Source organism: Gluconobacter sp. Dm-62, from assembly GCF_018256155.1.
GTDB lineage: Bacteria > Pseudomonadota > Alphaproteobacteria > Acetobacterales > Acetobacteraceae > Gluconobacter.
On sequence record NZ_JAERLY010000004.1, the window covers coordinates 173,015 to 275,719 of the forward strand.

Consider the following 102,705-nt stretch of genomic DNA (forward strand, 5'->3'; position numbering starts at 1 on the left):
CACAGCGCTAGGTGATAAACTGACTGCAAAAGTTGTTTGCTGACGTCAAACGACCTTGCCCAGTCGCCCGGAACATCCCTACCCCGTTCGGCGACCAGTGCTCCAGTTCGATGCACAACGGCTCGTGGACGGGAATGACTGGGCCAAGGCATAAAAAGGCCAGAACAGTGTCCTGCCGTTTACAGTTAACGGCGTGCTTTCACACTTCGGGTGATGGTGACACGTTTCTGCAAACTTCAGGTGGTGTCTAAATCTGTTAAGGGTGAAATCAGGCAACCATTCACGCTGCCAGCTCAAGAAAGCCTGCGAATGCACAATCCCTGGGATGGAACTGACGGTTTCCTGTTCTTTGCGACAGACCGGTTCGTCGCTGTATTCGCCATGATGGACTGTGGCTGGAATTTTGTTTCGCCAACCGGATGGTGCGCGCATACGGCTGTACCGGCTTCACAAGAATGGCTCATTGACAATATCGACCATACTCTGAGGACAAGCGAAAACCTGCGGAATACAGAACTCTTTTATGATGATGATGCCGTAAAAGCTCTGATGCAATCAGGAAGTGACAGGAATGATGCTTTATGGGCCGAGATCCGCAAGGCTTATAGATACCGCACGCCAGCCAACGCGCGCGCGTCAACCTGGATGGCCGCCGTTAAAATCACAAAGACTGAAATACGCGTGAATGCGATTATCAAAAACCGCAATGGAACCTGGGCGGCATGGGAAAGTCCCCACACGTCTAAACGCATTCTCCTGCCTCTCAACGCGACAGCAGCAGAAATTACAGACGCAACACTGAAGATGCTGACCCTGAGTACCCTGCGGGGTCTCACAATGAAAGAAGCCTCCGAAACGCCTGAAACGTGAGGAAAGCTCCTGTTTTCCTGACAGGATCAGGTGTCTGGTATCATGGTTTTCAAGAAGCACTTTTCAGCGATAGCTGAGGCGAGGCCACGCTGGAGTTTTTCCCATGTGGCATCAACCAGGAACTTCAAACGGCTCTTTCTGGCGCGAAAGATGGCAGACACGAGGTTTGCGTCCAGCGTGACGTCTATGCGGACTACCGTGGCAGGTGTGCGCACCGTGACCACATTGAAATCATGTGCAGAAGACTAAAAACTGGAAACGCGTTGCGACACGCTATGACAGTTGCCCACACGCTCTCTTTTCGGCCAGCTACCTCGCTGTAACCGGCATGTCCTGTATGCTCAGCGCAGTCATCGCACCCGAGATTTGTCTCTGGCTGGGGCTTTTCTTTCAAACCACGCTCATTGTCCGAACATCGATCATTCCAAAATCCGTGATTTTGAGATGAGGAATGACGGGTAGCGGCAGAAAAGCCAGTTGCAGGAAAGGCTCTTCCAGAACAACGCCCATGTCCTTTGCTGCTTTTCGCAAAATAATGAGATCGTCCCGCACTTGCTCGTACGGGGCATCGCTCATCAGGCCCGCGACCGGGAGGCGCAGCTCCGCCAAAACTTGACCGTCCCGCACGGCGACGAAGCCGCCACCGGTTTTTTCCAAATGATTTACAGCGCAGGCCATGTCGGCATCATCGGTGCCGACAACGCAGATATTGTGACTGTCATGCCCGACGGAAGACGCCAGTGCCCCTGCACTGAGCCCGAAGCCCTGCACAAAACCCCGGCCGATATTGTCGTTATGTCCATGCCGGGCGACGACGCAGACTTTTGCGATATCCTGCCGGGGATCGGGTAAGACCAGACCCTCTTTTTCTGGCAGATCCAGACGCAGAAACTTCGTGATGATTTGGCCCGGAATCAGGCCCATGACCGGACGGTCTGTGCCGCTTCCTTCAATGCGCATATCCTGCGCGCTCACTGGGCGCGGCAGTTTCACACTTTCCAGCCCGACCGGTGATACGATCTCACGGGCTGCGAACAGCGTATCGTTCACCAAGCGTCCGGCAGAAATGACATCAGAGACCTGACAGCGCTCCAGATCGTCAAGCAGGACAATATCCGCGCGCTTGCCCGGCGCGATTTGTCCACGATCTTTCAGACCGAAAGCCGAAGCTGCGGACAGGGAGGCCGCACGATAGGCAGCCAGAGGCTCCACGCCAAGTTCAATGGCCCGACGGATCAGGAAGTCCAGATGGCCTTCATGGGCGATTTCAAGCGGGTTGCGGTCATCGGTGCAAAACGCGAAGAACGGTGAGGTCGCGACGTTCAGAAGCGGCACCAGTGCTTCAAGATCCTTGCAGACCGATCCCTCCCGGATCAGCACCGTCATGCCCTTGCGGACTTTTTCCAGCGCCTCATCGGCAGCGGTGGCTTCATGATCGGTTGAAATACCGGCCGCCAGATAGCCATTCAGGGCCTTGCCGCGCATGAGCGGTGCATGACCGTCGATGTGACCGTCCGCAAAAGCCGCCAGCTTGTCCAGGCAGCCCGGATCGCCATTGAGAACACCCGGAATATTCATGAACTCGGCCAGACCGATCACTTTCGGATGGTTCCGATAGGCCAGCAGATCATCCACATTCAGAATTGCGCCCGATGTCTCCATAGACGTCGCTGGTACGCAACTTGAGAGATTGACGCGCAGATCCATGATGGTCCGCTCAGCGGCGGCCAGAAAGTAATCAAACGCCGTACGCCCCAGCACATTGGCCATTTCATGCGGATCACAAATGGCTGTCGTCACACCATGCGGCAGAACACAGCGATCAAACTCGAACGGCGTGACGAGTGAGGATTCAACGTGCAGATGGGTGTCGATAAAGCCCGGCACGGCGATCCGGCCTGCGCCGTCAATCGTCTGCACGCCTTCATAGCCGCCGTAAGTCCCGACAATCCGGTCGCCGCAAACGGCGATGTCGGTCGGAATCAGATCGCCCGTAACCAGATCGAACAGCCGGACATTCCGGATGACCAGATCGGCGGGTTCGCGGCCCTGCCCCTGGGCCACGCGACGCATGATGGTTTTCTGCATGCCTGAAATCCTCCGTACGTCAGCAGTTCATGCTTATACCGCACGAAGGGGGAGCAACTCAAAGCGGCATGTTGTCAATCAGCCGGACCGCACCTGCCTGTACGGCCAGAAGTGCCAGAGCATTGTCGGAACAGGGCTGTTCGCGGCGGAACGTCTCCGCATTCACAACCGTCGCGTAATCGATATTCGGAAGTCCGGCTTTGGTCAGGACGGTGCGCATGGCATTTTCCAGAAAATCCGCATTTCGCTCGCCCTTGTGGAACCGCCGCGCGGCCTCCTGCAAAGCCTGATACAGGGCCGGAGCTTTCTGACGGTTCTCAGCCGTCAGGCGCACATTGCGGCTGGAACGGGCTAGGCCATCCGCTTCCCGCGCGATCTCACAGACCACGATTTCAACTGGGATATCCAGATCCGCCACAAAACGCCGGACCACCGCGCATTGCTGGGCATCCTTCTGTCCGAAATAAACCCGCTGTGGCTGAACGATGTTGAACAGCTTGGTCACGACCGTCGCAACGCCGGAAAAATGTCCGGGACGGGACTGGCCTTCCAGTTCCTCCGCAACACCACCGACTTCGATCCGCGTGACAGAACCGGACGGATAGAGCACGTCAGGCGTCGGCAGAAACACAAGATCAGCCCCGGCTTCTTTCAGAAGCGCCAGATCACGTTCCGGATCGCGTGGATAGGACGCATAGTCCTCGTTCGGGCCGAACTGTGTGGGATTGACGAAGATGCTGACGGCGACCGCACCATTTTCCGCCTTCGCGCGCCGGACCAGCCCAAGATGGCCTTCATGCAGAAACCCCATGGTCGGAACGAAACCGAGGGTCGGGTAGGCCGTCCGCGCAGCGCGGAACGCGCCGATTGTCTCAAAAACCTGCATGTCATTTCCCTTTCCGGCCAGAACTGCGGGCGCGGAGCCTGACAAACCCGAGCTCACATGGCAATCAGGCGCTTATGAATGCTGCGTCCCCTTCCCCGTCCATCGCCATTATCGGAGCCGGTCCCGCAGGGCTGTTTGCAGCCGAAATCCTGTCCGCGCGGGGATGCAGGGTGCAGGTCTTCGACCAGATGCCCAGCGTGGGGCGCAAACTGCTCATGGCCGGACGCAGCGACCTGAATCTGACGCATTCGGAGCCGCTAGATCGTTTTTTGCAACGCTACGGTAAAGCGCAGGACTGGCTGGAGCCCATCATTCGCGCATTTTCGCCTGAGGCGTTGACAGAGTGGGCCGAAGGGCTTGGACAGTCGTGTTTTTCCGGCTCCTCGGGGCGCGTATTCCCCACGGCAATGAAAGCCTCTCCCCTTCTGCGTGCGTGGCTGCGACGACTGGCCGAACAGGGCACTGAAATCCATACCCGGCATCGCTTCGTGGGCTGGAATGGTGAACGCCTGCTGTTCGAAACGCCTGACGGTCAGAAATCCGTGCAGGCCGATGCGACCCTTCTGACCATGGGCGGCGCAAGCTGGTCCCGCCTGGGTTCGGATGGATGCTGGGCGGATCTCCTGACGGGTGAGACCGCGCCTTTCGCCCCGGCGAATTGTGGTTTCCTGCCCGACTGGCCCACCGATTTCGCCGCTCGGCACGAAGGCAGCGTGCTTCATTCAGTGGGACTGAGCTTCGGGACGCGGCAGACACGCGGCGATCTGACCATCACGTCGCGCGGGCTTGAAGGCTCGGCACTTTATGCGCTTTCGGCGGACCTCCGGGAGAGGATCCTGAATGAAAGACGCGCCGTTCTCACTCTCGACCTGCGCCCGACGCTTTCAGCCGAGGACGTTCTGAAACGCCTGCTGGCCCAGCGCGAGCGCGAGAGCCAGACCAACCGTCTGCGCAAAGCCTTGTCGCTGGATGCGCCGTCCCGCGAACTTCTACGGTTCGCCACCCCGAAAGACGCATCCCCGCTTCAGCTTGCCCAGAACATCAAGGCCCTCCCCCTGCCGCTAATCGGCATGGATGCGCTTGATCGCGCCATCTCCACAGCGGGCGGCGTGCGGCAGGATGCCGTGGATGGGCGGTTCATGCTGAAATCCCGCCCCGGTGTTTTCGTGGCCGGTGAAATGCTGGACTGGGAGGCCCCGACGGGCGGCTATCTGCTCCAGGGATGTTTTTCAACGGCTCATGCTGCGGCAAATGGCGTCCTTGGGTGGCTAGAATCGTGCAATTCCGCTATCGCCTGACGCCATGACATCCATCGTTCTCGGACAGGGCCGCGACGGCTCCGACACCTGCATTGATCTGCCGGAACTCCTGGCCACGCGCCTGCTGGTCCAGGGCAATTCCGGCTCGGGAAAATCGCATCTCCTGCGGCGCCTGCTGGAGCAGACGGCCACCCTCGTCCAGCAGGTCATGATCGATCCGGAAGGCGATTTCGTCACTCTAGCCGACCATTACGGGCATCTGGTGATCGACGTTGAAGACCAGTCCGAAGCCAGCCTTCGCGCGGCTGGCGAGCGTGTGCGCGCCCATCGCGCATCTGTGGTGCTGAACCTTGAACAGGTCGAAGCCGAAATGCAGCTTCGGGCCGCAGGCGCGTTCCTCAACGGCATGTTCGAGGCACCCCGCGCGCACTGGTATCCTGCCCTCGTGGTGGTGGACGAAGCACAGCTTTTCGCGCCCGTCACGGGCGGCGATACGTCTGACGAAGCGCGTCGCCTGTCACTCGGGGCCATGACAAATCTCATGTGCCGTGGGCGAAAGCGCGGTCTCGCCGGGGTCATAGCCACCCAGCGCCTCGCCAAACTGGCCAAGAACGTGGCCGCCGAGGCATCCAACTTCCTGATGGGCCGGACCTTTCTCGATATCGACATGGCACGTGCCGCCGATCTTCTGGGCATGGAGCGACGGGCAGCGGAATCCTTCCGGGATCTGGCGCGCGGACAGTTCATGGCGCTCGGCCCTGCCCTGAGCCGCCGCCCGAAACTTGTGGCGATTGGGCCCGTCACAACCGCAAGCCATGCCACGGGTCCGGTTCTTCTGCCGCTTGAACCCGTCTCCGCCGAAGACCTGCGGGACATCATCCTTGAGCCGGTCCACGAGTTCACACCCCGCGCACGCCGGGACTCCCGACCACCGCCGCCGGATCTACTGGCACAGCTCGACGCCTATGGTGCAGAGCGCGAAGCCGAAGAACCTGCACCGGCAGCCGTCATCGTAGAAGCTGATACGGACCAGCTCTGGTCGCTGGTGGCCGAAGTCGTGGCGGGTGAAGGCTCGGACTACAAGCCGCTGGCCACGCTGTATCAGGACTTTCAGCTCCGGGCGCGGATCCAGGGCCTGTCGCGCAATGTTCTGGAGCTTGGGCCGTTCCACCGGATGCTGGCTACCATCCGCGCCGGGCTGGACCGCGCGCGCGCTGATGGCGAGGAATGGAAACAGGCTCAGACCATTGCCGCGACCCTGCCCGAGGACGTGCAGGGCGTCTTCCTGCTCCTCGCCCGCACGGCGCTGGACGGTGAAACCTGCCCGGGCGACGAGGCTCTGGCCCGCGCCTATGGCACGCACTCGCTGGGCCGTGCGCGGCGGCAGCTGAACTATCTGGAAGAGCGCGAAGTCATCGTTCTTCAGGACACGCCGCTAGGCCGTCGCGTCGCCATTGTCGGGCTGGGATGGCAGACCGCCTGAGGGGCTGTCACATCTCTGTCACACGACGTTCACAGGAGCTTCACACGCAGATCTTTAAGGAAAGATTAGGGTCCGCCGCGTCCGAACCCTTCTCGCCCCGGAAAGATCCTCAATGCCGCGCAACCTGCTGCGTTCCCGCCTGCTCCTGACAGTTTTCTGCTCGCCATTTGCGCTGGCTGCAGCCCTCCCTCACCCTGCCAATGCCGAAACGACAGGGACGAAAAAAGCCACGGCTGCCAAACATGACGCCAAGCACAAGGCCAAGGTTACAGCGGTCGAAGGCAGCACCGAACAGTTGGTCATCACGGCCCGGCGCACGCGTTCCGAGCAGGGACTGAGCCATGTGCAGCTTCAGCGGATCCTTCCGGGCGTGAACCCGGTCAAGGCGCTGGAAATGCTGCCGGGCGTGGTGTTCAACAACGCTGATCCATGGGGCAACAACGAGCAGAACTCCTCGCTCTATGTGCACGGCTTCAACCAGAACCAGCTCGGCTACACGCTCGACGGTATCCCACTCGGCGATCAGGCTTACGGCAACTATAACGGCCTGTCCCCGCAGCGGGCGGCCATCAGCGAGAACATCGGTTCGGCATCGGTTTCTTCGGGCGCAGGTGCGCTGGGTACGGCGTCCACGTCCAACCTTGGCGGAACACTGCAGTTCACGACGCAGGACCCGCTGAAGAAGCGCGGCGCGCAGATCGAACAGGTTTTCGGAAGCTGGTCCACGTTCCGTACCTTCGCCCGCCTCGATACAGGTGAGTTCGGCAACGGCAATTCGGCCTATGTCTCCTTTGCACGTCAGGATGCACGCGCCTGGGACTTTGCCGGTCATCAGGGCGGCTATCAGGTCAATGCGAAGTTCGTGCACAACAGCGAGCACGACCATTTCTCGACGTTCTTCGACTGGTCCCAGAAGGTTGAGCCGAACGAAGACAGCATTACCCTTCCGAGCGGTTATGGTCTTTATGTCCGTCCGTTCACCTTCCCAAATTTCAATTACGCCAAGGCCAACGCGAATGCGGTCGGCCTGAACTATCGCAACTATTACTCCGCGGCCCAGCGCGAGGATTTCCTCGCCTATTCCAAGTGGACGCATGATTTCAGCGAGAACCTGCACTGGGACAACAGCATCTATTATCACCATGATCTGGGTGAAGGTGTTGTGGCCGGTCCGATTTCGGCCGCCGGTCTGCCGACGCTGTTCGCCGCCTATTTCCCGGGTCAGGATCTGAACACCGTCTTCGGCGGTTCGGGCTATGCTACGCGGACGACCGAATACTGGGACAACCGCGGTGGCTTGATGTCCACGCTGCGCTACCATCTGGGCAAGCACTCGATCGAGCTTGGCGGCTGGTATGAACGCAACAACAACACGCAGGCCCGTCGCTGGTATCCGCTGGACGCAAACAACCCGACCACGCCTTACGAGCGCCAGCAGAACGCCCTGATCGACCAGTACACCAACAATTTCTACACCAACACGTTCGTCACGCATCTGCAGGACAACTGGCAGATCTCGAAGAACTTCTCCCTGATGGCGGGCTTCAAATCCGAGCTGGTCTATACGAACGGCACCCTGCCGGTCGCCGCAAAGGCTGGTTCGCTCTCCCCATCCTATGCCGTGACGGCACCGGGTGGCGAGATCGATGCTGCCAAGCCGTTCCTGCCCGCTTTCGGCGCAGTCTGGGATATCACGAAGCACGAACAGTGGTTCGCCAACATCCAGGAAAACATGCGCTCCTATCAGGACGCAGGTTACGGCAACGCCACCCCCTGGGGTGCGACCAGTCAGGCTGCTTTCGAAGAGTTCAAGAACAACGGCAAGCCCGAGACGTCATGGACGTATGAGACCGGTCTGCGTGAACATCGCCAGATCCATCTCGGACCGCTGACGGCGATCGAAGGTCAGGTCGAGTACTATCACGTTCACTTCTCGAACCGTCTTCTGGCCGTGGCGACGACGCAGACCCTGTCGTCCATCATCGGTTCGGCCACCACGCTCGCAAACGTGGGCTCGGTCACGACGGATGGTATGGATTTCTCCTTCACCACCCATTTCGGACCGCATTTCTCGCTGTACAACGCGCTGTCCTATAACAAGTCCACGTACAACGATAATTACAGCACGGGTTCGAGCATCATTCACACGGCGGGCAAGAACGTCGTCGGCATGCCGGACTGGTCGGAGAAGTTCGTCTTCACCACCAACTGGGGCAATGCTTACGGCCAGTTCACCGGTGACGTGATCGGCAAGCGTTATGCGACCTACACCAACGACATGTGGGCCGCGCCCTACGCGCAGTTCAACCTGAACGCGGGTTACACCTTCCACAACATCCCGCACATCGCGTCGCTGAAGGTCCAGGGCAACATCACCAACCTGACAAACACGAAGGGATGGTCCACGATCAACGCGACCCAGACTTCGGGTCAGTTCTCGGCCTACCCCATCGCGCCGCGCATGTTCTTCCTGAGCCTCAGCGCGGCCCTGTAAGGAATACTGCCCCATGCTGACACGTCGCCAGAGCCTCGGCCTGCTCGCAGCCGGGCTTCCCGCCCTGCACCTGCGGGCGAAAGCCGCGCCCTCACTGGCGCCGAAGCCTCTCGTGTTCGCCCATCGCGGGGCCTCGGCCCTGCGTCCGGAGCACACGCTGGCCTCCTATGCCCGCGCCATGATGGATGGCGCGGACTTCATCGAGCCCGATCTCGTCATGACAAAGGACGGCCATCTGGTCGTCCGCCATGAGAGCAATATCGCCGGGACGACCGATGTTGCGGACCATCCGGAGTTCGCCTCCCGTCACCGGTCCCTCAAGATCGACGGGCGCGTCGAGACCGGCTGGTTCACAACCGACTTCACGCTCGCAGAACTCAAGACCCTGCGTGCGCGCGAACGTCTTTCCACGATCCGGGTCCACAACACCCGCTATGACGACCATTTCGAAATCCCGACCTTCGAGGAAGTCATCGAACAGGTCGCTGCCCAGTCAGCCGCCACGGGTAAGGTTTTTGGCCTTGTGCCGGAAATCAAGCATTCCACACATTTCAACAGCCTCGGTCTGAACCCCGAAGCCGTTTTCCTTCAAACCATCGCCGCCCACGACTACACCCGGCAGGCCCCGCTGGAACTCCAGTCCTTCGAGACGAGCAATCTGGGACGCATCCGCGCAGATGTTCTGTCCATCAACCCGCAGGCGCGTCTGATGCTGCTCATGGGCGAGCGCAAGGACGTCCCGCCGGATCTGATGGCAGCGGGCAAGACCACGACCTTCGGCGATCTCATGACGCCCGAAGGTCTCAAGGACGTCCGCCGCTATGCCGACGTGATCGGCCCGTCCAACACGGACCTGATCCCGCGCGACAGCAAAGGCGCCTGGCTGGAGCCATCCAGCCTCGTGACCGATGCCCATCGGGCCGGGCTTCTGGTTCATTCCTACACGGCACGGCCGGAAAACCATTTCCTCCCGGCTCAGCTTCGCAGCGATGCTGGGGACGCTGTCCGCAATCCCAAGGGCATGGTCGCGGAACTGCGCCGCTATCTGGACATGGGGATCGACGGCTTCTTCACCGATGATCCCGCACTGGGACGCATTGCGGTAGATCGCACGATCTGAACGCCATTATCCCATAAAAAAAGGAGGCCTCCCATAACGGGAGAGCCTCCTTTTTTGTGCCCTGATAAAAATTTCAGGCGAGCTTGAAATGCCTGATGATGGCCTTGTTGAAAGCCGGGATATCATCCGGGCATCGGGAGAAAACATAAGGCCCGTCAACGACGACCTCATTATCCACCCAGCTCGCCCCGGCATTTTCCAGATCCGTCCGGATGGCTGGCCAGGACGTCACGGTCCGTCCTTTCAGCTCCCCCACTTCGATCAGCGTCTGCGCGCCGTGGCAGATGGCGGCGATTGGCTTGTTCGCCTTCACGAAGGCCGTGGCGAAGGCCACCACATCCTTGTTCAGCCGCAGCGCATCCGGAGAGGCCAGGCCACCCGGAAGCAGCAACGCGTCATAATCCTCGGCCTTCGCATCGGCGATCGCCAGATCGGCCTGGATCTTACGGGACGGATAAATGTCCTTGTTCACGGCCTGGAATTCCCCTGCCTTGAGGGAAATGACCGTGACGGTCGCACCCGCCTTTTCCAGCGCTTCCTGCGGACCCGTCAGTTCGATTTCTTCAAGACCATTGGTGGCCAGTGCAGCGACTTTTACCATGATGCTGATCCTTTCAGAAAAACACGGGCGACCACCATACAGTCGCCCATTCGTCCATTACGCGTTGAGGTAAATGGTCTTCGTCTGGACATAGGCTTCCATGCCGTGCTGCCCGTCCTCGCCACCAAGGCCACTTTCCTTGTAACCATGATGGAAGCCCTGCGGCGCCTCGCCACCCGGACGGTTCACATAGACCTCACCAAATTCCAGTTCGCGGGTCATGCGCAGGATCTTGTTCAGATCGTTCGTGAAGAGATACGCCGACAGTCCATAGCGGCAGTCATTGGCCCAGGCGATGGCCTGATCAAAATCCTTCACGCGGATCAGCGACATCACCGGACCAAAGACTTCGTTGTGCACGATATCCATGTCCTGCGTCACATCCGTCAGCAGCGTCGGGGCATAGAAGTACCCCTTGTCGTACACGCCACCCGTCAGCCGCTTGCCACCGGATGCAAGACGCGCGCCCTGCCGGACCGCATGCTCGACCATCTCATGGACCTTGTTGAGCTCGTCCTCGCTCACCTTCGGCCCCAGATCCGTGCTGGCATCCGTCGGCAGCCCGACCTTCAGCGCATCAATCTTCTCGCGGACCTTCCCGACGAACCTGTCATAGACAGCCTCATGGATATAGGTGCGCTCGTTGGAAGTGCAGACCTGCCCTCCGTTGCCAAAGCGCGCTGACACCGCGGCATCGGCCGCCTTGTCCAGATCGGCATCTTCCATGACCATGAACGGCGCCTTGCCGCCCAGCTCAAGCCGGACTTCCTTCAGCGTCTCGGACGCAGCGGCCATGATCTTCTTGCCGGCGGGAGTCGAGCCCGTCATCGTGATGAGCTTGATGTCCTTGTGCGCCACCAGCGGTACGCCAACATCCTTGCCGTCGCCCGTCACGATATTGATGACACCGTGCGGAATTTTCGCTTCTTCAACCAGCTTCGCCAGATGCAGACAGGCCAGCGGCGTCAGTTCATGCGGCTTGAGGACGATCGTGTTGCCAGCCGCCACAGCCGGACCGATCTTGCGGGCACAGAGCGCGAGCGGAAAGTTCCAAGCCGTAATCGCGCCGATAACACCCAGCGGCACGCGATCGATCAGGATTTTCTCGTCCGGTGAACTCCCCGGGATGATCTCGCCCTGCAGACGCAGGACGTTCTCTGCGGCAAAACGTAGCAGACCGATGGCGAAATCGACCTCCACCCGGGCTTCCTTAAGCGGTTTGCCCATTTCGGAGGTGATAAGTGCCGCCAGCTTTTCCTTGTCGCGCTTCACCAGATCCTTGAGCGCATGGATGTAATCAGCACGCTCGGTCGCCGTGCGGCGGCTCCAGCCGGTAAAAGCCGATTTCGCAGCGGAGACGGCAGCGTCCACATCGGCCTGCGTGCCCTTGGCCACTTCGCCCACGACAGCTTTTGTGGCCGGGTTTTCAACCATGATCCATTCGCCGCTCTTTGGTGCGACCCAGCTTCCGTTGATGAAGAGATTGCTTTTCTCAGTCATGAAATTTCCTGCATTTTCTGTGTGGCGACCCTGCGCTTGGTAATGAAACAGACGCATCAGCCAGCCAGCAGTTCATTCGATGACCGTAAGGTGCAGGCATTCCCTGATAATAAAAAGTGATGATTCGTGAGCTATGGACTCACTTTTCATGAGCATCCGAATGCGGCGGTGCATAATCCAGAAATCTGCGTCCCAGATCATTCAGTCCCGGCTCACGCCAGATGAAATAGACTTCACTGCCTTTCAGATCTTCGGGATATGTAAACGCAATGCCTTCACGACGCCGTCTTTTGACCTGCGAAATGATACTGTGCGGCACACAGGAAATACCCAGTCCGGCCTGAACGCAGGCGAGAATGACATCATAGGATTCAACCGTGTGGATGATCGCGTTTGAAACGCCGTGCCGTTCAAGCCAGGTCTCGAAATACCGGCGATAGAAGCAGTCCGTGTTGAACAGGAAAACATGCTGCCCGTCCCGCGCGCCCTTCTGGCCAACCGGCATGGCAAGCGCCAGTTTTTCCCTGAAGGCGAAGCGGCTCTCCATGAGCGGATGTACAATCGGGCCATCCGTCAGCGCCAGATCAATCTCCCCGTCCGCCAACATCCGCTCCAGCGTGTAGGTCGGGCGTAGAAACATCTTCAGCTCTACACCCGGGCAGGCTTTGAGAAACTCCGGCACAATCCGCGGCAGATATCCCTCCAGAGCGACATCCAGCGCCCCGATATTCAGAATGCCGCGCGGAGTGCCCTCAGTGAACAGATCCGTCAGGGACTGCGCACCTGACACAACCGGCCTCGCCTGCTGATAGAAGAGCCGCCCTTCGGGAGTGGGTGTCAGGCGACCCTTTTCACGCAGAAACAGCTCCTGCCCGAGCAGCAGTTCCAGCTCCTTCAGCCGCGCCGTTACGTTGGACGCCACACAGTTCAGACGCCGTGACGCTGCCACGACCGTCCCCTCCTCCACGACCGCGCAGAACATTTCAAGCTGGGCGAGGCGGAGCGGATTCATGGGACAATATCCTTATCGGGGCGGGATTATCCCCCGGCAGAAGATATCCCCAGAATCAGGGAACATCTCCGGGGAAGGGCCTGTGGATTGTTTCTGAAGAACTGGGGACCGATCGCGCCAGGGCAGCTTTCCTGCGGAGTCGCACGATGAGTGTATCCAGTGCGGATAAAAACCGGCTCCGGTCGTTTTTCCCAAAGGACGGATTATAGGTTGTGACTGCTCCCGTCTCGCGCAGACCCTGCATCAGATCCCGCATGGCCGAGACCATACCCACTGAGCGTTCGTCGATTTCCTCGCCATTGGGCCGCAGGACGGAGCCTTTTTTCGCCAGACAACGCACCGCGAGCGGAATATCGCTGGTGATGACAATGTCGGATGGCGTCACCTGTTCCGCAATCCAGTCATCCGCCACGTCCGGCCCTTCCGGCACCACGACGCGCTCAATGAGCGGCGACTGCGGGATGTTCATCCAGCTATTGGCAACGATGACTGTCTTGAGGCCATAGCGTGCCCCGACCCGGTAGATCTCGTCCTTGACCGGGCACGCATCGGCATCCACCAGAAGCCGGGTGGTCTCGGCCATGGATCAGTCCTCCGCCTGAAAATGGCTGATCAGCTCCTCCAGCACCACATCGGGATGCTTCTCGCCCGAGACGCGGATCACCGGCTCGTCATCACCGGGAACCTCAAGCGTCGCAAGCTGGCTGGGCAGCAGGCTGGCCGGCATGAAATGTCCTTCCCGCCGCTCCAGCCGCTCGGCAAGTTCCGCAGCCGATGTGTCGATATGCACAAATTCAATCGGCAGATCCGCACCACGAAGTTGCTCGCGATAGGCGCGCTTGAGTGCGGAACATGTCAGCACCGCGCCATGCCCGGCTTCGACCTGCGCGCGCAGCCAATCATGACAGAGCGCAAGCCAGGGCGCACGGTCCGCATCGGTCAGCGGCTGTCCCGTGCTCATCTTCTCGACATTGGCCGGCGGATGCAGCGCATCCCCTTCCTGAAAATGCCAACCCAGACGCGTGGCAAGACCGGTTGCGACCGTTGTCTTGCCTGTTCCGGAGACGCCCATGACCACGAGAAAACGCGGCTTCAGACCCATCTGCGTTTCGTGTTCCGTCATTTTCATGGCTCCCAGTGCTCCACCCCGTCCGGCGTTGCCACCAGAACTTCGGACGCCATGTTGAGAAACATGCCATGCTCGACGACACCGACGATCCGGTCGATTTTATCAGCCAGTTTTTCAGGGTTGTCGATCGGCCCGAAATGGCAGTCGAGGATCATGTTGCCGGTATCGGTCACGAACAGCGAACCGGCCCGATCCGTGCGAGGCTTCACACCGCGTGCGCCACAGGCCGCCAGCAGTTCCGCCGTGCATTCCCAGCCAAAGGAAATGACCTCTACGGGAACAGGTGCCCTTTCGCCCAACAGGTCCACGGGCTTGGTGCCGTCCACGATCACCACGAAGCGCTTGGCCGCCTGCGCCACGATTTTCTCGCGCAGCAATGCGCCACCCAGACCCTTGATCAGGTTGAGCGAGCCACGCTGGACCTCGTCCGCACCATCAATGGCGATGTCGATCCGGCGATGCGCGCTGAAATCCGTCAGGGGGATCCCGGCCTTGAGCGCCTTGTCTTCGCTGTCGTCGGATGTCGGGATTCCGAAAATCTCCAGACCTTCCGTAACGCGCTCGCCCAGACGCTCGATCATGTAGGCCGCCGTGCTGCCCGTTCCGAGCCCCACGACCATGCCGCTCTTGACCATGTCAGCCGCCTCACGCGCAGCCGTACGCTTGTGAGCGTTCATATCCGTCCCGCTCATGCGTCCTCTCCCACCGCAGCGCGGTCCGCAAGAACGATGATGCGTCCCTCGCTCGTCACCCGTGCCGAAGGGATGGAACTGTCACCCTCGACCAGACGCTCCAGCATTTCGACCTTGGATGCCCCCGTCACGAGGAACACGACCAGTGCGCTGGACTGGATGGCAGGATAGGTCAGCGTAATGCGCTCATAAGGTGCTGTGGACGGTGCGGCCGTCCCGACCCAGGCCGTCCGTTCCTTCAGAACCGGCTGCCCCGGAAACAGCGATGCCGTATGACCGTCGGTGCCAAGACCCAGCATGACGAGATCGAACAGCGGGCGCTTCGGATCAAGCTCCGTTGCACCGTAAGCGGTCTGAAGGGTCTTTTCGTAAGCCTTCGCGTCCTCTTCCACCGTTGCAGCGGTTGGAATGGCGTGGACATTCTGCGCTGGCACTGGAACACGGGACAGCAGGACGGACTGGCCGACCGTGTGATTGCTGTCGGCATGGCCTTCCGGCACATGACGCTCGTCACCATAGAAAATCTCAACGCGCTCCCACGGGATCAGCTTCGCACGCGACGGCGTGGCAAGGATCTCGAACAGGCGCTTGGGCGTGGAGCCGCCAGAGAGGGCAACCCGGAACGGGCCATCCGTCTTGGCCAGAATTCCTTCAACGAGAAGATTCGCCATCCGCAGGGCAACGGCTTCTGAATCAGGAAGGGTTTCCAGCGTGGCGGAACGGATGTCGGTGGTCATGGATTGGGAACTCTCGGCAGGATGTAGCGCTCGACGGCCTTGGCCCAGCCATCGCGCTCATTGGTGTCTGTGAGAACCTGCGCGGCGGCTTTCACGTCATCTTCAGCCTGTCCCATCGCAATACCCAGACCCGCGACCGAAAACATCGGCAGATCGTTATGGGCATCACCAAGACAGGCCACCTCATGCGGCGCAATGCCGTGGGCAAGCGCCAGTTCACGCACGGCCTCACCCTTGTTGGCCAGGGCCGGTGTCACGTCCAGAAGAATATCGGAAGAGCGGCGCACGCTCGCATCGCCCTGAAGCATCGCGCCAAGTTCGGTTTCGATGTCCTGAAGCAGGCTGGTATTGCTGCTCACGCCCATCACCTTGCCGATCCCCTCGAACTCCTTGCGAAGATCCGGGACCGGATGCGGCTTCAGGCCAGTAATGACCTGCTCGTGCTGTACGAAGGGCGTATAGGCGTCTTTTACCATCCAGTAGGACTGGCGTAAAAACCAGGTCTCGATCCCGTGGAGATGCAGCATGTCATGCACGATCGACAGCACATCCGGGGCGAGAACACGGCTGACCGACGTTGTGCCATCAGGCCGGAAAATAATCCCGCCATTGAAGCCGGCATTCTGTCCGGTCAGGCCGAGCTGCTCGATGTAGGGAACCATCGCAGCGGGTGGCCGCGCGCTGGCCAGACAGAGTGGAATTCCCCGCTCCTGAAGCACCTTGACCATGGCCAGTGTCGAAGGCGCGATGGTCTTGTCCGGCGTCAAGAGGGTTCCGTCCATGTCGGACACGACCATCCGGATGGTCTGTGGCAGCGGCGGCAGATCCGCATGGATGGCGTCGAGGTCAACGGACATAAAAGCCCCTGTAAAAACCCCCGTCAGAGTCTTTGCGGGGGCTGGCTGGTCAGCAATGGCAAAACCATACCCTGCCAGCCAGTCATTGCCCATGAGGGGCGCAGTCTTATTTCTTTTCGACGTGTCCGCCGAAACCGAAACGCTGTGCCGAGAGAACCTTCTCGGCAAAGTTATTGCCAGACCGTGAGCGGAAGCGCGTAAACAGCGCGGCCGTCATGACCGGAGCCGGCACGTCTTCTTCAATGGCGGCCTCGATCGTCCAGCGACCTTCACCAGAGTCCGCGACTTCGCCGGAGAACTCGTTGAGGGTTTCCGAACGGGTCAGGGCCTCCGCCGTCAGGTCGAGAAGCCAGGACGACACGACACTGCCGCGACGCCAGACTTCGGCGATGTCGCCCATGTTGAGCTCGAACCGGTCTTTTTCCGCAAGAACCGGAGAGTTCTTGCTTTTCATAATGTCGAAGCCTTCGGCGAAGGCCTGCATCATGCCGTATTCGATGCCGTTATGGACCATCTTCACGAAGTGGCCCGAACCCGCGGGACCACAGTGCAAATAGCCCTGCTCGGCGCGCGGATCATGACCCGATTCATCACGGCCCGGCGTGCGCTGCACATCCCCGATCCCCGGCGCGAGCGCGCTGAGGATCGGATCAATGTATTCGGCGGTTTCTTTCGTCCCGCCGAACATCATGCAGTACCCGCGTTCCAGACCCCAGACCCCGCCCGAGGTGCCGACATCCACATAGGAAATGCCCTTTTCACCCAGTTCGGCCGACCGGCGGACATCGTCCTTGTAGTAGGTGTTTCCGCCATCAATGATGACATCCCCGCGCCCCAGAAGGCCGCCAAGTTCCTGAACGCAGGCCTCGGTGATGGCGCCTGCCGGAAGCATGACCCACACCACACGGTGTTCGTCACCTTCGAGCAGCTTCGCCATCTCGGCCACGGAATTGGCGGGCGTAGCACGCCCGGCTTCACAACGGCTGACGACCGAGGCCGTCACTTCCGGCGTGCGGTCATGCACGACGACATCATGTCCGTGGCGCGTCAGACGGACGGCAATATTGCCGCCCATCCGTCCCAGTCCGATGATTCCGATCCGCATGACTTATGCTCCTGCCAGTGCTTTGTGAATCGCCGTTTCCAGAGCCTTCAGCCCCTCTTCCAGCGGTCCATCGATATGAACGCGAAGGGCACGACGGCCACGGGCCGCGAGCACCTCGAAATCGCCTCGCGCCTGTGCCGCTTTCACGACACTGAAGCTGAAGCCATGGCCCGGAACCGGCACATCCGCCGCATCCGTTGCCGTGACCTGCAGGAACACGCCGCTGTCGGGTCCGCCCTTGTAGGCCTGGCCCGTCGAATGAAGGAACCGGGGTCCGAATTCAGCGGCTGTCGCCACCTTCAGCGTATCCCGAAGCTCCATGCGAACGGACTGTGCCCAGTCCCGTGTCTGCTGGTCGCGCCGGATATAGGCGAGCAGCCCGACATAGTCACCCTCCTTCACGCGATCAAAGAGCGCCTTGAGGATGGAGACCGCATCGCTCTTGTTTTCAAAGGCTTCTGTGTTCTTCGCATCCGCATAGAAGGACAGCGTGCCGTCCTTTGCGAAAGGCGTTTCCGGCGGCAGCGATCCCGTTTCGGCATAGGCTGAGGTCAGCTTACGCGTCTCGAGCTTGCTGAACTCGACATCCGGCTGATCGAACGGATCGATCCCGAGAACTGCACCGGCCACGGCCGTGGCAAATTCGAACAGGAAGAACGCCTGCCCGATCTGGGACGCATCGGCGAGACGAATGGTAACAACGGGCGCACCGGCGGCACGCAGTGCGCCAAGGCGGCTGTCGGGTACGTCATCGCCCAGCAGCAGATCCACGAAAATACGGTCCGTTCCGTACACTTCGGGTGTGCCGAGTTCTTCCTCATCGATGGGGATGAGGCCGAGGCCTTTCTTGCCGGTGCTTTCCGCAATGAGCTGTTCCAGCCATGCGCCCAGCGAGGCAATCCCGTCAGATGCCAGGATCGTCACCTTGTCACGGCCGAAGCAATGCGCGGCATGACCCAGGATCAGCCCCAGAACCGCGCCCGGATTTGCAGCCGGCGGCGCACTTCCATCACAGGATTCAACCATCAGGCGCGTGACCATCAGCAGCTTGCGGACGTCAATGCCGCTTGCAGCCGCCGGGACGAGACCGAAATTGGACAGGACAGAATAACGACCGCCGATTTTCGGATCACCGTAGAACACACGCCAGAAGCCGTTTTCCTCGGCCACCTTCTGCATGTGCGAGCCGGGATCGGTGATGGCGATAAAGCTGTCACCCGGCTTCTTGCCCAGAGCCTGCCCTGCGACCTGCCAAAAATGCGCGAACAGGATGTTCGGCTCCAGCGTTCCGCCGGACTTGCTGGCCACGATGAACAGCGTGTTCTTCGGATCGATGGCTTTTTCGAACGCCGTAACCTGCTGGGGATCCGTGCTGTCGAGAACATGCAGCTTCGGCCAGCCTTCACGCTGTCCGAACGTCTCGGCGAGAACCTCTGGGCCGAGGCTCGAACCGCCCATGCCCAGAAGCAGGATATCCTTGAAACCGCGACTGCGGACATCGCGGGCCAGAACTTCCAGCTCCTCGATATGCCACAGACGATCCTGCACGACCGTCAACCAGTTCAGCCAGCCGGCTTCCGGACCGTTCGTCCAGACGGACGGGTCCTTCTTCCAGATGCGGCGAAGACCACCGCTATGGCTCCAGTCCTTTTCCGCACCAGCTACGTCATCACGCAGATCCGGCGGCAGATCAGCACTGACCCGCAGCAGACGGCTACCCAGGACGGCTTCGCGCTTGGTCGCAACAGCTGTCAGCAGCGTGTCGAACGACACGCTGAACGCCGCACAGCCTTCCTTGACGAGCTTTGCCGTCACGGCGTCCAGGTTCAGGTTGAGGCGCTCGGCCTCAGCCATCACATGGCGGGCTTCCTCGACATTTTCCGTCAGGCTGGCACGGGACTTGCCGTGGTCGCGGAAGGCATCGAATGTTGCGGGCGGGATGGTGTTGACCGTCTCGGGGCCAATCAGCTCCTCGACATACAGGACGTCCGAATAGGCCTTGTCCTTGGTGCCGGTGCTGGCCCACAGCAGACGCTGCGGGTTGGCGCCCTTCTCGGCCAGCGCTTTCCAGCGCGGGCTGTTGCGGACGTCCAGATAGTACTGATACGCCATCTTCGCATTGGCGATTGCGACCTTGCCGCGAACGGCCTTCAGCGCTTCGGCGTCTGCATCGCCAGCGGCAATGCGACGGTCGATTTCACCATCGATCTTGGCATCGATGCGGCTGACGAAGAACGAGGCCACGCTGGAGATGCGCGAAATTTCTTCACCCCGTGCCACGCGGGCTTCAAGGCCGGACACATAGGCTTCCAGAACAGCCTTGTAGGCATCCAGCGAGAACAGCAGCGTCACGTTGACATTGATGCCGTCCGCGATTGCTTCGCGAATGGCACCCGTGCCTTCCGTGGTGCCCGGGATCTTGATCATCAGGTTATGACGCGACACCGCCTTCCACAGACGGCGTGCTTCCGTGATCGTCCCATGCGCGTCAAACGCCAGATAGGGAGAGACTTCAAGGCTGACATAGCCGTCCAGCCCCTTGGTCTTTTCGAACACCGGATCCAGCACCGCACAGGCGGAGCGGATGTCGTCGATGGCGAGATGCTCGTACAGTTCGCCGGGGGAGAGGCCCTCACCTTCAAGCAGCTTGCGGATCTGCGGATCGTATTCCGTGCCGTGCCCGATGGCCTTCTCGAAGATAGCCGGGTTGGAGGTCACGCCACGCAGGCCGTCCTCGTCCACCAGCTTGCGGAGGCTGCCATCCTCCGTAAAGCTGCGCTGGATGAAATCCAGCCAGGGAGACTGACCATATTTCTCAAGGTCGCGCAGTACGCTGCCGACTTCGTTCAGACCGGTATTGGAGATTGTGTCTGCCACAGGATCTCTCCCTTACTTGCCGCGCAGGGCCTGACGCTTTGCTGCGTCAAAAACCGCTTCCGGCGTGAAACCGAATTTCGTGAGAAGTGCCGAGGCCGGAGCCGACGCACCGAATGTGTTCATGGCGATGATCGCACCACCGATGCCGACATACCGATCCCAGCCGAAGGCCGCGGCCTGCTCAACCGCAACGCGACCAATGACGTCCGGCGGCAGCACGGAATCGCGGTATTCCTGGCTCTGCTCTTCGAACAGATCAAAGCTCGGCATGGACACGACCCGGGCATTGATGCCTTCCGCCGTGAGCTTCTCATAAGCCCCGACCACGAGACTGACTTCCGAACCCGAAGCGATCAGAATGACGTCCGGCTTGCCTTCACAGCTCGCCAGCACATAACCGCCCTTCGCCAGACCAGCGGCGGAAGCATATTTCGTGCGGTCGATCGTCGGCAGGTTCTGACGGCTGAGCGCGAGCACGGCCGGCTTGTGCGTCATGGGGATCAGCGTGCGCCAGGCTTCGGCCACTTCGTTGGCGTCGGACGGACGGATCGTCATGATGCCCGGCGTTGCACGAAGCTGGGCCAGCTGCTCGATCGGCTGATGCGTCGGTCCATCTTCGCCCACGCCGATGGAGTCATGCGTGAAGATATACAGAACCGGCAGTTCCATGATGGCGGACAGACGGATCGGCGCCTTCATGTAATCGGAGAAGATCAGGAAGCCCGAACCGTAGGACCGGATGCCCGACAGCGCGATGCCATTGCAGATGGAGCCCATCGCATGTTCGCGCACACCGAAATGCAGGTTGCGGCCACCATAGGTGCCGTTCCATTTTTCCGGCTGGAAGGAGCCACCGCCCTTGATGTCCGTCTTGGTGGACGGCGTCAGGTCAGCGGAGCCACCGATCATCCAGGGCAGGTTCTTCGCAACTGCATTCAGCACCTGACCCGAACTTGCACGGGAGGCAATGCCCTTCGCATCCGCGCCGAAGGTCGGGATGTCCTTGTCCCAGCCTTCCGGCAGACGGTGTTCCAGAATGCAGTCGATTTCAGTCGCAAGTTCCGGATGCGCTTCGCGATAGGCCGAGAACAGCTCACGCCATTCCGCATGGGCTTCCGCGCCACGCTTGCCGAGACCTTCGGCGAAATGCTCCTTCACACCGTCCGGCACGTAGAAATCCGGAGCGTCTTCCGGCCAGCCATAGACCTTCTTCGCACCCTTGATTTCGTCCGCACCCAGCGGCTCGCCATGCGCGGACGCCGTACCAGCCTTCTTGGGCGCGCCATAGCCGATGACCGTCTTGAGAACGATCATGCTCGGGCGATCCGTCACGGCACGGGCGGCCTTCAAAGCAGCGAGAATGGCGTCGACATCGTTGCCGTCCGTCAGGGTCTGGACGTGCCAGCCATAGGCTTCAAAACGCTTGCCCACATTTTCCGTGAAGGCCAGATCCGTCGAACCCTCGATGGAAATCTGGTTTGAATCATAGATCCAGGTCAGGTTTCCAAGCGCGAGATGACCAGCCGTGGAGGCAGCTTCAGAAGCAACGCCTTCCATCATGTCGCCGTCACCACAGAACACCGTCACATGGTAATCGAACAGCTTGAAGCCCGGGCGGTCATAACGCGCGGACATCCATTTCTGGGCGATCGCCATACCGACGGAATTGCCGCAACCCTGCCCGAGCGGGCCAGTCGTGGTCTCAACACCAGCGGTAAAGCGGTATTCCGGATGGCCCGGGGTCTTGGAGTTCAGCTGGCGGAACTGCGACAGGTCTTCGACAGTAAGGGAGGGCGCATCAACGACCTTGCCGTCCTGGATGTCCTTCACGCCCGTCAGGAACAGGGTGGAGTACAGTAGCATCGACGCATGACCGACCGAGAGGACGAAACGGTCACGGGCGGGCCAGCACGGATCGGCCGGATCGTATTTCAGATCATGCTGCCAGACGGCATACATCGCAGGGGCAAGGGCCATGGCCGTGCCGGGATGGCCGGAATTGGCGCGCTCGACACCTTCCATCGAAAGGGTACGGATCGTATTGATGGCGAGTTGAGGAAGCGTACTCATCGGAATGGGGTCTCCGGCTTGTGACTGACGGGAAGAAACGCAACGATATCCCCCGTACATTCTGCTGCCACGGCATGACGCGAAGTCGCGCCGGACGCAATGGCTGATTGGTAAACCATATTGTGAAACACGCTCTTGTGCTTGATGACAACCTGCCGCACTTCGACGGACGCCGTTACAGCAATCCCGAGGCCTGGCGCCCGGACGAGGCCCGGACAGCCCGCAAAGTGTCCCAGCGGGCTGGTAACATCTTCCGCTGGCAGATGGGGTTGAGACCACGCTGGCCGGATGCTCTTCCGCCGCAGAAAACCTTCGATCAGGCCGTGCCTGCTCCGGGAGAATGCTGCGTCACATTTGTCGGTCATGCGACCGTTCTGCTCCAGTTCGGCCGCACAGGACGCGCGCCTCTGCGGATCATCACTGACCCGGTATTCTCCGAACGCTGCTCCCCCTTCCGCAGTTTCGGCCCCCGTCGCGTGCGGCCGCCCGGCATCGCGCTGAACGCCCTGCCCCGCATCGACATCATCCTCGTCTCGCACTGTCATTACGACCACATGGACCTGCCGAGCCTGCGCGCTTTGGCCGAACGCGACGACCCGCTCTGCATCTCCCTGCCGGGCAACCGCCGCCATCTGGAAAAGGCTGCCCTGCCCCGCATCATGGAACTGGACTGGTGGGAAGGCACAACCGACGACGGCACCCGCATCACGGCCACACCTGCCCTGCATGGGAGCGCGCGCACGCCATTCGATTCCAACCGCGCGCTCTGGGGCGGCTTCATGATTGAAGCCGATGGGCACACGGTCTTTTTCGCGGGCGACACGGCCTGGGGCAAGCATTTCGACGCGATCCACCGCCGATGGCCAAACATCGACCTCGCCATCCTGCCTATCGGCGCCTACGACCCGCGCGACCTGATGCGGCGCGTTCATATGTCGCCGGAAGAAGCACTCATGGCCTTTGATACACTCAGGGCAAAACAGGGGTTACCCATCCATTTCGGGACATTCCAGCTGACCGACGAAGCTATTCTGGAGCCCCCAACCCGTCTGGAATTCGCAAGCCGCCCTGGCAGCCGCCCTTTCGCGGCGCTGGAGAATGGCGAAAGCCTCACCCTTCCGCCAGCTGACACAAAAAGCTAAACTCCTTCCGACATCCCCTCTCTGAGGGACACCGCCATGTGGAAACCGTCATGAACGCCCAGAACGTCACTTTCACGTCAGACCAGATCACCGCCCTGTTCATCGACGCGGCCCGTGAAGGCGATACCGACCTCCTGACCCAGTTTCTGGATGCCGGCATGGCCATCGATACCCCCGACAGCCGCGGCTACACTGCATTGATCGTCGCCACCTATAACGGCCACGCCGATGCCACACGCCTGCTGCTGAACCGCAGCGCCGATACGGAAGCGACCGATCTCAAGGGTGCCAGCGCCCTGTCAGGGGTGGCCTTCAAGGGCCTGACCGACATCGCAACACTTTTGCTCGATCACGGCGCGCAGGTGGATCATGCCAATCATGCCGGTCGCACGCCGTTGATGTTCTCGATCATGTTCAACCGCGAAGACATGGCGAAGAAGCTTCTGGCTGCTGGTGCCAACCCTGACCTAAAAGACGCGGACGGCGTCTCCGCCCGCGAGCTCGCCGAACGCCAGCTCATGACCAGCCTGTTCGCGGGAGCATCCGCATGAGCCGTTTCTGGAACAGCCGCGTCCGTGACCTGCACCCCTATGTGCCTGGCGAACAACCCAATGTCGCGGATCTGCTGAAGCTTAACACGAACGAGTCCCCCTATGGCCCGAGCCCGAAGGCCCTTGAAGCCATCAGGAATGTTGCCACCGACGACATGCGCCTGTACCCGGACCCGACAGCCTCCGACCTGCGCGACACCATTGCCGCCCGGTTCGGCACAACGGCTGACCATGTTTTCGTAGGCAACGGCTCAGACGAAGTCCTGGCGCATGCTTTTCGGGCCCTCTTTCACGATGACTCTCCGGTTCTGTTCTCGGACGTAACCTACGCTTTCTATCCAGTGTATTGCGGACTTTTCGAACAGCCGTTCCGCCATATCCCGCTCAATGACGATTTCTCGATCGACATCGACGCCTACACCGGCGATTGCGGCGGGATCATCATCGCCAATCCCAACGCCAATACGGGTATCCCTCTGCCGCTGGAACAGATTGAGACAGTCCTGAAACGCTATCCGGACCGCACTGTCATCATCGACGAGGCCTATGTGGATTTCGGCGCGCAGTCTGCCATTGAACTGACACACCGCTATGACAATCTTCTGGTGGTTCAGACGCTGTCCAAGTCCTATGCCCTGGCAGGACTGCGTGTGGGTTTTGCAATTGGCTCTCCGGAGCTGATTGACGGTCTCTTCCGCGTCAAGGACAGCTTCAATTCCTATCCTCTCTCCCGCCCTGCACAGGCCGGGGCCATCGCAGCAATCCATGACACTGACTGGCTTGCTGACATCACGGCACGCGTCCTTGCCAGCCGTGACAGACTGGTCCCGGAGCTGCAAAATCTTGGCTTCCAAGTCCTGCCGTCCTGTGCCAACTTCGTTCTCGTGCACCATCCGGCGCACAAGGCCGGAGCCATCGCCGCAGCCCTGCGCGAGCGTGCGATCCTTGTCCGGCATCTCTCAACCCCGCGCATCCAGGACTGGCTGCGCATCTCGATCGGAACGGACGAAGCCTGCATACGCCTTACAGACGCTTTGCGGGACATCCTCTCCCCACGATCCTGAATTAACCGGACGGTAATACTCCGTCCCCCATAATCATGAGCCTGACAGGGCCAGCCGGGCACGCCTCAGCGTGCTCCATCCCGCCATCTTTTGGATGAGCGGGAGGCCTTGTGGATGCTTCATGCGGAAAGACCGAACACATGCGTGCATTTCAAGGACAGATGTCCGACAACCAGCCTATTCGCCGTAATCAGGCCGAAAAGGAAAAACAGCTCCGGGACCTCAAGGAAACAATCGCTTCCATGAAGTCACACACTTCTCCGACCCTGAAGGAGAGCATCCAGCGCCGCATCCGCGAACTGGAAACCGAACTGCGGACCATAGCACGCGACAAGGCTGCCAAAGCCGCCAGCCCGGACGCCCAGTCCGACCGCCAGCGTCGTCCGCCACGCCGCAACACGATCCGCTCCATGTAATGGACGCCACAGACAGCCGGACGGGAATATTCGTCCCGTCGGCTGCCTGCATCAGGCTTCCTGATCAACGACTTCGCAGGAAGCCCTGTCCCAGGCTGGCCCCATCAGACGCAAGCGCGTCGCATGCAGCCCATCTGTTTCGGTCAGCACATAATAGGCGGTATATTGCTTGGTCGGTCTGCCGGGCCGGTCCATCAATGTTCTGAAAACATTGCGGTCCGCTGTCATCTGCGTCCCGTCTCCAGCCAAAGGCTGGTTCCACATTTCCAGCGCTTCCGGCACCCGGGTCCGGTCGATCATCAGGCAGTTTGGGTCAACGAACCCGCCATAACTCTCGCGGAAAATCCCTCCCCCGATCCCAACCGATTCCCACTGGTCCTCGCATATGGGTTTCAAAGTCCGCGGATGCACGAACCAGCGTCCAGCCCAGGCCCAGTCTTCCCCGTCGATAGCCGTCAGAAGGGAAGAAAGGTGATCGGGAGCCCACCAGTTGTCATCATCGAGATAGGCAATACGAGGCGCATTCGAGAGCTGGCTGAGCACGCTGCGCAACACGCCTCCATCCCTTGCACGACCAAATCCACCATGCCTTTGGGACGTGGAATAGCCGGGCCACAAAACTTCGACTACCCAGCCAGGCGGCCGTCCCTCGACAGCGCGCCGCAGCAACGCGTCCGCGCCATCACCTGGGGAACGATCCACGCCGATCATGATCTGAACCCGTAACCCCCCTTCCTGCCGAAATACGGACTGGAGCGCCTGAACGATAGAGGGCCGCAACAGGCTGGGCATAACGACCGCCACATCAAACGGGCGCTGGTCGGGTTCGCCTGGATCGGCGAAAATATGAAGTCCGGGTTCCATGCTTCGACGATACTGTGCGGCTGCCGGCCTGTCACCTCACGCCCGGCACCGCTCTCTTGCACTTCGACGCTACAGGGCACACCATGATCGACAGAATGATCACTGCGAAAGAGTCCAACGTGTCTGCTCCTTCCACCTTTTCGCACGAACAGCTGCTCGATCGCCTGGGCGAAGTCGCCGTCCGCGTTGGCCTGAACATTGCACCGGGCCAGCAGCTCCTCATCACCGCTCCACTTTCGGCAGTCGCACTGGTCCGCCGGGTGACAGAACACGCCTACAAGGCCGGCGCGTCTGTGGTGACAACGCTTTACGCAGATGACGAGACCACGCTCGCCCGCTTCCTCCATGCCCCGGACGATGCCTTTGACGTCGCTCCAACATGGCTGGCCGATGGCATGGCACGCGCCTTCCGCGAAGGGGCGGCCCGCATGGCCATCACCGGCGCCAACCCGACTCTTCTGAAGGGGCAGGACCCCGAGCGCATTTCCCGGGCCAACCGGGCAAATTCCAAGGCCAACCGCCCGGCGATGGAAATCATCACCCAGTTCGCCGTAAACTGGAACATCATCGCCTGCGCCACCCCGGCCTGGGCCGAGCAGGTGTTCCCGGACCTTCCCCCGGAAGACGCCCTCGCTGCCCTGTGGGACGGAATCTTCAAGGCCTCACGCGTTGATGTGGCTGACCCCGTCGCCGAGTGGAACGCCCATAATGCCGCCCTGCATGCCCGCGCAAAGTTCATGAACGACAGCCGGTTCGAAGCCCTGCATTTCAGCGGCCCCGGCACCGACCTGACAGTCGGCCTTGCGGATGGTCATCTCTGGGCGGGCGGATCGGAAAAATCGGGCAACGGCATTGTCTGCAACCCGAATATCCCTACGGAAGAGATCTTCACGACGCCCCATCGCAGCAAGGTTGACGGGCGCGTCAGCAGCACCAAGCCGCTTTTCCATCAGGGCACTCTGATCGATAACATCTCGGTGCGCTTTGAGAGCGGCCGCATTGTCGAGGCAACAGCCAGTCAGGGCGAAGATGTGCTCAAGCGCATCCTCAATACCGACGAAGGCGCCGCGCGGATCGGCGAAGTGGCACTCGTGCCCCATTCCTCGCCCATCTCGGCCAGCAAGATCCTGTATCGCAACACGCTTTTCGATGAAAATGCGTCCAGCCATATCGCGCTTGGCCAAGCCTATACGAAATGCATGGTCGATATCGAAGGCCTGACGCCGGAAGAACTGCTGGAGAGAGGTGTTAACGACTCTCTCATCCATATTGACTGGATGATCGGTTCGGACAAGATCGACCTCGATGGTCTCAAGAATGGCAACCGCGTGCCACTGATGCGCGCTGGCGAATGGGTGCAGGCATGACATTTCCCCGCATGACAGGGCTCACAGCCCTCTTTTTCTCTGTTGCGATTGTGCCCCTTGCAGCACAGGCACAGTCCTATCCGCCGCCAGCCTATCAGGGCGGCGTCCAAAGCCAGACCCAGATTGACGGGAGTGCCCCTGTTCAGGGAGCACCACAGCAGGCTCCGCAGGTTTCGCCCCAGGTCCGCGCAGATACAGAACGCGCCATGCACTATCCCCTGCCACCGGACTTCATGACCCGTGCTTCAGCCACAATCGCTGAACTTCAGGCCAGAAATATCCAGCCGCCCAATTCCCACGGCACGGGTCTTGGAGACACGATCAGACAGATCAGTCAGGTTCCGGGTCTGGCTCCCGTCCTGCAAAGCCACGGCTTCACGCCGGAAAGCTTTGTCATGGGGATGACAGCATTCGGCATGACCCTGGCCGCCAGTAACGGTCAGCTTCCGGCTGGCATGCCCAGCCCCAACCCCACCAATGTCGCCCTTTTCAAGGCCCAGCCCGAGCAGGTCACGGCCCTCATGCAGGCCATGGGCAACCCGCCGCACTAAACACAGAACTCAGGCCGTGTCTTGTGCAGAATGGCACGGCCTTTTCGCCCCTCAGATCAAAGATCAGAATGTCCATCAAACTCGACCCCGAACTTCTTCCTGCCCTGGATATTCTCCGCATGGCCCAGTCAGGCACCCTCCTGCGCGCGGAACGTCATACGCCCCCCGACGGTATCCCCGCTTTCGTAACGCGCGACGGCTGGAATGAACTGGTAGAAACCCACGCTGGGAATCATGACGCCCCTCACATGGTTCTTCTTCCCGCCCTTGAAAAAGCGGTTTTGCGCATCATGTCCCACGCCGCTGAGCAGGCATCCAGTAGCGGCGAAATGACACCAGTTATTACTCTGCCAAGCGATCTTTTTCCCAGTGATCCGGATCTGGTTCTCTCCTTCGTCCGCGACAGTACACATCCGGTTGCATGCGCCCTGATCGGTACCGCGGCGCAGATTGAAAATGCATTACGCGGGTACGGAACAGCTCAGGACCTTCCGAACTGACGGGTAGCCAGTTCGTCCAGAGCGTTCTGTTCTTTCTTGAGCTCCACTTGCCGCTCTTCCTCTTTCTGCTCTTCACGCAATGTCTTGACCGCTTCCATAGCGGCTCTGGCAGCAATCAATGCAGACCGCACCGTCTCCCGATCCAACGCAGCTTCACGGCAACGGTCCTGAGCCTCTGTAACCGCCTGGCGCCCTGCAGGAAGCCAGCGACTGAAAGCTTCGACGGCGCCGTCACCTGCCGTTGGGCTGGACGCGATCTGCTGCTCGCTCAGAATTTCCAGCTGGGCAGCAGCCAGCTTCTCTTCCGCAGCCGTCTCGCGCGCCACCGCATCTGCGAAGCTCCGCTCCACAAGATCAAGTTCCTGCTCTCGCAACGCAATCAGTGTATCGAGGGGTGAACGCTCCATCCTGATTAATCCTTCATGCCGCATTCAGAGGGGCAGTTGGTGAAATTGTCTGCATGATGTGTGCCAGCTGCTCAAAAGCTTCAGCGCGTGTGGAACGCTCGTTCCGCCCCTGAGACAGAAACCGGTCCAATTTTGGCATCAGCGCGATGGCTTCATCCACCTCCCGATCTGTTCCGGGCTTGTATGCGCCGAGACGGATCATGTCCGCCATACGCTGGTATGTTGCCATAGCCGCACGTGCACGTCGTGTAAGAGCATTCTCTTCCTCCGAATTACATCCCGGGACGGCGCGCGAGAGAGACCGCAAGACATCAATGGCAGGATATCGCCCCTGCTCGCCAATCTTGCGATCAAGAATAATATGCCCGTCCAGAATACCACGCACGGCATCTGCAACAGGCTCATTCTGGTCGTCGCCTTCCACAAGAACAGTGAAAAGCGCTGTGATCATTCCCTGATCTGGGTAACCTGGGCCAGCCCTCTCCAAAAGCCGCGGAAGTTCAGCGAATACCGAAGGCGGGTAACCTCGTGTCGCAGGTGGTTCCCCAGCTGACAGACCAATTTCGCGCAGAGCCATGCAAAAGCGCGTCACACTGTCCATCAACAACAGAACCGACTTATCCTGGTCCCGAAAGTATTCTGCGATCGCCATGGCGGAAAGAGCGGCTTCGCGGCGCATCAATGGCGGTGAATCCGAGGTTGCAATGACCAGAACACTTCGTGCCAGCCCTTCTGGCCCGAGGTCATCCTCAATGAATTCCCGAACTTCACGCCCGCGTTCACCAACAAGCGAGATCACGGCGACATCGCAATCCGCACCTCGCGCCAGCATGGACAGCAAAGTTGATTTTCCAACTCCGGAACCAGCAAAGAGACCAAGCCTCTGCCCGCGACGGCATGTCGTGAATGCATCCAGCGCACGGACCCCGAGATCAACACGCTCTCCGAGCCGTGCCCTGCTGGCCGCGTTTGGTGGTGCGCATTGAACAGCCTGCCGCTCCACAGATGGCGACAACGGACCTTTTCCATCAATCGGCTGCCCCAATGGATCCAGAACCCGACCCAGCCAACTCTCATTGACGCCAAGGCCGCCATCACGACGATTGAAGGGAATCTTGGCCTCGCAACCTGGGCCAATCCCATCCAGAGGAGCAAACGACATCAGCCGCGCAACGTTGCCCTGAAACCCCACAACCTCGGATTGTACCACGCGACCATCACGCGCTTTAACGGCGACTCGGTCTCCAATCGTAATGAATCCATCAAGTCCGACGACTGTCATACACAGACCCACGACGTCTTTAACGCTTCCTACAACCCATTCGCAGGTGAGGTTCAAAAGCTTTTCAAGCAGCTTGGCATGATCGGTCATGTGACAGTTTCCGGCCGTTTTCTGCGGTTTGTTTCCATTTAGGGATCTTACAACCCGACCGTTAAGAGAAGACTAATGTTCTCCTTTTGAGAGAAAAATAATGACATTTTTACGATTTTTGATCCATATCTATCGACAGACACAACCTTGGGTAGTAACCATTGCTTCACCAAGCCGGGAGTTGAAACATGCGTATTCTTCTTGTCGATAGCGATCAGTCTGCCGCCGCCACGTTATCCCAGATTCTGCGAAACGCCTCATTTACCGTTGACCATACGCCGTCGGGTGAAGAGGCCATCGAAATGCTCCGGCATTATGATTATGACGTGGTCGTGCTCGAACTGATGCTGAATGATCTTGAAGGATATGAAGTTATCCGGCGCGTCCGGACAAGCCGCATCACGACACCCATTCTCGTCCTGTCGGCACTGCTACGGCCTCAAGCAAAAATTCGGGCCTTTTCCATGGGTGCGGACGACTACATGACCAAGCCCTATGACGAAGGTGAACTGGTTGCCCGTCTCCAGGCTGTCATGCGGCGTTCCCGTGGCTTTGCTGAGCCCAAGCTTCGCATTGGAAATCTTGAGCTGGACCTCAACGGCAAAAATGTTACCGTTGATGGTGCTCCGCTCCATTTGACCGGCAAAGAATATGCCATTCTGGAGTTGCTGGTAATCCGCAAGGGATCCGTCCTGACCAAGGACGCATTTCTCAATCACCTGTATGGCGGCATCGACGAACCGGAAATGAAGATCATTGACGTCTTCATCTGCAAACTGCGCCGTAAATTACAGAATGTCGGTGCTGGAAATCTGATCGCCACAGTGTGGGGACGCGGCTACATCCTGCGTGAAGACGATGCCGCAGACGCAGTCTCTGCCGCCCTCCCGGCCCCAAAGATCACTGCGGAGATTGCCGACGCAACAGTCTGATCTTTCACTGGATCAGACTGATCTTGCCAGCTCTCGTATATATGAACGACAGCCGGATTCAGACGTGGGCAATTGCGCGAATGACATCACAGACATGATCCACCACTTCATGCACAAGCGCTTCATCCTGCGCTTCGGCCATGACGCGGATCAGCGGCTCCGTCCCGCTTGCACGCAGGACAAGGCGGCCACTCCCGGCCAGCCGCTCATCTGCCCAGGCTTTTGCCGCCGCCAAATCCGGACTGCCCATCGGACTGGTGCCTGAATAGCGGACATTTTTCAGAAGCTGGGGATAAGGCGTGAAGAAACGGCAGATCTCACTCGCAGGCCGTTTGGTTTCAACAGAAACGGCTAGAACCTGTAACGCGGCAATCAGACCATCCCCTGTAGTGGCGTAGTCTGACAGGACCATATGTCCGGACTGCTCGCCGCCAAGATTGGCGCCGATCTCTCGCATGCGTTCAACAACATAACGATCGCCTACCGCCGTCCGCTGAAGCTCGAGACCATTTTCCGCCAAAGCTTTTTCCAGACCCATATTGGACATAACGGTCGTAACCACCGTATTGCCCCGCAGCCGGTCATGCTGCTTCCAGAAAGCAGCGATCAGACCGATAATCTGATCTCCATCAACCAGATTGCCGGCTTCATCCGCAATCAGCACGCGATCCGCATCACCATCCAGCGCAATGCCGAAATCCGCACCATGCTCCCGGACAGCTGCACACAACGTTTCCGGATGGGTTGATCCAACACCATCATTGATGTTCAGCCCATCAGGCGAACAGCCGATCTTGATGACTTCTGCACCCAGTTCCCACAGTGCAGTGGGTGCCACCCGATAAGCGGAGCCATTGGCACAGTCGATAACGATTTTCAGACCATCCAGGCGCAGGCCGCGGGGGAAGGATGCCTTTGCGTTCTCGATATAACGTCCGGCAGCATCTGTAAGGCGTGACGCCCGACCGATCTGTGCCGGAGAGGCCAGCCGCGCAGACAGATCCTGAGACATCATTTCTTCAATCTGACCCTCCACCTCATCAGACAGCTTAAAGCCATCAGGTCCAAACAGCTTGATGCCGTTATCCGTGAAGGGATTGTGCGAAGCAGAAACCATCACGCCCAGATCGGCCCGAAGGGAGCGCGTCAGCATGGCAATAGCCGGTGTCGGGAGCGGTCCGACCAGAATGACGTCCATTCCTGCAGATAGAAACCCCGCAACCAGAGCGCATTCCAGCATGTAGCCAGAGAGACGCGTATCCTTGCCCAGAACGACGCTATGCCGTCGGTTCTGGCTCCGCATAAAATACAGGCCGGCCGCCTGACCCAGCTTCTGTGCGATCTCGACCGTCATGGGTGCGGTGTTTGCCGTTCCCCGGATACCATCAGTACCGAACAGAGACCTTTTGGTAGCCATAATGAAGAATCCTGCCTGTCTGCCAGAAATAAAAAAGGCGCGACACCGAGGAATGTCTCCTCAATGACGCGCCTGTTGGTGCGATTGGCTGCCTGATTAGCCCGCCTGAGGCGCCGGATCAAACGCTCCGGGGCGCGTCGTCGGGACAGATGCGCGGCGGTTGTCCGGCATTTGCTCATCATCCGACGTGCGCTCGATGGCCTCACCCCGCATGATGCGACCAACATCATCACCCGTCAGGGTTTCATATTCCAGAAGCGCTGCGGTCAGACGATGCAGATCTTCAATACGGGTCGTCAGCAGATCATGGGCCTGGCTGTAAGCCGTATCGATCAGGACCTTGACCTCCTTGTCGATCTCTCTCGCAGTTTCTTCCGAAATATTTTTATTCTGGGTCACGGAATGACCAAGGAACACTTCCTGCCCGTTATCGCCATAAGCGATCATACCAAGCTTGTCGCTCATACCCCATTCAGTAACCATACGGCGCGCAAGGTCCGTGGCGCTTTTGATATCACCAGAAGCACCCGCACTGACTTCTTCCCGACCGAAAATGATTTCCTCTGCCACACGACCACCCATGGCGATGACCAGACGGGCCAGGCACCATTTGCGGCTGTAGGAAATGTTATCTTTCTCCGGCAGGGTCATGACGAGACCCAGAGCCCGGCCACGCGGCACGATTGTCGCCTTGTGGATCGGATCACTTCCCGGAGTGAAGATCGCGCAGATGGCATGTCCGGATTCATGGTAGGCAGTCGAACGCTTCTCGTCCTCGGTCATGACCATGGAACGGCGCTCAGCCCCCATCATGACCTTGTCCTTGGCTTCCTCGAACTGTGCCATACCCACGGTCCGGCGTCCCTGACGGGCCGCCATCAGCGCAGCTTCATTCACGAGATTGGACAGATCCGCGCCCGAGAAACCAGGAGTTCCACGTGCAATGACTTTGGGATCCACATCTGAAGAAAGCGGCACCTTCTTCATGTGAACACGCAGGATCTTTTCACGACCGGCAACATCCGGGTTCGGTACGACAACCTGACGGTCAAAGCGGCCTGGACGCAGGAGAGCCGGATCCAGAACGTCCGGACGGTTGGTCGCGGCAATCAGGATCACGCCCTCATTGCTCTCAAAACCATCCATCTCGACCAGCATCTGGTTCAGTGTCTGCTCACGCTCGTCGTTACCACCGCCAAGGCCTGCGCCACGATGACGGCCCACGGCGTCGATTTCGTCGATGAAGATGATGCACGGCGCAGACTTTTTGCCCTGCTCGAACATGTCACGCACACGGGACGCACCGACGCCGACGAACATTTCCACAAAGTCCGACCCGGAAATCGTGAAGAACGGCACATTGGCTTCGCCCGCAATGGCACGCGCCAAAAGCGTCTTACCCGTACCCGGCGGCCCAACGAGCAGCGCACCCTTGGGGATCTTGCCACCCAGACGGGTGAATTTCTGCGGATCGCGCAGGAACTCGACAATCTCCTGAAGCTCGGCTTTTGCCTCGTCGATACCGGCGACATCTTCAAACGTTACACGCCCGGTCTTCTCGGTCAGGAGCTTGGCACGGGACTTGCCAAAGCCCATGGCCCGGCCGCCGCCACCCTGCATCTGACGGAAAACCATGAAGCACAGCCCGACCAGCAGCAGAACCGGCAGATACGCGCTGGCGTAACGCAGGATAGGGCTTTCCCCGCTTTCCATCGGTTTGGCGGTCACTTCAACGCCAGAAGATGTCAGACGGGCCGGAAGGCTCGGATCAAGCGGAGCATAGGTCTCGAAAGATGTTCCGTTCGTCAGGGTCCCGGAGACGTTCTGCTCCTGGATCACGACGGAACGGACCTGATGCTGATCCACATCATGGATGAAATCGGAATAAGCGATCTGCTGGGCTGCATGCTGGCCGCCACCGGGCTGGAAGGCTGTCAGCACTGCCATTCCGACCACGATGATGACCACCCAGATCGCGACGTTACGGCCTAAATTGTTCATCTCGCTCTCTGTCGTCCTTCAGACTGTTCCGTCAGATGCGGTCCGGGAACCCCCGTCACAACTGGCCGACCGGTCACATTCTGCGTTGACTTCATAACATAAGCCTCCGCGTCCACGATCCTACCCCACCAAGGACAGGAAAACGCATTTCTTGCGTTTTTGAAGCTCTTTTTACGTCCTGAAATGATTTTCTCCCGTCGCCGGGACACCACCGGCCCAGACAAAATCCACTTTCCCGCGCATTTTCCCGATACATGGCCACGAAACCAGCTGACCTTCATGCCATATGCCCGGCAGGCAGCGAGCAGCGGCATAAGGAAGTCCCAGCCTGCGCAGATCCAGTGCATGAACCGCATCTCCAAGGGGGCCGATCAGGGCGCCCTGCGGAACGTCCCGGGTCAGAAGACGCCAGCGACCATCCCAGACCGCCCCAACACCCGCACGAGTTTGCGGTTCAAGCGCATTTTCCTCGCGAACCAGAATGACGCCGTCTCCAAACCGCCCTCCCCGCCGAACCTGAACCCCTGACAGGGTTCCATGCCCATGTTTCAGCAGGGTCTGCACAGCTTCGCGCGCCGGACGATAGGGCTTTCCCGAGACCAGACGAAGCAATACAGACAGATTTTCTTCGCCCATTCCGGCCTGCTCAAGAAAAACCCAGCCTTCAGCGTGCCAGACAGCATAGCGGGCGAGGTTTGCGGCAACGTCCCCTTCCAGACGCTGGCGGTCCTGCCGGGCGGCAATTTGCAAAGTATCGGCATCACGTCGCTGTTCAGGCGTCAGATCCTGCCGCCACCGCACACGTTCAAAGCGCCGGTTCGCGTTCGACGGATCCTCGATCCAGGGCAGATTTTCCGCCTGTAACGTCTTCCGCAAACGATCCGGCTGCAGCGACAGCAAGGGCCGGACCAGTCGGATCCGGCCGCGGACAGAAACAGGCTGAATACCGCTCAGACCCAGAGGACCACTCGCACGCAGGCTTCGCATCCACACCGTCTCATCCTGATCTCCCGCATGATGCGCGACAAGAAGGTCCAGACATCCCTCTGCGACACAGGCCGCTTCAAGCGCTTCGAACCGCGCCTGCCGTGCACGCTCCTGCAACCGGCCTTTAGGAAAAGGTTCCAGCGTCAGGAGCCGGGCTTTTACCCCCATATCTGCAAGACGCTGAATGGTCAGTCGTGCTTCAGCAGCCGACTCAGACCGCAACGCATGATCCACCACGAATGCCAGAACGTTGCGTCGCCAGCGCCGCGCCAGCAACGCAAGGGCCGTGGAATCAGCACCTCCAGAAACAGCCAGTGCGACCGGCGCTTCCTCAACATCCGGAGGCCAAGGCCCGAACTGCGCCATCAGGCTGGAAAACTCCCGTTCTCCAACCGGACGCCATACCCCGGAACTCTGAGAGGTGAATTTCAGTTGCAGGCCGCACGGCTCCGAAAGGTCGTCTCAGCCGTTTTTACGCGCGGCGCAGGGGTTGGGAACTCGGATTTGAGCTTGTCCAGCGCCTGACAGGCTGAACCCTTGTCGCCAAGCGCCAGCATGGATGCCGCAACACCCAGCAGGGAATCCTGAGCCTTCTGGGATTTCGGAGACTTGCTATAGGCATCGTAATAGGCGACGGCCGACTGACGATACTGCTTCTGCCCTGCCAGGGACTGCGCCAGCAAAAACTGCGCGTCCACTTTGCCCGGCACACTATGCGCGGTTTTTACGGCGAACCGCGCGTTGCTTTCCGCATCCGTATAATTGCCAGATCTCAGCGACGCGTTACCAATCTTCAACGCCTCCAGAGCTGTTTTGGGCTGAGCGGAAGCATCCGGCGCGGCAGCGGAAGGCTTTTCCTCGCTGGTCCCTTTTGCAGAGGCTGAAGCAGCAGCAGTCGGGGCGGCTCCTCCGCCACTCTGCGATGCAAACTGCATGTCAGAGATCTGCTTGGACACACTGGCCTGATTGTCCCGGACAGAATTGCTGAGCTGATCCAGCTCGCCACGCATCTGACGATTCTGCTCTTCAAGTGCAGAAACACGTTCCAGAAGCTGTGCCGTCAGATTGCCGTCGCCGGCGGAAACCTGAGGGGCTGCAGTGGCGCTTGGCGCCCCCAGGCTACCTGCCCCACTCTGAACCTGAGAAAGCTGCTGGCGCAGGGACGCAATCTGGTCCTGCAGGGCAATGGCTTCACGTGAGGAAATTTCACCACTGTCAGGTGCATCCTGAGCCACAGCCGATATGACGGGCGACAGGACGGACAGAGCCGTGCCCAGAAAGACGGCACGCAGGGAACGGGACAGCACCATAACGGATCTCCTGAGACAGACTCGCAGTCACGGGCACGCAGGCAGGTTTTGCGCGCAACATGGCCCAGTCATAAAACAGAAACGGCCGGGGGATAATCCCCCGGCCGCTCATCATCTCAGTCCGTACGGGCCGAAACGTCGGTTCAGCGAACGGACGTGATGGCGTTACGGTTCTGCGACCAGGACTGCTCGTCATCGCCATCGGCGGTCGGACGGTCCTTGCCGTAAGAGATCGTGGTGATGCGCGAAGCACTCACGCCCTTGGCGACCAGATAGTCGCGGGCTGCGTTCGCACGACGCTGGCCGAGAGCAATGTTGTACTCCTCCGTGCCGCGGTCATCGCAGTTGCCAGCAACCTGGATGCTGACCTGCGGGTACTTGGCGAGCCATGCAACCTGCTTGTCCAGCGTTGCGCGGGCTTCTTCGGAGAGCTGGGACTGGTTCAGCTCGTAGAAGACGCGGTCACCGACATTGGCGACCAGATCGGCTTCGCTGCCAGGCGTCGGGCCAGCTTCCTGAGCGACGGCGCCTGCACCGTTGCTGTCACCCTTGTTGGTGTTGCCGTTGGAACAGGCTGCGAGAACAAGCGCCAGACCAAGCGCGCCAAATACCTTGAACTTCATGTGTCTCAATCCTGAGAACGGCCCCACAACTGGAACCGAATGCGGAAAATGCCGCGTTATTCCGGACCACTCCCCTTCAGATCGGAACACTCAGGAATCGGTTGCGATCCTGCGGTGCATCCCCTGAAAAACAGTGGCCATAAGCGCCCATACTCATGACTCAAATCATGGGTCAAGTGTCGTGTTAACGCCGCTCAGGCACAGAAAGTTCGATTCACATTCGGAACCAGAAATTTCGGCATAAATGTCACAGCTGTCCTGACGAATGTGGCAGAATTCTGCCATATCATCGAAACCAGGACACTTTAACGCTTTTGAAACATGCGCTGCCCGCGTAGCTGCCCAGCGTTAGGCTCGTAGCATGGGGAGGTGGAAAGATCACCTCAGTCATCCTGACGAGTCCGTCGCCGGCAAAAATCTCAACCGAACTCCGGTCTACAATAACCCTCAGAGAAACGCGCCCATCCTGCATCGAGAGGGGAGCCACATGTCGCGTCGTGAAGGAATTATCCGGCACGGGAAGACCTGATCGACTGCGATCCACAATTAGCTCCTGACGTCCCGGATCATAGAGGATCTGCGTGCCTGTCTTCCCATCCTGCGTAGCAGCAACGGTCAGAACCGCAACGTCACCATCAGGCTCGATCACCAGTTGCAGATCCACGACGTCATTTGCAACGTCGGTGCAATTCAGCGCACCCTCCAGAACCCACGGCTCTCCAGCTTCCGGACGAATTTCGCCTGCCGCAAAAACCTCTTCCGGAGCACCAAGACTGACCGGCACCTGCCTCACCACAAGCGCGCCATCGGCTCCCCGGGCCAGCGACAGAAACGCTGGCAATGTCATCTGCCCCCGCCAGGGCGATGTTGGCACATGGTTGGCGTAGTTCCAGTTGCCCATCCAGCCAATGCTGACAGGTGCAGGCGTTCCGGAAAAACAGACGATCGCATAATTATCAGGCCCATAATCCATCCAGCGATACTGCCAGGGATCATCCGCAGCCACGGGCTGCTCTGCGGGCGTGAAAACCGTGCCGTCAAAGTCGCCCACGTAATAGAACGTCCCTGATCCGCCGGTCAGGCCACCGGGATTGACGCTCACGATCATCACCCAACCGTGGCGCCCTGCCTCACCATCGATGGGCAGGCGCACCAGAACCGGCACCTCCCACAGCATGTCCGGCGTATGATAGCCGGGGGGACGGAAATCGCTGAGGAACTCCCAATTCAGAAAATCGGTGGAGCGGAAAAGCTTGACCACCTGCTGCTCGGCTTCGACCGCCGTTAGCACCCAGTAACCGCCCTCTTCGTACCAGCACAGCGCCGGGTCCCTGAAGTTTTGAGACACGGGATCAAGCGTCAGAACCGGGTTATGCCGGTAGCGCGTCCAGTTCACCCCGCCATCCAGACTGAACGCAACTGAAACAGCCTGCGTCCCGTCTTCCTGCTCTCCCGACATGTCGCGGAACACGCTGGTATAAAGTGCCAGAAGCGGTGGATTTTCCGGTGTTCCCAGACCACTGCGATTGTCCCGGTCATAAATCACCGTGCCGGAATAGATCTGCTCCTGCGGAGTGGACGGCAGTGCGATAGGCTGCTCTTCCCAGTGCAGCAGGTCGCGGCTGGTGGCATGCCCCCAGGAAATATAGCCCATGACGGGCTCAACCGGATTGTGCTGGTAAAAGAGGTGATACACCCCGTCGATCAGGATTGGCCCGTTCGGATCATTCATCCAGTTCCGGGCCGGGGCGTAGTGCAGCAGCGGGCGCCACTGCCGTGTCTCCTGAGGGGACATGGGGAATTCTCCTGTTAGAGCCGTCCTTGCGACGCCCTACAGGAAAAAGGGTTCCCCACCCTTTTGCAAATCCGCGCTCCCGGACCGGAAGCGCGGAGTCTGGTCTCAGCCGTTGCGCGGGGACCAGGCCGGATCGGACGCACCCGTCGAAATCCGGATCGGACGCTCGTTGAAGCCCGTGATATCGATCGTCCCGATACCCGACGAGAAGCCCGCACCACCCGCACCGGATGCGCTCTGGCGGCAGAAGGCCAGCACACGACCATTGGGACAGAACGTCGCACCTTCAACAGTAAAGCCCTGCGTCAGGATGCGCTCACCCGTGCCATCAGGGTTCATGACGCCAAGTGAGAAGCCACCGCTACCGATACGGGTAAAGGCGATCAGGTCTCCACGCGGGGACCAGACTGGCGAGCCATACTGGCCGCTGCCATAGGAAATCCGCTTCGCAGCGCCGCCCGATGCACTCATAATGTAAAGCTGCGGGCTGCCACCACGATCAGAGTTGAACACAATCTGGCTGCCATCCGGGCTGAAGCACGGGCTGGTGTCGATCGCGCCATTGGAGTTCGTAATCTGACGCTTCGAACGCGAGGCCAGATCGACCACAAAGATATCGGACCCGCCACCGCGCGTGGCGGACAGCACGACCGATCCACCTGTCGGCGAGAAGCGTGGCGCAAAAGAAATCCCCGCGAACTCACCCAGGATCTGCTGACGACCAGACGCTAGATCGAACAGATACACACGCGGGCGGTTGTTGGCGTAGGACATGAACGCAATCTGGTCGCGGACCGGGTTGAAGCGCGGCGTCAGCGTCAGCCACTCCCCGCCCGTCAGCATACGCTCGTTCGCACCGTCCTGATCCATCAGAGCCAGACGCGTGATCTGGTGATGACGCGGGCCAGTCCGGGCGATATAGGCGATGCGGGTGTCGAAATAGCCCTTTTCGCCCAGCATCCGCTCATAAATCACGTCAGCAATGATATGGGCGATCCGACGCCAGTTGCTGTTGGAGGCCGTATAGGCCGTGCCCTGAAGCTGCTGGCCGGAAAGCACATCCCACAGACGCATCTCGACGCGCACACTGCCCGAACCTACAGCCTGACCGGCCACGGCCGCACGGGCGCCCTGCGCCTTGAGTGCGCTGAAATCCGGTGTGGAGCCGGGAGGCACGCTGCCGCCCATGACCTTGAACAGGCCGGTTCCGTTCAGATCGGACGTAATGACGCCGGAAATCTGCTCACCCAGCCCCGCTCCGAAATTCGGGATGACAATGGGGATCGGCTCCTGACGGGCCTGATCAACGGTGATTTCCGCTTCGCCAGGGCTGGAAGCCGCGCCGGACTGTGCAAAAGCGGCCAAAGGCGTCGCCAGAAGACCGCCAGCGGCAGTGGCTCCCAGAACGGAGCGGCGCGAAAACAGCGCGCTCAGGGCCTCGGCGTCAGTATCGGGAATGAAGGACATGAGACTTCCTCGTGGATTTAAGGCCTGAAGACAAAACGCAGCTCATGCGTCTGACCAAGCATCTTGGAGGGAATGGGCAGATGGGCACAGGTGGGGCTCAGAACCGCATCCCGCGCCCGCTCTGCCAGAACGCGGTAAGACGGGTCCGAAGCCATCTTCGCAGCCGTATCAGGCGCAAATTTGACAATCCGCGCCTCACCGGTCGCATCAACGGTCACGACCATATGCGCGACGAAGCTCGCATAGTTCCGCGCTTCGGTATCTTCGGAATAGCAGCGCCGCACGGAACCACCGATCGCCTTCTGATCCGCCATCGACAGCGACTTGGTGATGTCACCATTCGGCACACCGCCCCCGTTGGGCGCCCCACCCTGTGGCGGGTTGGCCTTTGCGGTCGGCGCATGCGTCTGCTTCTGGTCGGCGCGGAAATTATCCAGCGTTGCCAGCAGCGAATGACTGTCCGCTTCCGTTTTCTTCGCCGCGTTCGGCTGCGTCATATGCGAAAATTTCGGCATATCCGGCAGTTTGTCGGCCTTCTGGGTCTGCGGGCTCGGCGGCGCGACCATCGTCGATTTCGACGGCGGTGACGGCGTGGGCGGCGACGCAGGCACAGGCTCGGGCGACTCATCCGTCATTTTCGGCGGAAGCTTCATGTCCGGCAGCTTCTGCGGCGGCGTCTCCGGCGGTGGCGGCACGGGCTGTGGCGGCGGTGGCGGTGGTGGCGGTTCTTCCGTCGGCGCCTTCAGAGGAGGCGTTGGAGACGGAGGCGCCTCGTTCTTCACTGGCGCAGGGGCCGGAGCGGGCGCGGGAGCCGGATGATCACCCTTGACCGGGTGGGTCGGCGGGCCAGCCTGCTCGAACTCCATCTGGACCGTGGGCGGCTCAGGCGGCTCAGGTGGTTTCTCGGGGGGAATCTGCACAAGCAGATACGCGATCAGCCCCAGGTGAATGGCGGCTGACCCGTAGAGCGCATGACGAAAGCGCCTGTTATCAGAGCGGCGTGGGCGCACCACGGCAAAAGCCTCTTACTGGCCGCTCTGGGGCTGCTGCGCGAGAAGCGCAACATGCGTGAAGCCGCCCGACGTGATCTGACCCATGACCTGCATCACCTGTCCGTAATCGATATGAGCATCGGCACGGACGAAAATACGGTGGGTCGGATCGTTCTGGGACTGCTCCTTGAGCTGGTCGATCAGCTGATCGGATGTCACCGGCTGGTCCCCCAGATAAAGCGTGCCATCCGTCTTCAGGGACACCGTGATCGGCTTGGAATCCGAATTGACCGGGCTGGCATCGGTTTTCGGCAGATCCACATTGACGCCACTGGTCAGCATTGGCGCCGTCACCATGAAAATGATGAGCAGCACCAGCATGACGTCCACCAGAGGTGTGACGTTGATTTCCGACGCGGGCCGACGCTTACGGCGTCCGCCACCTCCAGCCCGTCCTCCCGCAGACATCCCCATGGTTCAGGCCTTCCCGCCGGTCGTATCGTCCGCACGTTCCTCGGACTGACGCGACAGGATGGCCGCGAACTCGGTGCCGAAGGCTTCCATGCGATCCGCGAACTTCTCGAACGAGTTGGTCAGACCGTTATAGGCGATATAGGCCGGAATGGCCGTCACGAGACCAATAGCCGTCGCGAACAGGGCTTCGGAAATACCGGGAGCCACAACGGACAGGTTGGTATTGTGCATCTGCGCGATGGACGCGAAGGAATGCATGATGCCCCAGACCGTTCCGAACAGACCCACGAACGGCGCCACCGGGCCGATCGTTGCCAGAAAGATCAGGCGACGCGTCAGACGGTCGTTTTCGCGCATAACGGTGATGTCGATGGCGCGGTCCACACGTTCACGCACGCCACCCCGGGACAGATCGATCCCGCCAATCCGTGCGGAACGGCGCCACTCACCCATTGCCGCACCAAACACTGCCGCCATAGGATGCGTCGGACGTGCACCATCGGATTCGTAAAGATCGTCGAGCGATCCGCCCGACCAGAAACGGTCCTCGAACTCGGTCGCCTCACGGCTGACGCGACGGATGAGAATGATTTTTTCCGCAATGATCGCCCATACGCCGGCGCTGCACAGCAGCAGACCCAGCATCACCAGCTTTACAACGATGGAGGCGTGCAGGAACAGGTCCAGAGGCGAAAGACCGGCCGCACCGACCGCCCCAAGCGCACTCGAACTTACCTCATGATCCACTGTTCTCTCCTGTACAGATCCTGTCCCTTGCGGGTCAGGACTCTCCATTGCACTTCATGACGAAACAGGAAAGTGGGTCAGACCTCTCCTGTCTCCAGTTTTCGCACTGCATCACGCCACCGAGGCGGAATTTTGGCAGGTTTCATGTCCGTGGCACTCAGGCAGGCCAGTTCCACGTCAATAACCGTAGCGGTTTCGCCACCACCGGAATAATTCCGGACCGTCTGACAAAGTTTCAGCCGCGTCGGCGTCATGGCCTCCAGCGCCGTCTCGATTTCCATCTCGTCATCGAGTCGGAGCGGCGAGCGATACCGGACCGCCGCCTGACGCACGACAAAGACCAGTCCGAAATCGTTCAGAAGCTCCGTGACCGAGGCATCCGCATCCCGCATCGCCTCGCTCCGCGCGCGCTCGGCAAAGCCCAGATAGCGCGCATGATAGACGATACCGCCCGCATCGGTGTCTTCGTAATAAACCCGGAACCTGATCTTGTGCGTGGCCATACTGTTTCTCCAGTCATGGTGCGCCCATACCCCGAACCGTGTTCAGGGAGCTTCAGGGCGCGGAATCGTCCTGCTCCAGCGTGGAAAGCAGGTCCACCTGGCTCGCCGGCGGCGTCAGGCCGAGATGACGCCATCCTGCCTCACCCAGCATCCGCCCACGGGCCGTTCTCAGAACGAGCCCTTCCTGGATCAGGTAGGGCTCGATCACGTCTTCCAGCGTATCGCGCGCTTCGGCAAGCCCCGCCGCCAGCGTTTCCACACCAACCGGACCGCCATGATGATGCTCGGCAATCCGCTTGAGATAGCGCCGGTCCATTGCGTCCAGACCCCGCTCGTCCACTTCAAGGCGGCCCAGAGCGGCATCAGCCAGGTCCCGGTCCACGACGGAATGCTTCGACACAAGCGCAAAATCCCGCACGCGGCGCAGCAGACGCCCCGCAATACGCGGTGTCCCACGGGAGCGCTGGGCGATTTCCTGCGCGCCGTCATCCGTCAGACGCATCCCGAGCTTCATGGCTCCACGCGAGACAATCGCCCGCAGCTCTTCCGGCGTATAGAACACCAGCCGCAGCGGAATCCCGAACCGGTCCCGCAAAGGCGTCGCCAGCAGACCCGCCCGCGTCGTCGCAGCCACGAGCGTAAAGGGCGCCAGATCGATCCGCACGGACCGCGCGGCAGGCCCTTCGCCGATGATCAGATCGAGCTGGAAATCCTCCATCGCCGGATAGAGGACTTCCTCGATCGCGGGCTGAAGACGATGGATCTCGTCAATGAACAGCACATCGCGCGGCTGAAGATTCGTCAGGATCGCCGCCAGATCGCCAGCACGCTGAATGACCGGCCCGGATGTCGCCCGGAACCCCACACCCAGTTCCCGCGCCACGATCTGCGCCAGCGTCGTCTTGCCCAGACCCGGAGGTCCGTGAAGCAGCACATGATCCAGCGCCTCGCCACGCGCACGCGCGGCCTCGATGAAGATCGCCAGATTTTCGCGACTGGCTCTCTGGCCCGTGAAATCCGCAAGCGTTTCCGGCCGCAGACTCCCCTCACCCGTATCCTCGGGCTGACGGGCCGGATCGGTTTCGCGGTAGTCGTCACTCATCGCGCAAGATCCTTCAGACTCAGACGGATCGCCAGATCAAGCGTCGCATTCTCGTTCTCGGCCAGAACCTTGCTGAGCACAGGCCAAGCCTCGGCCCGACGGAACCCAAGCCCCGCCAGCGCCAGCAGCGCGTCATTCTCGACACTCGGCCCCGAGACGATCCCCGGCGCGGACACAGTTCCGCCACCACCCGGCATTTTCGCAACCTTGTTGCGCAATTCGCTCAGGATCCGGTCCGCCAGACGCGGCCCGACACCGGCCGCCCGCGTCAGCGAACCCTTGTCCCCAGCATTGATAGCCAGCAGAATCTCACCCGGACTGTTGGCCGACAGGATCGCCAGCGCCACTTTCGCGCCCACGCCCTGCACAGTCGTCAGCAGCCGGAACCAGTCCCGCTCATCCGTCGTCGCAAAGCCGAAAAGCTGGATCGCATCCTCGCGCACGATCGTCTCGATCAGCACACGCGCCACGGATGGCGGCTGCGGCAGCGTCGCGAGTGTGCGGGTCGAGGCCGAAACCACATATCCCACGCCATTGACGTCCACGATGCAGCGCTCGCCCTCAATCTGCCCGACAAGTCCTGTCAGTTGTCCGATCATGCCATGCGCTTCCCGGCCACGACATGCGCGGCACTCGCCCGGTGATGGGCATGACAGATCGCAACGGCCAGCGCATCGGAGGCATCGGCCTTGCGGATCTCGGCGCCCGGCAGAAGCCGCTTCACCATCATCGTCACCTGTTCCTTGGTCGCAGAGCCGGTCCCGACCACGGATTTCTTGACCGTCATCGCCCCGTATTCCGCAACCGGCAGCCCTTCATAAGCAGGCGTCAGAAGAGCCACGCCACGCGCATAACCGAGCTTGAGCGTCGAGGACCCGTTACGGTTGACGTAAGTCTCCTCAACGGCTGCCTCGGCCGGTGCATATTCGCGGATCAGCTTTTTGAGCGCGCCATGCAACTCACACAGGCGAAGCGGCACGGATTCGGACCCATCGGTCCCGATCACCCCCGAAGCCACATGCTTCAGGTGATTGCCGTCCACGTCGATGATGCCCCAGCCCATGAAACGCAGGCCAGGGTCAATGCCCATCAGGCGGATCAAGCAGCCAGCGCCTCGGCCACGTCGTCGGGAATATCGAAATTCGCATAGACGGACTGAACGTCGTCATTGTCTTCCAGCACGTCGATCAGCTTCATGACCGAACGCGCCTTGTCCTCATCCAGCGTCACGCTGTTTTCCGGACGCCAGTCGAGCTTGGACGACTGCGGCTCGCCAAAACGGCTTTCAAGCGCGTCCCGCACAGCGAAGAAATTCTCCATCTCGCAGGTCACTTCGTGGCCCTCTTCGGTGGTGACGGCATTATCCGCACCAGCCTCGATTGCCGCTTCCAGCATCTCGTCTTCGGAGGCGACATCCAGCGGATAGCTGATCGCGCCCAAACGCTGGAACATGAAGGACACGGAGTTCGTCTCACCCATCGAACCGCCATGCTTGGAGAACGCGGCGCGCACTTCGCCGGCCGTCCGGTTGCGGTTGTCCGTCAGGCCCTCCACGATGATCGCAACACCCGCCGGGCCATAGCCCTCGTAGCGGACCTCGACGTAATCATCGCCACCCGCAGTGCCGGACGCCTTCTTGATGGCGCGTTCGACATTGTCCTTGGGCATGTTGACTTCACGCGCCATGGAAAGCGCCGCCCGCAGACGCGGGTTGGACGCCGCTTCAGGCAGACCCGAGCGCACCGCAACCGTGATTTCACGCAGAACCTTGGCAAACTGCTTGGCCCGCTTGGCGTCCTGTGCACCCTTGCGGTGCATAATGTTCTTAAACTGTGAATGACCGGCCATCGGTCGCTCCTTCCTCTATCTGCGTGTCAGAGGCTCAGACGAGCCTGCCATGACAGTGTTTGAACTTCAGGCCCGACCCACAGGGGCAAAGGGCATTGCGCGGCGTCTCGGCATTCCAGCGCTGAAGCGTCGCGGCATCAGGCTCTTCCCCTGCGGGAACGGCCTGCGGGCGCGGCGCTGACAGGGACATCGGCGCCATGGACGGGAATCCCGCCATGGGCCCGGGTGCCGGAATTTCAGACCCCGTCGTGCCCTGTGCGAACAGCCCCGCAGGCTCCTCGGACGGGCCGGACGTCTCGGTATTGATGACCGGGAACGGCGGCGGCTCGGACACGGCCTGGATCCGGCACATCGTCTCCGTCACGCGGATACGCATGTCGTCGAGCATCGCCGTGAACATCTGGAAGGCTTCCTGCTTGTACTCGTTCAGCGGATCACGCTGCCCGTAAGCCCGCAGACCAATGCCCTGACGGAGCTGGTCCAGCCCGTGCAGATGCTCTTTCCACACCGCATCGAACGTCGTCAGCACAACCTGCTTTTCGATCAGCCGCATCAGCTCGGGCCCCATATTGGCCGTCCGTGCTGCCTGAGCCTTCGCAGCCTCCGCCATGATCCGCTCGATCACGCCCTCGGAATCCATCCCGTCTTCCTTCGCCCAGTCCGCAATCGGCAGATCCAGGTTCAGAACACGGGAGACTTCCTTCGTCAGCCCTTCGGTATTCCAGGCTTCAGCAAAGGATTTCTCAGGAATATGCGCATGCACCAGATCCTCGATCGTATGCTCACGCAGCTCGGCAATCACGCCCGACAGGTCTTCCGTCGCCATGTATTCCTTGCGCTGGGCATACACCTCCTTGCGCTGGTCATTCATGACATCGTCATATTTAAGCGTGTTCTTGCGCATGTCGAAATTGCGCGCCTCAACCCGCTTCTGCGCCTTTTCCAGAGCCTTGTTCAGCCAGGGATGAACAATCGCCTCGCCTTCCTTGAGGCCCATTTTCTGCATCATTGCGCCCATACGGTCGCTGGCGAAAATGCGGATCAGATCATCTTCAAGCGACAGGAAGAAGCGCGAATTGCCCGGATCGCCCTGACGTCCCGAACGGCCACGAAGCTGGTTGTCCACACGGCGGCTTTCATGCCGCTCGGTGCCGATCACATACAGACCGCCAGCTTTGTGAACTTCCTCATGATGCTCTTCAACAATCGCGCGGATATTCTGTTCAACAGAGTCACGCTGCGCATCATCCTCGACGCCTTCGGTGCTGGCCTTGACCAGCATCTCGATATTGCCGCCAAGTTTGATGTCGGTTCCGCGGCCCGCCATGTTTGTGGCGATCGTAATCGCCCCCGGCGCACCCGCCTGCGCGATGATGATCGCCTCCTTCTCATGCTGGCGGGCATTGAGAACGTTATGCTGAATGCCGCGCTGCGTCAGAATGCGCGAAAGATATTCGCTCTTCTCAATGGAGGTCGTGCCCACAAGAATGGGCTGGCCCGTCTTGTTGATATCCTTGATCAGGTCCGCCACGGCGCTGAACTTCTCAGCAGCCGTCAGATAAACCTCATCATCCGTGTCGATCCGCTGGACCGGCAGGTTCGTCGGGATTTCCACCACATCAAGATGATAGATTTCGGCGAACTCATCGGCCTCGGTCATGGCCGTACCGGTCATGCCGGACAGCTTCGGATAGAGACGGAAATAGTTCTGGAAAGTGATGGAAGCGAGCGTCTGGTTCTCCTGCTGGATCTCCACATGCTCCTTGGCTTCAAGCGCCTGATGCAGACCATCCGAATACCGGCGACCATCCATCATGCGGCCCGTGAACTCGTCGATGATGACGACCTTGCCTTCACGCACGATGTAATCCACGTCCCGCGTGAACAGCGTATGCGCCCGCAGGGACTGCTGGACGTGATGGACGACGGCGACGTTATGGATATCGTACAGACCGCCTTCCTGAAGCACGCCGGCTTCCGCCAGAAGCGCCTCGACACGATGCGAGCCATGCTCGGTCAGCGTGACGGACCGCAGCTTTTCGTCCTTGTCGTAAACGTCCGGCTCTTCAACGAGCTTTACGACCACATCATCGACAGAACGGTACAGGTCGGAGCTGTCATCCGCAGGACCGGAAATAATGAGCGGGGTCCGCGCCTCATCAATCAGGATGCTGTCCACCTCATCCACGATCGCGTGGTTGAACGGACGCTGCACCATGTCGGCGAGCGAATATTTCATGTTGTCGCGCAGGTAGTCGAAGCCGAACTCGTTGTTCGTGCCGTAGGTGATGTCTGCGGCATAGGCCTCGCGACGCTCCCCGTCCGACAGGTTCGGCACGATCACGCCCGTTGTCAGTCCAAGGAAGGTGTAGAGGATGGACATTTCCTCGGCATCACGACGCGCAAGATAGTCGTTCACCGTGACGACATGCACACCCTTGCCGCTCAGCGCGTTCAGATAAACCGCGAGCGTCGCCACAAGGGTCTTGCCCTCACCGGTCCGCATTTCCGCGATGCGCCCCCCATGCAGGACCATGCCGCCAATGAGCTGCACATCAAAATGGCGCTTGCCCAGAACCCGGCGCGACGCTTCGCGGCAGACCGCAAAGGCTTCCGGCAGCAGACCATCAAGGGTTTCGCCCTTTTCAAGCCGCTCCTTGAACTCAACCGTTCTATGGCGAAGCTGCTCGTCAGAGAGAGCCTGGACCGCAGGCTCCAGTGCATTGATCTCGGGCACACGGCGCTGATACGCCTTGAGCGTGCGATCGTTGGCAGAACCGAAAAGGGCGCGGGCGAGGCGTGCGAACATGCTGAACCTTGAGATGCCGAAGACCCGAAGCGCCAGCTCTTTCCACTACCGGAAAGACCCGCCACACCGGGCCGTCAGGATTTTCACGTCTGCTGGAGATAGGACCCGGGCCGCAAAGGGTCAATGGAGAGCCCGTCGAGAACGCCGATGAAATGTCCCTATTGTCATCATAGCGTCACATCATCGTCCGCCTCCGCGCCCCGCGCGGCACCCGCGTGAAGGAATGGTAACAGACCGCACCCTTGCAGGGCGGACCAGGCTTTGTCATGGTGCAGGCCATCCTTTTTCAGGTTACATCCGAGGTAGTCCCCACATGCGGCTTTCCCGCTCCACTTTCGCTCTCGCCGCCCTTCTGGCTGGCACATCGGTTGCAGCATCGACGGCTTTCGCCGCTCCTGCAGCAGCCCCTGTCGCCGCGGCACCCGCAGCAGCTCCGGCCGCTGCCCCGAACCCGGACATGCTGATCGCTACCGTCAACGGTTCGAAGATCACGCTCGGTGATGTGCAGCGCGCAGCAGGCAACCTGCCGCCGCAGGCCCGCCAGATCCAGCCGTCCGTTCTGATTCCGCTGATCGTCAACCAGCTTGTTGACCAGAAAGCTGTTCAGTTCGCCGCAGACAAGGAAGGCCTGAGCAGCAAGCCGGACGTGAAGGCTGCCATGGACGCAGCTGCAGCGAACGCCCTGCAGAACGCCTATCTTGAGGAAAAGGTCGGCCCGCTGGTCACCGATTCTTCAATGCATGACTTCTATCAGTCGCATTACGCGAACAAGAAGCCGGAAGAAGAAATCCACGCCCGCCACATCCTCGTGGACAGCGAAGCGCAGGCCAAGGACATCATCGCCCAGCTCAACAAGGGTGCTGATTTCGGCAAGCTTGCTGCCCAGCTTTCCAAGGACAAGGGTTCCGCCGGCGCAAACGGTGGCGATCTCGGCTGGTTCAAGAAGGCTGACATGCTGCCGGCTTTCTCCGCGGCCGCTTTCGCCATGAAGCCCAACACGATTTCCCAGACCCCGGTCCACACCCAGTACGGCTGGCACGTGATCCAGGTTCTCGCGACCCGTACGGCTCCGATCCCGACCTTCGATCAGGTCCACGACCAGGTTCGTCAGGAACTGATCCGCGACAAGGTGCGTGACATCGTTCAGGCCGCCGAATCCCAGGTGAAGGTCGTTCACTACGACGCCCAGGGCAAGGTCATCCCGAATGCAGCTCCGGCTGCCGCACCTGTAAAGAAGTAAGTCCATGGCAAAGCCGCTCCCCGTCTCTCCGCTCGCTCGTCCGCTTCCGGATCTTGCAACGATTGCGGGCGTGCGGCTTTCCGCCGTCGCCGCTGGCATCCGCTATCAGGACCGTACGGACCTGATGCTCGCGGAGTTCGCCACCGGCACGATTGCGGCAGGCGTCTATACAAAAAACGCCTGCCCCGGCGCTCCGGTGCTCTGGTGCCGTGAGGCATTGACGACCCCCTATGCCCGCGCCCTGCTCGTAAACGCAGGCAACGCCAACGTTTTTACTGGCCGAGCCGGAATTCAGGCCTGTGAAGATTGCGCTGACGCCACCGCACAGCTCCTCGACTGCCCCCCGCAGGACGTCTTTCTCGCCTCCACAGGCGTAATCGGCGAAAAACTGCCGCAGGACCGCATCATCGCCGCCCTCCCCGCCGCAAAGGCCGGGCTGGACGAAAACAGCTGGGCCGATGCCGCCCGCGCCATCATGACGACGGACACTTTCCCCAAGGCGGCCCGTCGCGATGTGAAAATTGCCGGGACACCCGTCCGGATCCAGGGCATTGCCAAGGGATCGGGCATGGTTGCCCCCGACATGGCCACGATGCTGGCCTATGTCGCGACCGACGCAAAGCTGCCGCAGAACGTGCTGCAATCCCTGCTGGCCTCGGGCTGTGCCCAGAGTTTCAATGCCATCACGGTCGATTCGGACACGTCCACCTCGGACATGCTGATGATTTTCGCAACCGGGCTCGCTGACAATACCGAGATCGACGACGTCAACGATCCCGCTCTCGCCGAGTTTACCCTGGCACTGAACGACCTCCTTCTGGAGCTCGCGCTGATGGTGGTCCGCGATGGCGAAGGTGCGACAAAGCTTGTCCGCATCGCCGTCACCGGAGCGGATTCAAACCTCTCTGCGCACCGTATTGCGCTTTGCATCGCGAATTCCCCGCTCGTCAAAACCGCAATTGCAGGTGAGGACGCCAACTGGGGGCGCGTGGTCATGGCAGTCGGAAAAAGCGGCGAACCTGCAGACCGTGATCGCCTTTCCGTCGCCATTGGTGGCACATGGATCGCGAAAGATGGCGGTGTCGTCGAGAATTACGACGAAGCCCCCGTAGTCGCCCATATGAAGGGTCAGGAGATCGAAATTGCCGTCGATCTCGGTCTTGGTGACGGGCAGGCCCGCGTCTGGACCTGCGATCTGACGCATGGCTACATCGACATCAACGGCTCCTACCGCAGCTGATCGTCCCAACACGTCAGCGAGAGCGGGGCTTGTGCGACCCCGCCGCTGCCGTTAGCAAAACCGGGTGCCGTTTCGCACTTGATATGAGGAAAAAGTCCATGTCTGCTGGAGCTCGCGTGCTTGTTCTTGGCGGTGGCGTTGGGGGGCTTGAGGCCGCTGCAGCGCTGGGCCGTCGTCAGAACATCTCCCTGACACTCGTTGATCGAAGCCCCGTCCATTACTGGAAGCCGGCCCTTCACGAGTTCGCTGCGGGCACCATGCAGCATCAGGGCAACTGCATTCCCTTCACCGACACGGCCGCCAAATTCGGTTTCACCTTCGTTCAGGGCAGCCCCGTCGCCGTCAACCGCGAAGGCAAGACCGTCTCGCTCGATACGGGTGCAACACTGCCTTACGATTATCTGGTGGTCGCCCTCGGCTCGCGTGCGAATGATTTCGGCATCCCTGGCATCGTCGATCACTGCATGTTCATCGATAGCCTGAACGATGCCGACACGCTGTTCGCGACCTTCCGCGATGCGGTCCAGAAGGCCCGCGCCGCTGGCGAAAAGCTGTCCGTCGGCATCGTTGGTGGCGGCGCAACCGGCGTCCAGCTGATCGCCGAACTGTGCAAATCCATTGATGACGCCCGCGGTCTGGGACCGGCAGTCCGCAAGTCCCTGCTGAACGCCGTCCTGATAGAGACCGGCCCGCGCATCCTTCCGGCCTTCCCCGAGGCCGTCTCCTCGGCTGCCTCGCAGCAGCTCGAAAAACTGGGCATCTCGGTGCGGACCGAAGCCATGGTCGTCGGCGCGGACGAGACCGGCTTCAGCCTGAAGTCCGGCGAGCACATTCCCGCCAGCCTTCGCGTCTGGGCTGCCGGTGTACGCGCCTCGGATGCCACGAACCTGCTCGAGGGTCTGGAACGCGGACGCTCCGGCCAGCTCGGTGTGACCACCACGCTTCAGACCACGCAGGACCCGACCGTTTTCGCGATCGGCGACTGCTCCCGGATCGATGCGGCTCCAATCGCGCCGACCGCACAGGCGGCACGGCAGCAGGGGCAGTATATCGGCCGCGCGCTTCCAGACATCATCGCAGGCAAGACCCCTGCCACGTTCGCCTATAATGATCGTGGCGCTGTCGTGGCTCTGGGGGACTATAATGGCTGGGGCATGCTGGACGCCAAGCGCAGCTTTGGTGGCGGCCTGCTCTCCGGTCTGGCCGCACGTCTGATCCATGAGGGACTGTATCGTCAGCACCTTGCAGGCATTCTGGGCATCACACCCACAGCATGCAGCACGCTGCGCGAACATCTTTCGCCGGTCAAACCTGATCTGGGCGCCTGACCCCCCTTTTCAGAAGCCCGTCAAAGAGAGAATGTGGGACGCAGCATTATCCAACCCTGCGTCCCCTGGTCCGAGAATTCATGAGCGCTACCGATCTCTCCCCGCCCTTTGACAAGGCTCTGACCCGCATCGAAGACACGCTGCTGGAAAAAGGCTTTTCCTTCCTTCAGGCCGACGTCACACGACCACTGCTGGAGCATGAAGGCCTGACGGACTGGCAGGGCTTTGCCGAAAGCTGGAACCATCTCGGCCTTGACCGCTACATGGCGGATGGCGGCCGCTACCGCCGCCGTCGTTATGCGACCTTTGCGGTCTCGGCCGACACCATCACCCGCAAGAAACACCAGCCCCACTACCAGAGCAGGGACTACAACCTGCTCAATGGCGGTGTGGAACGCTGGTTTCCAGCCGTTGCGGATGCCATCGCCACCCATCCCGTCATGACAGCCGCAATCCGCACCATCAGCCGGATCGCAGATGCACTGACGCCGCCAACGGAAAAGCCACCGGGCTGGCATGTGGAAGTCCACCAGTTCCGCATCGAAGCACGACCGGACAATGAAGGGCGCCCCACGCCCGAAGGCCTGCACCGCGATGGCGTGGACTGGGTGCTAGTACTGATGGTTGCCCGTCACAACGTGGAACAGGGCATCACCACGATCCACGACATGCGCAAAGAACCGCTTGGCTCCTTCACGCTGACCAACCCGCTGGACGCTGCCATTGTGGACGATCACCGCGTCTATCACGGTGTCACGGCCGTCCAGCCCGTCGATCCCTCAAAGCCTGCATATCGGGATGTGCTGGTGGTGACGCTTCGCCACGCATGACACCCTGAACCTTCACAGATGTTCTTCTTCAATTTCGTGTTATGACAGGTCTCATGTCGATCCAGCAGATTCTTTCCCGCCCTGCGGCGGTTCTGGCCCTGTCCATCCTGTTTCCAGGAGCGCTGACCTGCGCCGATGCCGCAACAGGCAAAGGGCATCACCATGCACGCCATACGGCGCAGCCTGCCAATGCCGGGGCCGCACCAGTCATCCTCACAGCCCACCCGGGAACGAAGCTGGATGAGGACGCCCGCAAGCTGAACGATGATGATCTTCAGGATGCGGCCAAGCATCATGACCAGCCGGTGGTGCTTGTCGGCTCCGCGTCGCTGTCCTCAGGCAAGAATGATGAAGCCCTGTTCGTCCAGCTCCAGTCCGCCCGCCTCTGCGGTTCGGCAGGATGCACCACGTCGGTTTATCTGAAGCACAACGACACCTGGAACACGGTTCTGGACTCCGTGAACGGTGACATCTCCGTCCTCCCCACGCGCCACAAGGGCATGCATGACCTGCTGGTCAGCCCGAATGATCGCTGGGTCTGGAACGGCAAGGAATATCAGGACACGCTCAGCGCACCGCCGATGCCCAAATAACCACTGATTTTTCTGGAAAGTCTGGAGCGGGCGAGGGGAATCGAACCCCCGTATGCAGCTTGGGAAGCTGCCGTTCTACCATTGAACTACGCCCGCAGACGGACGCGAGCATAACCGCTCCGTCTTCCCTTCGCAATCCACCCCGCCCAAACTTCAGGGTGTTGACGCAAAACCGAAATACGGCTCATAGTCCGGCTGTCAGAAACGTCATGGCGTGCCTGACCCTCGTGATTTGAGCGGCCGGCTTGCGGCGAGGTTAAAGAATTGCGCTAAAGAGGCCCTGCGTCGTTATCGAACGATTCCCAGGACTTCCACGGCCCGCCACATGCGCCCCGCACAACAGGGCGTTTTATGGAGGGACACATCATGTCTACAGAAAACTGGCGTACAGCCACGCGCCTTCTGCACGAAGCCCCGAACCGTACGGAATTCGGGGAAACATCAGACGCCGTCTTCCTGACATCCGGCTTCGTCTATGACAGTGCCGAACAGGCCGCCGCAACCTTCACTGGCGACGTCCAGCACTTCCAGTATTCCCGTTTCGGCAACCCGACCGTGGACACGCTTCAAGAGCGCCTCGCACTCCTCGAAGGCGCTGAAGCCTGCGTTGCCACCGCAACAGGCATGGGTGCTGTCTCCTCGGCCATCCTGTCGCATGTAAAAGCCGGTGACCGCGTCGTGGCCTCCCGCGCCATTTTCGGCTCCTGCTACTGGATCGTAACCAACCTCCTGCCCCGCTACGGCATTGAGACCGAACTGGTGGACGGCACGGATTACGACGCCTGGGAGCGCGCCCTGTCCAAACCCACGGCCGCCGTGCTGATCGAAAGCCCGTCCAACCCTATGCTGGACGTCCTCGACATCGCGCGTGTGGCTGAACTGACGCACAAGGCTGGTGGTCTGCTGATCGTGGACAACGTGTTCGCAACACCGCTCGGCCAGTCCCCGCTCAAGCTGGGCGCGGATGTGATCGTCTATTCCTGTACGAAACATATCGACGGTCAGGGCCGCGTCCTTGGCGGTGCGGTGCTCGGCTCCAGCAAGTGGATCAACGAGACGCTCCAGCCCTTCACCCGCAACACCGGCAACTCCCTTTCGCCGTTCAACGCGTGGGTTCTGCTCAAGGGTCTGGAAACGCTCCAGCTCCGTACGGACGCCATGGCCCGCAACGCGGCCACTGTGGCCGATGCACTGGCCGAGCTGCCGGGAATCGTTCAGGTCCGCTATCCGGGCCGCTCCGATCATCCGCAGCATGAACTGGCCAAAGCCCAGATGAGCAATGGTGGTTCCATGGTCGCGTTCGTGGTGGACAAGGGCCGTGAGGGCGCGTTCGCCTTCATGAACGCTTTCAGGGTCATCGCGATTTCCAATAATCTCGGCGACGCCCGCAGCCTCGCCACCCACCCCGCCACGACGACGCATATGCGCGTCAGCGAGGAAGAGCGCGCCCGTCTCGGCATCACGGATGGCGCCATCCGCCTCTCCGTTGGTCTGGAGGACCCGGCCGACCTAATCGACGATCTCAAGCGTGGTGCGGCGGCCGTTGCGGCCCTCGCATAAGTTTTCCTGACAAATGCCCGGGATGGCTTTACAATGGCGTCATGCCTGACAAGTCATCCCACCCCCATCTGCACGCCGATCCTGAGACGGCACTCGCCGAAGCCATGGAAAGTGCCCCCCGCTTCAGCGAAACCACGGACGACGTGACGGTCACGGTCCGGACCTTCTGGCTGGACGACCAGTCCCATCCCGAAGATCATCAATACGCCTGGGCCTATCACATCAGCATCGAGAACGAGCGGAAAGACACCTTCCAGCTCCTTTCGCGGAGCTGGGAGATCGTGGACGGACTTGGACGCAAAGAGCACGTCCACGGCGATGGCGTTGTCGGCGAGCAGCCGGTGATCGGCCCGCAGGAACAGTTCGACTACACCTCCGGCGCCATGCTCACCACACCCACCGGCTTCATGCGCGGCACCTACCACATGGTTGAGCCCCGCTCGGGCCATCGCTTCGACGTCAGCATCCCCGTTTTCAGCCTCGACAGTCCCCACGACAGCACACTGGTGCACTGACCGGGCCGTGGGCGGGCCGCACGGACAGGCAGGAGAACAGTCACACAAGCTTGACGTTCCCGCCTTCCCGGCCCATTCCTCCCCCATGCGTATCGCTGCCCTCCTTCTTGCTGCCGGTCGTGGCCGGCGCTTTGACGCCTCCTCGCAGAGCGGGGAAAATTCTTCCAAGCAGTTCCGGATGCTGCGGGGCAAACCCGTCATTCGCAGAGCCGCCGAAGCCCTCCTGCCGCATGTCGACGTGCTCCTGCCGGTTGGGGATGATCCCCTGCTGGCCGACAGCCTCGAAGGACTGGACATCCTGCCCCCCGTCATTGGCGGCGCGGAACGCCATGACAGCGTACGCAACGGCCTCGAAGCCCTGGCGAAACTCCCCGAGCCGCCCGATCTGGTGCTGGTCCATGACGGTGCCCGCCCCTGCGTCCCGGCGGAAGTGGTGCAGAACGTCATCGACGCTCTGAAGACCCATGAGGGCGTGATCCCAGCCGTCGCCGTCATCGACACAATCAAGAAGGCCAAAGACGGCATCATCGTCGATACCGTCCCGCGTGACGGGCTGTGGCGCGCCCAGACCCCGCAGGGTTTCCGTTTCGGCACCCTGCTCGAACTTCACCGCACCCTGCGCGATGCCCGCACCGACGACGCCGCCCTGCTCGAACAGGCTGGCCATCCGGTGGCGATCGTCGAAGGGTCGGAAGATAATATCAAACTGACTGTTGCGGAGGACCTGATGCGTCTTGAAGGTGTGATTGACCGGAACCTACTGCCCCGCGTTGGACTGGGCTATGACGTCCATGCCTTCGAGGAAGGCCGCAAGCTGATCCTGTGCGGCATCGAGGTGCCCCATACGAAGGGCCTCGCCGGACATTCCGACGCCGATGTCGGCATCCACACGCTGTGCGACGCCATCTACGGCGCACTGGCCGAAGGCGATATCGGCCGCCATTTTCCGCCTTCCGACAATGAATGGAAGGACATGGATTCGGCCCGCTTCCTCGTCCATGCCGGCGAACGCATCCGCGAGCGCGGCGGCTTCCTCGTGAATGCCGACGTCACGCTGATCTGCGAACGCCCCAAGATCGGCCCGCACGCCGAAGCCATGCGCAGCCGTCTCGCCGATCTCCTGAAGGTCAGCGTCAGCCGCATCTCGGTCAAGGCCACGACCTCCGAGCGTCTGGGCTTCACAGGCCGCGAAGAAGGGATTGCCGCCACCGCCACGGTGAGCATTATGGTTCCCGATAACGGAGAAGCCTGACCTTCATTTCACCGCCCATATCCGGAGCATCGCCATGAGGATCCGCTACCTGCCTGCATGTTGCGTCACAGCCCTGATGCTGGTCCAGCCAGCTCTGGCGGCCCCGATATGCTCTGGAAAGACGACGCAGCAGATTCAGTCCTGCTTCAGCGCCCGCCTGACTCAGGCCGAGGCACAACTGAAGCGATACACGGAAACGGCCCTGCGACGAATGCAGGGCCCTGGCATCGCGGCCCGGACACAGGCAGATTTCCGCAAAGGCGAGTCAGCCTGGTGGGCCTTCCGTGAGGCTGAATGCAAAGCGGTGGCAGGCCGCTGGTCAGACGGCACGATCAGAACATCCATGGAACTGTCCTGTCGTCTGAAACTCACTGAAGAGCGCACCTACGAACTCTGGCAGAACTGGCTGACCTCTCCGGATAGGGCAACGCCGATCCTGCCCGAACCCGCACTCAGCCCCCAGAACTGAACGCTCCCGTCATGAAGACATAAAAAAGCCCGGCACTCCCAAAAGGAGGCCGGGCTTTTTTATGTCTAAGGCGTAAAATCTCAGCCGTGAATGGCGCAGACCACTACGATCAGCGGTGTCGCGGCCAGAAAGAGCCAGGCTCCGATGGAGCAGGTTTTCACAACACGGGTACCCATGTGACGCAGCAGGGGCCTACGAACGGATACGGACATATCTTCCTCGAATCTGACAGTGTTCGACAGATCCGGAGATAGCGCCCGATCCCCGGCCGGGGCGAGTCACCAATCATCTCGTTCTGTCACATGGCAGGGTCTTCAATGATCCCCGAATATGGCAAGATCATGCCCCATTCAGGGCATTTTCCTCTCAGATCGAAACCCGGCGCCCCAGTGTCAGGAACATGCCCGCATCGAGAATGTCCTTCTCGCGGTTTTCCATCGTGCGGACGAGTTCATCATCCTGCCCCCACGTCACGAGCTGCGATTTCTCGTCGTTATTGGCCCACAACACAGTATCGGCGAGGCTGACAGCGCCTCCCACGATCGCCAGCGACAGCAACAGACTGCCCGTCGCCTGCGCCAGAACGCCCAGAACCGCAAGGTCCAGATCATCCCGCGCCGCCAGAAGCTGCGCCAGAGCGTCCGTATAACCCTCGGGCTGCACCACCGGCATGAGACCATCGGTTACACTCGGATGGATCCCGTAACCCGAAAGCCAGGCGAAAACCTGCGATGCAACCGGCCCGATCCCGTCTTCACAGTAGCAGAGCCCATCATCCACCCCGAGTCCGAGGAGCATGTCACGCGCCGCCTGCGGATCGGGTGCGATACGTTCGATCATGGTCCCGGCGATCCGCGTCAGAGGCAGAGACTCCGGCGTGAAGGCCGCACCTTCCGCAATCTGCCCCCACTCCCCCGCAATAGCTTCGGCCAGTGCAGGCGAACGAACGGCCAGAATCCGGCCCTGCGGCAGACGGATCGAACGGCCATCCAGACGCGGCTCGAACAGCCCGTCCTCCGATACGACCGAAACCGCCTTCCAGAAACGCTTGTGCCCGCTCAATGCAGAACTCCCAGAGCCCGCAGGATATCCCCGGCCTTCGAATGATGCGCCTTGACCGCCGCAGGAGCCGGACCAGCCTGCCCTTCACGGGCCGCAGCCAACGGTGCCGTGCAGGGATCGACCGTATTGCTGTCCCCGCCGATCGTCACATGAAAATTGCCGCCCGCATCGCGATCCTGCGCGACATGCGGCGCACCCAGCGTGCCCGTCAGCACAACCGGCGTGGAGGCACCCGCCCCCTCAAAATCCACCACGGGCAGAAGGCGCAGATTAAGAGCCTGCGTCCCAAGCCCGACAGTCCCGCTGCCAGACGTCGAGAACCGACCGGACTGAAGCCCCAGCGTGTCGATATGGGCGACGTCGTTCGCGATGCTCATGTGCAGCCCCAGACAGCGAAGCAACCGCCCCCCTTTCCCGAGCACCACACTGGCCGCAGACCCTGCCATCTGGCCGAGCAGTTCGCTCTGCACCTGACCATCCACCATCGAAATCCCCAGATGGCCGTCCAGAGACTGCCGCAGTTCGTCGGAACTGTTGCCCTTCGCCGAAAGCTGCCCCACGACCTGCACCGGCCCCTGAAGCAGAAGCGGCATCCCAAGCTGGGTCTCCAGCAGACCGGCCGGAAGCATCAGCGGCTGGAACGTCACGCTGCCCGTCACCGGCAGCGCACTGGCATCCAGTTCCGCCATTCCCGAAAGCGGCAGTCCCTGGGCCTGACCCGAAATCGGATCCAGACGCAGATGACCGCCCGAGAGCGTCAGGCGCGTTACCAGATCGGTATATTCGCGGCCGGCAAAGACAACATGATCCGCCGTCAGATGCAGGTTCACATCCTGCGCCCGCAGCCGCTTCACCCATGAAGGCGTCGGATCGGCAGGCGTTGCAGCAACCGAAAGATGATTGGGCGCAGTCGGAACTGGACCGTCGTTCTGCGGAGCGACAGGCTTCGGCACAGCGATGCCCGGAACAACAGGCTGCGCTACCGGAGCAGCCGGAGATGCGGACGGAAGCCAGAGGCCCTTGAGCACGTCCAGATCCATTTTTGCCGCATGCAGATTTCCGCTGATAACCGGCGGCACGTCATGCCCCAGAACCAGCTTCAGAGCCCCGTCCAGCGACAGTTCCTGACTGCCGAATGTCAGCCCATCGAGCAACATATTCTCGCGGTCATGCGCATCCAGCGTCCCGTGCAGGCTGACGTCATGCAGAACCACACCGGGCAGATGGAGCGTCTTGCCGTTTCCCTCCGCCACCAGATGTCCGTTTTCCGCACCAATCGTCCCCGATATGGCAAACCGTGCATTATCCTCGGCATTCACGGCTGGCGCACCCGACACCAGACCCGTCTGGCTGCGCAGTTCCGCCGTCAGGGGAACCGCAGTCCGCAGTCCATTCTGCCAGGCAGCAAGTGCCTGCTGCATCGTTCCGGCGCCCGCTTCCACATGCCAGGCCGTGTCCCGCCACTGCGTATCCGCCGTGAGCGTCAGCGCCGCATCCGGTCCGGCAGAATCGATGTGCAGGTTCCGCACCGTGCCCTGACGCAGCGCGACATAACCGGCATGCAGATGCACGCGCGTCGGCTTCATCCCGGCCAGAACCTGACGCAGCAGCGCGTTCCCATCCAGATCCGTCAGCGAACCGAGAGAACCCTCGATCGCTACGTCACCGCCGAGTGCCGGAACGAAAGGCAGGTTGGCGTGCGGAAACAGACGGTGCACATCCTGAAGATTGGGCCATTCGCCCTGCGCCGTCAGAACGACATTTTCCATTCGCGACGGATTACCGATCCGTCCGTCCAGATTCAGCCAGTCGCGCTTGTCCCCGTCACCCAGCGTCGTCCCGATGCTGAAGGCCCAGGGCTGCGTGCCGCGGATCTGCGACAGGTTGCCGACATGCCCCTTCACCGTGAACGGTGTCCCGGCATGGTGCCCCTGAAGGCTGATCCACGGACTGGAACTCCGCAGCCCCGCCAGATCCAGCGCATCCAGCCCGAACGATCCGCTCGTGCGGGTCAAACGGTCATTCCACAGCACGGCAGCCTGCGCGACATGCAGCCCGTCCAGCGACAGATCCCAGTGCGCGTGAATCCGCTGCCCACTCTGACCATGGACCGGCAGGGAGGCGTTTTCATCTTCATGATCCGGCGTCAGGGACCAGTTCGCTTGTCCGTCCAGTCCCCGGACCAGATTAACCGTCGCACCTTCGATCACGAAGTCCTGAAACCGGACTTCACGATGCAACAGGGCGAAAACGGCAATCCCGGCATGGACCGTATGGGCCTTGAGAACCGGCATCTGTCCATCGCGCGTCAGCACGACGTCAGACGCCTCAAAGGCCGGCCAGGGCAGAAGCTGCACCGACGAATGACGGACCTGCATCGAAAGCCCCGTCTGGTGCTTCAGCGCCACAGCCACGCGCTCGCGCAGCGCGTCCTGATCGATCAGGAAATGCGTGGCCACGCTGACGCCGACAAGGGCAACGATGGCGGCAATCAGAGCGCCGGTAAGCTTCTTCATTTTGCAGCCCCCCGGCCCTTTGCGCTGCTGCTTCCGCCGCGAACCCGCTTGGGCGCGGGCGTGTCACCCGCCACGAAACCCAGCGTGCGGAACGTCTCGCGCATATGCGGCGGCAAAGGGGCCGTCACGATCAAGCGCCCCCCGGCAGGATGCGGAATATCGAGCTGACGCGCATGCAGATGAAGCCGGTCGATGAACCCTTCCGGATGCGCGGCCTTCCCGCCATAGCGCGGATCGCCCAGGATCGGCGTGCCGATGGATTCGGTATGCACACGAAGCTGATGCGTCCGTCCCGTCAGCGGAGACAGCTTCAGCCAGCTCAGCTTCTTTCCGGCCGCATCAAGGGTAGCGTAGTCCGTCTTGGCCGAAGCCGCATCTTCCTCACCGCGGGCAGCGGCAATCACCAGCGCCGCACCACCCGCACCGATCTTGGCCAGAGGCTGATCAATGATGCCGGATTCCGGTGAAGGCCGCCCGACAACCACGGCCCAGTACGTCTTCTCCACATCACGCCCACGGAACGCCGCCGCAAGCTTGGCTGCCACACCCGGCGTGCGCGCAATCAGCAGAATGCCCGACGTGTCACGGTCAATGCGATGCACCAGACGCGGACGGTCCCCGCCCTCGGGGCGCAGACCATCGAGCATCATGTCCACATGCTTGAGAATGCCCGGGCCGCCCTGCGTCGCAAGGCCCGATGGCTTATCGAGAACCAGCAGATGCTCATCCTCGTAAATCACCATCTTCTTGATCTCACGCGCCAGCATCGGATCCGGCGGCGGCAGGGGCGCGGGCTTGTCCACATCCGGAAGCGGCGGGATGCGGACGCTCTGTCCGGGGATCAGGCGCGCGTTTGTCTGGACACGGCCTCCCTCCACGCGGATCTGTCCTTTGCGGCACAGTTTCTGGAGCGCGCCCTGCGTCAGATTGGGGTAGTGACGTCTGAACCAGCGGTCGAGGCGAATATCGGCCTCATCCTCGGTCACGATGCGGTTGGTAACTGTCATGGTTCGCGGGATGCCCTCTTGGCGGCCCGCATGTCCAGAAGTTTTCTGATACGCCCCTCATGTCCGCGGTCCGTGGGATGATAAAGAGACGCTCTGGGCATCCCTTCCGGAAAGTAGTTCTGACCCGAAAACGCGTCTTCGCTATCGTGGTCGTATTCATAGCCCTTGCCGTACCCGATGTCCTTCATCAGGGACGTTGGCGCATTCAGGATATGCGACGGCGGCATCAGACTGCCGGTATCGCGCGCCAGAGCACGGGCCGCCTTGTAAGCCGCGTAAACCGCATTGGATTTCGGCGCGGTCGCCAGATGAACCACGACCTGTGCCAGCGCCAGCTCCCCTTCCGGAGAGCCCAGCCGCTCATAGGTCTGCCATCCCGCCACGGCCATCGGCAGCGCGGAAGGATCGGCCTGCCCCACATCCTCGGCCGCAAACCGCGTCAGACGCCGGGCGACGTAGCGCGGATCCTCCCCGCCCTCCAGCATCCGCGCGAACCAGTACAGAGCCGCATCCGGATCACTGCCCCGCAGCGATTTGTGCAGCGCGGAAATGAGATTATAGTGCTCTTCCCGGTCCCGGTCATACAGGATCGCCCGGCGGGACAGAATCGCCGCCAGATTGCGCGGCGTCAGCACTTTTGATGGATCAAGCGCCACAAGCTGCTCGACCATATTCAGCAGATACCGCCCGTCCCCGTCCGCCATGGCGCGCAGACTGGCCCGTGCTTCGGGATCGAGCGGGAGCGGACGGCCGACTTCCTCTTCCGCATGCAGCAGCAGGCTTTCAAGGCTCGCATCATCCAGCCGGTTCAGCACCAGAACCTGACACCGCGACAGCAACGCCGCATTCAGCGCAAAAGATGGGTTTTCGGTCGTCGCGCCCACCAGAACCACCGTCCCACGTTCCACATAGGGCAGGAACCCGTCCTGCTGCGCCCGGTTGAAGCGATGGATCTCGTCCACGAACAGGAGCGTACCCTTGCCCGTTGCCGCCTGTTTCTGGTCGGCTTCCTCAAACGCCCGACGCAGATCCGCTACGCCGAAAAAAACAGCAGAAATCTGCGAATAAAACAGCCCCGCACGGCCCGCTAGAAGTCGCGCAATTGTCGTCTTGCCACAGCCCGGACCGCCCCAGAGGATCAGGCTGGACAGCGTACCTCGTGCCAGCATCCGCGTCAGCGTGCCTTCAGGCCCGAGCAGATGATCCTGCCCCCGCACGTCTTCCAGCCGCTTCGGCCGCAGACGGTCCGCCAGAGGCTGCGTCCGTGACGGCGGACGCCGCTGCACCTGTGGTGCCTCGATCGGGCGCTGCTGCCGCATATTTTCAGGCGCGCGGGACTGCATACGGCCGGAGGCATGTCCCGACGGGCGGTTCGCATCCGGAGCACCGCCGAAAAGATCTGTCATATCGGTCACTGGCGTCTCCCGCTCCCCGGTCCGTCCTCAGAAAGTCTCCCAGTGCATATGGGAAGCCCGGCCGGTCAGGATAATCCCCGGCCTCACCATACCGGAGCATAACCCCGGCCGCCGACTTAATGAAGGATGCGCCGCAATACGCCGGGCAGCAGCATCGACAGCGGATTGACCGACAGATCGGGCTTCTCCACCGTACCGTGCAGCTCGAAGGTCGCCGCCAGCAGGCCGCCTCCCTTTTCGGGAGACATCAGATGGCCCAGCACGGGCAGGCGCCCCGGCAGCGCATTAAGCCCGAATACCGGCACGATCGTTCCGGTCAGGTTCAGCCCCGACGTTTTCAGATCGATCGGCCCTTCCATCGTGGCGCCCAGCGCCTGATTACCGATCACCCCGTCATGCAGCACCAGCAGGTTCCCCGCCAGACTCAGACGCGTGGCAAGATGGCTGATCTCGAAGCGGTCCAGATGATTGGTCAGCCAGTGCAGCGGTGACAGGTCCGACACCGCCGTCAGCGTCAGCGGTGGCCGCAGGAACTGCGACGGACCCATTTCCACATGCCCGCGGAAAGGCGGCAGCCCGCCCCAAAGCCCCGCTGATTTGGTATTCCGCCCTTCCGGCACTTTTCGAACGGTCTCGTCCGGCGTGAACACCCCATCCAGATGCGTCTGCCCGCCCCGGATGCGGTCATACAGCCCCAGGCCGTCGAGCAGCGTGCCGAGATTGTCGATATCCAGCACGAACGGGTGCTCACGCCCGGTATCAGCCAGAACCGCCCGGACCCGCGTCGGCGCATCGAGCGCAAATCGCCCCGATGTCAGATGCCCGTTCCGCAGTTCGATCTGCGAGACGACACCCCCTACCTGCGCCTTGGGTCCATAATAGACATGCGGCGCATTCAGGCTGATGGACCAGTTGTCCCCCATGGACGCGCCTTTGCCACCGGAACCCTCCTGCGGCGCAGCGGCCTGTGTCGGGGGATGGGGTGCGAACATCGGCGCCAGATCCAGCGGATCCGCATCAACGCTCACGCCAATCGGCTGCTCCACGCTCTGCGGCAGGGTGATGCGCGCATCACCTTCCGTGCGGCCAATGCGAAAGCCCTCAAGCACGATCCCCGTCAGCTTGCCGGCGAGCGTCACGCCCCGCCCCGCCACAGACAGCCCGGTCCCATGCGCCTGCAACCCGTCCAGAACCGACATCCTTCCGTTCTGAAAGCCCATATGCACCATCGCCGTCGCGGGCTCCCCCATGGGCTTGGCCCAGATGGGGACCGTCAGTGCCGCCTGCGCCATGTCCAGCGAGAGCTTCAGATCGGAGGTTTCATTGGCCTGCTGCACGAAATGCGCGTTCAGCACCGCATGCCCGTGAAACAGTCCACCCGGCGCAATCCGGGCCTTCGCCGTGGACGCCGGGTCCAGAACCGAGCGCGCATCAATTGTCTGCAACACCCGGGACGGCGCCCCCCCTTTGAAGTTCTCATGCAGCACGACATGCGTGGGGATACCTGCGAGCCGTCCATCCCCTGTCAGGTCCAGCGCGTCTTCAGTGGCGGACATCTTTCCCGATGCCCCGTCCACGGCCTGCCCCATCAGGACATTGCCCAGATGCACGCCGGAGAACGTCGCCTGCGTCCACACATGGAGCGCCCCGTCCGGAATATGCGCGACAAGCGGCAGCGTCATTCGCACATGCGCATCCACCATCCCTGCCGGCTGCGTGAACGGCAGCGGATGCCGCGCTAGAAGATGCAGACGCGGATGCGCCAGCGCGGACATGAACCCCGCCAGAGACCCCGTCAGATGCGTGGAAATATCGCCGGTCTGGTCCTTCGCATACAGCTTGCCAATCCGGATTTCTCCTTCGGGCAGCAGCACATCATCTTTCACGCCGGTGGACTGGACCCCCCGGCTCAGATCAATCACCAGCGTCTCAGGCCCGTCAAAATGCAGAGACGCATCAAGACCTGTGGCGGGAGGAACCGGACGCAGCCAGTTCACCGTCAGCCCATGCCCTGTCAGCTGCCCCTGCACCGAGACCGGCATGATCTTATCCGGACCATGATCGCTGTGCAGATGGGCCTTGACCTCCAGATCACGCCCGGTCCCATCCGTGATGTTCTTTGAAATCCAGCGCCGCCCACCCTTGATGATGGTTGCCGGCCAGATGGAGCCCAGCGTCGCAAAGCGGATTCCGTCCAGCCCGGCCTCGACATCCCCATCCATCACCTGAGGCTCGCGCACATTGTCCAGCCGCAGGCCGGCCGAGGCATGAACATGCGTCAGCGCGCCTGCGCTATCCGCGACATCCAGCGAGGCGGACGAAACTTCAACCGTCGCGCCACCAGCCAGACCGGGATGATCCATCCGCAGATGTACGCGCACCTGTCCGGCATGAAGACGAATAGGCTCGGCCGTTTTCTGAAAAACCTGCCCGTCACCCAGCGCCAGATTCAGCATCAGGTCCGATGGCTGCTCATCCATGCCGCGCGGCATGAATACCGCGTCCGCCCCGATGGAAACCGGCACACGCCAGGCCGCCGCGAGCGGACTGAAAATACCAAGCTGCGCGGGCTCGAATGGCGTGGTGCCCAGATGAAGCTGGCCGGTCTTCCCGACCTGTCTGGCCTGCGCCGTCAGGGTAGTGTTGAACCCGTCAAGCAGGATCGCGGCACGGGCGGTGCCCGTCCAGACGAAATCCTGCGAGCGCGGGGCCACGCGGATCCGACGCGCCTGCATTTCGACCGGCCCGATCACAGCGGTCCGCCCCTGCGGCAGTCCGGCAAGGGTGATGGACACGTTGTGCACATCAATCGCCCGCAGCCGATCAAGCCGTGTCGGTACACCCCTGCCACCACGTTTCTGGTTCGGCAGATCCATATCCACGTCGCCATCGGGCAGACGGCGCAGGGCCAGCGTGGCATTCTCAAGACGCAGGGTGCGCGGCGCAATCACGCCTTCAAACAGCGCGCTCAGCGACAGAACCGCATCAGCCTCCTCGGCGCGTTCCGCAATCAGGTTGTCAAAACGCGTGACCTTCAGCCCGCGCGCCATCAGCACCAGCCCGGCGGGAACGCCACCCGCCGCAGGCTGCCACTGGATGCGCAGCGTATCCCAGCTCAGACGCCCGGCCGGGTGCCCGGGACGCTTGCCCGCCGCAATGGAAACAGGCTCCACGAAATGTGAGACGCGGGTGATGTCCACCGGACCATGCGCCAGTTCCCACAGGAAAACGCTCCCCGCGGCAGCCGCGAGGGCAAGCGGCGTAACGCAGACCAGCGCGACCCAGCGCGCCACATGCAGATGCCGGGGCATATGCGGCCCCGGACAGAAAGGATGAAAACGCCTGCGGGGAGGACGCGGGAAGTCGGGGACGGCCATAGACGGTCATCGGCGCGTTTCCGGCCTGTCTCCCTCATGAAAAGTTAGGGGTGAGGCGCTCAGGCCTCTGAAGAGAGGTCCCGGAAGGCCTGTGCCACCAGAGCGGCATGATCCGCAGGCTTCACCTTGCGCCATACGTTCCGGATGATGCCTTGGCCATCGACCAGAAAGGAACTGCGCTCCATACCCATATAAGTCCGGCCATACATGGATTTCTCAACCCATGTTCCGTATGCCTCGGCGACGACATGATCCTCGTCAGAGGCCAGCGGAAATTCCAGACCATATTTCGTCGCGAATTTTTCAATCTTCGCCACAGGATCAGGGCTGACCCCGATAATGGTCAGCCCGTCCGCCTCGAATTTTGGCAGAACGTCCTGCAGACCGCAGGCCTGCGTCGTACAGCCGGGCGTATCCGCTTTCGGATAGAAGTAAAGCAGATAGGGTTTGCCGCTCAGCCCCACACTGCTCACAGTCCGTCCACCCGAGGCGGCAAGCGTGAAATCTGGCGCCCGGTCACCCGGTTGCAGGTCTGTTTTCTGGGAAGAAACTGTCATAACCGGCATGATTGCCTGACCTGTCCGGTCCGATCAAGGCAAACCGGACGGAAACCGTTCAGTATCCCGAGATCAGTAACCGCGATACATGCCCGGATAGGCTGCAACCGGCGGCGGGCCGTAAACAACCTGCGGCGGAGGGGCATAAACGACCGGCGGCGGAGCATAAACAACCTGCGGAGGCGGCGGAGGGGCATAAGGCTGAGCCAGAAGCGCGCCGCCCACGGCTCCCAGAGCCAGACCTCCAAGAATTCCGCCCACAACAGCACCAGAGTGATTGCGGTAACCACCATGCCAGCCCCCGCGTGGGCCGCCATATCCATATCCCGGTCCGTAACCTGGGCCACGGCCACCATCATGCCAGTGAGCCTGTGCCTGTGGCACGAGCACATTCGGAACGATGGCAGAGCCGATCAGCAGGGGAGCGGCCATAAGAACTGCACGTGTGATGCGACGCATGGCATCTTTCTCCTCAAAACACGTGGATCGGAAGCTCCGTGAAGGAGAACTCTTCCGTCCATGAGAAAGATCATGCCCGCTGAAAATGGCAGCAAGAGGCGCCAATCATGGCAGAAGCCGGACGAATTGTAACAGCTGTCTGCCCAAGCCGGGACCGTCAGTTTCAGTGCGACGGATCGGCCCGGTGATAGCCTGGCGGCGGATCGAAAATCTCGACAGGCTGCGGAGCACGGCTGACGGACACCGCTTCAACGACCGGCTTTCCATCATGAACCGCGCCCAGCATCAGCCCGTCATCCGTGTAACAGAACGTGGTCGGATGACGATCGCTATCCGCACTTTCCCAGATCGTGCAGGCTTCTCCCGCAATCCGCCCCTGCCCGAGCCTGCGCCACAATCCGGCGGCTGGCGTCCCTGGCGTCGCGAAACTCCCGCCCGGCGCAGACGTAACGGTCACAGTGCGATTCGTGCTGTCCAGCACCATCAGGGTATGGGTGCGGTAATCTGTCAGCATGATCGTTGCCGAACCTTCCGTCGCAACCCGCTGTCGCCACAACGCGGACGTCCAGCGCATACGCTGGTGCAGATGCTGTCCGGAGGGGCCGGTCAGGAGGTAATCGATATCCGCGTCATGCAACGGCGTGACGAGAGGCGCCTCGACCGGCTGCTGAACAGGCATCGAAGGCACATCGGCCTTCGCTGAAACCCCACAGCCCATCACCATCAGCAGGCAGATTATTCCCCCCGTGCCGTACAGCGAGCGCATTTTCACTTCCGGTTTCCCTCAGCAGGGCCACTCGGCGGCTGATCCGGGGCAGACACCGATCCGTCCCCCGAAGAATCGTTAGGAACCGACGGCTGCGTCGTATCCGGCTGAGCGGGTTGCCCCGGCAAGGGAGCTGCGGAACCGGGCGTCGTCGTGGCTGGAGCAGGAGTGTCCCTGTCCCCAATCACGGGAGTGTCGGAATCCGAGGTATCGGGAGCCTGCGGCTCGGGCGTCGTCGTCTTCGTATCGTTCCCTGGAGCTTCCGGCACGGGAGATGGCGTTGCACTTCCCGCTTCGCTCTGATGGGCGGGACGCGCTTTGGGTTCCAGCACATGGAATCCCGCCGGAGGCTCGAACGTGGACGCTGGAATATCCTGATAAGAAACCGACAGTGCCTTGATGGAGCCTTCGACCCCGTCTGCATCCACGCCATTTTCATCCAGGATAACGCCATCATCCGTCACGCAGGCACTGGCCTTGCCGTGACTGCTCAGAATGGTCCAGCGTCCACACGCCACACCCGCCACGGTTTCATGACCGGCGGGCGTATATTGCATATCCAGATCGAGCATGAACGGATTGTGCAGGCCGTGGCTGGGATGAAGTCGCGTATAGACCTGCTGCTTCATCATCACGAGCGTAACCTGCTGGGCAGGGCGATCAAGAATCGTCACACCATTGCCATCCTGCGAATCGATCCGCAGCAGATCGCCCGCCCCCGAAAACGCGACCTTGACGGTACTGGTGCCACCTTTGGCCGCACTGGACGGAGCGGTCAGCTCATAGACAACCGTAACATCCCGCGTAGGCGTCAGGCGGGGATGATCGTCCGCACAGGCGGGGTTCGCCAGATACAACCCTGCCGCCAGCAGCCCGAGCGGTGCAGCACAGAGAAATACGGGGCGGAGGGCGAAAACAGTCATGGCGGATCTCCGGCAGGCGCGCGCCCAGATATTGCGCGCAGGGACGCAATGGACTCATGCAGGGCCTGAAGGCTGAAATCGTCAGGCCAGACCGCACGCACGGTCAGCGCCTGATGAAGCAGGGACTGATACTCAACCGCCGGAATACCAATACCGCCGAGCCCCGTCAGATGGGGCGTGGTGTATTGCGTATCCAGCAGCGCGTACCGCCCCTTGCGCAACCCTGCAACAAGATGAACCAGAGCCACCTTAGAAGCATCGCGCTCGCGCGAAAACATGCTCTCGCCGAAAAAAGCCCCGCGCAGGGACACCCCATAAAGGCCACCCACCAGCTTTTCGCCGTCCCACACCTCGATGGAATGCGCATTCCCCTGTCGGTACAGGGCACCGTAGAGACTGCGGATCCGTTCGCTGATCCACGTCGTCTCCCGCCCCGGTGCAGGCTCTGCACAGGCCAGCATGACATCGTCGAAAGCCCGGTCCGCCGTGACCGTCATTTTACCTGACAGAACCAGTCGCATGAGCTTTTTTGGAACATGCATCCCGTTGAGCGGCATAACCCCGCGCTCTTCAGGCAGATACCACGTCAGTTCCGTGCTCTCTGCATCCGGCGCCATGGGAAAAATCCCCGCGGCATAGGCCTGAAGCAGAAGCTCCGGTGTTATCTCGTCCATGATGGCAGTGTCTTTACTCATATCCTGGTCCGGAGCATTGCGGGAAAGCATGGCCGCAACAATGGCAGGCATGATAAGGATGACCCACCGTCAGGGAGACCGCCAGTGCCGCTTGCTTTCATTTATGCCATCATTCTCGTCATTCTCGGCGCACTGCGTCTTGTAATGCCCCAGGCTCACGGGCTGCTGCTGGTACTGGCCGAGATCAGTGCAACCTGCCTTGTCATCTCCGCCCTCGTGGACCTGTGGATGATGCGTGAAGGCGTGGAACCCCCGTCCATGACCGAGGCGTCCTTTACAGCAGACTGATCAGCACCAGTAAAAGCCCGGCCATCGACACGCCCCAGATCAGACTGCGTACCGGTCCCCAGCCAAAGGCATAGGCCGGCACATATAATGCCCGTGCCAGAAAATAGATCCCGGCACCCCAGCCCGTCAGCGGGCTGTAACGACCTGCGACCCAGGCCAGCAGGACCGCCCCGATGAAAATCGGCAGCGTCTCCATCAGATTGGCCTGCGCGCGCTTCAGCCGCGCGGCCATCCCTGTATAGCGGGGCGGCTCACCGTCGCGGTTGCTGCTCGCCCATTGCAGACCATCCTGCTGACGGCACGCGGCGGCGGTCAGGAAAAGCTGGACGACCGCCAGCACCAGTGTCCATCCAAGCCAGACAAGATCGATCGGCATGGGCTTTTCCCCGGAAAATCCTGAAAATCAGGAAAATGTTTCAGATGTGCCCGCTCCCCCTGCACGCAGGTCGGCGGCGGCTTCCTTAACGGCCAGCCCATGCGTGCGTTCCAGACGGCGGATCGTGAAATGCGCCCGCGCCAGCGCCCGGTAATGCGCCAGGAACGCCGCATTGAGCGACGCCCCACACAGCGCGCCTGCCACCGGCACCATCTGCAATGCGAATTTGCGCGACAGGCCGATCCCGTAATGCGACGCCACTTCCGCCATCAGCATCACGATAGGCCGACCGCGCAGCAGCGCACGCGCTGAGAAAAACCCAAGTTCACTCTCATCATCGGTCTGACGCGCCGGAAAGCTGCGGAGGGCAAAAACTTCGAGACAGGCCCGGCGCGTGTCTTCGTCGCGCAGATCCTCGCCTTCCTCGCGGGCAATACGGGCAATCTCACGCATGATGGTCAGTGTCGTGAAACCAACATCCGGCGCCAGACCAAAGATTCCTCCAAAACCACCCAGCGCGCCAGAAACGGCGACAGCGGCCTGCCCCATATTCTCGCGCCAGGGATCACGGACGGGGGCCGGCGCGTCATTATCGATCCCCAGAACGGCAACGCGGAAAGCACGCTCAATGGCGATTTCCGCCGTCTTGTGGAACTTCTCCTGCACCGACGGCGCCAGCCCCAGACCCTGCATACCGAGTCGCGTGGCCTGTCCGACGGCGCCGCCCATCAGGTCTGCAAGACGCACGAGGACCCCGCGGCCCTGCTCCACCTTTTCGAGAACCGACTGAAGCTGGGCCAGGGAATCCCCGTCCAGCGCCATCGAGGCGAATTCGCTGGTTGGAAGCTGCGTGTCATTCACTGCGGTCATGACGATCAAAACTCCTGTTCGTAAGACCCGAAACCGTTTACCGGATAGCAGGTTTCATATCCTAATATGACGCCATCATGGGGATATCGGCTCCGTGAGGCTACCCGGGAGACCACCGTCGGGGTGAGGAGAATTACACCAATGACCGCATTATCGCGCTGGATCCTGTCTGCTCCACTGGCAGTCGGCCTCCTCGTTCCGGCCGGTTTTCCGGCATTTGCCGCTCCCGGACACACCAATCATCATGCCGCGCATGGCACGGCCAATCTGCCGCAGATGGGCCCGACATCCGGCCAGATCGTCGGCGCACCGGCCAAGCCGCTAACTCCTGCACAACAGGCTGCCCTGCCCGACGAAGGCGCCCCGCCCCCACCGCACGGCTATACGGAAGTAGAAGACTCGGAAGCAGCTCTCGCCAGCTACAGCGACCGTGTCCGCACCCATCTTCCGGTTGGCATGCCGGGCACGAACGCCCAGCAGAAGACCAACGGCACCAACAACCTGCCGTCCCATTTCACGCTGTTCGGCATGCCAGTGAAGTTCAACGCCCCGGTCCAGTCACCCTATGAAGACGAAGACTCCCCGACGAGCTATGCTGGCCATCCGGTCAATGGCCAGACGAACATGCTCGTAAACGGCGACTCCTCCGCCATTCACTAAGACGGCGTCTCTCAGGGACGCGTCCAGCCCCCGATCTGCGTCAGGTGACGGAACTCCGCCTCCGTCACCGGCGCCACGGACAGTCTGGACTGTTTCAGCAGCGCCATTTCCGCCAGATCCGGATCAGCCTTGATGTCGGCCAGACTCACCGGACGGGCAAAAGCCCCCATTGCCTTTACATCCACACAGACCCAGCGCGGATCTTCCGCTGTAGGGTCCGGATAGGCCTCCCGCACCACTTCAACCACGCCAACGATGCGTTTTTCGCTGACGGAATGGTAGAAAAACGCCAGATCGCCGTTTTTCATGGCCGAGAGGTTGTTGCGCGCCTGATAGTTGCGCACTCCCGTCCACGGCTCGACGCCATTATGGACCTGCTGTGCCCACGAAAACGCCTCGGGTTCCGATTTCACCAGCCAGAAAGCCACGTTTCACTCCCGCCAAAAGGGCATTTATAGGGGCATTTGCCGCTCATTTCCGTGAAACGTGATAACAGTGATCGGAACAATGGGACAACGCGCCTCTTCCGAATATGATTGCTTCGGACTATTTCAATGGGGAACCTTTCGCGGGGAACCAATCGCCGCGTCGCCACTCTGCCGAGGTCCGTGTCCCAGTGCGCCCTACCCCCAACCTGCTCCATCGCTATGCCAATCCGGGGCAGTTCCTTCGTCTGGCGCGCGCACTGCTTCCCTGGCTGACCAGCGGCGCGATCCTGTTCCTGGCAGTCGGCGTCATCTGGGGCCTGTTCATCGCCCCGGCTGACTGGCAGCAGGGCGACACGGTACGCATCATGTATGTGCATGTCCCGATGGCCTGGCTGGCATCGTCCTGCTACCTCGGCCTGGCAACATGCGGCGTTCTCTCGCTGGTCTGGCGTCATCCGCTGGCGGATCTCGCCGCCATCGAGATCGGCCCGGTCGGCGCCTGCGCCGCTGCCCTGTGCCTGATCACGGGTTCGCTCTGGGGCGAGCCGATGTGGGGCACATGGTGGGTCTGGGATGCACGCCTGACCTCGATGCTGGTGCTGTTCTTCCTGTATCTGGGCCATATCGCCCTGATCCGCGCCTTCGATGAACCCGCCCGCGGCCAGCGCGCCGCCGCGATCCTCGCGCTTGCCGGCGTGATCGACCTGCCGATCATCAAGTTCAGCGTCCAGTGGTGGAACACCCTGCACCAGCCCGACAGCATTACCCTGACCGGCGCGCCCACCATGTCCATGATGATGCTCTGGCCGCTGCTGATCTGCACGATCGGCTTCACACTCGGCGTCGCGGCCGTCATCTTCACCCGGCTCAGCGCCGCCATCCATGAAAGCCGCGCACGCCAGCTTCTGGCCCGTTCGCGCCTCGACCGCAGGGACAGCCACGCAGCATGATGCACCTCCCGAACCACTGGCCCTATATCGCGGCCTCCTATGCCCTGACGCTGGGCTGCTCTCTCGTCCTCGGTGTCGGCGCGGCCCTGCGCCTTCGGAAGTCCAAGGCTCGTCTGGCTGCCGTTGAAGGCCATGCCCGCCGTCGCGAAAGTTCTGCCCCATGACCCGCAAGACCCGTCGCCTCTGGATCGTCATCGCCTGTCTGGCCTGTGTCGGCTCCGCCGCCGCCCTGACTTTGCGTGCGTTCTCGTCCAACATCGTCTTCTTCATGGCACCATCGCAGGTGAAAGCCAGTCCGCCGTCGCCTGACCGCCCCATCCGCCTCGGCGGCATGGTCATGGCTGGCAGCCTGCACCGCATCAACGAAAACGGCACCCCCGTGAACGCCTTTCAGGTGACGGACGGACAGGCCGCGGTCGAGGTCCATTACACCGGCATCCTCCCCGACCTGTTCCGCGAAGGACAGAGCGTCGTCGCCCTCGGCACCGTTCAGAAGGATGGCGGCTTCACGGCCAGCGAAGTCCTCGCCAAGCATGACGAGACCTACATGCCCAAGGAAGTCGCGGACGAACTCAAGCGCACCGGCAAGTGGGACCCGCGCTTCGGCAAGGCTCCGGACGCATCAAGCTGGGACACCATGACCGCAAAGAAAGCAGGGGGCTGATCGCCTGATGTTCGGACCTGAACAGGGCCATTTCGCCCTGGCCCTCGCCTGCGTGCTCGCCCTCGTGCAGTTCGCTGTCCCGCTCTGGGGCGCCAGCCGCCGCGATGCCCGTCTCGTGGGGCTCGCACCCTATCTGGCCGTTTCGCAGCTTATTGCGCTGGGCTACTCGTTCCTGTGCCTCATCATGTGCGCCGTGGGCGACGATTTCTCGGTCCAGAACGTCGCGGCGAACTCCGCTGTCTCCAAGCCGCTCCTGTATAAAATCACGGGCGTCTGGGGAAACCATGAAGGCTCGGTTCTGCTCTGGACACTGATCCTCGCAGCCTGCGGTGGTGCGGTTTCGCTGTTTGGCCGCAACCTGCCAGACATCCTGCGCGGGCGCGTTCTGGCCATTCTCGGCGGCGTTTCCGCCGGGTTCCAGATGTTCTGCCTCCTGACTTCCGATCCGTTCGAGCGGGTTTTCCCCGCCCCCATGGACGGTCAGGGCATGAACCCGCTCCTTCAGGACCCGGGCCTCGCCTTCCATCCCCCCATTCTCTACACCGGCTATGTCGGTTTCGCCGTCCCCTTCGCCTTCGCCGTCGCCGCCCTGATCGAAGGCCGCGTCGATGCCGCATGGGGCCGCTGGGTCCGCCCCTGGGCCGTCGCGGCCTGGTGCTTCCTGACCTGCGGCATCGCGCTCGGCTCCTGGTGGTCCTATTATGTGCTGGGCTGGGGCGGTTACTGGTTCTGGGATCCGGTGGAAAACGCCTCCCTCATTCCCTGGCTGACGGGCACGGCCCTCGTGCATTCCGCCATCGTCGTGGAAAAGCGCGAAGGCCTGAAAATCTGGACGGTCCTGCTGGCCATCGCGACCTTCTCGTTCTCGCTGTCGGGTACGTTCCTCGTCCGCTCGGGCATCCTGAACTCGGTCCATGCCTTTGCCAACGATCCCGCCCGCGGCGTGTTCATCCTCGCCCTGCTCGCCATCGTCATCGGCGGATCGCTCGCTCTGTTCGCATGGCGCGCGCCCTCCCTCACCTCGACCGGCCTGTTCTCGCCGATCTCGCGTGAAGGCTCGCTGGTCCTGAACAACATCCTGCTGTGCTCGATCTGCGCCGTCGTCGTGACGGGCACGATGTACCCGCCCTTCATGCAGCTTCTGGCCGGGCGCACCATTTCCGTCGGCAAGCCGTTCTTCGACGCCGCCACGATCCCGCTGACCCTGCCGCTCCTGCTCGCCATGGGCGTCGGCACCGCCCTGCCTTGGAAGCGCGCGCAGCTCGCCCGGACATTCTCGCATCTCTATGCCGCGGCCGGAATCGCTGCCATCGGCGTGGTCCTGTGCTTCTGGCGACTGTCCGGCATCATGCCCATCGCCTGCGGCGCACTCGCCATCTGGGTTATCGCGGCCTCCGCCTCCGACGTCCTGCGCCGGATCGGCATTGGTCACACCTCCCCGCGGGGCGTGTGGGAGCGCATGAAGAACCTGCCGCGTTCAAGCTGGGGCGCAGCCCTCGCCCATATCGGCGCGGGTATCACCGTGCTCGGCCTGTGCGGCATGTCGCAGGCCCAGCACGCCATCGTCGAAATCCATATCGGCGAGACGCGCTCGCTGGGCGGAGACGCCTGGACCCTGCTCGACGTGCACGACTATATCGGCCCGAATTACAAGGCCATGCAGGCCGACCTCGCCATTCGCCACAACGGCAAGCTCGTCACCATCCTGCACCCCGAAAAACGCGACTTCACGACACAGAGCCAGACCACAACCGAAGTCGCCATCCACACAAACTTCATCACGGATCTGTACGGCGTGATCGGTGACCGGCACGGCACGGGCAAAGACACGACCTATGTCCTGCGCCTCCACCGTAATCCACTGGCGCCGTGGATGTGGCTCGGCGGGCTGGTCATGGCCATCGGCGGCGCGTTCTCGCTGTCTGACCGCCGGATGCGGATCGGTGCGCCTAAGCGTGCCGCCGCCCGCAACATGGCCCGCGCCTGAGGAGAGACGGACATGAACGCAACCCGACGCGGCATCCTCACGGCCGTCCCCATCATTGGCGCAGGCGTTCTGGGCGTCGGTTTCTGGCGGATGCTGAGCGACATGCGCAGCGGCGCCTTCGACCCGCGCGCCATCAAGAACCCCAATGTCGGCAAACCCATCCCGAGCTTCGCCATGCCGGGACTTCCCGGCCTTGGCGACGGCTTCACCGATGCGGAACTCAAAGCCCAGCACCGCCCGGTTCTGGTCAATTTCTTCGCCTCATGGTGCATCCCCTGCGTGGCGGAAATGCCCGGCCTGCGCGCCATCTCGCGCAACATGCCGATCTGGGGCATCGCCTACGAGGACAAGCCCGAAAACGCCGCCGGTTTCGTCCAGCGTGACGGGTCGCCTTATGCCCGCGTCGCTTCCGACCGTCATGGCCGCGTCGCCATCGACTGGGGCGTGACCGGCGTGCCTGAAAGCTTTCTGGTCGCACCGGGAGGACGCATCATCTGGCACGGCAGCGCCGCGCTCGACCCCCAGATCTATGAAGCGGAAATCCGCCCGAGGCTGGCCGGACTATGACACGCTCCAGACGCTTTCCGGCTCTGCTCCTAGCCGCCGGCCTGATTGGTGGGGGCGTTGCTCTCGCCGTGGACGATCCGTCCGAAATGCTGCCAAACCCGGCGCAGGAAAAGCGGGCCGAGGCCATCGGCGCGCATCTGCGCTGCCTCGTCTGTCAGAACGAGAGCATCGAGGACAGCAGCGCGCCCCTTGCCCGCGATCTGCGCAAAGTCGTCCGAGAGCAGGTTTCGGCTGGCAAATCCGATCAGCAGATCATGGACTGGATGACCGAACGCTACGGCGAATTCATCCGCCTAGCCCCACAGTTTTCATGGTCCACCGCCCTGCTCTGGCTGATGCCGGCGCTCGCGCTGGTGGCCGGACTTGTCATTGCATGGCGTGCGACCAAACGCCGCACCGTCGTCACGCCTGCGCCGCTCACGGATGACGAGCGCGCGCGTCTGGATGCCCTGTCGGGCCGGGAGTAGACTTTTTGTTCTGGTTGGGAATCCTGATAATCGCGGCGGTGGCCCTGTGTCCCGCATTTCTGGGGCTGCGCACCCTCCGTCGGCGTGTGAACGCGCGTGACTCCGCCCTTACCCTGTATCGTGGACAGCTCGGCGATCTGGAACGCGACCACGCCCTCGCCCTTATCAACGACGAGGAATACAAGGCGGCCCGTCTGGAGGTTCAGCGCCGCCTGCTGGCCACGGACGGGGAAGCCGCTGTCGAGGACCTCTCGGCTGAGCCTGCGAAACGCAGCCGCATCCTTCCGATCGCCGCCGTGGGAATCGGCATCCCCGTACTGGCCTTCGCGCTTTACATCGTTAACGGCCACCCGTCCCTGCCGCCCCAACCTCTGAGCGGACGTCAGAGGGGTCCGGACGCAAAGGGCCTGCAGATGATCCACAAGCTGCAAACCGAAGTCTCCACCATCCCCGCCGGATCACCGACCTATGCGACCGGGCATTTCCTGCTGGGACAGGTCGAAGCGAAATCCGGTTTGACGGATGATGCAATCCGCGACTGGAAAGCCGCCCTGAGTGCGCATTTCGAGCCCGAGCTTGCCATTCGCCTCGCCGAGCTTGAAAGTCGTGATGGCAGCCATATCTCTGGTGAGAGCCTTGACCTTTATCGCCGCGCCCTGGCAGCGGCACCGGCCGATGCGCCCTGGCGTATGGCCGTGGAAGCGCGTATCGCGGTCGGCGAACATCAGGAGAATAACGGTCAGTGAGAAAACCCGAAGCCAACGCCATCGCGCTGTGCCCCGTCTGCCGCAAGCCCATGCGCCCGACATCGGAAAAATGCCCCCATTGCGGCGCTGAGCGTCATTACGGCCCGCGCCTCCTCGAATCCGCTGTCTGCGCCTTCGCGGGAATGGTGCTGCTCGCCGCCATCTCGACCCTGCTGCTCCCGATTTCGCTCTGGACGATTATGTTCGCGGCCATCGGGCTGGTCGCCGGCTTCCTCTTTTCCCACAACCGTTTCAGCGGTGACCGCTGGCTGAAATAACCGTCATGGAGGCAGGGCAGAACCAAATCCGGTTCACCCGCGTCCGACACTCTTCCCGCCCCCGGAACATTCCTGCTAATGGGCGAGAATGACACATCCTTCCGGGCGTTTTCTGCCGTTCTTTGTCGCCGTGGCCATCCTGTCCTGGGCGAGCGCCTATCCCGTCGTCCGGATTGCCCTGCATGACCTTACCCCCGTGCCTCTGGCGGCACTGCGCTATGCTGTCGCGGCGGTCATGGCGGCTCTATGGCTGCTGTGGAAACGCCCGACGCGTCCCGCACTGGCGGATGTTCCACAAATCCTGGCCTGCGGCATCATCGGGATCAGCATCTATAATGTGCTGTTCAACTGCGGCGAGATGACCGTCTCATCCGGTGCAGCCAGTCTTCTCATCAGCGCAGCCCCCCTGATGGCGGGGCTTCTGGCCATGGTGTTCCTCGGGGAGCGCATGTCCCGCTGGGGCTGGGCCGGATCGATCCTGAGCTTCAGTGGCGTTGCGCTGATCGCAAAGGGACAGAGCGGCGGCCTCTCCTTTGGATCGGGCGCGACACTGGTCTTTGGTGCGGCTGTCTGTGCGGCGTTCTACACGATCCTTCAGAAAGGCCTGATCCGCCGCTACGGGGCACTTCCCACCATCGCCTATGTCCTGATTTCCGGCGCGATTTTCCTCACCCCATGGCTGCCGCAGGGCCTCACGAGCTTCTCCCACGCCTCATGGCAGGGACAGGCGGCCGTGCTGGAACTCGGCATTTTCCCGGCGGCTTTCGGCTATGCCGCCTGGGGCTTCGTCATCGGGCATCTCGGCGCCTCACGCGGTGCGGCCCTGCTTTACCTGCTGCCGCCCGTCACGATGGTTCTGGCCTATTTCCTCACCAGCGAGGTCCCATCCCTGCGCACCCTGATCGGCGGCGCGGTCGTGATGGCTGGCGTGATCCTGACCAACACCTATGGCCGTCACCCCGTTGCCCAGACCGTAGAATCCTGAGCCCCCAGCGGCCTGTGGCGACATCCTGATTTTCTATGGCTGTCTTCCTTTGTCCTGCGGCGATTGTGCGATAATTTCCCGCGTGGAATGAGCCGGATCACCCGCAGGAAAGCCGAAAACAGACAATGAGCCGTACCGAAACCGATGGCATGGGCCCGATCGACGTCGCTGACGATGTGCTGTGGGGCGCGCAGACGCAGCGCTCCCTGAAATATTTCAGCATCGGCCGCGAACTGATGCCGCGTGAAATGATCGAGGCCTATGCGATCATGAAGCGCGCCTGCGCCACGGCCAATGCCGCGAGCGGTCGCCTGTCTCAGGAGCGTGCGGACCTGATCCATACCGTCTGTGACGAGATCACACAGGGCGAGCATGACCGGATGTTCCCGCTTCATGTCTGGATGACGGGTTCGGGCACGCAGTTCAATATGAACGTCAATGAAGTGATCGCAAACCGCGGCTGCCAGATCACCGGCAATCCACTCGGCAGCAAGACGCCGCTGCATCCGAACGATCACGTCAACATGTCGCAGTCCACCAACTGCAACTTCCCAACCGCCATGCATATCGCGGCCGTCCTCGGCACGCATCGCAGCCTCATCCCCGCCCTGACGCGCCTGCGCGACGCCATGGCGGCCAAGGCCGAGGAATGGCGCGATCTGGTCAAGGTCGGCCGCACGCACCTTCAGGATGCCGTCCCCATCACGCTGGGTCAGGAATGGCACGGCTATGCCGGGATGCTGACGGACAATATCGCCCGTCTGGAACAGGCCCGCGATGGCCTGTTCCCTCTTGCTCTCGGTGGTACGGCCCTCGGCACGGGTGTCAGCACGGATGAAGGCTTCGACCGCCGCGCCTGCGCGGAAATCGGCCACCTGACGGGTCTTGGCTTCAAGGCTGGCGAGAACAAGTTCGCACTTCAGGGCGCGCATGACGCGCTGGTGCATCTGTCAGGTGCGCTACGCACGACGGCGGGCAGCCTGTTCAAGATCGCCAATGACATCCGCCTGCTCGCCTGCGGGCCCCGCGCCGGTCTGGGCGAATTGCATCTGCCGGAAAACGAACCCGGCTCCTCCATTATGCCGGGCAAGATCAACCCGACGCAGGCGGAAGCGCTGGCCATGCTCGCCCTTCAGGTCATGAGCAACGATGTCGCGGTCGGCCTTGGCGGGGCAGCGGGTATGCTGGACATGAATGTCTACAAACCGCTCATGATCCACAACATCATGCAGGGCATCACCCTTCTGCATGATGGCTCGGAAAACTTCCGCCGCTTCCTCGTCGAAGGCACGAAGGCCAACACCGAGAAGCTGAAACAGGATCTGGAGCGCTCACTGGTGCTCGTCACGGCCCTCTCTCCCGCCATCGGCTATGACCGCGCCTCGAAGGTTGCGCATCATGCTATGGAAAAGGGGCTCAGCCCCCGTAAAGCTGCGCTGGAACTCGGCTTCATGACATCGGAAGAGTATGACCGTTACGCTGATCCGAGCCTGATGCTGCGCCCGAACATCAAGCCTCCCAAAGCCTGATCATCGTTCTGATCGCAAACTGCTGCTGCATGACGAAAACTTCATGCCGCAGCGGTAGCCGTTGCATGTCAGGACTGATAGGGCGAACTCTTCCCGTTCCTTTTCCCGGAGACGCCCGTCAGATGATGACCCGCCGCGCAGCCCTGCTCGCTTTAACGCTCCTGTCCCCCGTCTGTACGGCCGCGGCGGCCGATGCCCCCAAAACGGACGCCGGCAAGGCAGCCGATACTTTCACTGGTGAGACCGCCCTGCTCCCCGCTGACTCTGTTACCCAGCATCATCTGAATGGCATCGCCTACACCGCCCATGCCGGCACACTCGTCCTGCGCGGCACAGACGGCAAGCCAACCGCCCGCATGTTCTACGTGTCCTACACAAAGGACGGTGTTCCGGCCGGTACCCGTCCGGTTTCGTATTTCTTCAACGGCGGCCCTGGCGCAGCCACAGCTTATCTGAACCTCGGTGCCGCTGGCCCCGAGGCCCTGACCATGCCTGCCAAAGACCCTACGGACGGCACGCACGCCACAATGGGTGACAACCCTGACAGCTGGCTCCCCGTCACCGACATGGTCTTCATCGACGCCGTTGGCACGGGCTATTCCCGCCCCACCGATACGGCGAAGGCCGGGGACCAGTTCTACGGCGTCAAGCAGGACGCCAGCACCTTCGCCAAGGCCATCGGCCTGTGGACGGCAGCAAACGGACGTGAAGCCTCTCCCCATTATCTCGTGGGCGAAAGCTATGGCGGCATCCGCTCCATCCAGGTCGCAAACGCGCTTCAGATGGAACAGGGCATCCTGCTCAACGGCATCGTGATGATTTCCCCGGCCATTGAGATGCCCCTGCTGGATTCAGACGAAAATCCGCTCTCCGCTGCTCTCATGATGCCGAGCCTGATCACGTCGCATCAGAGTCCCAATGTGACGGAGAAGACGGCCGAGGACGCCTATCAGTGGTCCCTGAACACCTATCTGCCGAAGATCGCCGGTAAGCTGCCCTCCGGAACCGAAGGCCAGGCCCTCTATGCAGAGATCGCCCAGCGAACCGGCCTGCCGCAGGACGTGATCGCCCGCCAGCACGGCATCCCGGCTATCGGCTCGCATGACATCATGTCCCGCAATGGCCGTCTGTACGGCCTGTACGACTTCACCCAGTCCATCGCCGATCCCTCGGCCGATGGTCTGGACGAGAGCCCCGATCCGACACTGTTCGGCTTCGGCCGCGCCTATGGCAACGCTTTCTCGGGGTATGCCGCAAACGACCTCGGCTTCAAGACACCCCTGACCTACGACCTGCTTTCTCTCAAAGTGAACGGAAGCTGGAAGTGGAGCGATGGCGGTCCCTCACCGATCCACCAGATCCCGGTTCTGAACCGCCTTCTGGCGCTTGATCCCGGCCTGCGCGTCTTTGTGGCCAATGGCTATTACGACGTGGCCTGCCCGTTCGGGACCGCACGCTGGATGAAGGATCATCTGACAGTGGGGGCGGATCGCGTGTCGCTGCATCTCTATCAGGGTGGCCACATGCTCTACACCCGCCCGGCCAGTCGCCACGCCCTCTCCGCAGATGTCGCATCCTGGATCCAGGCCGACGGTCGCCAGCCCTGAGGCTGACCGGCAGAAATTGACAGTCCCAGTGGAGGAACAGATAATGGACAGGATGATTTCTGGACCTCCCCTGACCGGGCCTTCCCACCTGCGGGAGGCTTCCGCAAACAGAGAGCCTTGCATGTCTGCTGCCTTTCAATCTGCACCTGTGCATTGCAGACAGTCTGCCCTGCGGACAGTCTCTCCCTCTGTCAGGCGGACCGCCGTTTGACGGTCCAGCGCACCGCCAGCTCGGAACCGAGCTACTCGCTGGACCATGCCGTCACGACATCCTGTGACCGCGAACCCATTCACCGCCCCGACGCCATCCAGCCTTACGGGCTGCTGCTGGTCGCCGACAGCACGACCCTGACGATCCTTGGTGGCGCTGGAGACATTGAAGGACGCCTGACCCCGAACTGGCTGGGGCGCTCCCTGTCGAGCGTTCTGGACGTTCCGACGGGCCGTCTGCATGACGAGAAACGCCCGTCCCTGTCCGATCTGCGGATTGCGGGGCTGAAGGGCGAAACTTTCAGCGTCCTGCGCCACGATCAGGACACGCATATCCTCGTCGAACTTGAACCGGTCGAGGCACACAACCTCCTCACCTGGGATATTTTCGGCGAAATCGACAATACGGCGGACCGCTTCGAGCGCTGCCCCGATACCGTCTCCGTCTGCCGTCAGGGCGCCGCAATCTTCCAGCGCCTTACGGGTTTTGACCGGGTTCTGGTCTATCGCTTCATGGAAGACGGCACCGGTCGCGTTGTCGGGGAAAGCCGCAATGACGCGTTCCCGTCCCTGATGAACCATCATTTCCCGGCCAGCGACATCCCCGCACAGGCCAGGGCGCTTTACCTGCGCAACCGCATCCGCGTCATCCCGGACATCACTTACGAGGCCGCCCCCATCCGCCCAGCGGAGGCCGGGCTGGCCGGGATCAATCTCAGCGACGTCCAGCTCAGAAGCGTCTCGCCGATCCATCTGCAGTACATGGCCAATATGGGAACGCGGGCCTCAGCCTCCGTCTCTCTGGTCGTGGATGGCGTCCTGTGGGGGCTGATCGCCTGCCACAATGCCACGCCACGCCGCCTGTCCGAGGATATTCGGGCGGCCTGCCGGACATTGGCTGGCGTCATGTCCCGCCAGTTGCGGAACAAGGAAGAACTGGTCACCTATCAGGAACGCCTGCGCCTTCGCAATGCGATGGAGTTCGTCACGTCCCATTTCGACGTGCGCCATCCCATCGAGAGCAATCTCCGCAGTTTCATGGGCGAGTTACAGGCCCTGTTTCCTTGCAACGGCTTTGCTGTCATCAGCGGCGAAAGCATTTCTGCAACCGACGTGCTTCCCGATACGGAAAACCTGCACAAGCTGCATGACTGGTTGAGAATGGGCACGAGCGGTGGGATTTTCACCAGCGCCATGCTCGGCAAGGACTACCCGCCCGCAGCCGAATGGCCGGAACGCTCGGCCGGAATCCTGGCCATCACGCTCCCGTTCCGCACACCGATGTGCCTTGTCTGGAGCCGTGTCGAAATCATCCAGACCATCGAGTGGGCTGGCAATCCGCACAAGGACGATGCGGACGGCGACGGCGTTCTGCGTCCGCGCACTTCTTTCAAGACCTGGGAACAGACCATCTGCGGACACAGCATGCGCTGGACCGGCGAGCAGAGACAGGCCGCCCGGCGCCTGCGACGCGTCCTGATCGCGGACTATCAGACGCAGCAGATGCGCGAACTCAACGCAACGCTGGCCGCCACTCTGGAAGAGCGCGAAAACCTGCTGCGTCAGAAGGATTTCCTGATTAGGGAAGTCAATCACCGCGTGCAGAACTCACTGCAGATGGTCGCGTCCTTCCTCAAGCTTCAGGCGCGCAGCGCCTCCAATGAGGAAACCACGACAGCCCTGACGGAAGCCCAGCACCGCATCGCCGCCATCGGCCTCGTACATCGCCGCCTCTACCGCGACGAGCATTTCGGGGTTGTGGATCTTGGTCGCTATCTTGAAGAACTGATGGAAGAGCTGTGCTCGTCACTGGGCGAAGACTGGCACGAACAGCTGCACCTTTCCCTTTTCCCGATCATGATTTCGGCAGACCGCGCCATCGACATTGGCCTGATCCTGACCGAACTCGTCATCAATGCCAGCAAATATGCCTATGACGGCAAGGCAGGCCCGCTGCATGTTGGCCTCACCCAGACCAGCGACCGTCTGGTCCTGACGGTCTCGGACCAGGGGGAATGCACGCCCCAGCTCAAGGGAACGGGCTTTGGAACCCGGATGATGAACGCCATCGTCAACAGTCTCACCGGCACACTGACCTACACCACCCTAACCCCGGGACTGGAAGCCGTCATGACCCTTCCGCTGGATTCCATCCTGCCTTCGGAAGCTGACGCCAACACCGAGGCTGCCCTGTCCCAGACGCCTTACCCATATCCCTGACCTCCCCGACACACGGACATGAAAAAGGCGCCAGACCTGAAGTCCGGCGCCTTTTTCATGTTCTGTTGGAAAATCCAGCCTTAAGCGACCAGATTCCCTTCCTTGTCCACCAGCTCGATCGGGTAATCCCCAGTGAAGCAGGCATCACAGTAACGGCGTGCACCCTCGGCCCGGTTGGCATGACCCAGTGCCCGATAGAGCCCATCAAAGGTGACAAAAGCCAGACTATCCGCCCCGATTGCCTGTGCCATTTCCTCAAGCGTATGCGTCGCCGCCATCAGCTTGCTCTCTTCCGGGGTGTCGATCCCATAGAAGCAGGCATGCTTCGTCGGGGGCGACGTGATGCGCATATGTACCTCCGTCGCCCCGGCGGCGCGCACCATGTCCACAATCTTGCGCGACGTCGTGCCACGAACGATCGAGTCATCCACCAGAATGACGCGCTTGCCCGCCAGAATGGGCCTGTTGGCAGAGTGCTTCATTTTCACACCGAGATTACGGATCTGATCCGTCGGCTCAATGAAGGTCCGGCCCACATAATGGTTGCGGATAATGCCAAGCTCGAACGGAATGCCGCTCTCAGCCGCATAGCCGATCGCCGATGGCACACCGGAATCCGGCACCGGCACGACAACATCGGCCTCAACCGCACTTTCCCGCGCCAGTTCGCAACCGATCTGCCGCCGCGCCTCATAGACCGGCTGACCTTCGAGCACGGAATCAGGCCGCGCAAAATAGATGTATTCGAAGACGCAGAACCGGCCGCCCTGATCCCCGAAAGGACGCAGCGAGCGCAGCCCGTCGTTATTGATGACAACGATTTCGCCCGGTTCGATATCGCGGACATAATCTGCCCCGATGATATCCAGCGCACAGGTCTCACTGGCCAGAACCCAGCCCCCATTGCCCTGCTCATAACCCGGCATCCGGCCGAGCACGAGCGGACGCACCCCCAGCGGGTCCCGCATACCGATCAGCCCGTCATCCGGAGTCAGCGTAATGAGCGAGTATGCACCCTTCACCTGCTTGACGGCATCAATGAAGCGATCGAGCACGGTCGTGTAGAGCGAAATCGCGATCAGATGGATGAAGACTTCCGTATCCGTCGAGGAATGGAAAATGCATCCACGCTTGACCAGCGCCTGCTTGAGCGTCGCGGAGTTGGTCAGGTTGCCGTTATGCGCCACGGCCAGGCCGCCAAACTCGTAATCGGCATAAAGCGGCTGCACGTTGCGGACATGGGTCCCGCCCGTCGTGGCATAGCGGTTGTGACCGATGGCCACTGTGCCGGGCAGCGTCGCCATAACGCGGCTGTCGCCGAACACGTCGCCAACCAGCCCCAGACCCTTGTGCTGGTGGAACCGTTCGCCATCGAAGCTGACGATACCGGCGGCTTCCTGGCCACGATGCTGCAGGGCATGCAGCCCCAGAGCCGTCAGGGCGGACGCATCAGGCACACCCCAGACGCCAAAAACCCCGCATTCTTCATAGGGGCGGTTGAGACTGTCGGACTGGGTCATGCGGCGCGGCCTTTCCGGACTGGTTTCACAAGGACGCCTCATGGCCGCTTGTGAACGGAGACGCAAGATGCGGTTGCAGGAAATGAGGCAGATAACCTGTCAGATGAGTGGCTCCAGCGGCAATGTACGGGCCGATGAGGCTTCCCTGCATCACATAGGTCATCCAGGAGCCGAAAAAAGAGCCCGCCAGCAGATAAAGTACGATCAGCGCCACATAACCGCGCGCCAGACCGAAGACGGCACCCAGAATACGATCCACGCCCCCAAACAGGACGCCACGGGCCGCTGCGCCAACCCGTGCACCCAGCATGGTGAATACGAGCAGAACGATAACAAACAGAATCGCCGTGCTGGCACTGCCCGCAAGCGCACTCTGATGCAGGTAGGGCTCCAGATACGGCTCGAGCAACCCGTGGAACCGGTATGTCAGGACGATCGCGCCAACCCAGGCCAGAAGCCCGGCCAGTTCGGTCGCGAAACCGCGGGTCAGCCCCCACAATGCCGAAAGCCCCATGATCATCAGGGCGACAATGTCGAGGCGGCTCAGATCGGCTAACGTAATATGAGACAGGTCTGGCAAGGGCGGCATGTCACGGCAGCTTCGTGGAGCGAAAACGGCCCCCCTTGTAGGGACGGATGCCACTGGCACGCAACTCGTCTGCAAGCCGGATGCGCTCATCGATTTCCGCCCAGACCAATGCGGCATCGACATCACGCGCCTTGAGAATTCTTTCTAGAAACACAATAAACGCCGCACTGTCCCGGACAAGCGCTGGACGGTCATTGAGCATGACATCAAGAACACAGGCCGCCCCCGAAACACCCAGTCTCTGGGACAGCTTCGTTACTTTCCGATTCTTACGGAAGGGAACTGATTTTTCCTGTGATGCCATCGCAGCATGATGGGCGGAAGACTATTGTCAGGCAACCCGCTCCCCGCTTTTTCCTGGAACCGCAGAGCGTTGCCTTCGCCAAAAAAGATCCGGATTCGATCCGAATCAGACCGCCAGTAATGTGCCAGACATCTTTTCAAGCCATTGAAAAGAATGGGATTAATAATGTGTCATTGATGTTTCCATTTTTAAAACCGGAATGTTCTTGCACCAGAGTTATCTAATAATTAACTCTCAGCTGAGACAGCACATCAGGTTGTGGAACACCTCCCCCGTCCCCGGTGGAATGGCCCCTGACCTCATCAGGATTTCAAGAAATGACAAACTACTGGGTTGGCGGCGCAACCGGTGACTGGTTCACCGCGGCAAACTGGAGCAAGAACACGGTTCCCCAGAACGTTGGATATGACGACGTTGTGGCGGGCACTTCCGATGGGAAGACAGCGGTCACGATCAATGACTCACAGGCAAGCGCAACGCAGATCGGTACACTGACGGTCAGCTCCAATGCGACCCTCAATGTTACGGCCACGACCTCCGATGCCACCGCCACGGTTTTCAAAACCAACCAGCTGACGGTCAATCAGGGCGGGACGATGAACATCGCAACGTCCAACGCCGTGGACCTTGGCGGCAACACGTCCGTCAACGGCACCCTGCAGATCAGCGGCAATCCGACCATCTCGATCAACAGCCGCAGTGTTAGCGGCACTGGGACCCTGATCCTGGACGGAACCACGCTGGGAAGCGCGAACGCGCAGTTCCAGATGGGCTCATCCCTGACGACGGTCCTGCAGAACGGGGCTTCGCTGTACGTGAATAATGCGACGGCAGGCGGCAAGATCGTGTTTGGCCGCGACGCCGTAAACGGTGCCCACAGCCAGCTTGTTTTTGCGGATTACCAGCAGACGGTCACGACACCGATTACGGGATATGATTCCGCTTCCGTCATCACGGTCCAGAGCGGTCAGTACAAACCCGTAAGCGCTGCTTTCACGGATAACGGTAACGGGACCTATACCCTGACAATCGTCAGCAGCCCGGCTGGCAACAACATTACGCTTACGAAAGTCTCTTTTGGTCCAAACTCGGGCCCCGGAACTCCGAAGATCGTCACGAACGCCGACGGAAGCTGGAGCGTCGTCAGCGGTGCAACCGGCTCCAACGGGCTGATCTGCTATCTTGCCGGAACGATGATCCTGACGCCCGAGGGCGAACGCGCCATCGAGACCCTCGCGGCTGGCGATCAGGTCACGGTTTGCGAAGACGGCGCAACGCGCATCCAGACGATCCTGCGCGTTGGTCACGCCCATGCATCAACCGGGTCCACCGGTCATGCAGATCTGGACGCCGTGCCCGTCCGCATCCGCGCCGGCGCTCTGGCCGACGGCATTCCTAGCCGTGACCTGCTGGTGACACCCGAGCACTGCATGATGCTCGAAAACAGCTTCGTTCCAGTCCGGATGCTCGTCAACGGCATGACGATTGCCTATGACCACTCCATCACTTCATACGATTACTACCATGTTGAGACTGAACAGCATTCGGTTCTGGTGGCGAACGGTGCGCTGTCTGAGAGCTTCATGGATGTCGGTCATCGCTCTGATGCCCTGATACAGGACAGCCAGGTCGCCCGCCTTCATGCCCTGAGCTGGGAACAGGACGCTGCGGTACCGCTGATCACGGACCGGTCCCATGTCGAGCCGCTGTTCGCTGCGCTTGCACTGCGTGCGAAAATGCTTGGCTACGCCCAGCCAAAAAGCAGCCCGTCGACAGGCAATGCAAACGAGACTCACCTTGTTCTGGAAGATGGTACGGCTCTGCGCCCCATCCGGGTCAGTGGCGAACAGTTCGTCTTCATGCTTCCCGAAGGCTGCCAGAGCGTCCGCATTCTCAGTCCGGCAGCCCGTCCGGCTGACCAGATCGGTCCGTTCGTTGACGACCGCCGGACACTCGGCGTTCTTGTCGGCAACGCTACGATCTGGAGCGGAGAGCAGACCCACCATCTCTCCAGCCACCTTTCAGACCCCTACGCCGATGGCTGGTGGAGCATTGAAAGCAGCCATGCCCGTTGGACAGGCGGCAATGCGCGTCTGGAACTTGGCCGCACACTGAAGACGTCCGGGGGCATTCTCAGCGTTCAGATCCTTTCACAGAACGTAGAGGCTGAGGCGCAGGTTGCAGCCTGAGCCATTGAGCTGACATGAAAAAAGGCAGACCCTGAAAAGGTCTGCCTTTTTTTTGCGCGATCACCAGAAACAATCCGGGAAGACCGCTGTCGAACCTTCCCGGCCGCTCAGGCAGCGACGGATTTCGACGTCTTGAGCTGACGCTCCTGCCACAACGTTGCCAGAGCTTCGACCAGTTCGTCGATCATCTCGTTCGTGTGCAGAGGTGTCGGCGTAATGCGCAGACGCTCCGTGCCACGCGGGACAGTCGGGAAGTTGATCGGTTGGATGTAATTACCGAAGCGGTTCAGCAGTTCATCCGACAGGCTGCGGCACAGTTCAGCCTCGCCCACCATGACCGGAACGATATGGCTCGGGTTCATGACATGCGGAAGACCGGCCTTGTCCAGAGCCTGACGCAGATAGGCCACGGCCCGCTGCTGGCCCTCACGCTCGGCACTGCTGTTGCGCAGATAACGCACGCTGGCCAGAGCGCCGGCTGCAATCATCGGCGGAAGGGCCGTTGAGAAGATAAACCCGGAACCGAAAGACCGGACAAAATCGCACAGCGCAGTGGATGCAGCAATATAGCCACCCACAACGCCATACCCCTTGCCCAGCGTGCCCTCGATGACCGTCAGACGATGGGACAGGCCCAGCTTCTCAGCCACCCCTGCACCATGATCCCCATACATGCCGACTGCATGAACCTCATCAAGATAGGTCATGGCACCATATTTGTCGGCCAGATCACAGAACGCTTCAATCGGTGCGATATCACCGTCCATCGAATAGACAGACTCGAAAGCGATGATCTTCGGAACATCCGCCGGAAGCTCCTTCAGACGACGCTCCAGATCCTCGACATCATTATGACGGAAGATCTGCTTCTCGGCGCGGGAGTGACGGATACCCTCGATCATGGACGCATGATTGAGCTCGTCGGAGAGCACAACGCAGTTGCGCAGACGCCCTGCGATCGTCCCAAGCGTCACCCAGTTCGACAGGTAACCGGAATTGAAAAGCAGCGCGCTTTCCTTGCCATGCAAGGAAGCGAGCTCCTTTTCCAGTTCCACATGATAGTGGTTGGTGCCTGAAATATTGCGGGTTCCACCTGCCCCGGCACCTGTCTCGTCCAGTGCTGCGTGCATGGCGGTCAGAACTTCGGGGTGCTGCCCCATGCCGAGATAGTCGTTGGAGCACCAGACCGTGACATCACGGCCCAGGCCATGATGGAATGCCCTGGGGAAATTTCCGGCCCGGCGCTCCAGATCCGCAAAGTAACGGTAGCTGCCATCCGCATGCAGACCGTCAAGAGCGGACTGAAACATCGCATCATAGTTCATCGCGTTTTCTCCTGCGCGGCACTGTAATCCTGTGACACGATCTCGCCAAGCACTCTCTCCAGATACGCCAGCAGAACCCGCAGCCGTGCCGACATCTGCGTCCGCGTTGCCCCGCATCCCGTGACAATGAACCAGACCGACAGATCAGTCCCCGTCCATCCCGGCAGCACTTCCACCACCTGTCCACTCTCCAGGTCCGGACGGAGCATGAAATCGGGCAGCAGTGCAATTCCCAGACCCGCGCGAATAGCAGGCAGGAGCATATCTCCACTATTGGCGTTCACAAGCCCCTTCAGCCTGACAGCAGTCTGACGTCCATCTTCGTGTTTCAGACGAAAAAAATCCGGCACGGATGCATTGGCATAAAGCAGCCCGGGCTGCCCCGTCAGGTCTTCAGGACTATCGATATGCGTCAGCCCCTGACGAAACTGCTCCGAACATACTAGCCGCGTCACAGACCGGCACAGCAGAAATGCCTGTCCGGGCACCGCCGGCCGCAGCAGACCAGACGTGATCCGGACCGCCGCCTCGAAACGGCCGCCCAGCAGATCCACCACACCGTCATCCAGATCCATTTCCAGCGTAATGTCGGGATAACGCTTCAGAAATCCGGGCAAAGCCGGGCCGAGTATCTCCCGGCCGAATGTCATTGGAGCCGCAAGCCGGATCAAACCACGCGGCGTCGCGGTCCCCTCACGCAGCTCGGCTTCCAGCCCTTCACCTTCTGACAGGATCCGCCGGGCACGCTCAAGACATTCGGTACCTTCGGCTGTCAGCGAGAGATGACGCGCACTTCTCTGAAACAGCGTTGTCCCGAGCCGATGCTCAAGACGTCCCATAACCTTGGAAACAGTCGGGGCCGCCAGACCGAGAGAGCGTGCGGCAGCGGCAAAGGATCCGCTTTCTGCGACCCGCGCAAAAACGGCCCAGCCTTCAAGATCGGGCAGCCCGGTCATGCCGTTTCTGGAAACTTCACATTTCCATCCTTTCCGTTTTCTTCATAACTTCCATACCCCATTATCTCTGCCAAGACATCAACTCAGGAGCATGGTTCCATGCTGGACATCAGACCCTTTGCGACCCTCGGTCACGCCGACCATGGCTGGCTCGACGCCCGTTATCACTTCTCTTTTTCGGATTATCACAACCGCAACCGCATGCACTGGGGGCGCCTGCGCGTCTGGAATGATGACCGGATCGCCCCCCATAATGGCTTTGGCGCGCATCCGCATCGCGACATGGAAATCATAACCTATGTCCGCACCGGTGCCATTACGCATGAAGACAGTCTGGGTAATCGCGGCCGAACCGAAGCAGGCGATGTGCAGGTCATGTCAGCCGGAAGTGGCATCATCCATTCCGAATTCAACCGGGATGACGAGGCCACAACCCTGTTTCAGATCTGGCTGATCCCGGACGCGACAGGAGGCACGCCGTCCTGGGGTACACGCCCTTTCCCGCGCCATGAGCGCAATGGGCGGTTCGTGCCCCTCGCATCCGGTTTCCCCGAAGACAACGCCCTGCTCATCCGAACCCGCGGACGGGTGCTCGGAGCGACCCTCAAGGCCGGAGAAACACTGACCTATGAGACGGATCGCAGCATGTTTTCCTATCTGGTCCCCGCCACCGGCAGCGTGCAAATCGACGGACGGACTGTCGGGCACAGAGACGGTGCAGCGCTCCATGACGTAGAGAGCTTCACGATTACCGCGCTGGAAGATGCGGAAATCGTTCTCGTGGAAAGTACTGCACTGAGCTGACACGAACCATGATCGGAATTGTGACAACACCCGGAACTCCTGTGACAAACCACACAGAAAGGTGTTGCCACGTTCCGGCAGCTTTGGTCCGGAACCGGCGTTGTGGATGAAGGGCCACCAGCCCGGCAAAGGCCCGTTTTCTCCTCACAGAGGGAGCCTGAAAATGACCATCCAGAACACGTTCACAACCAAGTCCCCGGTATCCGGCAAGGGCCAGACCGAAGCCCAGGCTGCAACATCCATTTTCACCCGTTTCGGTGACTGGCTGAGCGGTGCGAGCACGGATCGATCAGGGCTTACGGAAGTCACCATCAAGATGATGAAGGATGACTGTCAGCTCGCCACAACGATCAGTGAAATCCGCAATCCTCCCTCCATGCCGCTTTCACCGGAACAGGTCGAGGATCTTATGGGAGAGAGGCGGCTGAATTTTATCTGTGACCAGACCGGCCAATCTCCCGAAGCCGTGGAAACTGCACTGACTGAGGTTCTCCCGATGCTTGCATCAATGCTTCGGGAAAATCCGGAACGCCTTTTCAGTTATCAGTGCAAGATCAACTGAACGCCCGTATCCTGTGTCGAGAGGGGCAGGCCGTGTCCTGCCCCTTGAATAGCTATGAAGGTCTCCTCAGAGCCCCTCCGCCGTTCTTGCCATGCGTCGACGACGCGGCCGCCCCGCAGTTTCCTCGAAACGTTCGCTGATCTGGGCTGTCGTCTCAGGTGCAGCAAGAACTGTACCTGACGCTTCGACACACCCAACTTTTTGCACAAACGCAAGAAGGTCGGGAAGGTCCACGCCCACACCGCGAACCTTAAGACCCAGCGCTTTCACGGCTTCCAGAGCGGCCCTGTAAAAGCCAATGGCCTTTTCATCCAGCAGCGGGGGATCTCCTGACTGTTGCCAGGTCATGCCCGAAGGCGCGAGCAGGGAAGCGTCAAACTGAACACCATCCAGCAATCCTCCTACAGCACGTTCTCTCAGCAGACTCAGGCTGGAAGGAGCGCTACCAAATCCACCAAGAAAAATCTGACATCCCTGATCGCGCAATGCAGAGAGCGTGTAACAGGTCTCCTTGTCGTCCTGTGCCAGGCCACTTTCCTGGAACACGAGATCAAGCCGACTGACCGGAAATCCACTTTCCTTCAGAACAGCATTCAGCCGTCCATTGAAGTCTCCGTCGGGGGCCTGATCATCTTCCAGGGAAACCATGAGACGCATGCCGTCTGGCCACGTCGCAGCCTGCGAGCAAGCGTTTCCCAGCAGATCCGAATCAAACTCCCGCTGCTGCTGGCCAAGACTTTTGCGCCGGCTCTTGCGCAGTGTCCGCCGTGGAACTGAGAGCCAGAGCTGGCTCATATCCACCTGCGCCCCGATCACCTTGTCCGTTCCGCTGCGCCCAACCACGAAACGCGGCAGCCATCGCAAAGGGGGAAGCGCACTTTTCTGGCGCGCCCTTCGGCTTCGCAACGTCGTGGCAAACATTCCTGCGCTGGACGCAGTCATGGGTAAGGCATGGCCGGTTTTGCCTGTTGGCAGTTCGGACAGTCCATCTGCCATGACTGTCCGGCCGGCATGCAGGTCCTGAGGGGCTGCCGGCACCGAAGTCGCTCCCTGTCCTAGATCATCCAATGCGGACACCTCCGTTCTTCATGTCCGGGACAATGCCGCTCAACAGCCTAATTTTTCCTTAATGCCGCGGGGGTTTGTCGTGCGATTTGAACATGAAACACCCTTGCATACCCGTACCGCCTATCCAGTCCTCCACACCGGTCTGACCACTCCAAACTCTTCGTTCGATCAATCCGGACAAAGCTGTTACGGTTTCCCGTCCGGACGTTCTTCCGGGCCTGTGACACCCCTTCGGCGCGGGTTCTCTCCGCTGCCGGGACAGGACCATTCTGCATGACGGATGCCACGACCCGCTCCGCCGTACCTTCCTCTTCCAAAGGCTCGCTACATGCCCTCCTGCCCTACTGGCAGGTCACTTTTGCGTCTTTTCTGGGTTGGTTTCTGGACGCCTTTGACCAGACGACCCTTATGTTCACCCTCCCCGACATCGCTCACGATTTCGGATGCACGATCGCTGATCTGGGGGCTGTGCTGATGGGGCAGTCCATCGGACGCGCAGTCGGCAATACCGGCTGGGGATGGCTTGCTGACCGCTATGGCCGCAAGCCTGCTTTCATGCTCGGCGTGGTGTGGTTTGCGGTCTTTTCCGCGCTAACCGGCCTCTCCCATCACTTTTATGTGCTCATGGCCGTGCAGTTCATGTTCGGAATCGGCTTTGGCGGTGAATGGACCGCTTCGGCCGCTCTTCTGATGGAAAGCGTGCCCGCCTGGACACGCCCCATGGCCTCCGCACTCATGATGTCGGGCTATGAAGTCGGCTATTTTGTCGCGGCTGGGGTGCAGGCGCTGATCCTGCCGCATTATGGATGGCGCGTGCTGTTCTTCATCGGCCTCGCACCCGCGGCTCTCGCCCTGTTCATCCGGATCGGCGTGCCTGAGAGCCCCGTCTGGCTTCGCAATCGCGAATCGCGTCTGGCGCAGGGACAGAAGGAACATGTGCCGCCACAGCTGCGTCCGAAATTCCGCCTGACGGGCGCGGCCTTTCAGGCCATCGCCTTCATGAGCTTTCTCGAATTCCAGAAGGCCGCGATCTACACCTACTACCCGACGATCCTGCGCGGCAGCCACCATCTGACGCAGCAGGCGGTCTTCTGGCCCGTCACGCTCTACTGCCTCGGATCGTTTGGCGGGAAGGTTTTCTGCGGCTGGCTGGCGGAGCGTTTCGGGGAAGTCCGCGTGATGCTGAGCGCGCTGGTCGTCGTGATGCTGACGATATGGCCGTTCCTGAGCGCGCCCGGCTGGAACATGCTTCTGGCCGCGGCCTTCGTCATGGGCGCTGCGGCCTCAGGGATTTTCGCACTTGTCCCGCATTATCTGGCACAGCGCTTCCCGTCCGACACCCGAAGCTTCGGCATGGGACTGGGCTATGCCTTGGGCTCCATCGGACAGGGCATGGCGCAGAAGCTCGTGCCCATGTTCGGCCCGACCATCCTGACCCTGCCGCTGTCTGCCGAGATTTTCGTTCTGGGCACCAGTCTGGTGACGGGTGCCATTGCCCTCATCCGTCCGAAAGAACTTCCGGGCGAGCATATGGAAGGTGACGAGACGGCCTCTTAAAGAGAGGCCGCCAGCCACTCCGCCGCCCGGATGCCATCGATCCCGGCGGAGAGGATGCCCCCCGCATATCCTGCGCCCTCACCCGCCGGGAACAGGCCACGCAGCGTCGGGCTCTGGCCGTCACGGTCCCGGCGCAGACGGATGGGAGACGACGTCCGCGTCTCCACACCCGTCATGACCGCGTCTTCCATGGAGAACCCACGCAGCTTGCGTTCGAACTGCGGCAGGGCCTCGCGGATGGCATCCGTTACGAAAGCCGGCAGACACTGCGTCAGATCCGTCGGCGTCACACCCGGCTGATAGGACGGCACGACCTCACCCAGCGATGTAGACGGACGCCCTGCCAAGAAATCCCCAACCCGCTGGGCCGGTGCATTATAGTTGCTGCCCCCAGCGACGAATGCCGCTTTTTCCCATATCCGCTGAAAAGCCATGCCCCCCAATACGTCGTCCGGGAAATCCAGTTCAGGCTTCACCTCAACAACGATGCCACTATTGGCATTGCGCTCGGCGCGCGAATACTGGCTCATTCCGTTGGTGACGACCTGCCCTTCCTCGGATGTGGCCGCCACGACCTGCCCTCCCGGGCACATGCAGAACGAATAGACCGCCCGGCCATTCGACGCGTGATGAACGAGCTTGTAGTCCGCCGCCCCCAGCATCTCGTGCCCGGCGCTGGCCCCGAAACGGGCCACATCGATCACCGATTGCGGATGCTCGATCCGTACGCCGATGGAGAACGGCTTGGCGTCCATTTCCACCTGCGCTTCACGCAGCATTTCAAACGTATCGCGCGCCGAGTGCCCGACGGCCAGAATGACACGTTCTGCTGGCAGCGTTTCACCATTGGATAGGCGCAGGCCGCTTAGACGGCGCTCTGTACCCTCGCCTTCCATCTCAAAACCCTCAACGCGGGTCTCAAAGCGGTACTCGCCCCCAAGACGCTCGATTTCGGCCCGGATAAACATGACCATCGTGACCAGACGGAACGTCCCGATATGCGGCTTGGAGATGGTCAGGATTTCTTCCGGAGCCCCGGCCCGCACAAACTCTTCCAGAACATGTCGTCCCAGATGCCGGGAGTCCGACACGCCGGAATAGAGCTTCCCATCCGAGAAGGTCCCGGCCCCGCCTTCGCCGAACTGCACATTGCTCTCAGGCGTCAGGACGGATTTGCGCCACAGGGCAAACGTATCGACCGTCCGCGCTTTCACGTCCTTGCCGCGCTCGATGATGATGGGTTTCAGACCAGCCTGCGCCAACGTGAGCGCCGCCATGATCCCGCAGGGTCCGGCCCCGATCACAACAGGGCGTGACATCCCCTCCAGCAGCGTCGCTTCAGGCAGATGATAGGTCGTGTCCGGTGTCGGACGCATATGCTGGTCCTGCGCATGAGCCGCGAGAACCGCATCCTCATCCGCAACATCACAATCCACATTATAGACCATCACGATATGGCCGCGCTTGCGGGCATCATACCCGCGACGCGCCACGCTCAGGCTTTTCAGGTCTTCAGAAGCAATGTTCAGACGTGCACGCACGGCTTCGCGCAGCGCCTCCGCAGGATGACCCAGCGGCAGGCGCAGTTCGGTAATACGAATCATCAGTGGTGTCCGTCCCCTGACGTGTCTGCTGCTTTGGAGACGGGCGGGGCTGGATCAGCGTGATGCGTGTCGGGCGAGCCTTCCATGATCCGGTCCATGATGGCCATCAGCACACCGGAGACGACGAAGGCGAGATGAATGCCCACGCTCCATTCCAGAGCGCGCGTCGAGGTCTCGTCTACCCGGATGAAGTCCGCCAGCACATGGATCGCGGACATCGCCACGATCGAGGCCATCAGCTTGATCTTGATGTCCCCGAACGTGACATGGCCGATCCAGCTCGGATAATCTTCATGCGTGCGGATATCGAGGCGCGAGACGAAGTTTTCGTAGCCCGAGAACATGACAATCAGCAACAGATTGGCCAGCAGGACCAGATCAATCAGGTCCAGCACGCCAACGAACACGTCGTCAAAATCCAGACCCGTCGCCTTCAGCACCAGCCCGATAAGCTGCTGGAAGAACTTGAACGCCACCAGCAGCAGCCCGACCGTCAGGCCGAAATAGAGCGGCGCGGCGATCCAGCGCGTGGCAAAGAATGCACGCTCCATAAAGCCTTCCGCACGGCCGAAACTGCCGGTGCGTCGCTTGGACTGAGGGTCGGGAGAAGGAGAGGAAGTCGTCATGCTTCCTCTCTACGATTTCAGGCCGCGTTTCGCCACAGTGTTGTGAACGCCGGGCGCAAATCCCTTACGGCGTGATCTGCGTGCCCAGCACCTTGAGGAACTGCCCGATCCAGGCCGGATGCGCAGGCCATGCCGGGCCCGTCACGAACTGCCCGTCCGTCACCGCCCCATCCATCGGAACGGACTGGTACTCGGCACCGGCGAGCAGCACTTCTGCACGACAGGCCGGATAGGCCGAAATCTTCTTACCCTTGATGACACCTGCGGCCGCCAGAAGCTGCGGGCCGTGGCACACGGCCGCCACCGGCTTGCCGCTCTCGACAAAAGCCCGAACCAGATCCAGCACGCTCTCGTCGGTGCTGAGCTGTTCTGGCGCACGTCCGCCCGGAATGACCAGCGCGCCATAGGCATCGGCCGTCACGCCCGCATAGGTCGCATTCAGCGTGAAATTATGGCCGCGCTTTTCGGTGTAGGTCTGATGGCCCTCGAAGTCATGAATGGCCGTGGCGACCTGTTCCCCGGCTTTCTTGCCCGGTGACACCACATCCACCTTGTGCCCGACCAGAAGCAGCATCTGGAACGGCACCATGATTTCGTAGTCCTCCACGAAATCACCTGCGATCATGAGAATACGCTTTTCAGCCATCGTCTCTTTATCCTTCTTCGTGTTCACGCTCCTGACGCATCAGGAGCGTTGCCGTTCATATCAGTCACGACACCATGCCATGCACGGTTCGGCAATAGATATGGGATGGTCGGGCGACATGCAGTAAGGTCGTGCTTCAATTCTCACAGCACTGGCCTCCATGACCTCAGATCCCCATCACGACTGCGCCTGCGATCACGATCATCATGATGCGTCCGTTCCCCATGAGCATCACGCGCATGACCATGCGGATCACGATCATGGCGACCATGACCACGATCATTGCGACGGGCACAGTCATGGGTTCGGATTCGGGCACCATCACGTTCATGCCCCCGCCAGCTTCGGCATGGCCTTCGCCATCGGCATTACCCTGAACACGGCCTATGTGGCGGGTGAGGCCCTGTGGGGCGTCTGGGCGCACTCGGTCTCCCTGCTGGCCGATGCCGGACACAACCTGTCCGACGTGCTCGGCCTCGCCGGGGCCTGGCTGGCGCAGGTTCTGGCGACACGTCCGTCCAGCGTCCGCTTCACCTATGGCCTGCGTCGCTCAACGATCCTTTCCGCGCTCGCAAACGCCATGATCCTGCTGCTCGTGACCGGCGGCATCGTCTGGGAATCCGTCCTGCGCCTGTTTTCCCACCAGAACGTGCAGGGCGAGATCATCAGTTGGGTCGCGCTGGTTGGGATCGCCGTCAACGCCGTGACGGCCCTGCTCTTCATGAAAGGCGCGTCCAGCGATCTCAACATCCGGGGTGCCTTCCTGCACATGGCGGCCGATGCGGTCATGGCATTTTCGGTCGTCATCGCCGGGCTGCTGATCTCGTTCACGGGCTACACGATCATCGATCCGATCATGAGCCTGATCGTGTCGGTTTCCATCGTGATCGGGACATGGTCTCTGCTGCGGAGCTCGCTGGATCTGGCGCTTGATGCGGTGCCGGCGGGGATCGATCCTGACGCCGTGCAGAGTGCCCTTCTGTCGCTCGATGGCGTGTCCGGACTGCATCATCTGCACATCTGGGCCATGAGCACGACCGAGACCGCGCTGACCGTCCATCTCGTCTGCGATCCGACGAAACCCGTCAGCACGGATCTGGTCATCGCACGCGCAGCAGACCTCGTCCGGACGCGTTTTGACATCGCCCATCCCACTTTTCAGCTTGAAACACAGCCCTCGGTCTGCGACACGCACCAGCCCTGCTGCTGAGGACCTGTCATGACATCCACCCGCATCAAGGTCGCCCGCGGCTCCATCGCGTTGAGTGTGGTGGTGCTGGCCATCAAATATGCCGCCTATCTGGTCTCAGGGTCGGAAGCCCTGCTTTCAGATGCCATCGAGACCATCCTGAATGTCGTCGCAGCCGTCGGCATGCTCTGGGCCATGTCCGTCGCGGCCCTGCCCGCCGATGACAACCATCCCTACGGTCACGGCAAGGCGGAATATCTTTCCGCCGTTATCGAAGGCGTTCTGGTCGTCCTTACGGCCATCGGCATTCTGGTCATCGCCATCCATGACTGGCGCCATCCCGAGCCGGTCAATGCGCCCTTCTATGGCGTGGCGCTCAATGCGCTGGCCGGGCTGGTCAATCTGGCCTGGGGCCGCATTCTGATCACGGTGGGGCGCAAGCAGTCGTCGCAGGCGCTTCAGGCGGCAGGCGAGCACGTCGTCTCGGACGTCTGGGCCACAGTGGCGCTCGTGATCGGTGTCTCGCTGATCCCGTTGCTCAAATGGGACCGTCTCGACGCCGTGCTGTCCGCACTGGTCGCGATCAACGTTATGCGCGCGGGCTTCTCCATGATGAAGCACTCCCTGTCCGGCCTGATGGACGAAGCCCCCTCGCCGGAGCAGATGGACGCAGTCAAGGCCGTCATCTCCGAGAGCGCCACCGGTGCCCTCGAAGCCCATGACCTGCGCATCCGCAAGGTGGGCGCGCTGTCCTTCGTGGAATTCCACCTCGTGGTCCCGAGCGCGCTGACGGTTCATGACGCCCATGAGATCTGCGACCAGATCGAGGCCGCCATCCGCTCCGAACTCGGCCGTGCCTCCATCCACATCCATGTCGAACCTGAAGACAAGGCCAAGCATTCCGGCGCGCTCGTCCTGAGCTGATCGTAAATGAGGAAAATTCGCACCAGACTGTGCGGTTTATGACACAGCCCGGGACGGATTCCGTCGTATGCGGCCCGCGCTCCGAGAACCCTTGACCCCTCTCCCGCGTTGATGGCAGGTGCAGGAGGTCAGCGCACGGGCCTGAACCGGGCGTATCTTCCACAGCCCGACCCTACCTCCCGGAC

Annotated in this window: 97 protein-coding genes, 1 tRNA gene and 1 riboswitch; of the genes, 42 read left to right on the top strand and 56 right to left on the bottom strand. The window is 61.1% G+C overall.

Annotated elements, in window-relative coordinates; all coding sequences use genetic code 11:
* Window positions 1–213 precede the first annotated feature (213 nt).
* Window positions 214–870, top strand: a complete 657-nt coding sequence (locus JK202_RS06775) for a hypothetical protein (protein ID WP_211559484.1) — start codon at window positions 214–216, stop codon at window positions 868–870.
* A 390-nt stretch (window positions 871–1,260) separates the two neighbouring features.
* On the opposite strand, the gene ade is transcribed toward JK202_RS06775, so the two are convergent.
* Together ade and panC are read right to left on the bottom strand one after the other, a co-directional pair.
* Window positions 1,261–2,958 (bottom strand): adenine deaminase, encoded by a 1,698-nt coding sequence (gene ade, locus JK202_RS06780; protein ID WP_211559486.1) that lies wholly within the window; start codon window positions 2,956–2,958, stop codon window positions 1,261–1,263.
* A gap of 58 nt (window positions 2,959–3,016) precedes the next feature.
* Window positions 3,017–3,844, bottom strand: coding sequence for a pantoate--beta-alanine ligase (panC, locus tag JK202_RS06785; protein ID WP_211559488.1), 828 nt, complete (start codon window positions 3,842–3,844; stop codon window positions 3,017–3,019).
* A gap of 74 nt (window positions 3,845–3,918) precedes the next feature.
* Here panC and JK202_RS06790 point away from each other — a divergent pair, with 74 nt between their 5' ends.
* From JK202_RS06790 to JK202_RS06805, 4 genes are all read left to right on the top strand, one after another.
* On the top strand, window positions 3,919–5,142 hold the full coding sequence (locus tag JK202_RS06790) for a TIGR03862 family flavoprotein (RefSeq protein WP_211559490.1): 1,224 nt from the start codon (window positions 3,919–3,921) through the stop codon (window positions 5,140–5,142).
* Between the two features lie 4 nt (window positions 5,143–5,146).
* Window positions 5,147–6,586: an ATP-binding protein gene (locus JK202_RS06795; protein WP_211559492.1), complete on the top strand. Its 1,440-nt coding sequence runs from the start codon at window positions 5,147–5,149 to the stop codon at window positions 6,584–6,586.
* 112 nt (window positions 6,587–6,698) lie between these two features.
* Window positions 6,699–9,080 (top strand): TonB-dependent receptor, encoded by a 2,382-nt coding sequence (locus JK202_RS06800; protein WP_211559494.1) that lies wholly within the window; start codon window positions 6,699–6,701, stop codon window positions 9,078–9,080.
* A gap of 13 nt (window positions 9,081–9,093) precedes the next feature.
* Window positions 9,094–10,200, top strand: a complete 1,107-nt coding sequence (locus JK202_RS06805) for a glycerophosphodiester phosphodiesterase (RefSeq protein WP_211559496.1) — start codon at window positions 9,094–9,096, stop codon at window positions 10,198–10,200.
* Window positions 10,201–10,273: 73 nt separating this feature from the next.
* On the opposite strand, the gene JK202_RS06810 is transcribed toward JK202_RS06805, so the two are convergent.
* The 11 genes from JK202_RS06810 to tkt all read right to left on the bottom strand — a co-directional run bounded on the left by JK202_RS06810 (window position 10,274) and on the right by tkt (window position 22,780).
* The gene (locus JK202_RS06810) at window positions 10,274–10,801 is read right to left on the bottom strand and encodes a type 1 glutamine amidotransferase domain-containing protein (RefSeq protein ID WP_211559498.1); all 528 of its coding nucleotides are present in this window, start codon (window positions 10,799–10,801) and stop codon (window positions 10,274–10,276) included.
* Window positions 10,802–10,858: 57 nt separating this feature from the next.
* Window positions 10,859–12,301 carry an aldehyde dehydrogenase gene (aldA, locus tag JK202_RS06815; RefSeq protein ID WP_211559500.1) on the bottom strand — a complete coding sequence of 481 codons (1,443 nt, stop codon included), beginning with the start codon at window positions 12,299–12,301 and terminating at the stop codon, window positions 10,859–10,861.
* Window positions 12,302–12,440: 139 nt separating this feature from the next.
* On the bottom strand, window positions 12,441–13,313 hold the full coding sequence (locus JK202_RS06820; RefSeq protein WP_211559502.1) for a LysR family transcriptional regulator: 873 nt from the start codon (window positions 13,311–13,313) through the stop codon (window positions 12,441–12,443).
* Between the two features lie 55 nt (window positions 13,314–13,368).
* Complete coding sequence (locus JK202_RS06825) at window positions 13,369–13,896, bottom strand: YaiI/YqxD family protein (RefSeq protein WP_211559504.1); 528 nt, start codon at window positions 13,894–13,896, stop codon at window positions 13,369–13,371.
* 3 nt (window positions 13,897–13,899) lie between these two features.
* Window positions 13,900–14,436 carry a gluconokinase gene (locus JK202_RS06830; RefSeq protein ID WP_211559506.1) on the bottom strand — a complete coding sequence of 179 codons (537 nt, stop codon included), beginning with the start codon at window positions 14,434–14,436 and terminating at the stop codon, window positions 13,900–13,902.
* Between the two features lie 2 nt (window positions 14,437–14,438).
* Window positions 14,439–15,134 carry a ribose-5-phosphate isomerase RpiA gene (gene rpiA / locus JK202_RS06835; protein WP_211559508.1) on the bottom strand — a complete coding sequence of 232 codons (696 nt, stop codon included), beginning with the start codon at window positions 15,132–15,134 and terminating at the stop codon, window positions 14,439–14,441.
* Complete coding sequence (gene pgl, locus JK202_RS06840; RefSeq protein ID WP_211559510.1) at window positions 15,131–15,871, bottom strand: 6-phosphogluconolactonase; 741 nt, start codon at window positions 15,869–15,871, stop codon at window positions 15,131–15,133. The genes rpiA and pgl overlap by 4 nt, the downstream gene beginning before the upstream one ends.
* The gene (locus JK202_RS06845) at window positions 15,868–16,728 is read right to left on the bottom strand and encodes a Cof-type HAD-IIB family hydrolase (RefSeq protein WP_211559512.1); all 861 of its coding nucleotides are present in this window, start codon (window positions 16,726–16,728) and stop codon (window positions 15,868–15,870) included. Before JK202_RS06845 ends, pgl begins: the two co-directional genes overlap by 4 nt.
* A 106-nt stretch (window positions 16,729–16,834) precedes the next feature.
* Window positions 16,835–17,833, bottom strand: coding sequence for a phosphogluconate dehydrogenase (NAD(+)-dependent, decarboxylating) (gene gnd, locus JK202_RS06850; protein WP_211559514.1), 999 nt, complete (start codon window positions 17,831–17,833; stop codon window positions 16,835–16,837).
* A 3-nt stretch (window positions 17,834–17,836) separates the two neighbouring features.
* Window positions 17,837–20,710, bottom strand: a complete 2,874-nt coding sequence (locus JK202_RS06855; RefSeq protein ID WP_211559516.1) for a bifunctional transaldolase/phosoglucose isomerase — start codon at window positions 20,708–20,710, stop codon at window positions 17,837–17,839.
* 12 nt (window positions 20,711–20,722) lie between these two features.
* On the bottom strand, window positions 20,723–22,780 hold the full coding sequence (gene tkt, locus JK202_RS06860) for a transketolase (protein ID WP_211559518.1): 2,058 nt from the start codon (window positions 22,778–22,780) through the stop codon (window positions 20,723–20,725).
* 137 nt (window positions 22,781–22,917) lie between these two features.
* Here tkt and JK202_RS06865 point away from each other — a divergent pair, with 137 nt between their 5' ends.
* The 4 genes from JK202_RS06865 to JK202_RS06880 all read left to right on the top strand — a co-directional run bounded on the left by JK202_RS06865 (window position 22,918) and on the right by JK202_RS06880 (window position 25,953).
* The gene (locus JK202_RS06865; protein ID WP_211559693.1) at window positions 22,918–23,922 is read left to right on the top strand and encodes an MBL fold metallo-hydrolase; all 1,005 of its coding nucleotides are present in this window, start codon (window positions 22,918–22,920) and stop codon (window positions 23,920–23,922) included.
* Between the two features lie 50 nt (window positions 23,923–23,972).
* On the top strand, window positions 23,973–24,473 hold the full coding sequence (locus JK202_RS06870; protein ID WP_211559520.1) for an ankyrin repeat domain-containing protein: 501 nt from the start codon (window positions 23,973–23,975) through the stop codon (window positions 24,471–24,473).
* Window positions 24,470–25,537, top strand: a complete 1,068-nt coding sequence (gene hisC / locus JK202_RS06875; RefSeq protein ID WP_211559522.1) for a histidinol-phosphate transaminase — start codon at window positions 24,470–24,472, stop codon at window positions 25,535–25,537. Before JK202_RS06870 ends, hisC begins: the two co-directional genes overlap by 4 nt.
* 140 nt (window positions 25,538–25,677) lie before the next feature.
* On the top strand, window positions 25,678–25,953 hold the full coding sequence (locus tag JK202_RS06880) for a hypothetical protein (RefSeq protein WP_211559524.1): 276 nt from the start codon (window positions 25,678–25,680) through the stop codon (window positions 25,951–25,953).
* A 51-nt stretch (window positions 25,954–26,004) separates the two neighbouring features.
* On the opposite strand, the gene JK202_RS06885 is transcribed toward JK202_RS06880, so the two are convergent.
* Window positions 26,005–26,817 carry a glycosyltransferase family A protein gene (locus JK202_RS06885; protein WP_211559526.1) on the bottom strand — a complete coding sequence of 271 codons (813 nt, stop codon included), beginning with the start codon at window positions 26,815–26,817 and terminating at the stop codon, window positions 26,005–26,007.
* 83 nt (window positions 26,818–26,900) lie between these two features.
* Between JK202_RS06885 and JK202_RS06890 the strand changes: the two genes are divergently transcribed.
* The 3 genes from JK202_RS06890 to JK202_RS06900 all read left to right on the top strand — a co-directional run bounded on the left by JK202_RS06890 (window position 26,901) and on the right by JK202_RS06900 (window position 29,235).
* Entirely contained in the window at window positions 26,901–28,184 is a 1,284-nt protein-coding gene (locus tag JK202_RS06890; protein ID WP_211559528.1) for an aminopeptidase, read from the top strand.
* 11 nt (window positions 28,185–28,195) lie between these two features.
* Complete coding sequence (locus JK202_RS06895; protein WP_249199750.1) at window positions 28,196–28,735, top strand: hypothetical protein; 540 nt, start codon at window positions 28,196–28,198, stop codon at window positions 28,733–28,735.
* Between the two features lie 68 nt (window positions 28,736–28,803).
* Complete coding sequence (locus JK202_RS06900) at window positions 28,804–29,235, top strand: hypothetical protein (RefSeq protein ID WP_211559532.1); 432 nt, start codon at window positions 28,804–28,806, stop codon at window positions 29,233–29,235.
* On the opposite strand, the gene fliJ is transcribed toward JK202_RS06900, so the two are convergent.
* Window positions 29,217–29,642 carry a flagellar export protein FliJ gene (fliJ, locus tag JK202_RS06905; protein WP_211559534.1) on the bottom strand — a complete coding sequence of 142 codons (426 nt, stop codon included), beginning with the start codon at window positions 29,640–29,642 and terminating at the stop codon, window positions 29,217–29,219. The two genes, JK202_RS06900 and fliJ, sit on opposite strands and share 19 nt — an antisense overlap.
* Before the next feature lie 13 nt (window positions 29,643–29,655).
* Window positions 29,656–31,014, bottom strand: coding sequence for a flagellar protein export ATPase FliI (fliI, locus tag JK202_RS06910; protein WP_211559536.1), 1,359 nt, complete (start codon window positions 31,012–31,014; stop codon window positions 29,656–29,658).
* A 188-nt stretch (window positions 31,015–31,202) separates the two neighbouring features.
* Here fliI and JK202_RS06915 point away from each other — a divergent pair, with 188 nt between their 5' ends.
* Complete coding sequence (locus JK202_RS06915; protein WP_211559538.1) at window positions 31,203–31,946, top strand: response regulator transcription factor; 744 nt, start codon at window positions 31,203–31,205, stop codon at window positions 31,944–31,946.
* A 58-nt stretch (window positions 31,947–32,004) separates the two neighbouring features.
* Here JK202_RS06915 and glmM read toward each other — a convergent pair whose 3' ends face one another.
* From glmM to secA, 16 genes are all read right to left on the bottom strand, one after another.
* Entirely contained in the window at window positions 32,005–33,363 is a 1,359-nt protein-coding gene (gene glmM / locus JK202_RS06920; RefSeq protein WP_211559540.1) for a phosphoglucosamine mutase, read from the bottom strand.
* A gap of 96 nt (window positions 33,364–33,459) precedes the next feature.
* Window positions 33,460–35,364: an ATP-dependent zinc metalloprotease FtsH gene (gene ftsH / locus JK202_RS06925; RefSeq protein ID WP_211559542.1), complete on the bottom strand. Its 1,905-nt coding sequence runs from the start codon at window positions 35,362–35,364 to the stop codon at window positions 33,460–33,462.
* A gap of 171 nt (window positions 35,365–35,535) precedes the next feature.
* Entirely contained in the window at window positions 35,536–36,717 is a 1,182-nt protein-coding gene (gene tilS / locus JK202_RS06930) for a tRNA lysidine(34) synthetase TilS (RefSeq protein WP_211559544.1), read from the bottom strand.
* A gap of 62 nt (window positions 36,718–36,779) precedes the next feature.
* Window positions 36,780–37,661: a tol-pal system YbgF family protein gene (locus JK202_RS06935; RefSeq protein WP_211559546.1), complete on the bottom strand. Its 882-nt coding sequence runs from the start codon at window positions 37,659–37,661 to the stop codon at window positions 36,780–36,782.
* A gap of 143 nt (window positions 37,662–37,804) precedes the next feature.
* On the bottom strand, window positions 37,805–38,284 hold the full coding sequence (gene pal / locus JK202_RS06940; RefSeq protein ID WP_194259171.1) for a peptidoglycan-associated lipoprotein Pal: 480 nt from the start codon (window positions 38,282–38,284) through the stop codon (window positions 37,805–37,807).
* Window positions 38,285–38,570: 286 nt separating this feature from the next.
* A complete protein-coding gene (locus JK202_RS06945; RefSeq protein ID WP_211559548.1) occupies window positions 38,571–40,079 on the bottom strand; it encodes a glycoside hydrolase family 32 protein in 1,509 nt (502 codons plus the stop codon).
* A 105-nt stretch (window positions 40,080–40,184) separates the two neighbouring features.
* Complete coding sequence (gene tolB, locus JK202_RS06950; RefSeq protein WP_211559550.1) at window positions 40,185–41,546, bottom strand: Tol-Pal system beta propeller repeat protein TolB; 1,362 nt, start codon at window positions 41,544–41,546, stop codon at window positions 40,185–40,187.
* 17 nt (window positions 41,547–41,563) lie between these two features.
* Complete coding sequence (locus JK202_RS06955; RefSeq protein ID WP_211559552.1) at window positions 41,564–42,559, bottom strand: energy transducer TonB; 996 nt, start codon at window positions 42,557–42,559, stop codon at window positions 41,564–41,566.
* A gap of 12 nt (window positions 42,560–42,571) precedes the next feature.
* Window positions 42,572–43,012, bottom strand: a complete 441-nt coding sequence (gene tolR / locus JK202_RS06960; protein ID WP_211559554.1) for a protein TolR — start codon at window positions 43,010–43,012, stop codon at window positions 42,572–42,574.
* Window positions 43,013–43,015: 3 nt separating this feature from the next.
* Window positions 43,016–43,807 (bottom strand): protein TolQ, encoded by a 792-nt coding sequence (tolQ, locus tag JK202_RS06965; protein ID WP_211559556.1) that lies wholly within the window; start codon window positions 43,805–43,807, stop codon window positions 43,016–43,018.
* Window positions 43,808–43,836: 29 nt separating this feature from the next.
* Window positions 43,837–44,262, bottom strand: coding sequence for a tol-pal system-associated acyl-CoA thioesterase (gene ybgC / locus JK202_RS06970; RefSeq protein WP_249199751.1), 426 nt, complete (start codon window positions 44,260–44,262; stop codon window positions 43,837–43,839).
* A gap of 52 nt (window positions 44,263–44,314) precedes the next feature.
* Window positions 44,315–45,364, bottom strand: a complete 1,050-nt coding sequence (gene ruvB, locus JK202_RS06975) for a Holliday junction branch migration DNA helicase RuvB (RefSeq protein WP_211559558.1) — start codon at window positions 45,362–45,364, stop codon at window positions 44,315–44,317.
* A complete protein-coding gene (gene ruvA / locus JK202_RS06980) occupies window positions 45,361–45,963 on the bottom strand; it encodes a Holliday junction branch migration protein RuvA (protein ID WP_211559560.1) in 603 nt (200 codons plus the stop codon). Before ruvA ends, ruvB begins: the two co-directional genes overlap by 4 nt.
* Entirely contained in the window at window positions 45,960–46,466 is a 507-nt protein-coding gene (gene ruvC, locus JK202_RS06985; protein WP_041111979.1) for a crossover junction endodeoxyribonuclease RuvC, read from the bottom strand. The genes ruvA and ruvC overlap by 4 nt, the downstream gene beginning before the upstream one ends.
* On the bottom strand, window positions 46,463–47,212 hold the full coding sequence (locus JK202_RS06990) for a YebC/PmpR family DNA-binding transcriptional regulator (RefSeq protein ID WP_211559562.1): 750 nt from the start codon (window positions 47,210–47,212) through the stop codon (window positions 46,463–46,465). The genes ruvC and JK202_RS06990 overlap by 4 nt, the downstream gene beginning before the upstream one ends.
* Before the next feature lie 34 nt (window positions 47,213–47,246).
* Entirely contained in the window at window positions 47,247–50,021 is a 2,775-nt protein-coding gene (secA, locus tag JK202_RS06995; RefSeq protein ID WP_211559564.1) for a preprotein translocase subunit SecA, read from the bottom strand.
* A 313-nt stretch (window positions 50,022–50,334) separates the two neighbouring features.
* Here secA and JK202_RS07000 point away from each other — a divergent pair, with 313 nt between their 5' ends.
* The 5 genes from JK202_RS07000 (at window position 50,335) to JK202_RS07020 (ending at window position 55,252) form a co-directional block, all read left to right on the top strand.
* On the top strand, window positions 50,335–51,261 hold the full coding sequence (locus tag JK202_RS07000) for a peptidylprolyl isomerase (protein ID WP_211559566.1): 927 nt from the start codon (window positions 50,335–50,337) through the stop codon (window positions 51,259–51,261).
* 4 nt (window positions 51,262–51,265) lie between these two features.
* Window positions 51,266–52,501 (top strand): bifunctional glutamate N-acetyltransferase/amino-acid acetyltransferase ArgJ, encoded by a 1,236-nt coding sequence (gene argJ, locus JK202_RS07005; protein ID WP_211559568.1) that lies wholly within the window; start codon window positions 51,266–51,268, stop codon window positions 52,499–52,501.
* A gap of 98 nt (window positions 52,502–52,599) precedes the next feature.
* Window positions 52,600–53,829 (top strand): NAD(P)/FAD-dependent oxidoreductase, encoded by a 1,230-nt coding sequence (locus JK202_RS07010; protein ID WP_211559570.1) that lies wholly within the window; start codon window positions 52,600–52,602, stop codon window positions 53,827–53,829.
* A gap of 80 nt (window positions 53,830–53,909) precedes the next feature.
* Window positions 53,910–54,659 (top strand): 2OG-Fe dioxygenase family protein, encoded by a 750-nt coding sequence (locus JK202_RS07015; RefSeq protein WP_211559572.1) that lies wholly within the window; start codon window positions 53,910–53,912, stop codon window positions 54,657–54,659.
* Between the two features lie 53 nt (window positions 54,660–54,712).
* On the top strand, window positions 54,713–55,252 hold the full coding sequence (locus JK202_RS07020) for a hypothetical protein (RefSeq protein WP_211559574.1): 540 nt from the start codon (window positions 54,713–54,715) through the stop codon (window positions 55,250–55,252).
* A gap of 22 nt (window positions 55,253–55,274) precedes the next feature.
* Here the strand turns inward: JK202_RS07020 and JK202_RS07025 are convergent.
* Window positions 55,275–55,348, bottom strand: a tRNA-Gly gene (locus JK202_RS07025).
* 118 nt (window positions 55,349–55,466) lie between these two features.
* Window positions 55,467–55,546, top strand: a riboswitch (SAM riboswitch).
* 72 nt (window positions 55,547–55,618) lie between these two features.
* Between JK202_RS07025 and metZ the strand changes: the two genes are divergently transcribed.
* From metZ to JK202_RS07045, 4 genes are all read left to right on the top strand, one after another.
* Entirely contained in the window at window positions 55,619–56,812 is a 1,194-nt protein-coding gene (gene metZ, locus JK202_RS07030) for an O-succinylhomoserine sulfhydrylase (RefSeq protein ID WP_211559576.1), read from the top strand.
* Between the two features lie 41 nt (window positions 56,813–56,853).
* Entirely contained in the window at window positions 56,854–57,327 is a 474-nt protein-coding gene (gene apaG / locus JK202_RS07035; RefSeq protein ID WP_041111971.1) for a Co2+/Mg2+ efflux protein ApaG, read from the top strand.
* A gap of 85 nt (window positions 57,328–57,412) precedes the next feature.
* The gene (locus JK202_RS07040) at window positions 57,413–58,579 is read left to right on the top strand and encodes a bifunctional 2-C-methyl-D-erythritol 4-phosphate cytidylyltransferase/2-C-methyl-D-erythritol 2,4-cyclodiphosphate synthase (RefSeq protein ID WP_211559697.1); all 1,167 of its coding nucleotides are present in this window, start codon (window positions 57,413–57,415) and stop codon (window positions 58,577–58,579) included.
* A gap of 34 nt (window positions 58,580–58,613) precedes the next feature.
* On the top strand, window positions 58,614–59,048 hold the full coding sequence (locus tag JK202_RS07045) for a lysozyme inhibitor LprI family protein (RefSeq protein WP_211559578.1): 435 nt from the start codon (window positions 58,614–58,616) through the stop codon (window positions 59,046–59,048).
* Between the two features lie 80 nt (window positions 59,049–59,128).
* Here JK202_RS07045 and JK202_RS16390 read toward each other — a convergent pair whose 3' ends face one another.
* From JK202_RS16390 to aat, 11 genes are all read right to left on the bottom strand, one after another.
* Complete coding sequence (locus JK202_RS16390) at window positions 59,129–59,260, bottom strand: hypothetical protein (RefSeq protein ID WP_255314061.1); 132 nt, start codon at window positions 59,258–59,260, stop codon at window positions 59,129–59,131.
* Between the two features lie 154 nt (window positions 59,261–59,414).
* Window positions 59,415–60,110 (bottom strand): ATP12 family protein, encoded by a 696-nt coding sequence (locus tag JK202_RS07050; RefSeq protein WP_211559581.1) that lies wholly within the window; start codon window positions 60,108–60,110, stop codon window positions 59,415–59,417.
* Complete coding sequence (locus tag JK202_RS07055; RefSeq protein WP_211559583.1) at window positions 60,107–62,626, bottom strand: AsmA family protein; 2,520 nt, start codon at window positions 62,624–62,626, stop codon at window positions 60,107–60,109. Before JK202_RS07055 ends, JK202_RS07050 begins: the two co-directional genes overlap by 4 nt.
* A complete protein-coding gene (locus JK202_RS07060) occupies window positions 62,623–63,633 on the bottom strand; it encodes an RluA family pseudouridine synthase (protein WP_211559585.1) in 1,011 nt (336 codons plus the stop codon). Before JK202_RS07060 ends, JK202_RS07055 begins: the two co-directional genes overlap by 4 nt.
* Entirely contained in the window at window positions 63,630–64,952 is a 1,323-nt protein-coding gene (locus JK202_RS07065; protein ID WP_249199771.1) for a replication-associated recombination protein A, read from the bottom strand. Before JK202_RS07065 ends, JK202_RS07060 begins: the two co-directional genes overlap by 4 nt.
* Window positions 64,953–65,164: 212 nt before the next feature.
* Window positions 65,165–68,359 carry a DUF3971 domain-containing protein gene (locus JK202_RS07070; protein WP_249199752.1) on the bottom strand — a complete coding sequence of 1,065 codons (3,195 nt, stop codon included), beginning with the start codon at window positions 68,357–68,359 and terminating at the stop codon, window positions 65,165–65,167.
* 125 nt (window positions 68,360–68,484) lie between these two features.
* Window positions 68,485–68,991 carry a thioredoxin-dependent thiol peroxidase gene (gene bcp, locus JK202_RS07075; RefSeq protein ID WP_211559589.1) on the bottom strand — a complete coding sequence of 169 codons (507 nt, stop codon included), beginning with the start codon at window positions 68,989–68,991 and terminating at the stop codon, window positions 68,485–68,487.
* Window positions 68,992–69,054: 63 nt separating this feature from the next.
* Window positions 69,055–69,441 carry a hypothetical protein gene (locus tag JK202_RS07080; RefSeq protein ID WP_211559591.1) on the bottom strand — a complete coding sequence of 129 codons (387 nt, stop codon included), beginning with the start codon at window positions 69,439–69,441 and terminating at the stop codon, window positions 69,055–69,057.
* Window positions 69,442–69,604: 163 nt separating this feature from the next.
* Window positions 69,605–70,207, bottom strand: a complete 603-nt coding sequence (locus JK202_RS07085; RefSeq protein WP_211559593.1) for a hypothetical protein — start codon at window positions 70,205–70,207, stop codon at window positions 69,605–69,607.
* 2 nt (window positions 70,208–70,209) lie between these two features.
* Window positions 70,210–71,130, bottom strand: a complete 921-nt coding sequence (locus JK202_RS07090) for a hypothetical protein (protein WP_211559595.1) — start codon at window positions 71,128–71,130, stop codon at window positions 70,210–70,212.
* Complete coding sequence (gene aat / locus JK202_RS07095; protein ID WP_211559701.1) at window positions 71,127–71,804, bottom strand: leucyl/phenylalanyl-tRNA--protein transferase; 678 nt, start codon at window positions 71,802–71,804, stop codon at window positions 71,127–71,129. The genes JK202_RS07090 and aat overlap by 4 nt, the downstream gene beginning before the upstream one ends.
* Before the next feature lie 105 nt (window positions 71,805–71,909).
* Between aat and JK202_RS07100 the strand changes: the two genes are divergently transcribed.
* On the top strand, window positions 71,910–72,113 hold the full coding sequence (locus tag JK202_RS07100) for a hypothetical protein (protein ID WP_211559597.1): 204 nt from the start codon (window positions 71,910–71,912) through the stop codon (window positions 72,111–72,113).
* Here the strand turns inward: JK202_RS07100 and JK202_RS07105 are convergent.
* Together JK202_RS07105 and JK202_RS07110 are read right to left on the bottom strand one after the other, a co-directional pair.
* Window positions 72,100–72,489, bottom strand: a complete 390-nt coding sequence (locus tag JK202_RS07105) for an MAPEG family protein (RefSeq protein WP_211559599.1) — start codon at window positions 72,487–72,489, stop codon at window positions 72,100–72,102. The two genes, JK202_RS07100 and JK202_RS07105, sit on opposite strands and share 14 nt — an antisense overlap.
* A 27-nt stretch (window positions 72,490–72,516) precedes the next feature.
* Window positions 72,517–73,359, bottom strand: a complete 843-nt coding sequence (locus JK202_RS07110; protein WP_211559601.1) for an EcsC family protein — start codon at window positions 73,357–73,359, stop codon at window positions 72,517–72,519.
* A gap of 141 nt (window positions 73,360–73,500) precedes the next feature.
* On the opposite strand from JK202_RS07110, the gene JK202_RS07115 reads away from it, so the two are divergent.
* A complete protein-coding gene (locus JK202_RS07115; protein WP_211559603.1) occupies window positions 73,501–74,019 on the top strand; it encodes a hypothetical protein in 519 nt (172 codons plus the stop codon).
* Window positions 74,020–74,030: 11 nt separating this feature from the next.
* Here the strand turns inward: JK202_RS07115 and JK202_RS07120 are convergent, their stop codons facing one another.
* Entirely contained in the window at window positions 74,031–74,447 is a 417-nt protein-coding gene (locus tag JK202_RS07120; protein WP_211559605.1) for an EVE domain-containing protein, read from the bottom strand.
* A 188-nt stretch (window positions 74,448–74,635) separates the two neighbouring features.
* On the opposite strand from JK202_RS07120, the gene JK202_RS07125 reads away from it, so the two are divergent.
* From JK202_RS07125 to JK202_RS07180, 12 genes are all read left to right on the top strand, one after another.
* Window positions 74,636–75,397 (top strand): heme ABC transporter permease, encoded by a 762-nt coding sequence (locus JK202_RS07125; protein ID WP_211559607.1) that lies wholly within the window; start codon window positions 74,636–74,638, stop codon window positions 75,395–75,397.
* Window positions 75,394–75,561: a hypothetical protein gene (locus JK202_RS07130; RefSeq protein ID WP_211559609.1), complete on the top strand. Its 168-nt coding sequence runs from the start codon at window positions 75,394–75,396 to the stop codon at window positions 75,559–75,561. Before JK202_RS07125 ends, JK202_RS07130 begins: the two co-directional genes overlap by 4 nt.
* Complete coding sequence (gene ccmE, locus JK202_RS07135; protein ID WP_211559611.1) at window positions 75,558–76,061, top strand: cytochrome c maturation protein CcmE; 504 nt, start codon at window positions 75,558–75,560, stop codon at window positions 76,059–76,061. Before JK202_RS07130 ends, ccmE begins: the two co-directional genes overlap by 4 nt.
* A 7-nt stretch (window positions 76,062–76,068) precedes the next feature.
* A complete protein-coding gene (locus tag JK202_RS07140; RefSeq protein WP_211559613.1) occupies window positions 76,069–78,048 on the top strand; it encodes a heme lyase CcmF/NrfE family subunit in 1,980 nt (659 codons plus the stop codon).
* A 12-nt stretch (window positions 78,049–78,060) separates the two neighbouring features.
* Window positions 78,061–78,615 carry a DsbE family thiol:disulfide interchange protein gene (locus JK202_RS07145; RefSeq protein WP_041111956.1) on the top strand — a complete coding sequence of 185 codons (555 nt, stop codon included), beginning with the start codon at window positions 78,061–78,063 and terminating at the stop codon, window positions 78,613–78,615.
* The gene (locus tag JK202_RS07150) at window positions 78,612–79,082 is read left to right on the top strand and encodes a cytochrome c-type biogenesis protein (protein WP_211559615.1); all 471 of its coding nucleotides are present in this window, start codon (window positions 78,612–78,614) and stop codon (window positions 79,080–79,082) included. Before JK202_RS07145 ends, JK202_RS07150 begins: the two co-directional genes overlap by 4 nt.
* Window positions 79,083–79,096: 14 nt before the next feature.
* A complete protein-coding gene (ccmI, locus tag JK202_RS07155) occupies window positions 79,097–79,828 on the top strand; it encodes a c-type cytochrome biogenesis protein CcmI (RefSeq protein ID WP_283091786.1) in 732 nt (243 codons plus the stop codon).
* Window positions 79,825–80,106, top strand: a complete 282-nt coding sequence (locus tag JK202_RS07160; protein WP_211559619.1) for a hypothetical protein — start codon at window positions 79,825–79,827, stop codon at window positions 80,104–80,106. Before ccmI ends, JK202_RS07160 begins: the two co-directional genes overlap by 4 nt.
* Window positions 80,107–80,194: 88 nt before the next feature.
* The gene (locus tag JK202_RS07165; protein WP_211559621.1) at window positions 80,195–81,091 is read left to right on the top strand and encodes a DMT family transporter; all 897 of its coding nucleotides are present in this window, start codon (window positions 80,195–80,197) and stop codon (window positions 81,089–81,091) included.
* Between the two features lie 125 nt (window positions 81,092–81,216).
* On the top strand, window positions 81,217–82,620 hold the full coding sequence (locus JK202_RS07170) for a lyase family protein (RefSeq protein ID WP_211559623.1): 1,404 nt from the start codon (window positions 81,217–81,219) through the stop codon (window positions 82,618–82,620).
* A gap of 122 nt (window positions 82,621–82,742) precedes the next feature.
* Window positions 82,743–84,227 (top strand): S10 family peptidase, encoded by a 1,485-nt coding sequence (locus tag JK202_RS07175; RefSeq protein WP_211559625.1) that lies wholly within the window; start codon window positions 82,743–82,745, stop codon window positions 84,225–84,227.
* Window positions 84,228–84,434: 207 nt separating this feature from the next.
* Window positions 84,435–86,657 carry a histidine kinase dimerization/phosphoacceptor domain -containing protein gene (locus tag JK202_RS07180; RefSeq protein ID WP_211559627.1) on the top strand — a complete coding sequence of 741 codons (2,223 nt, stop codon included), beginning with the start codon at window positions 84,435–84,437 and terminating at the stop codon, window positions 86,655–86,657.
* Between the two features lie 80 nt (window positions 86,658–86,737).
* On the opposite strand, the gene purF is transcribed toward JK202_RS07180, so the two are convergent.
* From purF to JK202_RS07195, 3 genes are read right to left on the bottom strand one after another with little or no spacing between them, the layout of a single operon-like run.
* On the bottom strand, window positions 86,738–88,177 hold the full coding sequence (gene purF, locus JK202_RS07185; protein WP_211559629.1) for an amidophosphoribosyltransferase: 1,440 nt from the start codon (window positions 88,175–88,177) through the stop codon (window positions 86,738–86,740).
* A 25-nt stretch (window positions 88,178–88,202) separates the two neighbouring features.
* On the bottom strand, window positions 88,203–88,766 hold the full coding sequence (locus JK202_RS07190; protein ID WP_211559631.1) for a CvpA family protein: 564 nt from the start codon (window positions 88,764–88,766) through the stop codon (window positions 88,203–88,205).
* Window position 88,767: 1 nt separating this feature from the next.
* Window positions 88,768–89,070, bottom strand: a complete 303-nt coding sequence (locus JK202_RS07195) for a hypothetical protein (RefSeq protein ID WP_211559633.1) — start codon at window positions 89,068–89,070, stop codon at window positions 88,768–88,770.
* 317 nt (window positions 89,071–89,387) lie between these two features.
* On the opposite strand from JK202_RS07195, the gene JK202_RS07200 reads away from it, so the two are divergent.
* Window positions 89,388–91,259: a Hint domain-containing protein gene (locus JK202_RS07200; RefSeq protein ID WP_211559635.1), complete on the top strand. Its 1,872-nt coding sequence runs from the start codon at window positions 89,388–89,390 to the stop codon at window positions 91,257–91,259.
* 107 nt (window positions 91,260–91,366) lie between these two features.
* Here the strand turns inward: JK202_RS07200 and hemA are convergent, their stop codons facing one another.
* Both hemA and JK202_RS07210 read right to left on the bottom strand, forming a co-directional pair.
* Window positions 91,367–92,584, bottom strand: a complete 1,218-nt coding sequence (gene hemA / locus JK202_RS07205; protein WP_211559637.1) for a 5-aminolevulinate synthase — start codon at window positions 92,582–92,584, stop codon at window positions 91,367–91,369.
* On the bottom strand, window positions 92,581–93,540 hold the full coding sequence (locus JK202_RS07210) for a LysR family transcriptional regulator (protein ID WP_211559640.1): 960 nt from the start codon (window positions 93,538–93,540) through the stop codon (window positions 92,581–92,583). The genes hemA and JK202_RS07210 overlap by 4 nt, the downstream gene beginning before the upstream one ends.
* A gap of 99 nt (window positions 93,541–93,639) precedes the next feature.
* Between JK202_RS07210 and JK202_RS07215 the strand changes: the two genes are divergently transcribed.
* Window positions 93,640–94,344 carry a pirin family protein gene (locus JK202_RS07215; protein WP_211559642.1) on the top strand — a complete coding sequence of 235 codons (705 nt, stop codon included), beginning with the start codon at window positions 93,640–93,642 and terminating at the stop codon, window positions 94,342–94,344.
* Between the two features lie 163 nt (window positions 94,345–94,507).
* On the top strand, window positions 94,508–94,906 hold the full coding sequence (locus tag JK202_RS07220) for a YidB family protein (RefSeq protein WP_211559644.1): 399 nt from the start codon (window positions 94,508–94,510) through the stop codon (window positions 94,904–94,906).
* A gap of 66 nt (window positions 94,907–94,972) precedes the next feature.
* Here the strand turns inward: JK202_RS07220 and JK202_RS07225 are convergent, their stop codons facing one another.
* Window positions 94,973–95,944 (bottom strand): EAL domain-containing protein, encoded by a 972-nt coding sequence (locus JK202_RS07225; protein ID WP_211559645.1) that lies wholly within the window; start codon window positions 95,942–95,944, stop codon window positions 94,973–94,975.
* A 303-nt stretch (window positions 95,945–96,247) separates the two neighbouring features.
* Between JK202_RS07225 and JK202_RS07230 the strand changes: the two genes are divergently transcribed.
* Window positions 96,248–97,531 (top strand): MFS transporter, encoded by a 1,284-nt coding sequence (locus JK202_RS07230; RefSeq protein ID WP_211559647.1) that lies wholly within the window; start codon window positions 96,248–96,250, stop codon window positions 97,529–97,531.
* Here JK202_RS07230 and JK202_RS07235 read toward each other — a convergent pair.
* The 3 genes from JK202_RS07235 to JK202_RS07245 all read right to left on the bottom strand — a co-directional run bounded on the left by JK202_RS07235 (window position 97,528) and on the right by JK202_RS07245 (window position 100,407).
* Window positions 97,528–99,135, bottom strand: a complete 1,608-nt coding sequence (locus JK202_RS07235) for an NAD(P)/FAD-dependent oxidoreductase (RefSeq protein WP_211559649.1) — start codon at window positions 99,133–99,135, stop codon at window positions 97,528–97,530. The two genes, JK202_RS07230 and JK202_RS07235, sit on opposite strands and share 4 nt — an antisense overlap.
* Entirely contained in the window at window positions 99,135–99,761 is a 627-nt protein-coding gene (locus JK202_RS07240; protein WP_211559652.1) for a TIGR00645 family protein, read from the bottom strand. Before JK202_RS07240 ends, JK202_RS07235 begins: the two co-directional genes overlap by 1 nt.
* 64 nt (window positions 99,762–99,825) lie before the next feature.
* On the bottom strand, window positions 99,826–100,407 hold the full coding sequence (locus tag JK202_RS07245; protein WP_211559654.1) for a DJ-1/PfpI family protein: 582 nt from the start codon (window positions 100,405–100,407) through the stop codon (window positions 99,826–99,828).
* Between the two features lie 160 nt (window positions 100,408–100,567).
* Here JK202_RS07245 and JK202_RS07250 point away from each other — a divergent pair, with 160 nt between their 5' ends.
* Together JK202_RS07250 and JK202_RS07255 are read left to right on the top strand one after the other, a co-directional pair.
* Complete coding sequence (locus tag JK202_RS07250) at window positions 100,568–101,617, top strand: cation diffusion facilitator family transporter (RefSeq protein WP_211559656.1); 1,050 nt, start codon at window positions 100,568–100,570, stop codon at window positions 101,615–101,617.
* A 9-nt stretch (window positions 101,618–101,626) separates the two neighbouring features.
* Window positions 101,627–102,520 (top strand): cation diffusion facilitator family transporter, encoded by an 894-nt coding sequence (locus JK202_RS07255; RefSeq protein WP_211559657.1) that lies wholly within the window; start codon window positions 101,627–101,629, stop codon window positions 102,518–102,520.
* The last annotated feature ends 185 nt before the right edge of the window (window positions 102,521–102,705 follow it).

Excerpts from the sequence above, each read along its gene's own strand:
- JK202_RS06775 (WP_211559484.1), top strand. The coding sequence starts at position 214 with ATGGTGACACGTTTCTGCAAACTTCAGGTGGTGTCTAAATCTGTTAAG.
- ade (WP_211559486.1), bottom strand. The coding sequence starts at position 2,958 with ATGCAGAAAACCATCATGCGTCGCGTGGCCCAGGGGCAGGGCCGCGAA.
- panC (WP_211559488.1), bottom strand. The coding sequence starts at position 3,844 with ATGCAGGTTTTTGAGACAATCGGCGCGTTCCGCGCTGCGCGGACGGCC.
- JK202_RS06790 (WP_211559490.1), top strand. The coding sequence starts at position 3,919 with ATGAATGCTGCGTCCCCTTCCCCGTCCATCGCCATTATCGGAGCCGGT.
- JK202_RS06795 (WP_211559492.1), top strand. The coding sequence starts at position 5,147 with ATGACATCCATCGTTCTCGGACAGGGCCGCGACGGCTCCGACACCTGC.
- JK202_RS06800 (WP_211559494.1), top strand. The coding sequence starts at position 6,699 with ATGCCGCGCAACCTGCTGCGTTCCCGCCTGCTCCTGACAGTTTTCTGC.
- JK202_RS06805 (WP_211559496.1), top strand. The coding sequence starts at position 9,094 with ATGCTGACACGTCGCCAGAGCCTCGGCCTGCTCGCAGCCGGGCTTCCC.
- JK202_RS06810 (WP_211559498.1), bottom strand. The coding sequence starts at position 10,801 with ATGGTAAAAGTCGCTGCACTGGCCACCAATGGTCTTGAAGAAATCGAA.
- aldA (WP_211559500.1), bottom strand. The coding sequence starts at position 12,301 with ATGACTGAGAAAAGCAATCTCTTCATCAACGGAAGCTGGGTCGCACCA.
- JK202_RS06820 (WP_211559502.1), bottom strand. The coding sequence starts at position 13,313 with ATGAATCCGCTCCGCCTCGCCCAGCTTGAAATGTTCTGCGCGGTCGTG.
- JK202_RS06825 (WP_211559504.1), bottom strand. The coding sequence starts at position 13,896 with ATGGCCGAGACCACCCGGCTTCTGGTGGATGCCGATGCGTGCCCGGTC.
- JK202_RS06830 (WP_211559506.1), bottom strand. The coding sequence starts at position 14,436 with ATGACGGAACACGAAACGCAGATGGGTCTGAAGCCGCGTTTTCTCGTG.
- rpiA (WP_211559508.1), bottom strand. The coding sequence starts at position 15,134 with ATGAGCGGGACGGATATGAACGCTCACAAGCGTACGGCTGCGCGTGAG.
- pgl (WP_211559510.1), bottom strand. The coding sequence starts at position 15,871 with ATGACCACCGACATCCGTTCCGCCACGCTGGAAACCCTTCCTGATTCA.
- JK202_RS06845 (WP_211559512.1), bottom strand. The coding sequence starts at position 16,728 with ATGTCCGTTGACCTCGACGCCATCCATGCGGATCTGCCGCCGCTGCCA.
- gnd (WP_211559514.1), bottom strand. The coding sequence starts at position 17,833 with ATGCGGATCGGAATCATCGGACTGGGACGGATGGGCGGCAATATTGCC.
- tkt (WP_211559518.1), bottom strand. The coding sequence starts at position 22,780 with ATGAGTACGCTTCCTCAACTCGCCATCAATACGATCCGTACCCTTTCG.
- JK202_RS06870 (WP_211559520.1), top strand. The coding sequence starts at position 23,973 with ATGAACGCCCAGAACGTCACTTTCACGTCAGACCAGATCACCGCCCTG.
- hisC (WP_211559522.1), top strand. The coding sequence starts at position 24,470 with ATGAGCCGTTTCTGGAACAGCCGCGTCCGTGACCTGCACCCCTATGTG.
- JK202_RS06880 (WP_211559524.1), top strand. The coding sequence starts at position 25,678 with ATGCGTGCATTTCAAGGACAGATGTCCGACAACCAGCCTATTCGCCGT.
- JK202_RS06885 (WP_211559526.1), bottom strand. The coding sequence starts at position 26,817 with ATGGAACCCGGACTTCATATTTTCGCCGATCCAGGCGAACCCGACCAG.
- JK202_RS06890 (WP_211559528.1), top strand. The coding sequence starts at position 26,901 with ATGATCGACAGAATGATCACTGCGAAAGAGTCCAACGTGTCTGCTCCT.
- JK202_RS06895 (WP_249199750.1), top strand. The coding sequence starts at position 28,196 with ATGACAGGGCTCACAGCCCTCTTTTTCTCTGTTGCGATTGTGCCCCTT.
- JK202_RS06900 (WP_211559532.1), top strand. The coding sequence starts at position 28,804 with ATGTCCATCAAACTCGACCCCGAACTTCTTCCTGCCCTGGATATTCTC.
- fliJ (WP_211559534.1), bottom strand. The coding sequence starts at position 29,642 with ATGGAGCGTTCACCCCTCGATACACTGATTGCGTTGCGAGAGCAGGAA.
- fliI (WP_211559536.1), bottom strand. The coding sequence starts at position 31,014 with ATGACCGATCATGCCAAGCTGCTTGAAAAGCTTTTGAACCTCACCTGC.
- JK202_RS06915 (WP_211559538.1), top strand. The coding sequence starts at position 31,203 with ATGCGTATTCTTCTTGTCGATAGCGATCAGTCTGCCGCCGCCACGTTA.
- glmM (WP_211559540.1), bottom strand. The coding sequence starts at position 33,363 with ATGGCTACCAAAAGGTCTCTGTTCGGTACTGATGGTATCCGGGGAACG.
- ftsH (WP_211559542.1), bottom strand. The coding sequence starts at position 35,364 with ATGAACAATTTAGGCCGTAACGTCGCGATCTGGGTGGTCATCATCGTG.
- tilS (WP_211559544.1), bottom strand. The coding sequence starts at position 36,717 with ATGGCGCAGTTCGGGCCTTGGCCTCCGGATGTTGAGGAAGCGCCGGTC.
- JK202_RS06935 (WP_211559546.1), bottom strand. The coding sequence starts at position 37,661 with ATGGTGCTGTCCCGTTCCCTGCGTGCCGTCTTTCTGGGCACGGCTCTG.
- pal (WP_194259171.1), bottom strand. The coding sequence starts at position 38,284 with ATGAAGTTCAAGGTATTTGGCGCGCTTGGTCTGGCGCTTGTTCTCGCA.
- JK202_RS06945 (WP_211559548.1), bottom strand. The coding sequence starts at position 40,079 with ATGTCCCCTCAGGAGACACGGCAGTGGCGCCCGCTGCTGCACTACGCC.
- tolB (WP_211559550.1), bottom strand. The coding sequence starts at position 41,546 with ATGTCCTTCATTCCCGATACTGACGCCGAGGCCCTGAGCGCGCTGTTT.
- tolR (WP_211559554.1), bottom strand. The coding sequence starts at position 43,012 with ATGGGGATGTCTGCGGGAGGACGGGCTGGAGGTGGCGGACGCCGTAAG.
- tolQ (WP_211559556.1), bottom strand. The coding sequence starts at position 43,807 with ATGGAGAGTCCTGACCCGCAAGGGACAGGATCTGTACAGGAGAGAACA.
- ybgC (WP_249199751.1), bottom strand. The coding sequence starts at position 44,262 with ATGGCCACGCACAAGATCAGGTTCCGGGTTTATTACGAAGACACCGAT.
- ruvB (WP_211559558.1), bottom strand. The coding sequence starts at position 45,364 with ATGAGTGACGACTACCGCGAAACCGATCCGGCCCGTCAGCCCGAGGAT.
- ruvA (WP_211559560.1), bottom strand. The coding sequence starts at position 45,963 with ATGATCGGACAACTGACAGGACTTGTCGGGCAGATTGAGGGCGAGCGC.
- JK202_RS06990 (WP_211559562.1), bottom strand. The coding sequence starts at position 47,212 with ATGGCCGGTCATTCACAGTTTAAGAACATTATGCACCGCAAGGGTGCA.
- secA (WP_211559564.1), bottom strand. The coding sequence starts at position 50,021 with ATGTTCGCACGCCTCGCCCGCGCCCTTTTCGGTTCTGCCAACGATCGC.
- JK202_RS07000 (WP_211559566.1), top strand. The coding sequence starts at position 50,335 with ATGCGGCTTTCCCGCTCCACTTTCGCTCTCGCCGCCCTTCTGGCTGGC.
- argJ (WP_211559568.1), top strand. The coding sequence starts at position 51,266 with ATGGCAAAGCCGCTCCCCGTCTCTCCGCTCGCTCGTCCGCTTCCGGAT.
- JK202_RS07010 (WP_211559570.1), top strand. The coding sequence starts at position 52,600 with ATGTCTGCTGGAGCTCGCGTGCTTGTTCTTGGCGGTGGCGTTGGGGGG.
- JK202_RS07015 (WP_211559572.1), top strand. The coding sequence starts at position 53,910 with ATGAGCGCTACCGATCTCTCCCCGCCCTTTGACAAGGCTCTGACCCGC.
- JK202_RS07020 (WP_211559574.1), top strand. The coding sequence starts at position 54,713 with ATGTCGATCCAGCAGATTCTTTCCCGCCCTGCGGCGGTTCTGGCCCTG.
- metZ (WP_211559576.1), top strand. The coding sequence starts at position 55,619 with ATGTCTACAGAAAACTGGCGTACAGCCACGCGCCTTCTGCACGAAGCC.
- apaG (WP_041111971.1), top strand. The coding sequence starts at position 56,854 with ATGCCTGACAAGTCATCCCACCCCCATCTGCACGCCGATCCTGAGACG.
- JK202_RS07040 (WP_211559697.1), top strand. The coding sequence starts at position 57,413 with ATGCGTATCGCTGCCCTCCTTCTTGCTGCCGGTCGTGGCCGGCGCTTT.
- JK202_RS07045 (WP_211559578.1), top strand. The coding sequence starts at position 58,614 with ATGAGGATCCGCTACCTGCCTGCATGTTGCGTCACAGCCCTGATGCTG.
- JK202_RS16390 (WP_255314061.1), bottom strand. The coding sequence starts at position 59,260 with ATGTCCGTATCCGTTCGTAGGCCCCTGCTGCGTCACATGGGTACCCGT.
- JK202_RS07055 (WP_211559583.1), bottom strand. The coding sequence starts at position 62,626 with ATGAAGAAGCTTACCGGCGCTCTGATTGCCGCCATCGTTGCCCTTGTC.
- JK202_RS07060 (WP_211559585.1), bottom strand. The coding sequence starts at position 63,633 with ATGACAGTTACCAACCGCATCGTGACCGAGGATGAGGCCGATATTCGC.
- JK202_RS07065 (WP_249199771.1), bottom strand. The coding sequence starts at position 64,952 with ATGCGGCAGCAGCGCCCGATCGAGGCACCACAGGTGCAGCGGCGTCCG.
- JK202_RS07070 (WP_249199752.1), bottom strand. The coding sequence starts at position 68,359 with ATGCCCCGGCATCTGCATGTGGCGCGCTGGGTCGCGCTGGTCTGCGTT.
- bcp (WP_211559589.1), bottom strand. The coding sequence starts at position 68,991 with ATGCCGGTTATGACAGTTTCTTCCCAGAAAACAGACCTGCAACCGGGT.
- JK202_RS07080 (WP_211559591.1), bottom strand. The coding sequence starts at position 69,441 with ATGCGTCGCATCACACGTGCAGTTCTTATGGCCGCTCCCCTGCTGATC.
- JK202_RS07085 (WP_211559593.1), bottom strand. The coding sequence starts at position 70,207 with ATGCGCTCGCTGTACGGCACGGGGGGAATAATCTGCCTGCTGATGGTG.
- JK202_RS07090 (WP_211559595.1), bottom strand. The coding sequence starts at position 71,130 with ATGACTGTTTTCGCCCTCCGCCCCGTATTTCTCTGTGCTGCACCGCTC.
- aat (WP_211559701.1), bottom strand. The coding sequence starts at position 71,804 with ATGGACGAGATAACACCGGAGCTTCTGCTTCAGGCCTATGCCGCGGGG.
- JK202_RS07105 (WP_211559599.1), bottom strand. The coding sequence starts at position 72,489 with ATGCCGATCGATCTTGTCTGGCTTGGATGGACACTGGTGCTGGCGGTC.
- JK202_RS07110 (WP_211559601.1), bottom strand. The coding sequence starts at position 73,359 with ATGACCGCAGTGAATGACACGCAGCTTCCAACCAGCGAATTCGCCTCG.
- JK202_RS07115 (WP_211559603.1), top strand. The coding sequence starts at position 73,501 with ATGACCGCATTATCGCGCTGGATCCTGTCTGCTCCACTGGCAGTCGGC.
- JK202_RS07130 (WP_211559609.1), top strand. The coding sequence starts at position 75,394 with ATGATGCACCTCCCGAACCACTGGCCCTATATCGCGGCCTCCTATGCC.
- ccmE (WP_211559611.1), top strand. The coding sequence starts at position 75,558 with ATGACCCGCAAGACCCGTCGCCTCTGGATCGTCATCGCCTGTCTGGCC.
- JK202_RS07140 (WP_211559613.1), top strand. The coding sequence starts at position 76,069 with ATGTTCGGACCTGAACAGGGCCATTTCGCCCTGGCCCTCGCCTGCGTG.
- JK202_RS07145 (WP_041111956.1), top strand. The coding sequence starts at position 78,061 with ATGAACGCAACCCGACGCGGCATCCTCACGGCCGTCCCCATCATTGGC.
- JK202_RS07150 (WP_211559615.1), top strand. The coding sequence starts at position 78,612 with ATGACACGCTCCAGACGCTTTCCGGCTCTGCTCCTAGCCGCCGGCCTG.
- JK202_RS07165 (WP_211559621.1), top strand. The coding sequence starts at position 80,195 with ATGACACATCCTTCCGGGCGTTTTCTGCCGTTCTTTGTCGCCGTGGCC.
- JK202_RS07170 (WP_211559623.1), top strand. The coding sequence starts at position 81,217 with ATGAGCCGTACCGAAACCGATGGCATGGGCCCGATCGACGTCGCTGAC.
- JK202_RS07175 (WP_211559625.1), top strand. The coding sequence starts at position 82,743 with ATGATGACCCGCCGCGCAGCCCTGCTCGCTTTAACGCTCCTGTCCCCC.
- purF (WP_211559629.1), bottom strand. The coding sequence starts at position 88,177 with ATGACCCAGTCCGACAGTCTCAACCGCCCCTATGAAGAATGCGGGGTT.
- JK202_RS07190 (WP_211559631.1), bottom strand. The coding sequence starts at position 88,766 with ATGCCGCCCTTGCCAGACCTGTCTCATATTACGTTAGCCGATCTGAGC.
- JK202_RS07195 (WP_211559633.1), bottom strand. The coding sequence starts at position 89,070 with ATGGCATCACAGGAAAAATCAGTTCCCTTCCGTAAGAATCGGAAAGTA.
- JK202_RS07200 (WP_211559635.1), top strand. The coding sequence starts at position 89,388 with ATGACAAACTACTGGGTTGGCGGCGCAACCGGTGACTGGTTCACCGCG.
- hemA (WP_211559637.1), bottom strand. The coding sequence starts at position 92,584 with ATGAACTATGATGCGATGTTTCAGTCCGCTCTTGACGGTCTGCATGCG.
- JK202_RS07210 (WP_211559640.1), bottom strand. The coding sequence starts at position 93,540 with ATGACCGGGCTGCCCGATCTTGAAGGCTGGGCCGTTTTTGCGCGGGTC.
- JK202_RS07215 (WP_211559642.1), top strand. The coding sequence starts at position 93,640 with ATGCTGGACATCAGACCCTTTGCGACCCTCGGTCACGCCGACCATGGC.
- JK202_RS07220 (WP_211559644.1), top strand. The coding sequence starts at position 94,508 with ATGACCATCCAGAACACGTTCACAACCAAGTCCCCGGTATCCGGCAAG.
- JK202_RS07230 (WP_211559647.1), top strand. The coding sequence starts at position 96,248 with ATGACGGATGCCACGACCCGCTCCGCCGTACCTTCCTCTTCCAAAGGC.
- JK202_RS07235 (WP_211559649.1), bottom strand. The coding sequence starts at position 99,135 with ATGATTCGTATTACCGAACTGCGCCTGCCGCTGGGTCATCCTGCGGAG.
- JK202_RS07240 (WP_211559652.1), bottom strand. The coding sequence starts at position 99,761 with ATGACGACTTCCTCTCCTTCTCCCGACCCTCAGTCCAAGCGACGCACC.
- JK202_RS07245 (WP_211559654.1), bottom strand. The coding sequence starts at position 100,407 with ATGGCTGAAAAGCGTATTCTCATGATCGCAGGTGATTTCGTGGAGGAC.
- JK202_RS07250 (WP_211559656.1), top strand. The coding sequence starts at position 100,568 with ATGACCTCAGATCCCCATCACGACTGCGCCTGCGATCACGATCATCAT.
- JK202_RS07255 (WP_211559657.1), top strand. The coding sequence starts at position 101,627 with ATGACATCCACCCGCATCAAGGTCGCCCGCGGCTCCATCGCGTTGAGT.